The sequence below is a fragment of the Pseudohongiella sp. genome (assembly GCF_040877505.1).
Classification (GTDB): domain Bacteria; phylum Pseudomonadota; class Gammaproteobacteria; order Pseudomonadales; family Pseudohongiellaceae; genus Pseudohongiella.
On record NZ_JBBDNQ010000024.1, the window covers coordinates 57,672 to 173,014 of the forward strand.

Annotated in this window: 90 protein-coding genes and 2 tRNA genes (2 of these 92 cut by a window edge); 68 read left to right on the forward strand and 24 right to left on the reverse strand. The window is 56.1% G+C overall.

The window, feature by feature from the left end; all coding sequences use genetic code 11:
- Positions 1-201 carry the 5' end (the start) of a sigma-70 family RNA polymerase sigma factor gene (locus WD071_RS08635; protein ID WP_368047959.1) on the reverse strand. 372 nt of this gene lie to the left of the window's left edge, so 201 of the gene's 573 nt are visible here — the first part of the coding sequence; the start codon lies at positions 199-201; its stop codon lies off the left edge, out of view.
- A gap of 129 nt (positions 202-330) precedes the next feature.
- Here WD071_RS08635 and dapB point away from each other — a divergent pair, with 129 nt between their 5' ends.
- The 4 genes from dapB (at position 331) to greA (ending at position 6,380) form a co-directional block, all read left to right on the forward strand.
- Positions 331-1,134, forward strand: coding sequence for a 4-hydroxy-tetrahydrodipicolinate reductase (gene dapB / locus WD071_RS08640; RefSeq protein WP_368047960.1), 804 nt, complete (start codon positions 331-333; stop codon positions 1,132-1,134).
- Positions 1,135-1,354: 220 nt separating this feature from the next.
- Positions 1,355-2,503, forward strand: coding sequence for a glutamine-hydrolyzing carbamoyl-phosphate synthase small subunit (carA, locus tag WD071_RS08645; RefSeq protein ID WP_368047961.1), 1,149 nt, complete (start codon positions 1,355-1,357; stop codon positions 2,501-2,503).
- A 33-nt stretch (positions 2,504-2,536) separates the two neighbouring features.
- Positions 2,537-5,752, forward strand: coding sequence for a carbamoyl-phosphate synthase large subunit (gene carB, locus WD071_RS08650; protein ID WP_368047962.1), 3,216 nt, complete (start codon positions 2,537-2,539; stop codon positions 5,750-5,752).
- Between the two features lie 151 nt (positions 5,753-5,903).
- Positions 5,904-6,380: a transcription elongation factor GreA gene (greA, locus tag WD071_RS08655; RefSeq protein ID WP_368047963.1), complete on the forward strand. Its 477-nt coding sequence runs from the start codon at positions 5,904-5,906 to the stop codon at positions 6,378-6,380.
- Between the two features lie 52 nt (positions 6,381-6,432).
- On the opposite strand, the gene yhbY is transcribed toward greA, so the two are convergent.
- Entirely contained in the window at positions 6,433-6,747 is a 315-nt protein-coding gene (yhbY, locus tag WD071_RS08660) for a ribosome assembly RNA-binding protein YhbY (protein WP_368047964.1), read from the reverse strand.
- 386 nt (positions 6,748-7,133) lie between these two features.
- Here yhbY and ftsH point away from each other — a divergent pair, with 386 nt between their 5' ends.
- The 16 genes from ftsH to WD071_RS08740 all read left to right on the forward strand — a co-directional run bounded on the left by ftsH (position 7,134) and on the right by WD071_RS08740 (position 25,286).
- Positions 7,134-9,077, forward strand: coding sequence for an ATP-dependent zinc metalloprotease FtsH (gene ftsH, locus WD071_RS08665; RefSeq protein ID WP_368048146.1), 1,944 nt, complete (start codon positions 7,134-7,136; stop codon positions 9,075-9,077).
- Between the two features lie 39 nt (positions 9,078-9,116).
- A complete protein-coding gene (gene folP, locus WD071_RS08670; RefSeq protein ID WP_368047965.1) occupies positions 9,117-10,019 on the forward strand; it encodes a dihydropteroate synthase in 903 nt (300 codons plus the stop codon).
- Between the two features lie 33 nt (positions 10,020-10,052).
- On the forward strand, positions 10,053-11,417 hold the full coding sequence (glmM, locus tag WD071_RS08675) for a phosphoglucosamine mutase (protein WP_368047966.1): 1,365 nt from the start codon (positions 10,053-10,055) through the stop codon (positions 11,415-11,417).
- Positions 11,418-11,516: 99 nt separating this feature from the next.
- Positions 11,517-12,272, forward strand: a complete 756-nt coding sequence (tpiA, locus tag WD071_RS08680; protein WP_368047967.1) for a triose-phosphate isomerase — start codon at positions 11,517-11,519, stop codon at positions 12,270-12,272.
- A gap of 3 nt (positions 12,273-12,275) precedes the next feature.
- A complete protein-coding gene (gene secG, locus WD071_RS08685) occupies positions 12,276-12,656 on the forward strand; it encodes a preprotein translocase subunit SecG (RefSeq protein WP_368047968.1) in 381 nt (126 codons plus the stop codon).
- 14 nt (positions 12,657-12,670) lie between these two features.
- A tRNA-Leu gene (locus tag WD071_RS08690) sits at positions 12,671-12,757 on the forward strand.
- 179 nt (positions 12,758-12,936) lie between these two features.
- Positions 12,937-13,013, forward strand: a tRNA-Met gene (locus WD071_RS08695).
- A gap of 268 nt (positions 13,014-13,281) precedes the next feature.
- On the forward strand, positions 13,282-13,731 hold the full coding sequence (gene rimP, locus WD071_RS08700; protein WP_368047969.1) for a ribosome maturation factor RimP: 450 nt from the start codon (positions 13,282-13,284) through the stop codon (positions 13,729-13,731).
- Positions 13,732-13,795: 64 nt separating this feature from the next.
- A complete protein-coding gene (nusA, locus tag WD071_RS08705; protein ID WP_368048147.1) occupies positions 13,796-15,280 on the forward strand; it encodes a transcription termination factor NusA in 1,485 nt (494 codons plus the stop codon).
- Positions 15,281-15,338: 58 nt separating this feature from the next.
- Positions 15,339-17,939 carry a translation initiation factor IF-2 gene (gene infB / locus WD071_RS08710; RefSeq protein WP_368047970.1) on the forward strand — a complete coding sequence of 867 codons (2,601 nt, stop codon included), beginning with the start codon at positions 15,339-15,341 and terminating at the stop codon, positions 17,937-17,939.
- Positions 17,940-17,951: 12 nt separating this feature from the next.
- Entirely contained in the window at positions 17,952-18,446 is a 495-nt protein-coding gene (gene rbfA / locus WD071_RS08715; protein WP_368047971.1) for a 30S ribosome-binding factor RbfA, read from the forward strand.
- Between the two features lie 16 nt (positions 18,447-18,462).
- Positions 18,463-19,389, forward strand: coding sequence for a tRNA pseudouridine(55) synthase TruB (gene truB / locus WD071_RS08720; RefSeq protein WP_368047972.1), 927 nt, complete (start codon positions 18,463-18,465; stop codon positions 19,387-19,389).
- 74 nt (positions 19,390-19,463) lie between these two features.
- Positions 19,464-19,733: a 30S ribosomal protein S15 gene (gene rpsO, locus WD071_RS08725; RefSeq protein ID WP_368047973.1), complete on the forward strand. Its 270-nt coding sequence runs from the start codon at positions 19,464-19,466 to the stop codon at positions 19,731-19,733.
- A 105-nt stretch (positions 19,734-19,838) separates the two neighbouring features.
- The gene (gene pnp / locus WD071_RS08730; RefSeq protein ID WP_368047974.1) at positions 19,839-21,959 is read left to right on the forward strand and encodes a polyribonucleotide nucleotidyltransferase; all 2,121 of its coding nucleotides are present in this window, start codon (positions 19,839-19,841) and stop codon (positions 21,957-21,959) included.
- Positions 21,960-22,019: 60 nt separating this feature from the next.
- Complete coding sequence (locus WD071_RS08735) at positions 22,020-22,655, forward strand: tRNA-uridine aminocarboxypropyltransferase (RefSeq protein WP_368047975.1); 636 nt, start codon at positions 22,020-22,022, stop codon at positions 22,653-22,655.
- A gap of 3 nt (positions 22,656-22,658) precedes the next feature.
- A complete protein-coding gene (locus tag WD071_RS08740) occupies positions 22,659-25,286 on the forward strand; it encodes an EAL domain-containing protein (protein WP_368047976.1) in 2,628 nt (875 codons plus the stop codon).
- A gap of 26 nt (positions 25,287-25,312) precedes the next feature.
- Here the strand turns inward: WD071_RS08740 and WD071_RS08745 are convergent, their stop codons facing one another.
- A complete protein-coding gene (locus WD071_RS08745; protein ID WP_368047978.1) occupies positions 25,313-26,035 on the reverse strand; it encodes a YebC/PmpR family DNA-binding transcriptional regulator in 723 nt (240 codons plus the stop codon).
- A 131-nt stretch (positions 26,036-26,166) separates the two neighbouring features.
- Between WD071_RS08745 and WD071_RS08750 the strand changes: the two genes are divergently transcribed.
- The 5 genes from WD071_RS08750 (at position 26,167) to phnE (WD071_RS08770) (ending at position 30,276) form a co-directional block, all read left to right on the forward strand.
- Positions 26,167-26,688: an AAA family ATPase gene (locus tag WD071_RS08750; RefSeq protein ID WP_368047979.1), complete on the forward strand. Its 522-nt coding sequence runs from the start codon at positions 26,167-26,169 to the stop codon at positions 26,686-26,688.
- A gap of 99 nt (positions 26,689-26,787) precedes the next feature.
- The gene (gene phnD / locus WD071_RS08755; RefSeq protein ID WP_368047980.1) at positions 26,788-27,750 is read left to right on the forward strand and encodes a phosphate/phosphite/phosphonate ABC transporter substrate-binding protein; all 963 of its coding nucleotides are present in this window, start codon (positions 26,788-26,790) and stop codon (positions 27,748-27,750) included.
- Positions 27,751-27,791: 41 nt separating this feature from the next.
- Complete coding sequence (phnC, locus tag WD071_RS08760; RefSeq protein WP_368047981.1) at positions 27,792-28,613, forward strand: phosphonate ABC transporter ATP-binding protein; 822 nt, start codon at positions 27,792-27,794, stop codon at positions 28,611-28,613.
- On the forward strand, positions 28,610-29,464 hold the full coding sequence (gene phnE, locus WD071_RS08765) for a phosphonate ABC transporter, permease protein PhnE (protein ID WP_368047982.1): 855 nt from the start codon (positions 28,610-28,612) through the stop codon (positions 29,462-29,464). Before phnC ends, phnE (WD071_RS08765) begins: the two co-directional genes overlap by 4 nt.
- Positions 29,464-30,276, forward strand: a complete 813-nt coding sequence (gene phnE / locus WD071_RS08770) for a phosphonate ABC transporter, permease protein PhnE (protein ID WP_368047983.1) — start codon at positions 29,464-29,466, stop codon at positions 30,274-30,276. The genes phnE (WD071_RS08765) and phnE (WD071_RS08770) overlap by 1 nt, the downstream gene beginning before the upstream one ends.
- Here the strand turns inward: phnE (WD071_RS08770) and WD071_RS08775 are convergent, their stop codons facing one another.
- Genes WD071_RS08775 through WD071_RS08785 form a run of 3 tightly spaced genes read right to left on the reverse strand, consistent with a single transcriptional unit; the run spans position 30,277 to position 33,131 of the window.
- Positions 30,277-31,455 (reverse strand): sensor histidine kinase, encoded by a 1,179-nt coding sequence (locus tag WD071_RS08775; protein WP_368047984.1) that lies wholly within the window; start codon positions 31,453-31,455, stop codon positions 30,277-30,279.
- A gap of 40 nt (positions 31,456-31,495) precedes the next feature.
- Positions 31,496-31,870, reverse strand: a complete 375-nt coding sequence (locus WD071_RS08780) for a VOC family protein (protein ID WP_368047985.1) — start codon at positions 31,868-31,870, stop codon at positions 31,496-31,498.
- Between the two features lie 37 nt (positions 31,871-31,907).
- Entirely contained in the window at positions 31,908-33,131 is a 1,224-nt protein-coding gene (locus tag WD071_RS08785) for an amidohydrolase family protein (RefSeq protein ID WP_368047986.1), read from the reverse strand.
- Between the two features lie 313 nt (positions 33,132-33,444).
- Here WD071_RS08785 and WD071_RS08790 point away from each other — a divergent pair, with 313 nt between their 5' ends.
- Positions 33,445-33,834 (forward strand): PA2779 family protein, encoded by a 390-nt coding sequence (locus WD071_RS08790; RefSeq protein WP_368047987.1) that lies wholly within the window; start codon positions 33,445-33,447, stop codon positions 33,832-33,834.
- 39 nt (positions 33,835-33,873) lie between these two features.
- Here WD071_RS08790 and WD071_RS08795 read toward each other — a convergent pair whose 3' ends face one another.
- Both WD071_RS08795 and WD071_RS08800 read right to left on the reverse strand, forming a co-directional pair.
- Positions 33,874-35,148: an EAL domain-containing protein gene (locus WD071_RS08795; RefSeq protein ID WP_368047988.1), complete on the reverse strand. Its 1,275-nt coding sequence runs from the start codon at positions 35,146-35,148 to the stop codon at positions 33,874-33,876.
- A gap of 55 nt (positions 35,149-35,203) precedes the next feature.
- Complete coding sequence (locus WD071_RS08800; protein WP_368047989.1) at positions 35,204-36,274, reverse strand: phospholipase A; 1,071 nt, start codon at positions 36,272-36,274, stop codon at positions 35,204-35,206.
- A gap of 165 nt (positions 36,275-36,439) precedes the next feature.
- On the opposite strand from WD071_RS08800, the gene WD071_RS08805 reads away from it, so the two are divergent.
- Positions 36,440-38,035 carry a carboxylesterase/lipase family protein gene (locus WD071_RS08805; protein ID WP_368047990.1) on the forward strand — a complete coding sequence of 532 codons (1,596 nt, stop codon included), beginning with the start codon at positions 36,440-36,442 and terminating at the stop codon, positions 38,033-38,035.
- Positions 38,036-38,057: 22 nt separating this feature from the next.
- Here the strand turns inward: WD071_RS08805 and WD071_RS08810 are convergent, their stop codons facing one another.
- Complete coding sequence (locus tag WD071_RS08810; protein ID WP_368047991.1) at positions 38,058-38,960, reverse strand: LysR family transcriptional regulator; 903 nt, start codon at positions 38,958-38,960, stop codon at positions 38,058-38,060.
- Between the two features lie 139 nt (positions 38,961-39,099).
- On the opposite strand from WD071_RS08810, the gene WD071_RS08815 reads away from it, so the two are divergent.
- The 3 genes from WD071_RS08815 to WD071_RS08825 all read left to right on the forward strand — a co-directional run bounded on the left by WD071_RS08815 (position 39,100) and on the right by WD071_RS08825 (position 45,074).
- Positions 39,100-39,969, forward strand: a complete 870-nt coding sequence (locus tag WD071_RS08815; protein ID WP_368047992.1) for a pirin family protein — start codon at positions 39,100-39,102, stop codon at positions 39,967-39,969.
- 98 nt (positions 39,970-40,067) lie between these two features.
- Complete coding sequence (locus tag WD071_RS08820; RefSeq protein ID WP_368047993.1) at positions 40,068-41,840, forward strand: SLC13 family permease; 1,773 nt, start codon at positions 40,068-40,070, stop codon at positions 41,838-41,840.
- 294 nt (positions 41,841-42,134) lie between these two features.
- Entirely contained in the window at positions 42,135-45,074 is a 2,940-nt protein-coding gene (locus WD071_RS08825; RefSeq protein WP_368047994.1) for a TonB-dependent receptor plug domain-containing protein, read from the forward strand.
- A gap of 109 nt (positions 45,075-45,183) precedes the next feature.
- On the opposite strand, the gene WD071_RS08830 is transcribed toward WD071_RS08825, so the two are convergent.
- On the reverse strand, positions 45,184-47,325 hold the full coding sequence (locus tag WD071_RS08830; RefSeq protein ID WP_368047995.1) for a PQQ-binding-like beta-propeller repeat protein: 2,142 nt from the start codon (positions 47,323-47,325) through the stop codon (positions 45,184-45,186).
- Between the two features lie 163 nt (positions 47,326-47,488).
- Between WD071_RS08830 and WD071_RS08835 the strand changes: the two genes are divergently transcribed.
- Genes WD071_RS08835 through WD071_RS08850 form a run of 4 tightly spaced genes read left to right on the forward strand, consistent with a single transcriptional unit; the run spans position 47,489 to position 54,870 of the window.
- Positions 47,489-50,965, forward strand: a complete 3,477-nt coding sequence (locus WD071_RS08835) for a 7TM diverse intracellular signaling domain-containing protein (RefSeq protein WP_368047996.1) — start codon at positions 47,489-47,491, stop codon at positions 50,963-50,965.
- A 40-nt stretch (positions 50,966-51,005) separates the two neighbouring features.
- Positions 51,006-53,300, forward strand: coding sequence for a PQQ-binding-like beta-propeller repeat protein (locus tag WD071_RS08840; protein WP_368047997.1), 2,295 nt, complete (start codon positions 51,006-51,008; stop codon positions 53,298-53,300).
- 21 nt (positions 53,301-53,321) lie between these two features.
- Entirely contained in the window at positions 53,322-54,284 is a 963-nt protein-coding gene (locus tag WD071_RS08845; RefSeq protein ID WP_368047998.1) for an arsenic resistance protein, read from the forward strand.
- Between the two features lies 1 nt (position 54,285).
- Positions 54,286-54,870, forward strand: coding sequence for a DJ-1/PfpI family protein (locus WD071_RS08850; RefSeq protein WP_368047999.1), 585 nt, complete (start codon positions 54,286-54,288; stop codon positions 54,868-54,870).
- A 3-nt stretch (positions 54,871-54,873) separates the two neighbouring features.
- Here WD071_RS08850 and WD071_RS08855 read toward each other — a convergent pair whose 3' ends face one another.
- Entirely contained in the window at positions 54,874-55,812 is a 939-nt protein-coding gene (locus tag WD071_RS08855; RefSeq protein ID WP_368048000.1) for a helix-turn-helix domain-containing protein, read from the reverse strand.
- Between the two features lie 103 nt (positions 55,813-55,915).
- Here WD071_RS08855 and WD071_RS08860 point away from each other — a divergent pair, with 103 nt between their 5' ends.
- Positions 55,916-56,377 carry a rhodanese-like domain-containing protein gene (locus WD071_RS08860; protein ID WP_368048001.1) on the forward strand — a complete coding sequence of 154 codons (462 nt, stop codon included), beginning with the start codon at positions 55,916-55,918 and terminating at the stop codon, positions 56,375-56,377.
- A gap of 41 nt (positions 56,378-56,418) precedes the next feature.
- Positions 56,419-57,759, forward strand: coding sequence for an inositol monophosphatase family protein (locus WD071_RS08865; protein ID WP_368048002.1), 1,341 nt, complete (start codon positions 56,419-56,421; stop codon positions 57,757-57,759).
- Positions 57,760-57,768: 9 nt separating this feature from the next.
- On the opposite strand, the gene WD071_RS08870 is transcribed toward WD071_RS08865, so the two are convergent.
- Both WD071_RS08870 and WD071_RS08875 read right to left on the reverse strand, forming a co-directional pair.
- Complete coding sequence (locus WD071_RS08870) at positions 57,769-60,108, reverse strand: RND family transporter (RefSeq protein ID WP_368048148.1); 2,340 nt, start codon at positions 60,106-60,108, stop codon at positions 57,769-57,771.
- Complete coding sequence (locus tag WD071_RS08875) at positions 60,108-61,022, reverse strand: LysR substrate-binding domain-containing protein (protein WP_368048003.1); 915 nt, start codon at positions 61,020-61,022, stop codon at positions 60,108-60,110. Before WD071_RS08875 ends, WD071_RS08870 begins: the two co-directional genes overlap by 1 nt.
- 142 nt (positions 61,023-61,164) lie before the next feature.
- On the opposite strand from WD071_RS08875, the gene WD071_RS08880 reads away from it, so the two are divergent.
- Entirely contained in the window at positions 61,165-61,935 is a 771-nt protein-coding gene (locus WD071_RS08880; RefSeq protein ID WP_368048004.1) for a ferredoxin--NADP reductase, read from the forward strand.
- Positions 61,936-62,040: 105 nt separating this feature from the next.
- On the opposite strand, the gene WD071_RS08885 is transcribed toward WD071_RS08880, so the two are convergent.
- On the reverse strand, positions 62,041-62,637 hold the full coding sequence (locus WD071_RS08885) for a redoxin domain-containing protein (RefSeq protein WP_368048005.1): 597 nt from the start codon (positions 62,635-62,637) through the stop codon (positions 62,041-62,043).
- Positions 62,638-62,951: 314 nt separating this feature from the next.
- Here WD071_RS08885 and WD071_RS08890 point away from each other — a divergent pair, with 314 nt between their 5' ends.
- The 3 genes from WD071_RS08890 to WD071_RS08900 all read left to right on the forward strand — a co-directional run bounded on the left by WD071_RS08890 (position 62,952) and on the right by WD071_RS08900 (position 67,308).
- The gene (locus WD071_RS08890) at positions 62,952-63,977 is read left to right on the forward strand and encodes a hypothetical protein (protein WP_368048006.1); all 1,026 of its coding nucleotides are present in this window, start codon (positions 62,952-62,954) and stop codon (positions 63,975-63,977) included.
- Positions 63,978-64,142: 165 nt separating this feature from the next.
- Positions 64,143-66,647 carry an RND family transporter gene (locus WD071_RS08895; RefSeq protein WP_368048007.1) on the forward strand — a complete coding sequence of 835 codons (2,505 nt, stop codon included), beginning with the start codon at positions 64,143-64,145 and terminating at the stop codon, positions 66,645-66,647.
- 73 nt (positions 66,648-66,720) lie between these two features.
- Positions 66,721-67,308, forward strand: a complete 588-nt coding sequence (locus WD071_RS08900) for an ATP-dependent Clp protease proteolytic subunit (protein WP_368048008.1) — start codon at positions 66,721-66,723, stop codon at positions 67,306-67,308.
- Between the two features lie 17 nt (positions 67,309-67,325).
- On the opposite strand, the gene WD071_RS08905 is transcribed toward WD071_RS08900, so the two are convergent.
- Positions 67,326-67,778, reverse strand: coding sequence for a hypothetical protein (locus tag WD071_RS08905; RefSeq protein WP_368048009.1), 453 nt, complete (start codon positions 67,776-67,778; stop codon positions 67,326-67,328).
- Positions 67,779-68,096: 318 nt separating this feature from the next.
- Here WD071_RS08905 and WD071_RS08910 point away from each other — a divergent pair, with 318 nt between their 5' ends.
- Complete coding sequence (locus WD071_RS08910) at positions 68,097-68,999, forward strand: LysR substrate-binding domain-containing protein (RefSeq protein ID WP_368048010.1); 903 nt, start codon at positions 68,097-68,099, stop codon at positions 68,997-68,999.
- A 120-nt stretch (positions 69,000-69,119) separates the two neighbouring features.
- The gene (locus WD071_RS08915; RefSeq protein WP_368048011.1) at positions 69,120-71,108 is read left to right on the forward strand and encodes a hypothetical protein; all 1,989 of its coding nucleotides are present in this window, start codon (positions 69,120-69,122) and stop codon (positions 71,106-71,108) included.
- A 13-nt stretch (positions 71,109-71,121) separates the two neighbouring features.
- Here the strand turns inward: WD071_RS08915 and WD071_RS08920 are convergent, their stop codons facing one another.
- On the reverse strand, positions 71,122-73,356 hold the full coding sequence (locus tag WD071_RS08920; RefSeq protein ID WP_368048012.1) for a molybdopterin cofactor-binding domain-containing protein: 2,235 nt from the start codon (positions 73,354-73,356) through the stop codon (positions 71,122-71,124).
- Positions 73,353-73,856: a (2Fe-2S)-binding protein gene (locus WD071_RS08925; protein ID WP_368048013.1), complete on the reverse strand. Its 504-nt coding sequence runs from the start codon at positions 73,854-73,856 to the stop codon at positions 73,353-73,355. The genes WD071_RS08920 and WD071_RS08925 overlap by 4 nt, the downstream gene beginning before the upstream one ends.
- 145 nt (positions 73,857-74,001) lie before the next feature.
- On the opposite strand from WD071_RS08925, the gene WD071_RS08930 reads away from it, so the two are divergent.
- Both WD071_RS08930 and WD071_RS08935 read left to right on the forward strand, forming a co-directional pair.
- Positions 74,002-75,180 carry an iron-containing alcohol dehydrogenase gene (locus WD071_RS08930; protein WP_368048014.1) on the forward strand — a complete coding sequence of 393 codons (1,179 nt, stop codon included), beginning with the start codon at positions 74,002-74,004 and terminating at the stop codon, positions 75,178-75,180.
- 154 nt (positions 75,181-75,334) lie between these two features.
- Positions 75,335-75,706, forward strand: a complete 372-nt coding sequence (locus tag WD071_RS08935) for a hypothetical protein (protein WP_368048015.1) — start codon at positions 75,335-75,337, stop codon at positions 75,704-75,706.
- Positions 75,707-75,856: 150 nt separating this feature from the next.
- Here WD071_RS08935 and WD071_RS08940 read toward each other — a convergent pair whose 3' ends face one another.
- Positions 75,857-76,120, reverse strand: a complete 264-nt coding sequence (locus tag WD071_RS08940; protein ID WP_368048016.1) for a MoaD/ThiS family protein — start codon at positions 76,118-76,120, stop codon at positions 75,857-75,859.
- Positions 76,121-76,276: 156 nt separating this feature from the next.
- On the opposite strand from WD071_RS08940, the gene WD071_RS08945 reads away from it, so the two are divergent.
- Together WD071_RS08945 and WD071_RS08950 are read left to right on the forward strand one after the other, a co-directional pair.
- Positions 76,277-77,467 (forward strand): TAXI family TRAP transporter solute-binding subunit, encoded by a 1,191-nt coding sequence (locus WD071_RS08945; protein ID WP_368048017.1) that lies wholly within the window; start codon positions 76,277-76,279, stop codon positions 77,465-77,467.
- Positions 77,467-79,422: a TRAP transporter permease gene (locus tag WD071_RS08950; RefSeq protein ID WP_368048018.1), complete on the forward strand. Its 1,956-nt coding sequence runs from the start codon at positions 77,467-77,469 to the stop codon at positions 79,420-79,422. The genes WD071_RS08945 and WD071_RS08950 overlap by 1 nt, the downstream gene beginning before the upstream one ends.
- Here the strand turns inward: WD071_RS08950 and WD071_RS08955 are convergent.
- Entirely contained in the window at positions 79,397-81,682 is a 2,286-nt protein-coding gene (locus WD071_RS08955; RefSeq protein WP_368048019.1) for a DUF6351 family protein, read from the reverse strand. The two genes, WD071_RS08950 and WD071_RS08955, sit on opposite strands and share 26 nt — an antisense overlap.
- A 155-nt stretch (positions 81,683-81,837) precedes the next feature.
- Here WD071_RS08955 and WD071_RS08960 point away from each other — a divergent pair, with 155 nt between their 5' ends.
- Complete coding sequence (locus WD071_RS08960) at positions 81,838-82,608, forward strand: DUF4159 domain-containing protein (protein WP_368048020.1); 771 nt, start codon at positions 81,838-81,840, stop codon at positions 82,606-82,608.
- Positions 82,609-82,634: 26 nt separating this feature from the next.
- Here the strand turns inward: WD071_RS08960 and WD071_RS08965 are convergent, their stop codons facing one another.
- Together WD071_RS08965 and WD071_RS08970 are read right to left on the reverse strand one after the other, a co-directional pair.
- Complete coding sequence (locus WD071_RS08965; RefSeq protein WP_368048021.1) at positions 82,635-83,597, reverse strand: ChaN family lipoprotein; 963 nt, start codon at positions 83,595-83,597, stop codon at positions 82,635-82,637.
- Positions 83,572-84,069, reverse strand: coding sequence for a histidine phosphatase family protein (locus WD071_RS08970; protein ID WP_368048022.1), 498 nt, complete (start codon positions 84,067-84,069; stop codon positions 83,572-83,574). Before WD071_RS08970 ends, WD071_RS08965 begins: the two co-directional genes overlap by 26 nt.
- A 250-nt stretch (positions 84,070-84,319) precedes the next feature.
- On the opposite strand from WD071_RS08970, the gene WD071_RS08975 reads away from it, so the two are divergent.
- The 20 genes from WD071_RS08975 to WD071_RS09070 all read left to right on the forward strand — a co-directional run bounded on the left by WD071_RS08975 (position 84,320) and on the right by WD071_RS09070 (position 109,045).
- Positions 84,320-85,009 carry a YdiY family protein gene (locus WD071_RS08975; RefSeq protein ID WP_368048023.1) on the forward strand — a complete coding sequence of 230 codons (690 nt, stop codon included), beginning with the start codon at positions 84,320-84,322 and terminating at the stop codon, positions 85,007-85,009.
- A 79-nt stretch (positions 85,010-85,088) separates the two neighbouring features.
- Positions 85,089-85,961 (forward strand): xanthine dehydrogenase family protein subunit M, encoded by an 873-nt coding sequence (locus WD071_RS08980; RefSeq protein WP_368048024.1) that lies wholly within the window; start codon positions 85,089-85,091, stop codon positions 85,959-85,961.
- Positions 85,958-86,449: a (2Fe-2S)-binding protein gene (locus WD071_RS08985; protein ID WP_368048025.1), complete on the forward strand. Its 492-nt coding sequence runs from the start codon at positions 85,958-85,960 to the stop codon at positions 86,447-86,449. Before WD071_RS08980 ends, WD071_RS08985 begins: the two co-directional genes overlap by 4 nt.
- Complete coding sequence (locus WD071_RS08990; protein WP_368048026.1) at positions 86,446-88,722, forward strand: xanthine dehydrogenase family protein molybdopterin-binding subunit; 2,277 nt, start codon at positions 86,446-86,448, stop codon at positions 88,720-88,722. The genes WD071_RS08985 and WD071_RS08990 overlap by 4 nt, the downstream gene beginning before the upstream one ends.
- Before the next feature lie 70 nt (positions 88,723-88,792).
- Positions 88,793-89,230 carry a MarR family winged helix-turn-helix transcriptional regulator gene (locus WD071_RS08995; RefSeq protein ID WP_368048027.1) on the forward strand — a complete coding sequence of 146 codons (438 nt, stop codon included), beginning with the start codon at positions 88,793-88,795 and terminating at the stop codon, positions 89,228-89,230.
- 3 nt (positions 89,231-89,233) lie between these two features.
- Complete coding sequence (locus WD071_RS09000; RefSeq protein WP_368048028.1) at positions 89,234-90,817, forward strand: NAD(P)H-hydrate dehydratase; 1,584 nt, start codon at positions 89,234-89,236, stop codon at positions 90,815-90,817.
- Complete coding sequence (gene tsaE / locus WD071_RS09005) at positions 90,801-91,319, forward strand: tRNA (adenosine(37)-N6)-threonylcarbamoyltransferase complex ATPase subunit type 1 TsaE (RefSeq protein WP_368048029.1); 519 nt, start codon at positions 90,801-90,803, stop codon at positions 91,317-91,319. Before WD071_RS09000 ends, tsaE begins: the two co-directional genes overlap by 17 nt.
- Positions 91,285-92,871 (forward strand): N-acetylmuramoyl-L-alanine amidase, encoded by a 1,587-nt coding sequence (locus tag WD071_RS09010; RefSeq protein ID WP_368048030.1) that lies wholly within the window; start codon positions 91,285-91,287, stop codon positions 92,869-92,871. Before tsaE ends, WD071_RS09010 begins: the two co-directional genes overlap by 35 nt.
- Before the next feature lie 34 nt (positions 92,872-92,905).
- Positions 92,906-94,804 (forward strand): DNA mismatch repair endonuclease MutL, encoded by a 1,899-nt coding sequence (mutL, locus tag WD071_RS09015; RefSeq protein WP_368048031.1) that lies wholly within the window; start codon positions 92,906-92,908, stop codon positions 94,802-94,804.
- Positions 94,805-94,838: 34 nt separating this feature from the next.
- Positions 94,839-95,780, forward strand: coding sequence for a tRNA (adenosine(37)-N6)-dimethylallyltransferase MiaA (miaA, locus tag WD071_RS09020; RefSeq protein WP_368048149.1), 942 nt, complete (start codon positions 94,839-94,841; stop codon positions 95,778-95,780).
- Between the two features lie 100 nt (positions 95,781-95,880).
- Positions 95,881-96,156, forward strand: a complete 276-nt coding sequence (gene hfq, locus WD071_RS09025; protein ID WP_368048032.1) for an RNA chaperone Hfq — start codon at positions 95,881-95,883, stop codon at positions 96,154-96,156.
- Between the two features lie 13 nt (positions 96,157-96,169).
- Positions 96,170-97,444, forward strand: a complete 1,275-nt coding sequence (gene hflX / locus WD071_RS09030) for a ribosome rescue GTPase HflX (protein WP_368048033.1) — start codon at positions 96,170-96,172, stop codon at positions 97,442-97,444.
- 177 nt (positions 97,445-97,621) lie between these two features.
- Positions 97,622-98,833: an FtsH protease activity modulator HflK gene (hflK, locus tag WD071_RS09035; RefSeq protein WP_368048034.1), complete on the forward strand. Its 1,212-nt coding sequence runs from the start codon at positions 97,622-97,624 to the stop codon at positions 98,831-98,833.
- 1 nt (position 98,834) lies between these two features.
- On the forward strand, positions 98,835-99,701 hold the full coding sequence (gene hflC / locus WD071_RS09040; protein ID WP_368048035.1) for a protease modulator HflC: 867 nt from the start codon (positions 98,835-98,837) through the stop codon (positions 99,699-99,701).
- Between the two features lie 155 nt (positions 99,702-99,856).
- Positions 99,857-101,050 (forward strand): ATP phosphoribosyltransferase regulatory subunit, encoded by a 1,194-nt coding sequence (locus tag WD071_RS09045; protein WP_368048036.1) that lies wholly within the window; start codon positions 99,857-99,859, stop codon positions 101,048-101,050.
- A gap of 71 nt (positions 101,051-101,121) precedes the next feature.
- Positions 101,122-102,426, forward strand: a complete 1,305-nt coding sequence (locus WD071_RS09050) for an adenylosuccinate synthase (protein ID WP_368048037.1) — start codon at positions 101,122-101,124, stop codon at positions 102,424-102,426.
- Between the two features lie 52 nt (positions 102,427-102,478).
- Positions 102,479-104,203 carry a potassium/proton antiporter gene (locus WD071_RS09055; RefSeq protein WP_368048038.1) on the forward strand — a complete coding sequence of 575 codons (1,725 nt, stop codon included), beginning with the start codon at positions 102,479-102,481 and terminating at the stop codon, positions 104,201-104,203.
- 55 nt (positions 104,204-104,258) lie between these two features.
- Complete coding sequence (locus tag WD071_RS09060) at positions 104,259-105,293, forward strand: alpha/beta fold hydrolase (protein ID WP_368048039.1); 1,035 nt, start codon at positions 104,259-104,261, stop codon at positions 105,291-105,293.
- A gap of 216 nt (positions 105,294-105,509) precedes the next feature.
- On the forward strand, positions 105,510-107,795 hold the full coding sequence (locus tag WD071_RS09065) for an NADP-dependent malic enzyme (RefSeq protein ID WP_368048040.1): 2,286 nt from the start codon (positions 105,510-105,512) through the stop codon (positions 107,793-107,795).
- The gene (locus tag WD071_RS09070) at positions 107,795-109,045 is read left to right on the forward strand and encodes a hypothetical protein (RefSeq protein ID WP_368048041.1); all 1,251 of its coding nucleotides are present in this window, start codon (positions 107,795-107,797) and stop codon (positions 109,043-109,045) included. The genes WD071_RS09065 and WD071_RS09070 overlap by 1 nt, the downstream gene beginning before the upstream one ends.
- 23 nt (positions 109,046-109,068) lie before the next feature.
- Here WD071_RS09070 and WD071_RS09075 read toward each other — a convergent pair whose 3' ends face one another.
- The 3 genes from WD071_RS09075 to WD071_RS09085 all read right to left on the reverse strand — a co-directional run bounded on the left by WD071_RS09075 (position 109,069) and on the right by WD071_RS09085 (position 114,194).
- Complete coding sequence (locus WD071_RS09075; RefSeq protein WP_368048042.1) at positions 109,069-110,364, reverse strand: acetyl-CoA C-acetyltransferase; 1,296 nt, start codon at positions 110,362-110,364, stop codon at positions 109,069-109,071.
- Positions 110,357-112,495, reverse strand: a complete 2,139-nt coding sequence (locus WD071_RS09080; protein WP_368048043.1) for a 3-hydroxyacyl-CoA dehydrogenase NAD-binding domain-containing protein — start codon at positions 112,493-112,495, stop codon at positions 110,357-110,359. Before WD071_RS09080 ends, WD071_RS09075 begins: the two co-directional genes overlap by 8 nt.
- A gap of 85 nt (positions 112,496-112,580) precedes the next feature.
- Positions 112,581-114,194: an alkaline phosphatase gene (locus tag WD071_RS09085; protein WP_368048044.1), complete on the reverse strand. Its 1,614-nt coding sequence runs from the start codon at positions 114,192-114,194 to the stop codon at positions 112,581-112,583.
- A gap of 283 nt (positions 114,195-114,477) precedes the next feature.
- Here WD071_RS09085 and WD071_RS09090 point away from each other — a divergent pair, with 283 nt between their 5' ends.
- Positions 114,478-115,343, forward strand: the start of a protein-coding gene (locus WD071_RS09090) for an acyl-CoA dehydrogenase (RefSeq protein ID WP_368048045.1). 1,345 nt of this gene lie beyond the right edge of the window; the window shows 866 of its 2,211 coding nt (coding positions 1-866); its start codon is at positions 114,478-114,480; the stop codon falls past the right edge of the window.

Here is a 115,343-nt window from a genome sequence, read left to right on the forward strand (position 1 = left end):
CTTTTGGTTCTGCAGACTGTCGAATGCACGCCAGGCGCGCAGAAAGGTCTCCTGCACCAAATCTTCGGCAATACCTTTATTCCGCGTTAGCCAGAAGGCATATCGGAAAACGTCCTGGTACAGCTCGTCGACCAGCGCTTCGTAGCGTTTGCGTCTGTCGCTATCGCTGTTGTTACGTCCATGGACCGTTGATTTGCTCATTTTGTTTCGTGATGGCGTCCTGTTTCCGGTGTCCTGTATTCTGTTGGTTCATCCCATTAAGCGTTATACTCGCACATTTGCAGCACCTGATCAGCAATAAGTGGCAAATTCCTAAACTGGCAAACTCTTATGATTCGAATAGCAATCGCTGGCGTCGCTGGCCGTATGGGCAAGACGCTGGTGCAGGCGGTGGCAGACCGGGCAGATGATGCCCGGGTTGCCGCCGGAACTACATTGGCAGACGACCCGCAGGCGGGCCAGGATATCGGCCTGATCGCAGGTACCGGCATGTTGCAGGTCGCGGCGTCGACGTCTCTGGACAGCTGCGCCGACAGCTTTGACGTATTGATCGATTTCACATCTCCCGCCGCAACACTGACCCACCTGAATGCCTGCCGCCGACAGAAAAAAGCCATGGTGATAGGCACTACCGGTTTTACGGCGGAGCAAAAACAGCAGATCAGTGACGCGGCCAACGATATACCCATCGTATTTGCCCCCAATATGAGCGCAGGAGTCAATGTCAGCCTGCGTCTGCTCGCGCTGGCCGCCAAAGCACTGGGAGACGACGTTGATATTGAGATCGTGGAGACTCACCATCGTCACAAAAAAGATGCGCCATCAGGCACGGCTTTGCGTATGGGTGAAGTGATCGCTGACGCACTGGGTCGCAATCTTGATGACGTGGCTGTTTACGGCCGCGAAGGCATCAGCGAAGAGCGCGACCGGAAAACCATCGGGTTCGCGACCATCCGGGCAGGCGATGTCGTTGGCGATCACACGGTCATCTTTGCCGGCAACGGCGAGCGTCTGGAGATCACCCACAAGGCCAGCAGTCGCATGACCTTTGCCAGTGGTGCGGTGCGGGCGGCCATCTGGCTGGGCGACAGATCCCCGGGTCTGTACTCCATTGATGATGTGCTGGGGTTGTGACAGCCCCTGCTGACTCAGTCCTCGCGTTCTGCGCCGATTTAATCTGGCAGTTTAGCGCTGTGAACAAGCTTTCGGCATAGACCTCGGACTGCATTTCCCGTATAATTACGCCTCAGTATGATTACCACTGAGCACAACACCAGACAGCACATCCAAAAGCGGAATGAGAGAGAGCTTTCATTCCGCTTTTTTTCGCCTGTCGACTATCCGGGAGATCACATTGAATAATCCAGCAGTTCTGGCCCTTGAGGATGGCAGTGTCTTCAAAGGCAAGGCTATCGGTGCCCTGGGTCTGGCCAGCGGAGAGGTTGTTTTTAATACAGCCATGACCGGCTACCAGGAAATTTTGACCGACCCTTCCTATGCACGACAGATTGTCACGCTGACCTACCCTCATATCGGCAATACCGGTTGTAATGCCGAAGATAATGAATCTGATCGTGTCTGGTCTGCGGGTCTGGTGATTCGCAACCTGTCAGCGACGGTGAGCAACTGGCGCAGCGAGCAAACACTGGAAGAGTTCCTTAAAGCTCAGAATGTGGTGTCAATCGCCGAGATCGACACCCGTCGCCTGACGCGCTTGTTGCGTGAAAAAGGCCCCCTGAATGGCTGTATCCTGAGCGGTGAAGAGCTGACCACTAAAGGCGAGCAATATGCGATCGAACAGGCTCGGGCATTCCCGGGTCTGAAAGGCATGGATCTGGCGAAAGAAGTATCAACGAAATCCAGCTATGAGTGGTCGCAGGGTGAATGGCAGCCACTGGGTGTCGGCTACTCAGAGACGGCGCACGAAAAACCGTTTCACGTGGTGGCCTACGACTATGGTGTCAAGCGCAATATCCTGCGCATGCTGGCGCAGCGCAATTGCAAAGTGACGGTGGTGCCGGCGCAGACGCCTGCTGCCGACGTGCTGGCGATGAACCCTGACGGCGTTTTCCTGGCCAATGGCCCGGGTGATCCGGAGCCCTGCGACTACGCGATCACTGCTATCAAGGCAGTGCTGGAAACTGATATCCCCGTGTTTGGTATCTGTCTGGGTTGTCAGTTGCTGGCGTTGGCTTGCGGCGCGAAGACGGTGAAAATGCAGCTGGGCCATCACGGTGCCAACCACCCGGTGCAGAACCTGGACGATGGCACGGTGCTGATCACCAGTCAGAACCACGGTTTTGCTGTCGACGAAAAATCTCTGCCGGCCAATTTGCGTGCCACCCACCGCTCGCTGTTTGATGGTTCGCTGCAGGGTGTTGAGCGTACGGACAAGCCGGCGTTTGCTTTCCAGGGGCACCCTGAAGCGAGTCCCGGGCCGCATGATATTGCACCCCTGTTTGACAAATTTGTTGCTCTGATGGAAAAACGCGCCGCGCGCTGATCCGGCCAACCCACACACAGACACGGTTAAGTTATGCCAAAACGTACAGATTTAAAAAGCATTCTGATCATCGGTGCCGGGCCCATTGTTATTGGTCAGGCCTGTGAGTTTGACTACTCCGGCGCTCAGGCCTGTCAGGCGCTGCGCGAAGAGGGTTACCGGGTCATACTGGTGAACTCTAACCCGGCGACCATCATGACCGACCCGGCCATGGCCGATGCCACCTACATCGAACCGGTCACCTGGCAGATCGTTGAGAAGATCATAGAAAAAGAGCGTCCTGACGCTATTTTGCCAACCATGGGAGGTCAGACTGCGCTCAATTGCGCACTGGATCTTGAGCGCCACGGCGTGCTGGCGAAATACAATGTTGAAATGATCGGTGCCCGCGCCGAATCCATCGACAAGGCCGAGGATCGTGAGCTGTTTGACGATGCCATGAAGGCCATTGGTCTGGAGACGCCGCGTCACGGTATCGCCCGCAGTATGGAAGAGGCCTTTGCTGCGCTGGATCTGGTGGGGTTCCCGTGCATCATCCGGCCGTCGTTTACCATGGGCGGCAGTGGTGGTGGCATTGCCTACAACAAGGAAGAGTTTGTCGAAATCTGTACCCGCGGTATGGAGCTGTCACCGACCAATGAGCTGCTGATTGATGAGTCGCTGATCGGCTGGAAAGAGTATGAGACCGAAGTGGTCCGCGATAAGAATGACAACTGTATCATTGTCTGCACCATCGAGAACTTTGATGCCATGGGGGTGCATACCGGTGACTCCATTACCGTGGCGCCGTCACAGACGCTGACAGACAAGGAATACCAGATTCTGCGTAATGCCTCGATCGCCGTGCTGCGCGAAATCGGTGTCGAAACCGGTGGTTCCAATGTGCAGTTTGGCATGTGCCCCGACACCGGACGCCTGGTGGTTATTGAAATGAATCCGCGGGTCTCGCGCTCCTCCGCACTGGCCTCCAAAGCCACCGGGTTTCCGATTGCCCGTGTTGCCGCCAAACTGGCCTGCGGTTTTACTCTGGACGAACTGCGTAACGAAATTACCGGTGGTATAACGCCTGCGTCATTTGAGCCGACTATTGACTACGTGGTTACCAAGATTCCGCGCTTCACCTTTGAAAAATTCCCGGAAGCCAATGATCGTATCACCACCCAGATGAAATCGGTGGGTGAGGTCATGGCGATCGGGCGCACGTTCCAGGAGTCAATGCAGAAAGCTTTGCGCGGTCTGGAAGTCGGCATCAGTGGTTTTGATCCGATTCTGGACACCGAAGTCAGTGATGCCATGGATACCCTGCGTGGTGAGCTGATGGATGCCGGTAGCGATCGTATTCGTTACATTGGTGATGCCTTCCGGCAGAACTGGTCAGTGAAAACGGTTGCGGAAATGACAGGTGTTGATCCCTGGTTTCTGACCCAGATTGAAGATCTGATCCAGGATGAAATGCGGGTCAGCAAGATGACACTCAAGGATCTTGACCGCGACACCTTGTATGCGTTGAAGCGCAAGGGTTTCTCGGATTCACGCCTGTCTGCATTGTTGCATGAGCCGGAACATGCCGTGCGTGCACACCGTCACGCGCTGGATATCCGTCCGGTCTACAAGCGCGTCGACACCTGCGCTGCCGAATTTGAATCGGCAACGGCCTACATGTACTCGACCTACGAGGAAGAGTGCGAATCGAAACCCAGCGACCGCAAAAAAATCATGGTGCTTGGTGGCGGTCCCAACCGTATCGGGCAGGGTATCGAATTTGATTACTGCTGTGTGCACGCAGCACTGGCCATGCGCGAAGACGGCTACGAAACCATCATGGTCAACTGCAACCCGGAGACGGTTTCTACCGATTACAATATTTCCGATCGCCTGTATTTTGAACCGGTGACGCTGGAAGATGTGCTGGAAATCGTGGCGCTGGAAAAGCCGGTAGGGGTCATCGTACAGTTTGGCGGTCAAACGCCGCTGAATCTCGCTGAGGGCCTGGAGCAGGCCGGTGTGCCGGTCATTGGTACCAGTGCTGACGCCATTGACCTGGCGGAAGATCGCGAACGCTTCCAGAAAATGATTCAGAAGCTGGGCCTGAAACAGCCACCCAACTGCATCGTGCGCAGCGTTGAGCAGTGCATCACCGAAGCGGAAAAAATCTCTTACCCGCTGGTTGTCCGCCCGTCCTATGTGCTGGGTGGCCGCGCCATGGAGATTGTGTACAACAAGGAAGAGCTGAACCGTTATATGCGCACCACGGTCAAGGTCGGCAACGACAGCCCGGTGTTGCTCGACTACTTCCTTAACGCTGCCATCGAGATTGATGTGGACCTGGTCAGCGATGGCAAGCAGGTCGTGGTGGGCGCCATCATGCAGCATATTGAGCAAGCGGGTGTTCACTCAGGCGACTCAGCCTGTTCATTGCCACCCTATAATCTGCCCGCCGAGGTACAGGACAGAATTCGCGAGCAGGTGACCGCTTTGGCCAAAGAGCTGAATGTGGTGGGTTTGATGAATACGCAACTGGCGTATCAGGACGGCGATCTTTACATTATTGAGGTCAATCCCCGGGCGTCCCGTACCGTGCCCTTTGTGTCCAAGTGCATCGGCGTGTCGCTGGCCAAAGTCGCAGCACGCTGCATGGCGGGGACCTCGCTGGCTGAGCAGGGTTTCACCAAAGAAATCATTCCGAAAACCTTTGCGGTGAAAGAAGCGGTGTTTCCGTTCAACAAGTTCCCGGGCGTGGACCCCATCCTGGGGCCGGAAATGAAATCGACCGGGGAAGTGATGGGTGTCGGTGATACCTTCGCCGAAGCCTTCTCCAAGTCGCAGATTGGTGCTGGTGAAAAAATTGCCAAAAGTGGCAACGTGTTTATCAGTGTGCGCGATGCAGACAAGCCCAAGGTGGCCGAGGTGGCGCGGCATTTCCATGAACTTGGTTTCTCGGTGGTGGCCACGATGGGCACGGCGGCGGTCATTGAAGAGGCGGGCCTGCCGGTGACTCGGGTAAACAAGGTGATGGAAGGCCGGCCGCATATCGTGGACATGATCAAGAACGATGAGATCGCGCTGATTGTGAATACAACAGAAGGCAAGCAGGCGATTGCGGATTCCTCGACAATTCGCCGCACGGCGCTGCGTCATAACGTTTTCTGCACCACCACTCTGGCCAGTGCCAGCGCCGTTTGTGAGGCCCTGCAGTTTGGTGATAACCTGTCCGTCTACACCATACAGGAATTACATGCGCGTCTGTGAATGATGTGAATTCGGGGGGTCTGGACAAGCCCGCCGATTATCCGCATGATATGGTTTGTCTGAACAGTGCTGGCGGGGTCTCCTGGAGGGATCCCGCCGCTATTTTTTTTATTCCCTGATTTTGACGATCGCTAAGATCTGTGAGAGTGATATGAGAAAAGTGCCAATGACCATGGGTGGCGCGGAACGACTGCGCGCTGAGCTCAATGAGTTGAAGTCTGTGAAACGTCCGGCAATTATAAAAGCCATTGCGGAAGCGCGTGAACATGGTGATCTCAAGGAGAACGCCGAGTACCATGCTGCCCGTGAACAGCAGGGTTTTTGCGAGGGCCGGATTCAGGAGATTGAGGGCAAACTCGCAGATTCCGAAATCATCGATATCACCAGCATTCCGGCGTCAGGCAAGGTCATTTTTGGTGTGACGGCGACCCTGTTGAATCTTGATACCGAAAAAACCATTCGTTATCAGATTGTTGGCGAAGATGAAGCGGATGTCAAAGCGGGCAAGATTTCGGTGGGATCACCCATCGCACGTGCAATCATGGGCAAGGAAGTTGGCGATGAAGTGGTCGTCAAAGCCCCGTCCGGTGATATTGAGTACGAGGTCAGCAAGATAGAGCATCTTTGACAGGTTTGTGGTCAGGCTGCGATGCAGCCTGACCCGGTCTGAGCGCGTTGCGTCAGGCCGGTGTGTGGCGCAGGATATTGGATAGCCTGGGGTCAGGTTTATTGGCAGGGCGGTAAAGTACCGCGATGTTCCCAATGCTCTGAATACACGTTGCCCGGCTGGTCTGGCAGATTTCTTCGGCGACCTCTTTTCGGGCGTCGCGATCTGCGGCCAGAATCTTTACCTTGATCAATTCGTGTTGCTCCAGCGCGCGATCAATTTCCTTGCACACTGTTTCTGACAGGCCTTTTTGTGCAATTGTCACCACGGGCTTGAGTTTATGGGCAATGGCGCGTAGTTTTTTTAGTTCCTGGGAGCTTGAAGTCATATTGAGTCCGGCGAGTCGATCGAAACAGCTAAATTGGCCTGCATTGTAACGCAGCCCGATCCGCGCTCAAAGCATTGCCATTGAATTGGAGCGTGCAACCCTTGGACAATAACAAGCTTCATCTTGTAATATCAGGATAAGCCCCCATCTTTAGGGAGCATCCGATCAAAATGTCAGCCCGCATGTTCCGGCATCACCCGTCCGCGGAATCAGGCTTCCAGGCTGGAATAACAAGTATCCGGAGTCCGAGGGAATAGCAATCCTGCTTGCGGCGGTCTTACTCTGTGAAGACCATGGCCGCTGACGGGTTAAACAGGTTCATTTGAGCGTTAGCCGGTAAACCGTACCGGTTACACAAAGAGAAGGGGGATATTCCCTTGAACGATATGGCAAAGAATTTACTGCTTTGGATGGTTATCGCAGCTGTACTGCTGACGGTATTTAACAATATCAATCAGGAGCCTGCGACGGCGCAGGTAAACTATTCTGATTTTATTCGCGAAGTGCGCTCCGGACAGGTGGAGTCGGTTAATATCGCCGGCACCAATGTCACCGGGATGCGTAACGATAACTCCCGGTTTACCAGCACCATTCCCATGATCGGTGATGATCAGTTGATGGACGATCTGTTTAACAACGGTGTTGAAATCCGCGCGTCCGAGCCCGAGCGTCAGAGCCTGTGGACGCAGCTGTTGGTAGCCAGCTTCCCGATTCTGATCATCATTGCGCTGTTTTTCTTCTTCATGCGGCAAATGCAGGGCGGTGCCGGCGGTGGCAAAGGCGGACCAATGTCCTTTGGCAAGAGCAAGGCCAAGCTGCTGGGCGAAGACCAGATCAAAATCACCTTCTCTGATGTCGCTGGCGTAGACGAAGCCAAAGAGGACGTCAAAGAGCTGGTGGATTTCCTGCGCGAGCCGGACAAATTTCAACGCCTGGGTGGTCGCATTCCGCGCGGCATCCTGATGGTAGGACAGCCCGGTACCGGTAAAACATTGCTGGCCAAGGCGATAGCCGGTGAAGCCAAAGTACCCTTCTTTTCGATCTCCGGTTCAGATTTCGTGGAAATGTTTGTCGGTGTGGGTGCGTCACGCGTACGTGACATGTTTGACCAGGCCAAAAAACAGGCGCCATGCATCATCTTTATCGACGAAATCGATGCCGTCGGTCGACACCGTGGTGCCGGTCTGGGTGGTGGCCACGACGAGCGTGAGCAGACCCTTAACCAGTTGCTGGTGGAGATGGATGGCTTTGAGGTCAATGACGGCATCATCGTGATCGCGGCGACCAACCGTCCCGATGTACTGGACCCGGCCCTGCTGCGTCCGGGCCGCTTTGACCGCCAGGTAGTCGTAGGCCTGCCCGATATCCGCGGCCGTGAGCAGATATTGAAAGTGCATATGCGCAAAGTACCGATTGCCGACAATGTTGATGCGGCAGTTATCGCGCGTGGCACACCAGGCTTCTCTGGTGCCGACCTGGCCAACCTGGTGAACGAGTCGGCGCTGTTTGCTGCACGCGGTGGCCGACGCCTGGTCACCATGGAAGAGTTCGAAAAGGCCAAGGACAAAATCATGATGGGCGCCGAGCGCAAATCCATGGTCATGTCGGAAAAGGAAAAAACCAATACTGCCTATCACGAGGCTGGTCACGCTATCGTTGGCCGCCTGGTGCCGGAGCATGATCCGGTTTACAAAGTCAGTATTATTCCGCGTGGTCGCGCACTGGGCGTGACCATGTTTCTGCCGGAAGAGGATCGCTACAGTATCAGCAAGCGTGCAATCCTGAGTCAGATCTGTAGCCTTTACGGTGGCCGGATTGCTGAGGAAATGACATTGGGGGCAGAGGGTGTGACCACCGGAGCGTCCAATGACATCCAGCGCGCGACCGAAATGGCACGCAACATGGTTACCAAGTGGGGCCTGTCAGAAAAACTGGGTCCGCAGATGTACGCGGAGGATGACGGTGAGGTTTTCCTTGGCCGTTCCGCGGGTGCATCACAGAAACAGCATTCTGGCGAAACTGCCAAACTGATCGATGACGAAGTAAAGAGCATTATCGATTTTTGTTACAACAAGGCCAAGCAGTTGCTCGATGACAATCGTGACAAACTGGAGCTGATGAAGGACGCATTGATGGAGTACGAAACCATCGATGCGGAACAGATCAATGACATTATGGATGGCCGCAAACCGCGCCCACCGGCTGACTGGTCTGATACCGACAGTGGTTCCGGTTCTGCCCGGGCGGACTCAAATGATGACGCTCGCGACGGCAAATCCGATGATCAGCATACTGACAAACCCGTTGGCGGACCGGTCAGCGAGCACTGATTGCTGACATACCATGTCCGGCAAGCACGGGAATTATTGATGCTGCAACAGCAATCCGCTTCCGGCAGCCCGGGACCGCATATGATCTGTGGCCCCAGGCGTCTGGATCTTTCCAGTCCCCGTGTCATGGGGATCCTGAATGTAACCCCTGATTCCTTCTCTGATGGTGGTGCTCTGAGTGCCAGCGCAGAGAAGGGCGCAGGGGTTTTTTCTGTGTCCGTTGACAAAGCCCTGCGGCGTGCCGAGCGCATGTGTCAGGATGGCGCGTGCATCATTGATGTGGGGGGTGAATCTACCCGGCCCGGCGCCGCTGCCGTCACCGAGCAGCAAGAACTGGATCGTGTCATTCCGGTGATTGAAGCGATCAATCGCGAGCTTGATGTTATTGTTTCCGTGGATACCAGTGCGCCCGCCGTCATGCGAGAGGCGGCTCTGGCCGGTGCTGGCATGGTCAATGATATCAGGGCACTGCGCCGTGAAGGTGCGCCGGAGGCCGTTGCCGCAACGTCGATGGGTGTTTGCCTGATGCATATGCAGGGTGAACCCGGCAACATGCAGCAGGCGCCGGCGTACGATGATTTAATTGCTGAGATATCTGCTTTTCTGCTTCAAAGGGTGGCTGACTGTGAGCGCGCCGGCATCACCCGCGATCATATTTGCCTCGACCCCGGGTTTGGTTTTGGCAAAACGCTGGCGCATAATTACCGTCTGCTGCGCGAAATGCCGCAGTTTTTGTCTGCCGGGTTTCCGTTGCTGGCAGGTCTGTCCCGCAAATCCATGATTGGGGCAGTCGTTAATCGTCAGGTTGATGGTCGGCTGGCAGGCAGTATTGCTGCTGCAGTGTTGGCGGTAACGCAGGGCGCCAGCATTATCCGTGTTCACGATGTTGCAGAAACAGTCGATGCACTCGGGATTATTCAGGCGATGCAAAGCCAGAGCTAAGCCAGCGACAGGTGCAAGGGAGAGGAGAACACTATGGGATCGCCGAAAAAAACGGAAAAACAATATTTTGGCACTGACGGGATTCGGGGTCATGTCGGTGAATATCCGATTACGCCTGATTTTATGCTGAAGCTGGGCTGGGCAGCAGGCAAGGTTTTTGCGCGTTCCGGTGGGCTGCGCAGTAAGATTCTGATCGGCAAGGATACGCGCGTCTCAGGTTATATGTTTGAGGCCGCGCTTGAGGCCGGGCTGGCTTCGGCAGGTGTCGATATTAACATGCTGGGCCCTATGCCAACGCCAGCGGTAGCTTATTTGACGCGAACATTTCAGGCGCAGGCGGGTATTGTGATCAGTGCCTCGCACAATGCCTTTCAGGACAACGGTATCAAGTTTTTCGCCGGCGACGGCACCAAGTTGCCGGACGAAACCGAGTTAGCCATCGAAGCATTTCTGGGGCGCGATATTACGACCGTTGATTCCGCCGAAATAGGCAAAGTCACTCGTATTACTGACGCTGCCGGTCGTTATATTGAATACTGCAAGCGCACCGTGCCAGGCAATGCGGTGCTACAGGGTTTGAAAATCGTGGTGGATTGCGCGCATGGCTCAACGTATCACATAGCCGCCAACGTGTTTTCCGAATTGGGCGCATCCGTGAAGGCTATTGGCGTGTCGCCCAATGGTATGAATATCAATCAGGAATGCGGCTCTACATCACCCCGGCATCTGGTCCGGGAAGTGTTGGCCGAACAGGCCGATATTGGTATCGCCTTTGACGGCGATGGCGATCGGGTGGTGATGGTGGATCACCTGGGTAATGTGGTTGATGGCGATGAACTGCTGTATGTCATTGCCCGTGACAGACGTCGCCGACATGTTGGTTTTGGAGGTGTGGTTGGCACTCTGATGAGTAACCTGGGTCTTGAGCTGGGCCTGGAGGCGCTTGATGTGCCGTTCGTCCGAAGCGATGTGGGTGATCGTTATGTCATGGAGATGTTGAAGAAAAAAAGCTGGCAACTCGGCGGTGAATCCTCCGGACATATTGTCTGTCTTGATGTTACTACCACCGGCGACGGCATCGTTTCTGCTTTGCAGGTGCTGGCGGCAATGATGCAGTCGGGTTCAACGCTGCACGAGCTGCGCAGCAGAATGACTAAAATGCCTCAGCATATGGTAAATGTGCGCGTGGATAACAAAGCGGCTGTCATGTCGCACCCGGACGTGTTGGCGGCAGTGACCGGGCTCGAACACAAGCTGGCCGGGCGTGGGCGGGTATTGCTCAGGCCCTCCGGCACGGAGCCTTTGGTAAGAGTGATGGTTGAAGGCGAAGATGAGGCGGCGGTAACGGCGCATGCCAATGAACTGGCAGAGGTTGTCGCTACATCGCGCGGACCTTGATTTCAGTGTTCGCCTGATCTTGCAAGGTCTGGGTAAACTGGTTATAGTGGCGCCCCGTTTTATCAATGTCGGGCGCCGGCATCGCACTGGGTAGACAATATGCGTCGGGCTTTGGTTGTCGGAAACTGGAAAATGAACGGAACGCGTGCCAGCATCAGTGAGCTGTTGCGCGATCTGGTACCGACTGTTTCGCACGGGATCAATGGCGTTGATATTGTTGTTTGTCCGCCTTTCCCTTATCTCGCCGTTGTCGCTGAGGCAATCCGCGGTTGTGAAATTGTGCTCGGTGCCCAGAACGTCTGGTGTGAGCGTGAAGGTGCTTATACGGGAGAAGTGTCTCCCGGTATGCTGGCAGACTGCGGTGTGCGTTATGTCATTCTGGGGCATTCCGAGCGTCGCCAGCACGGTTCAGAGTCGGATGACCTGGTGGCGCGGAAATTTGTAGCGGCTCAGCAGGCTGGTCTGATACCGATTTTGTGTGTCGGCGAGACCCTTGCGCAGCGTGATGATGGTAGCGCCCGGGAGGCGGTGGCAGGGCAGGTCAGTGCGGTGCTTGCTGTTGCGGGTGTTGCTGCGTTTGAGCGTGCCGTTATTGCCTACGAGCCGGTATGGGCGATTGGTACGGGTTGTTCGGCTTCTGCGCAAGAGGCCCAGCAAATGCATGCCGGTATTCGTGAATTGATAGCGGGCCACGACGCAGAGGTGGCCGATGCGCTGCAGTTGCTCTACGGTGGCAGTGTAAGCCCTGCCAATGCAGCTGAGCTCTTTGGGCAGGTCGACATCGATGGTGGGCTTGTGGGTGGGGCCTCGCTTGATGCGTCGGCATTTATCGAAATTTGTAATAGTGTGAGCTGAATTATGGAAACTCTTGTGGTCGTTGTGCATGTGATTGCGGCTATCGCGATCATAGGCCTGGTGCTGTTGCAGCAGGGCAAGGGCGCAGATGCTGGCGCAGCTTTTGGCAGCGGGGCTTCGCAGACTGTTTTTGGCAGTTCGGGCACTGGTAACTTTCTGACTCGCTCGACCACGGTTGCTGCAGTCATATTTTTTGCTACCAGCCTGGTGTTGGCCATTTACGCCCAGCAGTACAGCATGGGGGGCGGCAGTGATGCCTCTCCTATCGTGAATCCTGACGTTTTGCGTGAGCTTGAAGAATCCGATGTGCCACAGCTTACGGCACCGGCAAGCTCTTCTGATGTGCCCGATGCGTCTGCTCAGGCGCCGCAGGACGATCAGTAGCAGTTCTTAGTTTAGCCGAAGTGGTGGAATTGGTAGACACGCTATCTTGAGGGGGTAGTGGCCTTATGGTCGTGCGAGTTCAAGTCTCGCCTTCGGCACCAATTGTGGGAAGACGCTTGTGAATGAGTGCCCGATTATGGGGCCTGGGCTTAAAAGTCACTTGACTTTGGAGCCCGCAAGCAACTAGAATACCTGCCCTCAGATAGCGGCTTTGCCAGAAGTCATCTGAGCTCAATAACGACTGTTGTCAGGAAAGTTGTTGAGAAGTTTGAAGTTTTGTTGCGGGGTGGAGCAGTCTGGCAGCTCGTCGGGCTCATAACCCGAAGGTCGTAGGTTCAAATCCTGCCCCCGCTACCATATTCGCAGTGGCTGTGCTGAATAGCGTAGCTCTGCATGAGAGCCCCTTGATGGGGCTTTTTATTAGCTGCAGGTTTTTCCGTCAGCCATAGAAAGTGACGTAAGAAAGCTGGGTGTGAAAAGTATGTCCGGTGCGAGCGCCGGGATATGCAGGTTCCGCCACCGGTGTCAGGCAGCAGTATGCCGACACGGTAAGACAATTATTTTGTTTTCGAGGTGGGCCGATGGCCCACTTTTTGTTTGTGTCGTAAAAAAGGTAATAGACAAGTTGGTAGCATCAGTTGACATGATCTCTGATTTGCTCCGGCCGACGGTCGAGGCTCTGGGCCTGGAGTTGTGGGGCATTGAGCATATAGCCCGAGGGCGTTCGAGCCTGTTGCGCATTTATATCGACAGTCCGGAAGGCATTACAATTGATGATTGCGAGCGCGTGAGCCGGCAGGTCAGTGGTGTGCTTGATGTGGAAGACCCTTTGACAGGTGAATATACCCTGGAGGTGTCTTCTCCCGGAATGGACCGGCCCTTGTTTCGGCTCGAGCAGTACGGTCAGTTTATTGGTGACGTGGTGAGTTTGCGCCTTCGGACACCGATCGAGGGGCGCCGCAAGTTCAAGGGCGTTCTGCACAAGGCTGAAGCAGATCAGATAGTCATGACTGTTGACGGCGAATTAATTGAAATTCCATTCCAGCAGGTAGACAAGGCCAACATCGCATTTTAACCGGCATGTTTGTCCAGGCGCGCAGTTGGAACGATGAATCCGTGTGTAAGGTGACACTACTATGATGAGTAAAGAAATTCTGATGGTTGCAGACGCGGTCTCGAATGAGAAGGGAGTGTCACGCGACGTTATATTTGAAGCCATCGAGATTGCGCTGGCAACTGCGACAAAAAAACGCTTCGACGAAGAAGAAGTTCAGTGTCGTGTGCACGTCGATCGCAAAACCGGTCTGTACGAGTCGTTTCGCGTCTGGGACGTGGTTGCCGATGACGACCTGGACGAGCCGGCCGGACAGATCGCGCTGAGTGCTGCCCAGGAGAAAAACCCCGAGCTGAAAGCCGGCGATGTCTATGAAGAGTTGATTGAGAACACTGATTTTGGCCGTATTGCTGCACAGACTGCGAAGCAGGTGATTGTGCAGAAAGTGCGTGAAGCCGAGCGCGATCTGGTGATCGCGGAATATCGTGACAAAGTAGGCGAACTGGTTTCCGGCACAGTCAAGAAAGTGACTCGCGAAAGCGTTCTGGTTGATCTGGGTGGCAATGCCGAGGCCTTGCTGACACGCGACCAGATGATTCCGCGTGAAACGTTTCGTACCGGCGATCGTATGCGCGCTCTGTTGCTTGATGTACGTCAGGAAGTGCGTGGCCCGCAGCTGTTCCTGAGCCGGACCGCTCCCGGCATGTTGATCGAGCTGTTTAAAATTGAAGTGCCCGAGATCGCCGAGGAAGTTATCGAAATCCGGGCGGCAGCGCGGGACCCGGGCTCGCGTGCAAAAATCGTGGTCAGCACCAACGATGGACGTATTGATCCGGTCGGTGCCTGTGTTGGCATGCGTGGTTCGCGCGTTCAGGTTGTGTCCAATGAACTGGCCAATGAACGAATTGACATCATTTTGTGGGATGATAATCCCGCGCAATTGGTAATCAATGCCATGGCGCCGGCTGAAGTTGCGTCTATTGTGATGGACGAAGACAGCCACACCATGGATGTCGCCGTCGAAGAAGACAACCTTGCCCAGGCTATAGGGCGCAGCGGACAGAATGTGCGCTTGTCTGCCGAACTGACAGGCTGGGCGATCAATGTCATGAGCATTGACGAAGCCAGTGAGAAGCAGCAGCAGGAAGCCAGCGCGTTCATCACTACGTTCATGGAAAAACTGGATGTTGATGAAGACGTCGCCGAATTGCTGGTAAGTGAAGGTTTTACCTCGCTTGAAGAAGTCGCTTACGTACCCATGGATGAGCTGTTGAGCATTGATGGATTTGACGAAGATATTGCCAAGGAGCTGCGTGATCGTGCACGTGATGCGCTGCTGACACAGGCGATCGCCTCGGAAGAAGGGCTGTCCAGTGCCAATCTGGAAGCCGATCTGTTGAATATGGAAGGCATGGATGATGTCCTGGCCATGGCACTTGCAGGCAAGGGTATTGTCAGCATGGAAGATCTTGCGGAACAGGCAATCGATGAATTGATGGATATTGAAGGCATGGACGAAGAACGTGCCGGAAAACTGATTATGACCGCTCGAGCGCCCTGGTTCGAATAACATGTTTGTACAAAACGTGTATCAAAACCGGGCAGTAAGAGTAGACAGGAGTAGCTAAATGGCAGATGTAACAGTCGGTGAACTTGCCAAAGTGGTTGGTGTTACCGCGGAACGGCTTCTGGCCCAGATTAAAGAGGCCGGGCTGCCGCACAAGCGCGTGGATGAACCGATTTCCAATGAAGACAAGAACGCATTGTTGTTGTTTCTGCGGCGCAGTCATGGCTCGGCGGAGGCGATGGACTCTGCTCCCAAAAAGATCACTCTGAAACGCAAGACCGTGGCGACCCTGAAAACCTCATCGGGGCAAGGGCGCGGTAAGACTGTTAATGTCGAAGTGCGCAAAAAACGCACTTACGTTAAACGCAGCGAGCTGGAACCGGAGAAGCCGGAAGAGATTGAAGCGGTTGCTGCAGAAGATATGCAGGAACAGGCTCCCCCGGCTCCCGTGGCGGAACAACAGCCTGAAGCGGTGGCCAAACCAGAAGATGCAGTGGCCAAAGAAGCAGAGGCTGCCGTTGAGCCTGCGGTCAAGGAAACTCAGAAGCCCGCACCTGAAGACAGCAGCAAAAAAGCTGATGCGGATGCAGCTGATGCCGCTACTGCCGAACAGGTGGAAGCTGCGCGTGCTGCGAAAACCGGACAGCCATCGTCAGGCAAAGCCAAAGCACCGGTCAAAACCGGACGTAAGGATGATGCGGACGAGAAAGATGATGACAAGAAATCCGGTTTCCGTAAAAAATCGGCTGCACCCAAGAAACAGGGTAAAGCACGTATTTCGAAGGATGATTTTGTCCTGGAAGATGGTGATTTTGATGATGCAGGTGGTCGTGGCCGACGCGGTGGGCCACGCAAGAAACCTCGCAGTAAACAACATGGTTTTGAAAAACCAACGGAGTTCATTTCGCGCGAAATTATAATTGGTGAAGCCAACACCGTGCCTGATCTGGCACAGAAGATGTCCCTCAAATCCGCTGCACTGATCAAAAGCCTGTTCAAGATGGGGGTTATGGCCACCATCAACCAGGTGCTTGACCAGGATACTGCAACGCTGTTGGTGGAAGAATTTGGTCACACGGCAAAATTTGTCTCCGCCGATGCCATCGAAGATGATCTGTATGAATCCATCGCTTACGATGGTGGTGCCGAAGCAGTCAGCCGCGCCCCGGTTGTCACTGTCATGGGCCATGTTGACCATGGCAAGACGTCGTTGCTGGATTACATCCGCAAGTCGTCAGTGGCGTCCGGTGAAGCGGGTGGTATCACTCAGCACATCGGTGCCTATCATGTAAAAACTGATCACGGCATGATCTGCTTCCTTGATACGCCGGGTCATGCGGCATTCAGCGCCATGCGTTCACGCGGCGCCAAAGCGACTGACGTTGTTGTCCTGGTGGTTGCTGCCGACGATGGCATGAAGCCTCAGACCGAAGAGGCGATTCAGCATGCCCGCGCCGCCGGTGTGCCCCTCGTTGTGGCCATTACCAAGATCGATAAAGAAGATATCGACATCGATAAGGTCACCAGTGAGCTGGCTGCCAAAGACGTGATCCCGGAAAGCTGGGGTGGTGACACCATGTTTGTTCAGGTGTCGGCACATACCGGCGCCGGTATCAACGAACTGCTGGAAGCGATTCTGTTGCAATCGGAGATGCTTGAACTGAAGGCCTTCATTGACGCATCCGGCAAAGGTGTGGTGATTGAATCGCGGCTCGATAAAGGCCGTGGCCCGGTTGCATCGGTGCTTGTCCAGAATGGTACGCTTAATGTGGGTGACGTGGTTCTGGCGGGTCATGAATACGGTCGTGTCCGCGCCTTGATTGATGAGGCCGGGCGATCTGTCAAGTCTGCGGGACCGTCGATACCGGTCGAAGTTCTGGGCTTTAACGGTGTGCCCGAAGCTGGCGACGAATTTGTTGTGGTGGTTGACGAGAAGAAAGCCAAGGAAGTAGCTGAGTTCCGTCTTGGTCGTCATAAGGACCACAAAGCCGCAATGCAGCAGGGCAACAAGATCGAGGCCATGTTTGCCGGCATCGGCAAGGCCGACAAAGGTATTCTTAACGTTGTCATCAAATCTGATGTGCGCGGCTCGATGGAAGCCATTATTGGTTCGCTGCAGAAGATCGGTACTGAAGAAGTAGAAGTAAATGTGGTGGCCTCAGGTGTTGGTGGAATTTCCGAGACTGATGCACATCTTGCGGTAACGTCGAAAGCGATGCTGATAGGCTTTAATGTGCGTGCAGATAAAACGGCGCGGGAAGTCATCGAAAATGAAGGCGTAAACCTGCGTTACTACAACGTTATTTATGATGTGATCGATGACGTCAAAGCGATCCTTGGTGGTATGCTGACACCCGAATTGCGTGAAGAAATTCTGGGTGTTGCCGAAGTGCGTGATGTGTTCAATTCACCGAAGTTTGGCCAGGTTGCCGGCTGCATGGTTGTGGAAGGCAGTGTCTTCCGTAACAAACCGATTCGGGTGCTGCGCGATAACGTGGTGATCTATGAAGGAGAGCTGGAGTCATTGCGTCGGTTCAAGGACGATGCTAACGAAGTGCGTAACGGCATGGAGTGCGGCATTGGTGTGAAGAACTACAATGACGTCAAAGTTGGCGACAAGATCGAGGTTTACCAGACCACTCAGGTCGCGCGTTCACTGTAAGGGCTACATTTTATGAACAAGCCCTCACCGAGAGCACAACGCGTCGCGGACCAGATACAGCGCATTCTTGCTGATCTGATCCGGCGCGAAATTCGTGACCCGCGTGTGGGCATGGTGTCAGTCACCGGCGTCAACGTCAGTCGTGATTTTGCCTATGCCAATGTGTTTGTCACGGTGCTCAGCAGCGGTCTGGTGCAGGACGGTTTTGGCAGTCAGTTGAAAGATATGGGCGAGCTGGACCGCAAAGAGATAGATGACAGTCTGGCAGCCCTGAACAAGGCGGCCGGGTATTTGCGCAGCTTGCTGGGCAAAGAGCTCAGCCTGCGGACAACGCCTGCTCTGAAATTTCACTATGACGACAGCATTGCTCGTGGCAGCTATCTGTCGACTTTGATTGACAAGGCCCTGGCTGAAGACAGCACGCACGATCACTCACAAGATGATGTGTCGGGCGATCCCGGTTCAGACAGCTCGGAGCCGGACATTTCAGAACCGGATCGGCACTAACCAAGAGAGTGTTACCTTGGCCACAGATAGGAAACGGAAAGGCCGTGACATAAGCGGCATTCTGTTGCTGGACAAGCCGCAGGGCATGAGCTCAAACGCCTGCCTGCAACAGGCCAAACGCCTGTTCCAGGCCAGCAAGGCCGGGCATACCGGCGCGCTGGACCCGCTGGCTACCGGTGTGTTGCCGTTGTGTTTTGGCGAAGCGACCAAGGTGTCGCAGTTTCTGCTGGAGGCGGACAAGCGTTATCTGACCACTATCAGGCTGGGCGAGCGCACCAACACCGCCGATGCGGAAGGCGAGGTTATCAGTACGCGCCCGGTAGGCGAACTGAGTGAGCAGGCGCTGGTCACATGCCTGTCACAGTTCAAGGGTGAAATTGAGCAGGTTCCGCCGATGTATTCGGCGCTCAAGCACAAGGGCCAGCCGCTGTACAAGTTAGCGCGGGCGGGTCAGGAAGTGGAACGCAAAAGCAGAAAAGTCAGCATACATGACCTGATTCTGCATGAATTTGACGGGTCCTCGCTGTCACTGGAAATCCATTGCAGCAAAGGGACCTATGTGCGTACTATAGCCGACGATCTGGGCGAAGCACTGGGCTGCGGCGCCCATGTCACGGCCCTGCGCCGTTTGCAGGCCGGTGTATTCCGGATTTCCGGCTGCATCACGCCGGAGGCCCTGCAGGCGATTTTTGAGGCAGAGGGTACGGACGGTCTGGATGCCCTGTTGCAGGCGCCGGACCTGGCCATTGAGCATCTGCCGAAAGCGGTAATGTCGGCGCAGATGGCTGCTTACGTGCGGCAGGGTCAGGCAGTCATGCTGCGGCAGTTGCCCAGCAGTGGTCTGGTAAGATTGTACGATGAAGAAGCATTCATCGGTATTGGCGAGATACTCGACGATGGTCGGGTCAAACCACACCGATTAATAAAGGAGACCGCCAGGTAACTGTTAGTATGCACGGTTATGCTGGTTGACAGGATGTCTTATCACTTAGCGCATATTATTCTGGAGATTTAGAAATGGCTTTAACAACTGAACAGAAAGCAAATATTGTCAAAGAATACGGCCAGGGCGAAGGAGACACAGGTTCTCCCGAAGTTCAGGTGGCATTGCTGACCGAAAACATCAATCTGCTGCAGGGTCACTTCCGTGAACACTCTCACGACCATCATTCGCGTCGTGGACTGATCCGCATGGTTAACAGCCGCCGCAAGCTGCTGGATTACCTCAAGCGTAAAAATGTTGACCGTTATGCCACTTTGATCAAGCGTCTGGGCCTGCGTCGCTAAGACGCACAGCGTTTTAAAAACGATGAAAAAGTGACAAGAGACTCTTGGTAAAAAGGATGTTGCTGCAATGCTGCCCGGGTCTCAAATAAAAAACAGGAATAGGTTATGTTTAATATTGTAAGCAAGACATTCCAGTACGGTGACCAGACGGTCACGCTGGAAACCGGCAAAATTGCACGACAGGCAACCGGCGCGGTTGTAATCACCATGGGTGGTACACAAGTGCTGGCAACGGTGGTGGGGAAGAAAACGGCCAACCCCGGTCAGGATTTTTTCCCGCTGACGGTCAACTACCAGGAAAAAACCTATGCCGCCGGTAAAATCCCCGGTGGTTTCTTCAAGCGCGAAGGTCGTCCGACTGAAAAGGAAACCTTGATCTGCCGCTTGATTGACCGGCCCATCCGACCCTTGTTCCCGGCGGGTTTCAAGAATGAAGTCCAGGTTGTCTGTACTGTCATTTCTGCGACCAAGGATGAAGATCCGGATATCGCTGCGCTGATAGGTGCCTCGGCGGCACTGGCCATTTCCGGCATGCCGTTCCAGGGGCCGATTGCCGCTGCCCGCGTTGGTTTTGATGTTGAACGTGGATATGTACTTAACCCGGATGCCAAGCGTCTGGAATCGTCCGCGCTGGACATGGTTGTGGCTGGTACTGAATCAGCCGTGCTGATGGTTGAGTCGGAAGCCAAAGAACTCACCGAAGACCAGATGCTGGGTGCCGTTCTGTTTGGTCATGAAGCCATGCAGTGCGTGATCACAGCCATCAACGAGCTGAAAGCGGAAGCTGGTAAGGAGGCCTGGAACTGGGAGGCGCCTGCGGTCAATGAAACCCTGACCAAAGCCATCAGCGACGCCTTTGCTGGCGGTATCGCAGAAGCGTATCAGATATCTGACAAAATGCAGCGTTATGATGCGCTGGGTAAACTGCAGGTTCAGGCAGCAGAGCAGTTCGCCGGTGAAGAAGAAGGTGTCAGCGCCGAGGAAGTCAAAGGTGTCTTCGGCAAGCTGGAAAAGAAAGTGGTGCGTAACCGCATTCTTGACGGCGCGCCGCGAATTGACGGCCGTGATACCCGCACCGTCCGCCCTATCGAAATCGAAACCGGTGTGTTGCCGAAAGCACATGGTTCTGCTTTGTTCACACGTGGTGAAACGCAGGCGCTGGTCGTTACCACGCTGGGCGCCATTCGTGATGCGCAGCTGATCGAGGGTCTGGAAGGGTCCAGAAAAGAATCCTTCATGTTCCACTATAACTTCCCTCCCTTCTGTGTTGGCGAAACTGGCTTCATGTCGGGCCCCAAGCGTCGCGAAATCGGTCATGGCAAATTGGCCAAACGCGGTGTGCAGGCTGTGATGCCGAAGGAAGAGGATTTCCCCTACGCAATTCGTGTGGTGTCGGAAATTACTGAATCCAATGGTTCCAGCTCCATGGCATCTGTCTGTGGCAGCTCACTGGCGATGATGGATGCCGGCGTTCCCCTGTCAGCACCGGTTGCCGGTATTGCCATGGGTCTGATCAAGGAAGGCGAGCGCTTTTCTGTGATCACCGACATCCTGGGTGACGAAGATCACCTGGGCGACATGGACTTTAAAGTAGCCGGCACCGAAAAAGGTGTGACTGCGTTGCAGATGGACATCAAGATCCAGGGTATCAACGAAGAAATCATGGAAATCGCCCTGAATCAGGCCCATGAAGCCCGTATTCACATTCTCGGCATCATGAACAAGGTATTGCCAAAGTCGCGTGAGACAGTGTCCGAGAATGCACCGTCCATGGCCATGATGAAAGTTGATTCGGACAAGATTCGTGATGTAATCGGCAAAGGCGGCGCAACGATCCGCGCTATAACTGAAGAAAGTGGCGCATCCGTTGATATCGACGATGACGGCAATATCCGTATCTACGGTGAAGATGCCGCATCGCGTGACAAAGCCATCGAGATGATTCAGACCATCACGGCTGAAGCCGAAGTGGGTCAGCTGTACATGGGCAAGGTTGCCCGTATTGTTGACTTTGGCGCCTTCATCACCATTCTGCCGGGCAAGGACGGTCTGGTACATATTTCCCAGATTTCCGCAGACCGTGTGGAGAATATTGGTGAATACCTCAGCGAAGGTCAGGACGTGCTGGTCAAGGTCATGGACCTTGATGCGCGTGGCCGTATCAAGTTGAGCATCAAGGAAGTGACTGATGAAGACAAGGCAGCATTTGCTGCTGATGCCGAGTAATCCGCGCGTAAACCCCGCAACCGCTGCCCTTTTCGGGCGGCGGTGACCGGGAGTTCTGCTATGCCCCGAGCACAATGTGCCATCTGCTACCGCCCCACATCTTACTGCTATTGTTCCCGTATTAAAAAAGTCACTAATTCCTGGCCGGTCTTTATTGTGCAGGATGTGCGTGAATCCCGTCACCCCATTGGTACCGCCAGAATAGCAGCTCTGTCCTTGAGTCAGGCTGAAATGATTACACTGGATCCGGACAGGCCAGACTCAATCGGTGATTTGCTGGAGGGCGCATTCTCCAGACCGTTACGAAACCCCGTGTTGATTTATCCTGGCGATGACGCTGGTGAGGTCAACGAACTGCACGTTGCTGACCCGTTCGCTGGCGAGCCCAGAGACCTGCTCTTCATTGATGCAAGCTGGGGGCGCAGTCTGCGTATGCTGAATGTCTTCCCCGCGCTGACATCATTGCCGAAATTTTCCCTTGGCGAACTGCCTGTTTCCCGCTATCGTATCCGAAAGCAGCCTGCAATCGACGCAGTGTCAACGCTGGAAGCTATCGTCCATACGCTGCACCTGCTTGAACCTGCGCGCGACTTCAGTGCCATGTTGACGACCATGGACTGGGTTGTCGATCAGCAGATCAGGCGCATGGGTAACAAAGTCTATCAGGCTAACTATTTGCTGCGGCAAAGGAAGTGATTGATGGATGTGGTCGCCAGTCCTGGCAGGATCCTCACAGACAACGTCGCAACCGTTTGTCTGCTGCTTTTCTGCCTGTTTTTTAGTGCCCCGGTCTTTGCCCAGACAACGTTGCGACTGGGCGTTTATGAAAATACACCGAAGATATTTCTTGACGATGCTGGCCAGGTGTCCGGGATTTTTGGCGAGTTAGTGACTGAAATAGCCGAGCGTGAGAATTGGCTGATTGAGTCGGTTGCGTGTCAATGGAATGACTGTCTGCGAATGCTTGAGTCTGGTGAAATTGACCTGATGCCGGATGTTGCCTACACCTCCTCACGGGCACAACTATTCGACTTTCATCAGAATGCAGTCTTGCTAAGCTGGTCCCAGCTGTACGAAAGGGACGGGCTGGGTTTGTCCAGTCTGCTGGATCTGAACGGTCGAAGTGTGGCGGTTCTGGAAGGGTCTGTGCAACAGATCTACCTGATGGAGATGGCAGAAAACTTTGACCTGGTTATTGAGTGGGTCTGGGTTGATTCCCTGGAAGCTGCGTTTGCGGCGGTTATATCCGGCCAGGCAGACGCGGCTGTCGCAAATCAGTTTTATGGCGATATGATGGCTTTTCAGCACGAGCTTGCGCGCACGCCCATCATGTTCCAACCCACCCGGCTGCACTTTGCCGTCCCGACCGGGCGTCATGCTGAACTGCTGGCGGTCATTGATCGTTATATTACGAGCTGGCAGGCGGATGAACAGTCTCCTTATTTCCGGATTCTGCGACGCTGGAGCATTAATCCGGACGCACAGGGTATTCCGGTTGTTGCCTGGTGGCTTATCGGTGCTTTGTCCTTTGCGTTGATACTGCTTGCTTTGTTCTCTGTACTATTGCGCATAAAAGTCGCGGAAAAAACCCGGAGTCTTGTCGCCAGCGAGTCTCGCCTGAACACGATTCTGAACAGCGTTGATGCCTATATCTATATCAAGGATTATCGTCTGCGTTATCAATATGCCAATCGTAAAGTATGCGATCTTTTTGGTGTGACTCCCGACGAGATCGTTGGCAAAACAGACGCGGATTTTTTTTCGCAGCAGACATGCGCTCTGCTGGAGCAGAACGACATGCGTGTCGTACGACACGGGGAGCGTGTCGCGAATGAAGAGGCCAGTACCCTGGTGCGTAACCAGAAGACCTATGATTTTCTCTCGGTCAAACTCCCCCTGCGTAACCCTGATGGCAGTATTTACGCCTTGTGCGGAATCTCTACTGATATCTCTGAGCATAAACAGATCCGGGATCAGTTGCATCAGCTGGCATTCTTCGATTCACTGACCGGTTTGCCCAACCGTCGACTGGTGCTTGATCGTCTTGATCATGCCCTGGCAAACAGAAATCAAACCGGCTATGAGGGTGCATTGCTGTTTCTGGATGTTGATGACTTCAAAGTCGTCAACGATACCCTGGGCCATGACACGGGTGATTACCTGTTGCAGTTGCTTGCCCGTCGTCTGGAGCGGGGTCTGTTGAGTACAGATACGGCCGGTCGGCTGGGTGCTGATGAGTTTGTGCTGATCATCGAAGATCTTGCACTTGATGCGGATGATTCTCTGGTACGCGTTCGTGACATGGCGGAGATTCTGCGCCAGCAACTGAGCCTGCCATTTGATTTGAACGGTACGGATTATGTCTGTGCTGTCAGTATTGGCATTGCCATGTTTTCCGACGCAGACAACGGCGACGTTGAGGCCCTGCTAAAAGCTGCTGACCTGGCACTGGATGCGGCCAAAACGGGCGGAAGTAGCTCTGTATGCTTTTTTAATCCGGAGATGCAGGTGGAAGTTACCCGGCGCACCCGGATAGAAGCCGCTTTGCGCAAGGCACTGCTTGGTGACAACCTTAGTTTGCATTTACAGCCTCAGGTTGATTCAGCCGGCAACGTTATCAGCATGGAAGCCCTGTTGCGATGGCACGATCCGGAAATGGGGCAGGTGGCGCCGAGCGATTTTATTCCGGTTGCCGAAACCTGCGGACTTATCGTTCCTGTGGGCAAGTGGGTTCTTGATCGTGCTTGCAGAATGTTGGCCGAATGGCAGTCTGACAGTGTCATGTCAGCGTTGACGCTTGCCGTGAACATCAGCCCGCGGCAGTTTCATCATGCCGATTTTGTTGACCATATTCTGAACAGCCTGAAAAACAATGGCGTTGACGGGCGCAGGCTGGAGCTGGAAGTCACCGAGGGGCTTTTGATAGAAGATGTGGAAGTAACGGTCGCAAAAATGGATCGGCTGCGAGAGCATGGTATCAGGTTTTCACTGGATGACTTTGGTACAGGTTACGCATCGCTGGGTTATCTCAAACGTCTGCCTCTGTCTCAGCTCAAAATAGACCAGTCATTTGTCCGTGATCTGCTGCTTGACCCCAATGACGAGGCTATTGTGCGAACGATTCTGGCGCTGGGGAAAAGCCTCGATCTGCGGGTTTTGGCCGAAGGGGTCGAAACCCGGGCGCTGGCTGATCGTCTGCGCGAGATGGGCTGTGAATACTTTCAGGGATATTTATTCAGTCGCCCGCAAGCGGAAGCTTATTGGCGTGAGCACCCTCCGGTGCAATTGACAGGTCACGAGCTGCCGCAGGATGCTTCGCCGAAGTGAAGGCCCGTCCGGCGGGCAAGGCGCCTTCAGTCCGGTAGCACCGCATTGTGGTAGACATTCTGTACGTCATCCAGATCGTTCAGCATGTCCATGAATTTCTCGAACATCACCACATCGTCACCGGTTATGTCGTTGCTGGTCTGAGCCAGAAACTGGATTTCGTCCACCTCAAACTCCACATCGCCGAAGGCGTCACGCAGCGCCTGCCGCGCCTTGGCGTATTCGGTGTGCGGCGCAAACACAGTGATCAGGCCGTTTTCGTTTTCAATGTCGGTGACATCCACGTCTGCCGTCAGCAGAGTTTCCAGAACGGCATCTTCGTCATCGGCCTGGATGGCAAGAATGGCGCAATGATCGAACATGTGGGAAACACTGCCCTGTGCGCCAATTTTGGTTTTGGTTTTGGTGAAACATTGCCTGACGTCACCAAACGTACGGTTTGGATTGTCGGTCAGGCATTCGACGATCACCATGCAGTTGCCCGGACCAAAGCCTTCGTAGCGCGCCGCTGAGAAATCCTCGCCGCCGGTGCCGCGCGCTTTCTCCAGAGCCTTGTCGATGACATGGCTGGGCACCTGATCCTTCTTTGCACGCTCGATCAGTCCGCGCAAGGTAAGGTTGCCATCCGGATCAGTGCCGCCAGACTTGGCGCAGACATAGATCTCTCGTGCATACTTGCTGTAGACCTTGGTTTTGGCGGCCGCCGTTTTGGCCATGGACTCTTTTCGGTTCTGGTATGCTCTGCCCATTGGACGTACCTGTATTACGATTGCGGAGAAACAGCATTTTCATGGAAAAATCGAATCATACACTCAGCAGGCGGGTCAAATCCATTGTAGACTGCGCTTTTGTTAGCGCCTGAGGCTGTTGCGTCCTGTCTATGCCTGTTACTGATGAATTAGTCCAAGTCTGGTTTCTGTTCGGTTTGTCCGGCAGTGGCAAGTCCTATGCCGGTGATGTGATTGCACAGGCCAAGGGCTGGCCTGTCTATCACGCCGACGATGACATCACCCCTGCAATGCGGCGCGCGCTGGCCGAATCGAGACCTTTTACTGACGCCATGCGCGATGACTATTTTGTGCTGCTGGCCGACCGCATCCGGGCGCGGCAGGCCCAGCAGGCAGCAGGCCAGCCACTGATAGTCACTCAGGGAGCATACAAACGCCGCAGCCGGCTATATCTGCAGCAACAGATACCCGGCCTGTCACTGATCTGGATAGATGCGCCAGACGCCATGATCAGTCAGCGCCTGAGCCTGCGGGAGGCAGGTATCAAGCCAGAGAGTGCCGCCGCACTGAGACAGGATTTTGAATGCCCGCCGCCGGGTTGTCTTAAAATTGTCAACGATAGCGGCGAAGATCACATCCTGGCCCAGTTTGAAACCTGCCGGGGTAGCGGTTGACCCTTTCGTAGCAGGTGATATGATTCGGATCAACCCGGCAGACAAGACCGGGTGCAGCATCGCGCGAGATGCGATGCCCTACAATAATCGGGAGTATCAGTGCTGAAACAGATCAGTAAACTACAGACTCAGGTGATGACAGCCCTGCTGCTGACAGCCGCGAGCGCCAGTGCCTTGGCGCAGCTGTCACCGCGCTATCAGGACAACAATCAGGACCTGGTCGCCGATCTGCCCGCAGACGAAGCAGACTGGCGCGATCCCCGTATTCTCATCTTTGCTTATACCCCCGTGGAAGACCCGGCTCTATATACCCAGGTCTGGGACGAATTTATTACCCATATGGAAAGTCTCACCGGCAAAGAGGTACGGTTCTTTCCGGTGCAATCCAATGCAGCGCAACTTGAAGCGATGCGCGCCGGACGCCTGCATGTTGCGGGTTTCAATACCGGCTCGACACCGGTTGCCGTCAATTGTGTCGGCTTTGAACCGTTTGCCATGATGGCTGCTGAGGATGGCAGCTACGGTTATGAAATGGAAATCATCACCTTTCCTGGCAGTGGAATTGAGTCAGCAGCAGATCTGGTCGGGCGGCAGCTGGCATTTACGTCGCCTACCTCTAATTCCGGTTTCAAGGCACCGTCCACGATTCTGCTCAGCGAGTTTGGTCTGACCGCGGACGAAGACTATCGCACTGCGTATTCGGGCAGCCACGACAACTCGATTCTGGGTGTGGTCAACAGCGACTACGAGGCCGCTGCCGTTGCCAATGAAGTATTGCGCCGCATGCAGGGCCGCGATGTGGTGCGCGCTGACCAGTATCGCTCAATCTACAAGTCGCTCACCTTCCCGACCACGGCATATGGCATTGCCCACAGCCTGCATCCGGCGCTGGCGGAGAAAATACGCGAAGCATTTTTCACCTTCGACTGGGAGGGCAGTGCTTTGCAGGAGGAGTTTGCCGATGCCGGCATGGCCCGTTTTATCCCCATCAATTACCAGCAACACTGGCAGGTCATCCGCAGTATTGATGAGGCCAATGACACCGTATACAACTGCGACTGACGACAAGCTGACGTCGGCGCCATGACCAACAAGAGGAATCCATGCTTAAACTCACCGGGCTGAGCAAGCGATACGACACCGGCGACCTTGCCCTGAATGATATCAATCTGAGTGTCCCTGCCGGGCAGGTCATGGCGCTGATCGGCCCGTCGGGCGCCGGCAAAAGTACGCTGATTCGATGCGTCAATCGCCTGGTTGAACCCAGCACCGGTTCGATTGAACTCGATGGCCAGGACATCACCCGGGTCAGGGGTAGCAAATTGCGTCAGGCACGTCGGCAGATCGGTATGATTTTTCAGAATTATGCCCTGGTCGAACGCTTGTCGGTCATGGAGAATGTGTTGTCCGGCCGTCTGGCCTATGTCGGTTTCTGGCGCAGCTTTCTGCGTAAATTCCCGGCCTCGGATATCCAGCAAGCGTTCAACCTGCTTGAGCGGGTGGGCCTGCAAACCATGTTCGACAAGCGCGGTGACGCACTGTCCGGCGGGCAGAAGCAGCGAGTCGGTATTGCTCGGGCATTGATGCAGAATCCCAAATTATTGCTGGTCGATGAACCGACGGCGAGCCTGGATCCGAAGACCTCACGACAGATAATGCGCCTGATTTGCGAGCTGTGCCGCGAGCAGCAACTGGCGGCCATCATCAACATCCACGATGTTGTGCTCGCGCAGCAGTTTGTTGATCGTGTTGTTGGATTGCGCGGCGGTGAGCTGGTATTTGACGGTGATCCCAAAGATCTCAGCCCGGACATTCTGACCAGTATCTACGGCGAAGAAGACTGGTCGGTGGTTGACGATGACAATGATGAGCCGGCAGACACATCTGCCCCCGCCGCTGTGGATATCGCGGGTGCGCACCCATGAGTTCGGCGGGTACTGACAGCGCAGCGCTGTCAACGCTGGAGCAGCAGCGAATTGAGCATGCCCGCGCGGGGCGGTGGCGGCCGTTGCCGCTGGTGCGCAGTCGCCGCTGGCGCTGGGCCATCAACCTGAGCGTATTGTTGTACGTGGTGCTGGCCTGGTTGAGCGTTGACGTTAACTGGAGCCGGGTGGCTCAGGGCATGGAACGCGGTCAGGATTTTGTGGCGTCATTTCTGCAACCGGACTTTACCAGCCGCAGTGGTGAGATACTGACCGGCCTTTGGGAAAGCCTGACCATGACGTTTACTGCCACCGTTATTGGCGTGGCCCTGGCGATTCCTGTGGGTCTTGGCGCGGCGCGCAATATTGCCCCTTTGCCAGTCTATTTTTTCTGTCGCGGCATCATCGCGATATCCCGGACTTTTCAGGAAATCATCATTGCGATTCTGTTTGTCACCATGTTTGGTTTTGGACCTTTGGCGGGTGTGATCACACTGGCATTTGCCACCATCGGATTTATGGCCAAGCTCCTGGCGGAAGATATTGAAGATACACATAAGGAACCGTTGGAGGCAATTCGTGCAACCGGCGGCGGCTGGCTGCAGTGGATCAACTACGCTGTGCAGCCTCAGGTAATGCCCCGATTGATAGGCCTGTCCCTGTATCGCCTGGATATCAATTTCCGCGAATCGGCGGTTATCGGAATCGTCGGTGCAGGTGGTATCGGTGCGACGCTGAATACCTCAATTAACCGTTACGACTACGATACCTCGGCAGCTATCCTGCTGCTTATTATTGTTATTGTACTGATGAGCGAATACCTGTCCGGGTATGTGCGCAAGTGGACCCAATAATGCCAGTCAAACATGTTAACAATGTGCCGGTCTGGCAGCGTCGCGAACCCTTGAAACAATATGCCATCTGGGCGGGCTGGATGCTGGGCGGCATGTTGTTCCTGCTGTGCTGGAAAGTGATTTCTGACAACACCATCTGGGAGTTCATGTACGATGCCGGGACTCAGGCGGGCAGCCTGATCGGCAGAATGATTCCGCCTGACTGGAGCATTACCGGATCGCTGATGATCCCGCTGTGGGATACCATCAATATCGCCACGGTCGGCACTGCGCTGGGTATCGTGATAGCGTTTCCGCTGGCATTCCTGGCTGCCCGCAACACCACCCCGCATCCTGCACTGCGTGCCGTTGCACTGGGTATCATTGTCAGTTCACGGTCAATCAACGCGCTGATCTGGGCCATGCTGCTGGTGACCATTGTCGGGCCCGGTATTTTTGCGGGTATGCTGGCGATTGCGCTGCGATCAATAGGGTTTGTCGGCAAACTGTTGTATGAGGCCATTGAAGAAATACATCCGACGCCTGTCGAAGCTTTGTCATCCACTGGCGCGGCGCGTACTCAGGTGCTGGCATACTCAGTGTGGCCACAGATCATGCCCGCTTTTGCCGGCATCAGTGTATACCGTTGGGATATCAATATTCGCGAAGCGACAACGCTGGGGCTGGTGGGTGCCGGTGGCATCGGGTTGCAGATGAACGCGTCCATCAACAATCTGGCCTGGGCGCAGGTGGCAACCGTTTTTGTACTGATTTTTGCCACCGTGATTGTATCTGAATGGGTGTCGGCGAAAGTGCGGCATGCTGTGATCTGATCACGGCTCAGGGCGCTCTATTGGCTCAGGGCTGTCCTCCTTTCGCTCAAGGCTGGCGGGCATTTGAATTTTGAGCAGAAAACCATGGTGGTCAGACTGCCAGTGGGCATTGCCACCGGCTTCTTCTATGCGTTCCTTGATGCCTTTGAGTCCGTTGCCAGCCACTATTTTCTGGCGTTTTCCACCGTTGTCCTGCACCTGCAGGGTGTAAACCTGATCGCTCCGTGTGAACGAAATAACACAGCGACTGGCGCCACTGTGTCGCAGCACATTGGTCAGCGCCTCTCGCGTGCAGCGCAGCATGGTTTGCGCCAGCTCAATGTCATTCAGGCTGGCATTGAAGCTGAGTTCGACCTTGATGCCAGGAATATCGCTGACCAGTTTTTGCACAGCGTCACGGAAGTTGATCGGTTCGTCTTCACGCAGCTCGCTGACCGCTGTGCGCAGATCGCTCAGCAAGAGTTTGCCCAGCGCCAGCGCCTGCTCAACTTTCTGCCTGCCCGCGCCTTCAGTAACGTGAGTGGCTACTTCCAGTTGCAGAATCTGCGCCGTAAGGTGGTGGCCCAACAGATCATGTAAATCTCGGGCAATGCGCAGCCGCTCACTTTGCCGCGAATGCTCGGACAGCAGTTCGCGGGTGGCCAGCAGTTCCCTGTTCAGCGCCGCGGTTTCTTCGCGCAGTTCCTGCTCACTGCGTGCCCGGTGTGTGGCCAGTACTGCGAATACGTGAAACAGGCTCAGGGTAACCGATCCGGTCACTGCCAGCATCAGGCTGTCATCGCCCCAATGAAAAATCTGACTCAGGGAGAAAGCGATGACGCTGCCCAGTAACAACCAGGTGGTGGTGCGAATGGGAAAGATCTCGGTAGCCTGAACAATCCAGACAATGCCCAGGATGGCCACGAAACTGATGTCGACCAGAAAGTACAAGGCAACAATTGCGCTTGCCTGCAGCCACAGCAAGGTCAGTAGACGTCGCGGTGAATTTTCGGCCTGCGCTGAGGTGAACATGAAAAAGCAGGTGACGTTCAGAGCAAACAGCGCAGCGATCAATGCCAGTGCTGTGCTCCATTGTCCGGCATCAACAAACAGCAGGTAAGTGGAGAGCGCACTGACGATGATGAGGACTGCACCACCGGTCAGGCTTTGAGCGTGGCTGCTGCTCCAGAAACTGTCCATTCAAGCCCGCCTTGGGTAGAGAGTGGGTATGGATCAGACTTCAGTCGTCGCCCGAGCCGATCAGCAACGTATTGCCTTCACTGTCGCGCAACAGGGCAAAACTCTGCTCCGGGTTCCATGGCGCCGGCCGGGGAGGCTGCAGGCCGGGAACACCACGCGCGCATAAATCCTCGTAGGTGGCCTCCACATCGTCCACCGCGAGCACCAGGCTGGGTACCTCATTGATCTGGTCATTCTCGCGCTGGGTCAGCAGGATGGCTGTTTCAGCGCCCGGAATTCCCAGCTCTATCCAGCGCCAGCCGGTTTTGTACGGTGTATTCTGAAGAATTCTGAAACCCAGTTTTTCGGTATAGAAACGCATGGCGCGACGCTGGTTGCTGACCGGCAACTGAGTGAACTTTATAAACTGCAACATCCTGGGGCCTCGTTAAATCATTTTGTTGGCGGGCAGGTCAGCGTGCCAGATGTACTGGTTTACCGGCAATCCATACTTGCTCCAGCGAGCGCGTATTTTTGATGTCCTGCACCGGGTTCTCTCCCATCACAAGCAAGTCGGCCCACTTTCCTGTTTCCAGCGTGCCGGTGTCGCTCAATCCCATGCATTCTGCAGCGCCGCCAGTGGCCGACTGCAGGATCTGCATCGCGCTCATGCCCGCATCCTGCATCATCCACATCTCAAGGTGTTCAAAATAACCTTGAAAACGGGCAGGGGGGCCGCTGTCGGTGCCCATGGCAATCTGTACACCGGCGTCTGCCAGTATCTTAACATTCGCCATCGCGATTGGCAGTGATGCTTTGTATTGCTGCGCCGCAGCATTGTTCTGCAACCGTTGCTGGCGCTCTGGTTCGCGCAGCGTTGCAAGTACCTGAGGGTCAGCGTCTGTCAGAAAAAACGGGTCGGCAAAGAAAGCAGGCTCGCTTTCGTAGACATAGGTTGATAGTTCGCGCGTCAACGTCGGGCTGTAGCAAAGATTGTGTGTCAGCATCAGGTTAACGAATTCACTGTCGACATGGGTATCCCGCACGCTGTGGGCAATAAAATCGGCGCCGGCGCGGATAAGGTCTTTGGTGTCCTGCAAGTAATAAGTATGCACCGCGAGAGGGATGCCGTGATGATCAGCCCTGTCGCTGAAGGCCTGGTAAACCTCTGCTGGCATTTTGGCGGTGCGGCCCAGGTTGTCGTCAACCCGGATCTTGATGAAGTCGGGAGACAATACTGCCGTATCGTCGACCAGTGCGCTGGCGTCTGCCGGCGTTTGCGCTGATAACACCGGTCCTGCGACGTAAAGTCGCGCCCGATCCAGTTCCATGGTGTTCTGCTGATCGCGTAAAGTGAAGCCTTCAGATTCATCATCGCCCAGGCTGATGACGGTGGTCACGCCGTAACGCGCGTAAAGTGCCAGCTGACGCAGCAGGTTGTCCCGGTTGTAGTGGCCCGACTCCAGGCCGCGTACTGCACCAACATGACCATGCGTGTTGATAAAGCCAGGAATGAGGGTTTTGCCGGCAAGCGATTGTTGTATTGCGTCTTCAGGGATGTCGACGCGATCAGCAGAGCCGACCGCCGTGATACGCCCATCGGTTATGACAAGGACGCCGTTCTCGATCGGAGCGTTACCCGTGCCGTCGACTATGCGGGCCCCGGTCAGCGCGATCGGTGCCCCGATGGCTGGCATGGCACACATTGCTGAGCCAGCGAGGAGCGCGCAGACGCGGACGATTTTACTCGCGGTTCTGCAATAGCTTGCGGCTCTGCTATAGCTCGCGGCGCTGCAAAAGCTCGCGGCAACCCATGGGAGTGTATGATTGTTTGCCCGGATACTCATCTCTGGCTCCTGTGAGCATAAATTCAGTATTCATTATGCGACTGTCACTGTTGCTTCGCAACTTGATTGCCGGACCGGCATCGCTGACCGGTCAATTTGACAGCGGCGCGGCAAGTGTAGGTTAATAGTGGCTTCAGTATCAGTCAGGAAAAGGAGAGTAGAAATGAAATCCATGACTCGCAAGACGTATTCCGTATGGATGATGGCTGTCATGTTTGTACTGGGGCTTGGCGCACAGGCGCATGCTGCTCCAGCGGGTATGGTGAGCACGCAGCAACTGGCACAGCAGTCACAGCTGGACAGCCAGCGGGCATCGATCTCTCAATTTCTTGCGCGGGATGATGTGCGGCATCAACTCATGGCCCGTGGTGTTGACAGTTCTGCTGCCGAGGCCCGTGTGCACAACATGACAGCAGCAGAGCTGTCCATGCTTTCTGCGCAAATTGACGAATTGCCGGCAGGTGAAGGTGCACTGGAAACCGTGTTGTTTCTTCTGGTGATCTTCATGTTGCTGGATATTGCGGGCGTCACGGATATTTTTCCAGGGCTTTGATTCAAAGCCCCGGAGATTTAAGCCCTGAAGCGAGTTTGCTCAGCGTTCATGAAGTATGTCGCAGCAAATGATGTAATCAGCGTCTTCAATACGTGTCAGGACTGACAGCGTGATGCACAACGTACCGTCGGAAATTGAGAAATAGGGTGGCGTGATTTGCATGTTGCCTGGGTTCTGTACAGCATTCACGAAGTAGTCCCGCCGCTTCCAGCTGGCGCCCTGAGTGTCGGAAAGTACACGCAGACGATTTCTGCCCGGAAGCTCGAAGTCAGGCGAATCCAGATTGGAATGACACTGACTGCCATCGAGTGCCAGTTGATAAAGCCGGATGGTGCGATCCAGTCGGAACATACCTTCGGCAACATCGGCCACCAGGTTCTTTTTTTGCGCCCCCACGGTCAGCGCGGCAAAGCGGTGGCTGTAGGGTGACAACAACTGACGTTCGTTTTCACTGCTGCGCAGCGTCAATTCATCAAAACTGTTGTACAGGGACTTCCAGAGTCCGCTCCGTGTTGCTACCGATTCTGACAGTAAAAACGGATGCGCAAAGTAGAAACCCTGCACCAGATCAACCTGAGCATCCATCGCTGCGACGGCTTCGTTTTCGGTTTCAATACCCTCCGCCAGCACAATACACTGACAATTATGCAGCATGCTGGTTACACCCTTGAGCAGATCCTTGACGCTGGGGTCGATGCCGGCCTTCTGCAGCATACCCCGATCCAGTTTTACGATGTCCGGCTGAATTCGCCAGATGCGTTCGAAGTTGGAGTGTCCTGCACCGAAATCATCTATGGCGATAAGAAATCCCATCTCTTTATATTCTTTGATCTGCTCTTCCAGCCGAATCTCGTCATCGATAGTGGACTCCAGGATTTCGATGACAATCCGGTTGGCGGTGTAATTTTTGTCTTGTAATAGTTTGGCCAGGAAATCACTGAAATCTTTTTTCTGCGACAGTGTTCTCGGATCCACATTAAGAAAAAGCCAGGCGTTGGGTGGATCTATCGCGTAAAAATTTTCCAGGTGTATTATCTGGCACAGCTTGTCCAGTTCGATGACGGTGTTTTGCTCGCGCGCTCCAAAAAGAATAGCGGGCGGTATGATCTGGTCGTCATGAGTGATGGCCCGGGCGAGGCCTTCGAGCCCGACAATACGGCGATGAGCAAGGCTGTAGATCGGCTGAAATGCAGAAATGATGCGTAAATCGCCATAGTGGGCACAGCGGTTGCCGCGGAAAAAGCCCAGTTGTGGCGTATCGCCTGTGGTTGACGTTATCCCCGGTGGGGAACGCCTTGAGGGTGGTTGGGCCATACGTAGGTACGATTGAATTAATGGGTTTGATGATTAACTTAACAGAGAAGAGGGCTCAACGCGACAGGACTTCCAGCGGGAAGTACAGGCCTGCTCTCAGGCTGCGACTTTTCCTATTATACGAAATGAGGGCTTCGCCGTACCCCTCATAATAACTTATAAAGAATGCGCTGTTCACCCAGGGTCTGCGGTAGCTGATATCAAGTTGATAGCTGTATTTCTCGACATTGTTGCCCTTCATCGCCCGGAGTCTGATGCGCGTGCGCTCATTGGGCATGAACTTTATCGTCGCTTCGCCCTGGCCCAGGTAGTCGGTGATGTCGTTGTTGTTGGCCTCGTCGCCTAGCACATGCCACAATTTGATGTTGATGCTGAGTCTGGGCAGCAAGTCGAACTCTTTCTGGATATAGGTCCGGTCCCAGCTGCGGGACCCTGAACCTTGCAGGCCGTTGGATTGGTGCTCGACGCCAATGATGTCGACGAATGGGAATTTGCCGGCAAGTGGTCGGTGGGGCTGATCAAAGCGCCAGAACATTTCCGGGTTGTAGTTGTGCTCTGCAAAAGGCGCAGAGTCCTCTGCTATGTTCCACCATGAACGCTGTGAATAACCGAAACCCAAAGGGGCAAGAAAAGTCAGATTGGTGATTTCGTCGAACAGATTGAACGTCAGTCCCAGCTCAAATTTGGTGTCCAGTTGTTCCCCGCTGAACGGGACTGAGCCGTCTGCTGTCCTGGCTTGTCCGAAAACGATGTAATTGTCCTTGTAGGGGCGAAAAAAACGGTTCAGCTCGGTTATTGTATCCGCGACCGCAGTCTTGCTGCCCGCCCCGTCGGCTGACTCGACGGTGGTGGCCGGCTGTCCGGTCGACGCCAGCTGTTGTTCACACAAGGTATACAAATCGGCCACACCGAGGTTGCGGTGTTCCGGCCGGAGTACCTGTTGTTGTAAACAAGACCGAAGGCCTGCTGAGGCTTCAGGGTCGCTTTGCGCAAAGACCAGTGCGGGCATACACAACACGAGCAGGCAGATTCGCGCCCGCCAGAGAACAGATTGGCGTGCGGATAACAGCAGGTAAAGCAGCAGCCAGAACCGCGGCCGGCCAGCGGCAAGGAACAGAGATGTCATGTTGCGCAGTTTACGTTATGCGTGTGTCAAACACACTACAGTGAGCAACACAATGTCTGACGCTTGACAAAAAACATGTTATAAAACGATGCACCAGACAGCTGTCAGGCGCAGTAAACAGACTTGCCAGTTCGCAAAAAAAATCAAAGCGAGGCCATGCCGACAATGACAACAACCCGCTCAATCCATACTGCCAGATCCTTCAGGCTGGCATGCCGATATTTCCTGTGCCTGATCGCTTTGCTGGCAGGCGTGGTGAATGCGCAGGAGGCTCCTCCGCTGCTCGAAACCGCTCAGGGCAAGCTGCTGGGAACTTTCTCCGAACGAGCCCCTGCGGTCAGGGTGTTCAAGGGTATCCCCTATGCGGCACCGCCCGTGGGTCAACGTCGATGGCAGCCACCACAAGCCGCTGCAGGCTGGGCCGGCGAGCGGATGGCGGACAGCTTTGGTCCGGACTGTATGCAGCAACCCTATCCCGAAGGATCGTTTTTCTACCGGCCGGCGCGTCAGACCAGTGAGGATTGTCTGTACCTGAACGTCTGGACCAAGGCGGAGCCGAATGCGGCGCGCCCGGTCATGGTCTGGCTGCATGGTGGCGCGTTGACCCGTGGGTCGGGCGCCATTGATACCTACGATGGCACCGGCCTGGCCCAAAAAGACGTGGTTCTGGTCACGGTGAATTACCGGCTTGGTGTGTTCGGTTATTTTGCCCATCCCGAGCTGGTTGCCGAATCACCGGACTTTTCTGCCGGAAATTACGGCATCCTGGATCAGGTTCAGGCCTTGCGATGGGTACAGGAAAATATCACAGCATTTGGTGGTGATCCGGACAATGTTACCGTGTTCGGTGAGTCGGCAGGGGCCTGGAGTGTCCACTTCCTCACCGCCAGCCCGCTGGCTGCAGGTTTGTTTCACAAAGCCATCGCGCAAAGCGGCGCCCGCCTGGATAACCGTGTGGAGCTTGACCGGCAAAGCAGTGCGGGGGCTTCGGCAACGGCATCCGGTGTGCAACTGGCAGAACGTCTGGGTGCCGGGTCGCTCGATGAACTGCGTGCCATGCCCGCGCGGGAGTTGCTGGATGATGCCGCCAGCTTAGGCTTTCGGACCGACGGCATTGTTGATGGCTGGGTGATACCCGAGCAGCCTTACCAGATATTCTCACAGGGTCGACAGAACAAAGTGCCCGTGCTGGTGGGTTTTAACAGCGACGAGGGCACAACGCTCGGTGCTGGCAGCACCCTGCCAGACTCGGCACAGGCCTATGAAGCGCAAATGCGCTCTGTGTATGGAGATCTGGCCGAGATGATGCTGGAGGTGTATCCGGCAGATGATATCCGCAAATCCACACTGGATAATTTCCGGGACGGATCCTTTGGCTGGAATATGGTGACCTGGGCCAATCTGACGCGCAACGTTGATGAGCCCGCATTTCTGTACTTCTTCACGCATCGACCACCAGGGCCGATGTCACAGCAGTTGGGAGCCTATCACGCTGCCGAGATAGCGTATGTGTTCGACAATGTCCATACCTTGCGCGATCAGGCCTCGGCCATGGATTTCCGTCTGGCTGATATCATGTCGGACTACTGGGTTAATTTTGCCCATCACGGTGTGCCCAGTGCACCGGGACAGCCTCAGTGGTTGCCGTACAGCAACGCCGAGCGCAATTACCTGTTGCTCGGTACTCAGGTCAGTGCGGAACAGAATCTGCTGCCGGACAACTGGGCAGTCTATGACCGGGTAATGGACCGGCGTCGCTGAATCTGCTTGCGGCGGGCACCGGTCAGTCCGTCTGGCCGGCAAAATGCTCTGTGAGCAGTGTTGCCAGCGCCGATGTGGCCGGGCCGCAGCTGTCGCTGGTTGCCATCAGCATATAAATGGGCAGTTGTCGCTCGGCACCAAAACTGAGCGGCACAATTTTTAACGAGCCCTGCAGTATATCCTGCGCAACCCAGTCATACGGGACAAACGCGAAGCCCAGCCCCGCTCGCAGAACTTTCAGGGTGGTGGAGAAGTGGCTGACCGTCCAGCGTTGTTCGGAGCCAAGCCAGCCGGCATCCTGTTCGCGGCGGGTGCCGCTGTCGCGCAGGACGACCTGTCGCCACGTGCGCAACTCCCAGTCGTTGATACCGGCATCCGTGCCTGTCTGACACAGCGGGTGATCGGGATGCGCGACGGCAACCATGCGAATACTTTTTAATGGCGTGCCCAAATGTCCGACCGGCACCTGGCTGCCCAGTACAATGTCCGCTTTCTTTTCCAGCAGTGCTTCTGTGGTGCCGGACAACTGTGTTTCCAGCAGGCGCAGGCGGGTCATGGGGTACATCAGCGAAAACCGGTCCAGCACCGGTATCAGCTGGCCCGGTTCCAGCAGCCCGTCAACTGCGATAACAACTTCGGATTCGATGCCGCGAGCCAGCAAGTGTGCGGTCTGCTCGGCCGCCTCGGCCTGCGCCAGCAACTGCGTCGCGCGACGGTACATGACTGTGCCTTCGTGGGTCAGCACAGCTTTGCGGCCTGACAACTCAAGCACGGGTGTGGGCAATAGTTCGTTCAGTCGCGCAATGGCGTAGCTGATGCTGGACTGGCTTTTGTTGAGCGCCTCGGCGGCGTTGGCAAAACTGCCTTCGTCAACAACGGCCTTGAAGGCGGCCCATTGTTCCAGGCTGATACGTGGTAATTTCATGTTTCTGCTCCTGGTAGGATCAGGCAGGGCGATTTATCAGGTTATTAAATATATAAGACGGTAAAATTGCATCATACTATCAATTCTTTATGGGTAATATAGGCGCCATGAGTCATCATGCTGATGACGGGAGGTGAGTATGAACAACGTTAAAGCGGTACAGGAGATCATTGTTGCCCGTGCGTCTTCGGACGGCGATGGCGTTAAGCTGTTGCGTGTTTTTGGCGGTGCCGGTGACCCTGCACGATTTGATCCGTTTCTGATGATGGATGAGTTCGGCTCTTACGATGCCAGCGATTACATTGGTGGTTTTCCACCACACCCACATCGTGGCTTCGAAACCATCACCTACATGCTTGAAGGGCACATGGAGCACCAGGATCATATGGGCAATGTGGGTGATTTGCGCAATGGTGATGTTCAGTGGATGACAGCGGGCGCCGGCATCATTCATTCAGAAATGCCAAAACAGACAGAGGGTCGCATGCGAGGCTTCCAGGTATGGCTGAATCTGCCATCACACAGCAAAATGCAGCCACCGGCATACCGTGATATTGCCTCAGCGTCCATTCCTGTGGCCGACGTGTCAGGCATCAGTGCCAAGCTGATCGCCGGCAAAGCCGAACTGGGGGGGCAGGAGCTGGAAGGTCTGGTGTCGCGTCCGGACACGGAGCCGGTTTACCTCGATCTTGTGTTCGGCGACAAGCTTGATCCGCAGTCTCTCAAGGTGGCACAGGGCCATACTGTCATGGTGTATGTATACGAAGGCGCGGCAGCACTGGGAGAGGCCGGAACCCAGGTCAAGCGTGGCCAGGTGGCGCGCCTTGATCGCGAAGGCGATACCGTGATGATTACCCCGCAGAGCGCCGACACGCGTGTGATCGTATTGGCGGGCAAACCTTTGCAGGAGCCGATCGTACAGTACGGCCCATTCGTGATGAACACGCGCCAAGAGATAGAGCAGGCGCTGTCGGATTATCAGCGTGGCGAACTGGCCAGAACATTTTAAGTCCATTTAAGAATATGATAATTATTAAATATTCTTATACGGAATAAATGGTCTGCACTATACTGTCGCCTCATTTGCTCGAACAGTTGAGGCAAAACATGGAATGGCAGGGCTGGCTATCGCTGGGATTAACCATGGGGGTGCTGGGGGTGTTGCTTGCAACGCGTCTGGCACCGCACGTGGTTTTGCTGGGCGCGCTCGGTATCCTGAGCATGACCGGCGTATTGACAGCCGGAGAAGCGCTGGCGGGTTTCGGCAATCCGGGCCTGATCACGGTGGCGGCCATGTTTGCAGTGGCCGGTGGTCTGCACGCATCGGGTGGCATTGATCTGTTGGTCAACAAATTTCTGGGGCGCCCGAAAACGCTGCGCTCAGCCATGATCAGGATGTTCCTCCCCGTGTTGCCACTGAGCGCCTTTCTCAACAACACGCCCGTGGTTGCGACCATGATTCCCGCCATCAATGCCTGGTCACGTAAAATTGGCATCGCGCCATCCCGTCTGCTGATTCCCTTGAGTTACGGCGCCATTGTTGGCGGCACCTTGACCATGATCGGCACCAGCACCAATCTTGTGGTGTCCGGTCAGTACGAAGCGCTGACCGGCAACGATGGCTTCGGCATTTTTTCAATTACCCTGGTGGGCCTGCCGGTGGTGCTGGTCTCGGTAGTGTTCATGGTGCTAGTGCTGCCACGGCTGTTGCCTGATCGCAGTACCCGGCGGCCGTTCGCCAATATGCGGGAATTCACCGTCGAGGTGGCTGTTGATCCGCACGGCCCGTTGGTGGGCTTGACCGTCGAGAAGGCCGGGTTGCGGGCGCTGGAGCGCCTTTACCTGGTAGAAATTCTGCGTGGCGATACCGTGGTAACGGCGGCGCCGTCGGAAGAAATACTGGTAGCAGGAGATCGCCTGGTGTTTGCCGGCGAAACCGAGGCGGTGACCGATTTGCTCAGGATTCATGGCATTACTGCCTCGGTTGGCAGCGGCAATGATGCGCTGATGCAGGACCGCGCGGAACGTCGTCTGGTTGAGGTAGTGGTGTCACAGTCCTGCGCGGCAGTCGGCGAGACCATCCGCAGTTCACGTTTTCATGATCGCTACGGTGCCATCGTACTGGCGCTGGCGCGCAATGGTGAGCGTATTGCCGGTAACCTGGGCAACATCATTATCATGCCCGGCGATACCATGTTGCTTGAAGCGCGCCCGGCCTTTGTCACACGTCAGCAGTATAACAAGGATTTTCTGGTCGTTAACGACCTGGACAAGGAAACGCCCCGGCATGAAAAAGCCGTGCTGGCCTGGGCCATTCTGTTGCTGGCAGTGGGCGGTGCAGGCCTGGGTCTGATATCCATGCTGAACGCAGCATTGCTTGCCGCCGGACTGATGCTGGCGACTGGTTGTCTGACGATAAGCCAGGCTGAGAAAAGCCTGGACCTGCCGGTGCTTATCACCATTGCTGCATCGTTTGCTCTGGGTGCGGCGTTGCAGAAAACCGGCGTGGCGGCGCAGCTGGCCGAAGGTCTGGTGGCGTTGAGCGGTGGCCGGCCTTGGCTGTTGCTCATTCTGATGTACGTGGCGGTGTCGCTGTTGACAGAAATGATCACCAATAATGCCGCTGCCGTTATCATGGTGCCGTTGGCGTTGGCGATTACCCAGCAGGCAGGTCTTGACCCTGAGCCCTTTATGTTTGCCATCATGATCGCTGCGTCTGCAAGCTTTGCCACGCCCCTTGGCTATCAGACCAATCTGATGGTGTACGGTCCTGGTGCCTATCGCTTCAGCGACTTTTTGCGCGCGGGCATTCCAATGAACATCATTGTTGGTATTTCAACCATCAGTATTCTGCTGTTGGGCTGGCCGCTCACTCTCTGAAAGTTTTGACCGGGCCGGAGTGATTGCTCAGATTTTTTATCTGCTGTCAAGCAATTTAATGCGACATGGCGTTTTTTGAAAAAAACAGCGCCATGTCACATACATATGCCACATTCAGTGACAATTAATCTCTTGTACTAAATCTCCCGCTTCATTACCCTGCCCCCGGGTTTGGAGTATGCGAACAACTGTTCGGTGTTTATGAACGTGTTCAGTTACTCCCAGTAGTCGGCGCCCCGAGTCAAGGCGGCGCTGTGTAGTTAGCGGCATTTGCCGAACCATGGGGAAGAAAAAATGAAGAGTCACACCTGTTTGTCCACGTCCATCCGCCGCATCCTCGCCATTGGCGTGACGGCAGCAGCCGGATCTGCAGTCCACGCGCAGGCGCCAGCGCCCACCATCGAAGAAGTTGTTGTTACCGGGTCTCTTATTCGCGGCATGGCTGAAGACGGCGCCATACCCGTTGATCGAATTTCCATTGAAGATCTTGAGCAGCGTGGATCGCCACCCCCACTGGAAATGCTCAAAAGTCTGAGCTACATGGCGGGTATCGTGGGTGAAAGCAATCCGTTTACTTCCGGCCGTGGTCAGGCATCCGAAGGCACGGCTTCTATCAACCTGCGTGGTTTTGGTCCGGAGCGAACACTGGTGCTGCTAAATGGCAAGCGCTTGCCCGTTGACGACGCCAACCGCTTGCCGACCAATGCGATTGCGCGTGTTGAAGTACTGAAAGACGGAGGCTCGGTTACCTACGGCTCTGACGCCATTGGCGGGGTCGTCAACTACATCACCAAGACCAGCACCGACGGGCTGGAGCTTACCGGGGACTATCGTGGCATTAGTGATTCCGATGGCGACTATAATCTGGGCCTGGCCTGGGGCGGCGAGGTGGGCGGTGGCGATTTGCTGTTGACCGCGAACTACTACCACCGCTCTCCGTTGCTGACACGTGATCGTGACTGGGCGATACAGCCCTATGCCGTCAATCCGGAAGGCGGCTGGACTACCGGCTCAAACCCGGGTTCGTTCCGCACCACGTTTGTGGCGCCTCTGTTTGCTGACCCTGCCTGCGAAGAATTTGGTGGTGTGCTGACCAATCAATCCGGTGTGCCATCTGTGGGTGGTGATCAATGCCGCATGCAATTCACCGGCTGGGATCAGTTGGTCGATAAGCAGGATACAGTGCAACTGTATTCACAGTACAACTATAGTTTTGACAACGGCGCGGATCTGCATGTCGAAGCCTTGTATGCAGAAACAGATACCCCCTACACCAATATTACGCCGTCGTTTACCACTGCACGTAATATCTCCAGCACAGTAAATCCGAACGGAGTCGCACAGTCGTCAGCGTTCCGCGACCCGGCCGCCGGTCCTATCTTTACCATTCCGGCGACGAACCCGGGTTATCAGCTGTTCAAACAGCAGAACCCTGCGCTGGCAGTAGCCAGCCCAGGAAACGCATACATCACCATAAATCAGTGGCGTCCGTTTCTGGCGGGTGGCAACCCAATGTTTGGATACAAGGAATCGCATCAGTCACGCAAACGCGACAGCATGCGCCTGTCAGCCGAACTCACGGGAGACCTGACACCAACCCTGGGTTATACGACCTCGTTGACCTACGGCAACAGTTCAACAGTGCGCCAGGAGTACGATATATCCACAGGCAAACTGCAACTGGCGATGCGCGGTCTGGGTGGCGAAGGTTGCAACACCGGGCTTGGCACTGCTGCGTTTGAAGAAGGGACGCCTGGTGCCGGCGCCTGTCAGTGGTTCAACCCGTTCTCAAACGCGGTGCCGGGCAACCCTCTGACCGGGTTTGTAAACCCGAACTTCGATGCGAGTGTGGAAAACTCTGCTGAACTGGTGGCGTGGATGACGGATCGTCACTGGGCGGAGACCAAGGGTGAGGTCAGTGAATTCAATTTTGTGCTTGATGGCGAATTGCCTCTGCAGCTCGGTGCTGGTGCGGCCAGTTTTGCTACTGGTGTGCAGTATCGCTACACCACCAGCGAGCAAAATTATAACGAGTTTGCCAATGCCCTGCTTTCGCCGTGTCTGGATACGCCAATCAACGGCGATGTCAGCTGTGAACCGCAAGGCGAAAGCCCTTACAACTTCCTGGCGACTTACGAGCCAACCAAACTGGCCCGTGGCGTCTACGCTGTTTTTGGTGAAATCTATTTGCCGGTTACCGATAGCCTGACGGCACAGGTCGCTGCACGTTTCGAGGACTATGGCGACAAGGGCGGCAACAGCTTTGATCCGAATCTGCGGCTGCGCTGGCAAGCTACCGACATGGTCGCTCTGCGAGCATCGCTCGGCACCACGTTCCGTGCCCCGCCACAAGCATCGTTGCTGACGCGCGAAACGACGGGCTTCAGCTCTGTGCTGGGCAGCAACCGGCCGGTGAGTAGCATCGGCAACCCGGATCTGGACCCGGAAACGTCAACCAACTACAACGTCGGGCTGCTGCTGCAGGGTGATGCCTGGAATGCTTCTGTGGATTACTGGCGCTTTGAAATTGAAGACATGCTGACGAATGAGCCGTTGCAGGGCATTCTTGGCGCGGTGTTCCCGAATGCGTCAGACAACGAAGGCAACTGTGCCAGTGTCGACCAGGCATACCTGGACCGTTACTTTGATTTCACCGATGGAGAATGTGGTATCAGCAACATTCTGCGGGTCAAGACCTACGCCATTAATGGTGCTGGTTTCACCAACGATGGTATTGACGTTACCGGTGATTACACATGGTACAACGTTGGTGAGGGCAGTCTGACAGCAGGCGCCGCTGCGACGTGGATCAATGAGTATAAAACCGATGATTTGGTCATCAACGGCGCAGTGATGGAGAGCGGTTTTGATGGTGCCGGCTCATTTAATCTGCAAACCACCTTGTCACCGCTGCCTGAACTGCGTGGATCGGTGTATCTGAACTATGCACTGTTGAGCACGAATGTGCGCTGGACGGCGCAGTACATTGACAGTTACAAAGATCAGCGCACAGGTATTTTTGCCATCAGTGATGCTGGCCGGGAGATCAGTTCCTGGGTCGTGCACAACCTGACCTTGCGTCATGACATAACAGACAACATGACGCTGACGGCGTCAGTTGATAACGTGACGGACAATGACCCGCCCTTTGCGCGTACTGAAATCAACTACGATGCGGTCACGCACACGCCCATGGGAAGGACTTTCAAAGTGGGTGCTAAAGTCAACTTCTGATCAGATTTGCACCGGAAGATCACTCAAAACAGCTGTGAAAAAAAGGGGGCCAGATCATTGATCTGGCCCCCTTTTGCTATTTCAGGACAAGACACAGCATGGAACGCCCTCAGGGCAATGCAAATACATACACAGCGTTGCCGTTGGGCGGCGGTGACACGTCAGGTGCCACTGCCCGTGGCACCATGCGGGGGCTGGTGCCGCCGTTGGCCGTTGTCACTGCGATGTATTGTTTGCCGTCAATACTGAAGGTCAAAGGATGACCCTGCACAGCAGTACCAAGTCTGGTTTCCCAGACGATATCACCAGTCCTTGCATCAAACGCACGGAAGCGTCGGTCCAGGTCGCCCACAAAAGCCAGGTCACCGGCAGTCGACAGCACGCCGGTAATAAATGATGCGCGTTGCTCATAGCTCCACAATTCGTCCAGTGAACGGACATCGTAAGCGGCCAGTTTGCCCAGGTTGCCGTCTGTACCGGGCATTTCATGGAAGCGTCGATTGGATGCGAGTCCGCCTGAGCCTTCAACCAGTTCCACCGCGCGTGCCCGGTTGTCCAGACAGGTCTGGCTGAGCGGGGCTATCAATGCACCGCTGGGGGCATGGTAACTCATGGCGTGCCAGTTCTTGCCGCCGGCGCTGCTGGGGCAGGCGTTGACCCATTCGTCCAGCTGGGCATTGACAATCTCGTCACGGTAGGTGACAGCACCCGTTTGCGGGTCGATATGGGTGAATACGTTCTGGTACATGGTTTCGGTGTAGCCCAGAAACTCTCCTGTTTCGCGATCGTTCTTCCACAATATGCCATGCTTGCCTATGGACAGCACCAGCTTGCGGTCATCCTGATCGACCAGCACACGTTCAAATACTTCATCCAGATCCAGCGCTTCGCCGGGTACGTGCTGGAAATGCCAGACCAGTTCACCCGTGTCAACGTCGATGGCGAGCGTCGAGTTTGTATACAGGCCGGCATCGTGAATGGACATATGCCGGCTCGGTGGTGCCCAGGGTTTGGCCTGGGCAACGCCCCAGTACGTCAGTCTGGATTCCGGATCGTAGCTGCCGGTGATCCAGGTTTCGCCACCGGCGCGGAAGATATCATCCAGTCCGCCCCAGGTGTCACCGCCGGGTTCGCCGGTTTTGGCAATGGTGTCGAAACGCCACGCCAGGTCGCCGGTATCAGCGTCGTAAGCGCTGATATAGCAGTCCTCTTTAATATAACTGGCACAACCTGCGAGGCCGACAATGACCTTGTCGTCGGCGATCAGGGGGCCGCTGGAGTTGGCAAAACCTTTGTCACTGTCAGCGATGGTGACCTCCCAGACCTGTTCGCCGGTACGGGCGTCCAGCGCGATCAGGCGCGCGTCAGTGGTTGCCTGAATGATCTTGTCACCGTAGATGGCAATATTGCGCATGTCCTCGCCGGTGGCCGGACCGGCCGCATGTTCCCAGATCAATTCGCCGTCACGTGCATCCAGTGCCTGCACAACATTGCCCGGATTGATCAGAAACATGATGCCATCGTAGACGATGGGCGCGGGCTCCGAGTCGCCGCTGTGCATGTTCCAGACCCATTCAAGGCGCAGGTCATCAACGTTGTCCAGATTAATCTGTGCCAGTTCACTGTAACTCCATGCCTGCGGATTGCCCCGCCACATTAGCCAGTCGTCGGGTGACGGGTCGGCAAGCGCGGCAGCGCTGAGCGGCTCAAAGTGTTCTATGGTGCCGGCCACGGTCACGCCGGTCGGCGTTTCAGTGTCATTTGCTGGCGCCGTGCTGGTGGCAGCGGCAGTCGACCGGGGCATCTCATTAAACGGATGTGGGGTGTCGGCCAGCAGCGGCGCTGATCCGGCTGCCACGCCATTGGTGTCGAGTATATGTGCGGTTATATCCAGGTAATCAGAGGGTTGCAGGGCCTGCGCACCACCCGGTGGCATGCTGGTGCTGATCAAGCTGATCAGGGCGCTGCCGGGCTGGCCGCCCCAGCGCGTGGCATAAGCCTCCCCGTTCAGCGCGGGACCCGACGCGCCACCCTGGAGGTTGCGGCCATGACATGACGCACAATAGGCCTCATACCCGTTTGCACCCCGGCGAGCCTGTTCGGCAGTATAGGTGGCGATGGGTGATGGATTGCCGCTCTCAGCATCGGCGCTGGTCACGTTGTTGCAGGCACTCAGCGAGATGATGATTGATGCAGCGGTCAGGATCTGAAGACAAGGGCGCATAGCAGGTTTGCTGATCAGGTGTGACATGATGGGATCCGTATGTTTTATTGTTGACTTAAACTCTATATGATTCGAGGTGTTGAGTACACAACAAGGCAGATGTCGAGCGCCCCCTTTACAACAAGATGTACGTGCGGACAAGGTACGGATGCAACAAAAATACCCATGGAAAATCTGTCTGATCTGGCTTGTGAGCCTGATATCTCCCGCCACAATGGCGCTGGAGCTGGACAGTTTTCCCGGCGGGCTGGTGCCGGGCTCTGAGTTGATTCTGTTCGAAGATGTGGGGGCGGAACTTGATTTTGAAGAGGCCAGGGCGCAGCTGAGCGTGGCAGGCCTGCCCTGGATGGCGCCCGGGCAGCCCAATCTGGGTTATCGACGCAGCGCCCTGTGGGTCCGGGTGGATCTGGAAAACCGGTTTGATGAACCTCGTGACTGGGTAGCCTACATCGGATTCCCCAACCTGGATCGTGTGGATTTCTTCTATCAGGATGCAGAGGGAGAGTGGCGCAACTACGCCGCCGGCAGTGCATTGCCGTTTCGCGCCCGCCACCTGATGCACCGTAGTATCAATTTTGAATTTCAGGTGCCACCTTCAGAGTCAATGTCCATCTACTTCCGCGTCGAAAGTACCGGCTCTTTGCAGTTTCCGCTGGCGCTGGCCAGCACCACTTTCTTTGCATCCGAGGCGCAACGCACATTGTTCACGTCAGGGCTGTATTTCGGCCTGATGCTGATGATTGCCATTTACAGTTTCGCGGTCTGGTACACCAGTCGTGAACCCGGATTTCTGTACTTTGCGCTACTGGTCGTATTCGGCAGTTTTTACACGCTGACGGCGCAGGGTCTGGCCTATCAGTATCTATGGCCGGAGGCTCCGGACTGGGCCAACCGCGCGACAGGGGTTTTCAGTCTGCTGGCCAATCTGGTCAGCATCATGTTTGTACGTGCCTTCCTGGGCGTCAAACAACTTGACCAGCGCCTGGACAAGGCGGCCCGCATATTTGCCCTGCTGGCGGCAGCAGGTGTTGTGCTCGGCCTCATTGTCGATTCGGCACTGGTCAATCGCATGGCCCTGGCCTACACCGCGGTGCTGACCATACTCATTACCATGTCCGGGTTTTTGGCCAGGCGCCGCATGGTTCGAGCTTCCCGATTTTTTGTCTCGGCATGGATTATCCTCCTTATCGGTATTCTGCTGGAGTTGTTGCAGAGAATGGGGGTCATTATCCCGCCATTGCTTGCCTACAACGGTATCCAGATCGCAACGCTGGCCGCGGTGACAGTGCTGGCCCTGGGGCTGAGTGACCGGCTGCAGAACATGATGGAAGGTTACAAGGCCGCGCAGCAGGATTTGTTGCGCGCCAATCAACTGAAAATTGACGCCCTGCAACAAGCGGACAATGTAAAAGAGGAATTCATCGCCAATGTGTCGCACGAGCTGCGGACACCGTTGACCGGCATCATCGGTCTGGCGGAAATAATGTTGGCCGACCGTTCCAGCAGCCTTGATGCCTCGCAGCGTGAAACCCTGCTTTTGATGAAAGTCAGTGCACAAAGATTGTCCAGCCTGGTCAATGACGTCATCGATTTTTCAGCTATCAAAAACGGGCACCTGGCGCTGAACAAGAGAGATATCGACCTCAAACAGGTTTGCGAAATTGTTGCGCGCATGACCCGGCCGCTGGTGGGTGACAAACCGATCAAGATCGTGGAGAACTTTCCCAACGCCCGGATTATCGTTGAAGGGGACGAGGACAGGCTCCAGCAGGTGCTGTTCAATCTTGTTGCCAATGCAGTCAAGTTCACGCCACACGGCAGTGTCACCATTGCGGTAGAAGTGCTTGACCTGGATGTCAGGGTTTCGGTGCGGGATACCGGCATTGGTATTTCGGCAGCAGAGCAAAGGAATATATTCAAGCGCTTTTATCAGATCGATTCTGATGAAGCCCGCCAGGCGGGTGGCACCGGTCTCGGCCTGTCGATATCGCAGCGTTTGCTGGAGCTGCATGATTCGGAGATCGTACTGCGCAGCACGCCGGGCGAGGGTTCGCTGTTCTACTTTGATCTGCCCTTGAAGCAATCCTTGCCGGACGGCAAAAAGGCAGGCAAATCCGCAGAAAATGAAGCCGGTGATGAGAACCGGAGTGCGATTGCTTCCAAGCCGGTCGGGCTGGCAGCGGCCCTGCAGGCGACCGGTCTTAGTGTAGAGCGTCGAAGCAATCAGGGACCGCTGAACGGCGACGCTGGCAGTGATGCCAATGGCGGCACTGATGATGATCCTGCTCATGCGCAATGGCAGGGTAATATTCTTGTGGTCGACGATGAATACCTTAATCTGAGAATCGTTGAGTCTCATCTCTCCGACCGATATCAATTAAGCACGGCTCTGAGTGGTGCGGAAGCGCTGGAGAAGCTGAGCAAAGAAAAACCGGATCTGATAATTCTGGATCTGATGATGCCAGTGATGACCGGTTATCAATTTTGCCAGATCGTGCGCAAGCGCTATGATTCGGACGAATTACCGATAGTCATTCTGACGGCCAAGAATCGCGTCGAAGATCTGGTCAAAGGTCTGAGTCTCGGCGCCAATGACTATATTACCAAACCCTTCAGTAAGGAGGAGTTGCGCATCAGGATCGACAAGCAGTTTGAATTGCTGAACCTGAAGCATGTCAAACGCGACAACCAGCGATTGAGCTGGCAATTGCAGCGTTACGAGGAGAGCGAAAAGCGACTGCGTGAACGCGAGCAAAGACTGGCAGCGCTGCTGGATGTTACCGGCGATCCGCTGCTGGCGATTGATGAGGCAGGTGTTGTCATATTCATCAACAATGCGGCTGAACAATTGTTGCAGGTTTCCGCTGAATCATGCATTCAACAGTCGGTTAACAGGGTCTCTGATCAACTGCTGCCGCGCTCACCGGCGCTGGCGGATGCTGTACATTTTCCATTCAACGAGGACAGGATATCCCGCCCCGGAAGTACCGAGTATTTTGATTTTGAACTGGAATCGGTGCAAGGGAGGTTCTGTCTGCTCACGCTGAGCCAGGTTGATCAGGAGTTCTATCTGCTGGTGTTTGAAACCAACGCCAGGCCGGAACCCAGCCAGGAAACCAGCCAGGAGCCCAGGCCGGATGCACCGGATACATTGAGTCTGCCCCAGATTATTGATGAAATAAATCGCAATGTAGAGCGCACGCAGTTGCTGGGTGAGTATCTGTCCCAGATAAAACCCGAGGATCTGCACAAGCACAAGGATCTGGTCGGCGAACTTGGCAACATTGATAAACTGATCAATCATCTGTCAGGCACCCTGATACCGGATGACGACGATGACAGTGAGCTGAAATACCGCGAGGCGTTGGTCAAAGTCATGCAGGATTGTCATTACTACTGGCAAAAGGTGACCGGGGAATCAATTATTGATCTCGCCGAAAAGAGCAGGATATGGAGTGTCAGTATCGACAATGGACGTTTGCGTACCCGGTCAATGAATCGTTATCTGTCGTTGGACAAACTACCTTCCAACCCTAGATGGCGCCAGGTAGCCCGCACTGCATATTTTGTTCTTTCCAAGGTCTCATCTGATGAGGAGGCCAGAAAGGCGCTGGAGATGTCAGTGGCCAGGTTGCAGGAGATTGTGGAGCAGAAAGCGCTCAACTGAGCATGGACGCTGGCCATCAAACAACAACAATGAGGCAGACATGCGTTGGCTCGCCTGCAGGTTGAACAATATCGTCACAGGCGCTGTCCTGTTGTTTTTTGTGCCGGGTCTGGCGCTTTCTCAATACGGCGCGCCCGATGGGGAGTGGCATACCTGGGGTGGCGACCATGGCTTTACCCGTTACTCGGCTCTGGATCAGATTGATGCAAGCAATGTGGCCAATCTGCAGCTGGCCTGGCGTTGGCGCGCGCTGCCACTTGGGGATCGTCCTGACAGTAACCTCAAGGCAACGCCCCTGATGGTTGACGGTGTGTTGTATGCACCCTCCGGGCAACATCAGGTGGTGGCGCTTGATGCGGCCACCGGGCGGGAGATCTGGCGTTATACGCCTGACCCCGCGCGTGTTGCTGAACGTGGGCTGGGGCTGGGCAGCCGGTCTCTGGCGTACTGGCGTGATGGTGACGATGCGCGCATTTTTCACAACACTCTGGACGGACGTTTGCTGGCGATTGATGCCCGCACCGGGCTTGCTGATCCGGCATTCGGTGACAATGGCAGCGTCATGTTGCGCGAAGGGTTGTTTCCTGATGGCTCGGATGCAGACTCCGTAGGTTCATCATCACCGCCTGCAATAGTGGGTGATGTTGTTGTTGCGCAGGTCGTGGGCACTATTACGGCACCAAACATGGAAGCCACGCCCGGCCACATTCGTGGTTATGACGTGCGCACCGGCGACCTGGTGTGGCGCTTCAATACCATACCGCAGCCCGGGGAGCCCGGTCATGACAGCTGGCAGGGGGACTCCTGGCGTTATACCGGCAACACCGGTGTCTGGTCCATGATGAGCGTGGATACTGAAACAGGGTATATCTATTTGCCGGTCGAAGCCGGCTCAAACGATTTTTATGGCGGTCATCGCCACGGTGACAATCTGTTCTCCCAGAGCCTGGTGTGTCTTGATGGCCGCACCGGTGAACTGGTCTGGCATTATCAGTTGACGCATCACGGCCTGTGGGATTACGACCCACCGGCGGCGCCGATCCTGGGTGACATCGTGGTCGACGGTCGTCGGATCAAAACCGTGACCCAACTTACCAAACAGGGCATGTCATTCGTGTTTGACCGGATCACGGGAGAACCGGTCTGGCCTATCGAAGAACGGCCCGTGCCACCCAGTGAAGTGCCGGGCGAGCGTGCCTCGCCGACCCAGCCGTTTCCGACGTTGCCGGAACCCTATCTAAGCCAGGGTTTCCATGAAGAGGAGTTGATAGATTTTACCCCGGCGCTACGCTCGGAGGCCGTGGAGATCGCATCCCGCTATGTACGCGGCCCGATGTACACGCCGCCAACACCACTGCGCGAAGGCGGCACACAGGGCACCTGGGTCAACCCGGGCTACCAGGGCGGCTCCAACTGGAACGGCGCCGCCTTTGATCCGGACAGCGGCAATATGTTTGTGCCTCTGCGCAACGCGCCGATGGTTGCGGCTCTGCTGACACCTGACCCGTCCCGGACCAACTGGCAGTATCTGAGAGCGCCATCGGTGTTTATTCAGGGGCCACGGGGGTTGCCCATCACGCGGCCGCCCTGGAGCCTGATCACGGCCACCGACATGAACCGGGGACAGCATATCTGGTCGCGCAGTATCGGCCCGGCGTCAGACCATATCCGCAACCATCCGGATCTGCAGGGGCTGGATCTGGACTTTGACAGCATGGGCCACCCGATGATCCGGCCCTCCCCGCTGGTAACCTCTACGTTGCTATTCCTGGCGGAAGCGGGGCACCTCAGTGGTGATCCGGGCGGGCCCATGTTCCGGGCTTACGACAAATCTACCGGGGAGGTGGTCGCCGAAATTGAGTTGCCGGCCAAAGCCACTGGTGCGCCGATGACATACTTTCATAAAGGTTATCAGTACATTGTTATCGCCGTGGCGACCGCTGAGCACCCGGCTGAACTGGTGGCGCTGGCGCTGCCGGGTGCAGCCACCGATGCCGCAAGCGGCCCTGCTGCCCCGACCCCTGTCGAGGCAGCAGGGCCGGACAATAGCACTGGGGATGTTGGTGTAGCGCTGACCGAAGAAGAGCATGCACGGGCGGCACAACTCTTTGGCCGGTTGTGTGCTGGTTGCCATGGAGAACAGGGACAGGGGGTCACTGGAGGCTCAGCGCCGACGCTGGCGCATTCGCGTAATCCAATACACAATCGCAACATTATCGAGCGAGGCGGGGTAGAGATGCCGGCATTTGCTTTGCAGCTGAATGTTGCTGATATGGACATTCTCAGTCGATACGTATCCGTTTTGTCAGCTGCCGGAAATCCCGCCCGGCGCTGACCCAGGTCCAGGGCTCATGACATGCTTGATATGATGGAAAAGTGGCAGGTCGCGTTCTATCTGGCGGCCATCGCCGCCGGTCTTGCGCTGGCAGAATATGTGCCCTCATTGCCGGATGCTTTGACCAATTTATTGTGGCCCATACTGGGCTTGCTGCTGTACGTGACGTTTACTCAGATTCCACTGCTTGGCATACACAATGCCATGCGTGACGCTCGCTTCATCACTGCTGCCCTACTGGCCAACTTTCTGCTGTTGCCCTTGCTCGTCTGGGGCTTGTTGTTTTTGTTTCCGGACGACCCTGCCATTCGTCTAGGCGTTGCTCTGGTGCTGTTGCTGCCCTGCACCGACTGGTTTGTCGCATTTGTACAGCAGGGTCGTGGCGACCTGCACCAGGCGATCGCGTTTCTGCCGGTGAGTCTGGTGCTGCAGGCATTGTTATTGCCGGTATATCTGTGGTTGTTCTTTGGTGAGCGTATAGTGGTGGCGGCAGCGCGGCAGGAAATGTTGCTGGCATTTGTGTGCCTCATTGTGCTGCCGTTCTGTCTGGCGGCCTTTACGGAGTGTTGGGCAAAGGGGAAGCCAGAGCGAGCCGGCGTAACCAGATTTTTGGCCACGTTGCCGGTGCCTCTGCTGGCAGGGGTGGTGTTTGTGATTGCAGCGACTCAGTATGAACTGGTGTCAAGCTCAGTGCATTTGTTCGGGCCTTTGCTGCTGGTGTTCTCCACGTTTCTGTTGCTGACGGCGCTGCTGGCCTGGTTGCTGACACGGCTGTTCCGTTTGCCGGTGTCGCACGGGCGTACGCTGGCGTTTAGCCTGGGTACACGTAATTCCTTTGTTGTGCTGCCACTGGCGCTGGCCTTGCCATCTGGCTACGAGCTGACAGCAGTCACCATCGTTTTTCAATCGCTGGTGGAACTTGTCGGCATGGCGATTTTTGTCTGGTGGATTCCCGGTAAGGTTTTTCCGGAACAAGGAGTCTGATTTGAATATTGGTATTTATGTCTACGGACAGGTCGAAGTGCTGGATTTCTCGGGACCGTTCGAGGTGTTTACCACCGCTTGTCGGCTGTGCGCTGACGGCGAACCGTTCAATGTATTTCTGGTCGGTGAAAACTCGGGTGTGGTTACTGCAAGGGCCGGCTTCCGGGTATTGGCCGACTACGGCATCAACGATGATCATCCACCGCTTGATGTGCTGATTGTGGCCGGTGGTATGCATCAGCCGGAAATGGAAAAGCCGCAGGTCATGCACTGGATCGCATCGGTCTCCAGCCGGGCAAGGCTGGTTGCGTCGGTGTGCACGGGCGCTTTTCTGCTGGCACAGGCGGGCGTGTTAAAAACCCACACCGTCACCACGCACTGGCAGGATGTCGCCGATCTGCGTGCATTATTTCCACTGCTGACGGTGGTCGACGATGTGCGTTGGGTCGATACGGGTGACATTGTCAGCTCGGCAGGCATCTCTGCCGGAATTGACATGAGCCTGCATCTGGTGCGCCGTCTGCACAGTCACGAACTGGCCAGCATGACGGCCAGACAAATGGATTTTGACTGGCGCCAGCACTGATGCTCAGTGAGTTTTGCCAAACTGCAAGCGGAAGCGGCTGGGTGACGACTGCAAATGTTTGCGGAAGTTGTGTCGAAGCGTTATTGCATTGTCAAAACCCGAGCGGGTGGCGACGCGCTCGACAGACAACTGCGTGCTTTCCAGCAGTTGTTTGGCCAGTTCCAGTTTCTGCATAACCAGCCAGTCATTGGCGCTCATGTTCATCGATGCGCGGAACTTTCTATCGAAATTCCGCCTGGACATATGGGCGCGCCGGGCGAGCGCGTCGATGCTAATGCCCGAGGTCAGATTCTTCACGGCCCAATCCAGCGTGTCGGCAAAACTATCACTGGTTCGGGCCAGCGGTGTTTCCACAAATTGCGATTGGCCGCCGCTGCGGTGCGCGGCCATGACCAGGCGGCGCGCCACCTGATTGGCAATCTGATAACCATGTTGCTGGCGAATAACTGCCAGGCCCAGGTCAAGGGCTGCAGAACTGCCTGCCGCACAGCCGATACGATTTGCGTAAGTATACAGCACGTCTTCAACGTACCGGACAGCGGGGAAGCGCTGACGAAAGGCAGCGGCATACCGCCAGTGTGTGGTGGCAAGGCAGCCGTCAAGCAATCCGCTGGCAGCGAGCAGGAAGGCGCCGGAACAGAAACTGATGACGGTGCCGCCGCGCTGGCGCAATGCAAGTATCTCGCCGAGCAGAACCGGATCAGGATTGAGATCTGCCGGCCAGCCGGGAATGACCAGCATGTCGTAGCCCGCCAGGGAAGCAACAGGTTTGGCCTGCAGCAGAATATTGCCGGACGCTCGCAGGGCGTGATCTTCGAAGCTGACCACGTCAGTTTGATACCAGTCACTGAATTCCGGTCGTGGCAGTGCAAACAGCTCGACGGCGCAACCAAGCTCGAACAGCGCGGTATCAGGATAAGTCAGAATGGCAACATGCGTCATGGCTGGATATTATCGATGAGTGGCTATTGAGACAATGGTAGCAGATTGTGGGCAGGATAATAATGGCAGTGAGTTCATATATGCAGCCACAGGAGGTACTATCATGTCCGATCAGAAAGCAAACGCCGTCAGCAAGCAAGGCGGTGATAACGTGCGACCGGTAAGCTCTGCCGTGTCCCGGCCCGCCGCGGCGAACAGCACAGATGCACAGGTGCATTTTGAGCGCTTGCTGCAGTTCGAGACTGACTGCTGGGATGTGCATCATGCCATCAGCAATCAGCGCCAGGACTTTGTCTTGCTGGACGTGCGCGCAGAGGAGCTGTTCCGTAAGGGCCATGTCCCCGGCGCTGTGAATCTGCCACATAGCCGGATCAATGAGGCCAGCCTGGGCGCTTTTGCCGACGCGACTCTGTTTGTAGTGTATTGCGCCGGCCCTCACTGCAATGGTGCCGACAAGGCTGCGATCAGACTGGCCAGATTGCAGCGGCCGGTGAAAAAAATGATAGGTGGCGTCACTGGCTGGCTGGACGAAGGTTTTACCCTGGAAACAGGTGAGCAGCGATAGACATTTTTCCAAGATAGGCATTCCCCCAACAGGATTACAGCATGACACAGCAACAAGCGTTTGATTTTCAGCCCACGTTGAAGGGCAGAACGATTACTTTGCGGCCATTGTGCGAAGACGATCTGGAGCCCCTGTATGCGGCCGCCAGCGACCCCATGATCTGGGAGTTGCACCCGGACCCCGAGCGTTATCAACGTGAAGCCTTTGAAGCACGGTATTTCAGTGGTGCCCTGGCATCAGGCAGCGCGCTGGTTGCCATCGACAATGCTACAGGCGATATCGTCGGGTGTTCACGTTATTACGAGTGGGACCCGGTGGCAGAAGAGGTCGCTATCGGTTTCACATTCCTCGCGCGCAGCCGCTGGGGTGGCGCCATCAACCGCGAAATGAAAACCCTGATGCTGGATCACGCTTTCCAGTGGGCCAGGCGGGTCTGGTTCCATATTGGTAAAGACAATAAACGCTCGCGTCGAGGTACTGAAAAAGTAGGGGCGCAATTTTCCCACGAAACGCAGAAAGAGATAAATGGCCAGGTATTGGACTACGCCTACTACTTTATCGATCGGCCGCCGGTGCCGGTTGATGAGGTACTTGCATTTAGCAAGCAGATTGCGCGTGAGGCAGGAGCGCTGATGCTGGCTGAACTGCGGCGGGGCAATGGCCCGACAGCACATTTCAAGCACGCGGGACAGGAACTGGTCACCGAGGCTGACATCAAGGCGGATACACTCATCTGTGATGCCATCCGGGCCCGATATCCAGGTCATCAGATTCTGGCTGAAGAGTCAGCGCCGGATCTGGCGCAACTCAGTCAACTGGAGGGCCCGCTTTGGGTGATTGATCCGATTGACGGCACCGTAAACTATGCTCACGGTCATCAGCACTCGGCGGTATCCATTGCCTGGCTGGTGGATGGCGTGCTGCAGACCGGTGTTGTTTATAACCCGTATAGTGACGAAATGTTTTCCGCCGCCAAAGGCCAGGGCGCAACACTGAACGATCAGCCGATTCAGGTGGCGCAGAAAACGGAACTGCGACGCGCCCTGTTTGCGACCGGGTTTCCCTATATTAAAAATGACATGGAATTACTGATCCGGCGGGTCGGCCTGATGTTGACGCACTGCGCCGATTTGCGGCGCATGGGCTCGGCTGCACTGGATATCTGCTGGGTGGCCGCCGGGCGGCTGGATGTGTACTACGAGAATCTCAGCGTGTGGGATTTTGCTGCGGCACAGTTGATCGCTATTGAAGCCGGCGCCCGCTACGGGCATTTTCTGCCTGTCCCTGATGGTACCAGCCCGGTGTTTCACAACAAGAACATTCTGGTCAGCAATGCCACCTTGTATGCCCGGGCCGAAGAGGTGCTTGTGCAGGCTGAGTAGTTTGTCCCGTCAGGCTGTCGGCGCCTGCTGCCGGTTTGCCTGGAATTTGTTCCGGGCTTTCTCCAGACGTGAAAGCAACACCGGCAGGAAGGTCAGATCCAGAATCAGTGCGAGCACCACGATAGGTACCAGCAATCTGGCGGCCTGCTGAAAATACAGTGTGCTGGCCAGCAGCAGGATCAGGGCGCCCAATGTCAGCACTGCCGTTGTGATGACCAATGCAGGGCCGGCTTTGGCGATGGCAGCCTGGATCGCCGGCTCAACGGCGAGACCTTGCTGACGCTGGCGTTGATAGGTGCTCAGGATGTGAACCGTGTCGTCAACCACCAGGCCGATACTGATACTGAACAGCATCATCACAAAGGGGTCCACGGTGCCCACCAGCAGACCCCATGCACCGAATACCAGTGTTGCCGGCAACAGGTTTGGGATGACACTGATGAGCCCGAAGTACAGGCTGCGCAGGCCAATGGTCAGCGCGATGGTAATCATTAAAAGGCTGATCAGATAACTCTGAATCAGCTCAACGGTGACAGTTTTATCCATGCGGGCAAACAAGAGGGTATTGCTGCCATGCAGCAGGCGCATGTTGTCGTCAGCAAAGGTCTGTCGGAAATAGTCACCAATGGCCTGGTCCAGGTCAATGAGGCCCTGGTTGCTCAGTGGCGTGGTAGTAATAAACAAGCGTATGGTTGAGAAATCGGGATTGATGAAATTTGCCAGGGCGTAGCTGTCGCGCTGCACGGAGGCGTAGTTCATCAAGTGCTGCTCGACAAGTGCAATGCTCTCTGGCAGCCGGTAGTTGTCCACGCCTTCGCCACCTTGTGAGCCCTCCAGTGTATCGTTGATGGTTTTTACCACCTCGACCAGACTGGCTACCTCCAACACATCGTCACGCTGACGCAGCCAGGCGGAAAACGCGTCAACGCGTTGCAGGAAGGCGGGTTCGATGGCGCCGTCCTGGCTTCCACCAGCTGTCGACGGATCTACCGCAATAATACCGTAGTTCATGCCCGTGCCGCGTTGCATGCGCTCGCTGAGCAGGGCGTAATAGGTGTGCAACGGTGAATCCTGGTCAATAAAGTCCAGTCGGTTAAAGTCAGGCTTGTTCAGTGGCAGCAGAGCGGCCGCGCTGAGCCCGGCAACAATGACAGCGCTGAAAATCAGGCGATCATGGCGAGCTACGAGGCGGTGACACAGCCGCAGAAAGGCGCCAGCCATTCTGACTTCGCCGGTCGGTCCGCCCGCCGCCATGACCAGCGCCGGAAAGCTGAGAAAACTGAGCAGCCACGCGAATACCACGCCCAAAGCGACAATTGTGCCGAACTGACTGATGGCCGGGGCCGAGGCATAGTTGAGGCTGGCAAAACCAATGGCAGTGGTCAGGGCGGCCAGCGTCACGGGGCGCAGATTAAACGCCAGGCTGAGTTGCATGGCTTGCGAAGACGTGTGCTTCGCAGCCAGTTGCTGGCGGTAGACCGACAGGATATGGGCGGTGTTGGCGACTGCGATAATAACCACGACCAGGGGCGCCATGACCGACACACTATTGAAGGCTACGCCCGCCCAGGCGAGGGTGCCGACTGTGCAGGTCACCGTCAGCAGGGTGATCAGAAGAATGCAGGCGCCATGGCGCACGGACTGAAAGCAGTAGCAGATGAAGAGTACACAAACCAGAATCACCAGTGGCAGCAACCGTGTCAGATCCTGAATCATGGCGTCGCGGGTTGATGTTTCGAACAGTGCTTCAGCGCCGGGAGCAAACACCACATCAGGGTGCGCCAGGCGAAGGTCATCCAGCACGGCTTCAATGCCATCGGCGATTTCGCGATTCTGTGTTGAACTGCTGGTGCTCAGACTGAGACGGGCGGAAAACAGGGCCAGATCGGCGGCGGGCGATACCAGAATGCCGTTGATGAACTGATCGGCCATGGCTTTGTTGCGTGCGGCCAGCATGGCGTCGGCACTGACTTCATGAAAGTTCCGGAAACGGCCCGGGAACAAACCGATTTCGCCAAACGGGGAGTCGTAAGCCACCACCGAACTGGCGCCGTCAGTATAGGGTATGCGCCGGTACTCACGATGCAGCGCACCCAGAGCATCGAGAATGGGGGGCGAGAATACCTCGGTCGGTCCCGATGCTGCGGTGACTGCAATACTGATATCCTGGCGGTTCGGGAATTGGGCGGACAATTGATCGCGTTCACTGACATAAGGGTCGTTATCACCGAGCAGAACCGAGACCCGGGTGTCAAAGCCGGTCCTGGGCAGGCCCAGTGCCAGCACCGCCGTGACCACCAGGCAGGCAGCAAGCCAGAGCAGACGGAATCTGATCAGGGCCTGCGGCATCACTGATCAGGTCCGTAGGTGCCAAATGTGCCCGAATTGTCTTCCTGGCACAGGGCGATCCAGTTGCGTATGCCGGTACTGCGAAACTTCTGTTTGTGCAGAATAAAATAGAACCGGCGCATCCAGTCGCGTTGCGGCGCATACAGGGGCAGCAGACTGCCGCGGCGGAAAGCCTCCTGCAGGGTGATGCGCGACAGGCAGCCGATGCCCAGGCCGGCTTCGACGGTGCGCTTGATGGCTTCGGTATGTTGCAGCTCCAGGCGCAGCTTCAGTTTTGGCATCAGGCCGTACATGGCGTGCTCAAATGCCTGTCGAGTGCCTGAACCGCCTTCCCGGATGATCCAGTCGGCGCTCAGCAGGTCCTCATCACTGAGCGCAGGCCTTCCGGCCAGGGGGTGATCCGGCGCGCAGAACAGGGCGAGTTCATCGTCGCGCCAGGGGATGACTTCCAGTGTCGAGTCCTGTAACTCGCCTTCAACCAGACCGATGTCGAGTTCGAAGTTGCGTACCCGCTGAGTGATCAGGGAGGTATTTTCCACGGTCAGGTCCACGCGAGACCCGGGGTAGCGGTTCATGAATTCGGCCATGATCGGCACTGCCAGGTAGTTACCGATGGTCAGCGTGGCGCCTACCTTGATATGGCCGACCTCGCCCTGCCTGGCCAGGAGCTGTTCAAATTCCGTGGCCTGATTCAACAGTGCAACCGCATGTGGGCGCAGACTTTTGCCAAAATCATTGAGCTGCAGGCGTTTGCCGACACGGTCGAACAGCTGCATGTCAAAACGCTGCTCCAGCTCCTTGAGCGCGGCACTGGCAGCAGACTGGGACATGGACAGGCTGTCAGCAGCGTGAGACACGTTCTCATGCCAGGCGGTTGCCAGGAAAACCTCAATCTGTCGCAGAGTGTAGTGCATGACAGTGCCTCTTGATGTGTTATCGTTATTTTCGATTAACCTTATAGTATTAAATCATTTTACTGGTATAGCGCGGCGGTTTACCATGCAGACATCAAAATTTTAACCCCTTTTTTAATGCGACTTTCTACAGGATTCTGAAATGGCTGCAATATCCAGACAAAGTGTTACCAGCGTTCATCACTGGAATGAAACCCTGTTCAGTTTTACCACAACCAGAGATAAAGGTCTTCGCTTCGAGAATGGTCACTTTGTGATGGTTGGCATGGAGGTGGAAGGTCGTCCATTGATGCGTGCGTACAGCATCGCCAGCGCCAATTATGATGAAGAACTGGAATTTTTCAGCATCAAGGTGCCCGACGGTCCGCTGACTTCGCGCCTGCAGAACATCAAGGTCGGGGACGAGCTGCTGGTCAGCAGCAAGCCTACCGGCACCTTGGTTGCCGACCATCTGATACCGGGGCGTAACCTTTACCTGATTGGCACGGGTACAGGCCTGGCACCTTTCATGAGCATCATCCGCGACCCCGAGATCTACGATCGCTATGAAAAGATTATTCTGGTTCACGGGGTCCGCCGTGTGGTTGATCTGGCGTACCGTGAGTACATCACTGATGAACTGCCGCAAAACGAGTTTTTTGGTGAGTTGGTGCGTGAGCAATTGATTTACTACCCAACGGTGACCCGTGATCCTTTCGAGAATCAGGGGCGAGTCACCGACGTATTGGAAAATGGCACCATGGCGCAGAAAATTGGTTTGCCGCAGCCAACTCCCGAGCATGACCGGTTTATGCTGTGTGGCAGCCCGACCATGCTGAAAGATATGTGCCGGATACTTGATGAGGCTGGTTTCAAAGAATCTCGCCACGGCATTCAGGCAGAATATGTAATCGAGCGTGCGTTTGTAGAGTAAACAGCCGCGGCGCTGGCAAAAAAAAGGCCGGGAGCGTTACAGCTACCGGCCTTTTTTGCATTTTATTGTGCGCGTTATCCGCGTGCGGGGATGGACCGCAAGTGCTTAACTCAGAAAGAAACCCACCAGACAACCTTTGGCGTCAGGGATGTCATTCATGTTGACTGAACCACCGGCCATAATCGTATCCAGTGCGTCCGTCAGGTAGTGGTTGGACGCGTTGTTACGCTGAGTTTCGTAACCCAGCTGATCGTTGATGGGGCCGCGGAAATGAATCTCGCGGGTCCGCGGGTCAATGATAAAAACTTCGGCGGTACGCTCAACACCCATGGAGCGCGCGACTGACTGATCGGCATCTTTCAGAATGGGGAATTGAATGTTGAACTCTTCCGCTTCCTTGGCAATACGCGGAATGTCATCCTGAATAAAGGCGTTGATCATCAGAAATTCAAGATTTTTATCAGCATATTCCTCTTCGATCGCCAGGTAGGTCGGCACTGACAGGCGCGCAATAGGGCAGCCGGAACCGTGCACGTACATCACGATGTAATCATTGTCCTTGTAATCGTCCAGGGTATGCGTGACGCCTTTATGGTCCTGCAGCTCGAACGCCTTGATCTGCTTCAGGTAATCATCAGCGTGACTCACAAATGGCATCAGGGCAAATACCGTAAACAGTAATAATGTCATTGGCTTACGCATAGTTAAACTCCCGTTGGTGTGGCTTCTGACAACAACTGAGACTATCAGTCTGTCAGTGTTATATACAGTGTATCAGTTTCCGGTAAATCCGGATTACGTGCATCAATACTTTTCCGATCTATCAATAGACCAATTTTGCCCGCTGATATCAATACCAAGATTGTGACTATTTGTGAGATATCAAGCGCACGCTGGCAAAAGCCGGCATTTAAAGTCGATGGACCGCACTGCGCTGGCGTCGAGTTGTGGTGGCATTGCGCAAACCAGGCATTATACTGAGCATGAACGCCAGACAATGAGTCAGGGGGATGTGTATGACAGTTTCCAGACAATTGAAAGCGATGCTTGGCGCTTTGTCGCTGAGCGGATTGCTCGCCGCCATGCCAGTGAATGCCCAGCCCGTGACAGACAGCAGCGATTTTGTGCCGCCGAGAACCGAATTCGGCCACCCCGATTTGCAGGGAATCTGGACCAATGCCAGCCAGACACCGCTACAGCGGCCGCGCGACCTCGGTGAACAGCGCGCGTTCACGCCGGACCAGGCGCAACAGATTGAGCAGGGCTGGCTGGATTACATGGCTGCGCGCCAGGCGCCGAGTGATCCGGACCGTCCGCCGCCCACTGACGGCAATACCGATCTGGGTTACGACAACTTCTGGGTTGATCAGGGCACGAATGTTATCCGCATCGGAGACGAATACCGGACTTCGATACTGATTCAGCCGACCGACGGCCGGGTCAAGTATGTTGATGGGGTGACGCCGGCTTTTTTTGCCAGCCGTCCGGAGGGCATGGGGGCGTATGACGGACCGGAAGCGCGCCCGCTTGGCGAGCGCTGCCTGATGTCGTTTGGATCCGCCAGCGGGCCGCCGATGCTGCCGGTGATGTACAACAACAATTATCAGATTGTGCAGACTCAGGATCATGTCATGATCCTGGTCGAGATGGTGCATGATGCCCGCATTATCAAGCTTGATCAGAGCTTTAGTCCGCATAATATGGACAAGTGGATGGGTGACTCGATTGGCTACTATGAGGGTGATACCCTGGTCGTGAAAACACGGAATATCAATCCGAAACAGCGTTTTCGTGGCTCATCTCCGGACGCTGTCACGACAGAGTATTTTACCCGGGTCGCTGACAACAGAATCGAGTATCGTTTCGAGATTGAGGATCCGGCGGTTTTTGCCGAAAACCTGATTGGTGAAGTCGCCATGCATCGCCGACCGCAAGGCGAGCCGATGTACGAATACGCCTGCCATGAAGGCAACCACGCACTGGCCGGTATTCTGGCAGGCGCACGTATTCAGGAGCGGGACGAAGCGGCGGCAAGGGACTGACATCCGGGGCACAAAAGGCCAGTCACAAAGGCAATCACAAAAAAGGAGCCAGACCGGCTCCTTTTTTTATGGCAGCACTGGCGCGAGATAACAATTTTGTCGCCAACAGGGTATAGTTCAGGGCGTTATTTTCTGCCTTTAATTCTTACAGATGACGGATCCGTTATGCGTTTGACTCTCTCGCGCTGGTACAGCGCCCTGGTTTTCGACCGACCCTGGCTGGTCATTGCATTCCTGCTATTCGCAGTGGCAGGTTTCGGCTGGTATGCCCAGGATTTCAAGCTGGATGTATCTGCAGATTCTTTGCTGATGGAGGGAGACAAGGAGCTGGAATACTCGCGTGAGGTCAATCAGCGATACGGCGCGACTGATTCAGTGACGATTGCCTATACACCGCGTGACATGGATTTGCTGAGCGAGGAATCGCTGACCATCATGGCCAGTCTGCGCGATGAATTGCTGGCGCTGGAGCGCATCGAAACCGTCAACAGCCTGCTTAACGTGCCTATTTTTGGCGACACACCGCTCACCGGCATCTCTGAAGATTACCTGACCATCACAGATGATGAGGTTGACCTTGAAGCTGCCCGCGAAGAGCTTCGGACCAATCCGGTCTTCAGCAATGCAGTGATCAGCCCGGACGGCACCACCGGCGCGATGCTGGCCAGCTTTGCGCAGGATACCCGGTATATCGAACTGATTAACCGTCGCACAGAGCTTCGCAACAAGCAGGAAGCGGAAGGGCTCAGCAATGCGGAGGCTGAGGAGTTGCAGTCAGTCTCTGATGCATTTGATGTTTACAGCGCTCAGGCAGCCGAACTTCGGCACCAGGATATCGCAGCCATTCGCGACATTCTGGCGAACTATGATGATGAGGTGCAGCTTTATCTGGGTGGCGCACCCATGATCGCTGACGATCTGGTCACGTTTGTGCAGAATGATCTGGCAACCTTCAGCCTGGGCGTTTTCGCGTTTATTGTGGTTGCGCTGGGTCTGATATTTCGCCGCCTGCGCTGGGTGCTGCTGCCACTGGCCTGTTGCGCCGTTGCTGGCGTCATAGTGGTCGGAATTCTGGGGTTTATGGACTGGAAAGTGACGGTGGTCTCATCCAATTTCATGTCTCTTCTTCTCATTATCACTATTTCACTGACCGTGCATCTGATGGTGCGATACCGCGAATTACGGGCCAGTCGCCACTTCAGCGACCAGCAAAAAATTGTCCGACATACTGTGCGGGCCATGTTTCTGCCCTGCCTGTATACGGCCTTGACCACCATTGTTGCGTTCGGCTCGCTGGTAGTCAGTGGCATCACGCCCATCATCTCCTTCGGCTGGATCATGGTCATGGGTGTATTGACCGCTCTCATTGTGGTGTTCCTGCTGTTCCCGGCGCTGATGAGTCTGCTGCCTGCGGAAAAGCCAGAGCAGGCCAGGGCCATGCGTGCCAGCTTCACCGCCATGCTGGCAAAGGTAACGGACACGCTCGGAAACAAGTTGTTGTGGGTTTACGCTCTGGTGTTTGTTGTCAGTGCAATTGGCATTGCGCGGCTGCAGGTGGAGAACAGTTTTATTTCATACTTCAGTGAGGACACTGAGATTTATCAAGGCATGAAACTGTTTGACGAAAAGCTTGGCGGTACGCTGTCTTTTGATGTCGTCGTCAGACTGCCTGAGGAAGAGGGTGCTGACGACGGGTTTGATGATGGTTTTGATGACGGATTCGACGACGGCGGCACGGAAGATAACAGTCCCTACTGGTTTACCGCAGACAAGATGAGTCAGATTGAGCGCATGCATGATTTCCTTGATGACCATCCGCAAACCGGCAAAGTGCTGTCTTTCGGCGCGGTGGTGCAGCTTGCAGAGGAGCTCAACGGCGGGGAAGTCGACAGCTTCCTGTGGGCCTTGTTATACACCATGTTGCCGGAGACTCTGCGTTCGACTGTGCTGACCCCGTTTATCGCCATCGAGGAAAACGAGGTTCGTTTTAATGTCCGGGTTATTGAGTCCGACCCTGATCTCAATCGCAATCAGTTGATTCAGGATGTGCAAACAGGCATGCAGGAGAACTTTGATCTGGCGCCGGACCAGGTGCGGGTAACCGGGACGCTGGTGCTGTATAACAATGTTCTGCAGAGTCTGTATCAGTCCCAGATTCTGACCCTGGGCGTGGTGCTCGCGGCCATCATGCTGATGTTCCTGGCCCTGTTCCGCTCTCTGAAGATTGCCGTAATCTGTATTATTCCCAATATCATTGCCGCTGCGCTGGTACTGGGTATCATGGGATGGCTGGCGATTCCGCTGGATATCATGACCATCACCATCGCCGCCATCTCCATTGGCATCGGTGTTGATAACACCATTCATTATATGCATCGCTTCCGTCGCGAGTTCCACCGTATCGGCAATTACCGGCTGACGATGTTCTACTGTCACAGCAGTATCGCAAGGGCCATGTACTTCACGTCACTGACCATTGTCGCCGGGTTCTCGATTCTGGTGCTGTCCAACTTTATCCCGACCATGGTATTTGGTCTGCTGACCAGTATTGCCATGCTGGTGGCGTTGCTGGGGGCGCTGACCTTGTTGCCGCAGTTGTTGATTGCAATCAAGCCACTGGGGGCAGAGTCCCATCCTGACGCCCGGCAGGTACAGGGCGTGGTATCATAGTTGTTTTGACATCTCACGGTCGGGCCTGTGGCCCCGGTCGTTGGAAACAAGCCTTTTTCTGGAGAGAATTTGTATGCACATAGTGTCATCCGCCAATGAGGCGCCCGCCCAGGCTCCAAGCCGCCTGCTTGATGAAAAACTGTTCAAGGCGCGCGCGCTGACCATTTTTGGTGAAATCAATGACCGCCTGGCGCGCAGCATCACCGAGCGTTTGCTGGCACTGGCAGCGGACAGCAGCGACCCGATAACACTGTACATCAGCTCACCGGGCGGACATGTGGAGTCCGGTGATGTCGTGTATGACATCATCAAGTTCATCGAACCCGATGTTCACGTGGTAGGCACTGGCTGGGTCGCCAGCGCGGCAACTACCATTTACCTGGGCGCCAAAAAAGAGCATCGCTTTGCTTTGCCCAATACCCGTTTTCTGGTGCACCAGCCCATGGGTGGATCGCGCGGCAGTGCGTCGGATATCAAGATCCAGGCCGAGCAGATTGTGAAAATGCGGGCTCGCATCAACAAATTGATTGCCGATGAAACCGGGCAGCCCCTGGAGCGAGTGGCAAAAGATACGGACAGGGATTACTGGATGACAGTCGAGGAAGCGATTGACTACGGTATCGTCGGAAAGCAGATCCGCTCGATGTCGGAAATGAAATAAGCGCGGACGCAGAGCGCCTATTGTAGTTTTATAAATCTGGCCTGCTGGTTGCGTACCAGCGTACAGACCACATGGTAATCCGGCTGACAGGCCATTGAGCGCACGATCGCGGTCTCCGGGCTTGTCAGTTGCACCAGTACCTGCGCCACCACGCCTTGATAGCGTACCTCCACGGTGCCGCTGCTACCATTGATAATGCCCTCTCCGGCCTGCCATTCAATGCCCGCCGGAAGCATGGGCTCGAGCCGGAAATTTGTGCCTGACGGCAACACCAGCAGGGTAAAATCAGTATCCTCGGCTTGCCATTCACCATGCCAGAGATCGGGGTCAGCCAATTCGTCTGCGTCAACATCAGAGCTGAACACGATGGCCACGGCGAAAAAACAGGCCATCAAGTACGGAAAATGCGTGCTGACACAGCAAGCGGATAGCAGATGGGTACTGATGTTGGAGCGTCCGGGATCGGGCATTTCTACTGTTACCTGTCGCAGTCAGCCGATAGAAGGGCGAGTATAGCAGCTATTGCGTCAGGACGTGGAAGCGCATAAAAAAAGCCGGGAGGATCTTTGGGGATCATCCCGGCCAAGAGGGAGCGTACAATCTGGATTCGTACACAAGTCTGAACTACCTTCCCGCGAGCAGTGACAGTCACACTGTTTCGCAATAGTCGCCATATTAGGCCATGTTCTTGAATAGATAAAATCAATTAAATATATTAAAGTGATATGCATAATGTATCGCAAGGCATCCTCGGATGCTCAATCCATCAGGCGTTACGGGGAGTTGTCATGCACCACCTGCCCACAACCAAGCAGTTACGGTATTTTGTTGCGCTGGAACAGTATGAGCATTTTGGCAAGGCCGCGGAGTCCTGCTTTGTGTCTCAGCCGGCCTTCAGTGTTGCTATCAAAGAGCTGGAGAATATGCTCAATATTCAGCTTGTCGACCGGACCAACAAAAATGTGACGGTGACCAGTCTTGGTCGTGATATCGCCCGACAGGCGCGGGTGGTACTCAGGGACCTGGAGGATATGGTTGATATTGCCAGGGGTAATCAGGCGCCGTTGACCGGACAGCTGAAATTGGGTGTGATTCCGACCATCGCGCCTTTTCTGCTGCCCAAGTTGCTGCCAGCGCTGAGAAAATCCTATCCCGAATTGAAACTCTACCTGAAAGAAGACCTGACCGATCGTGTTTATGAACGCCTGATGGATGGGGAACTGGACCTGATCCTGATTGCCCTGCCCTATGAGCTGCGTAATGTCAGCGACATGCCTTTGTTTGATGACCACTTCTTCCTGGCCCACCATCAGCACAGCGCATTTGTTGACCCGGCCCGGTACAACATGAACGCGCTGCCTACGGACAGCATCCTGTTGCTCGAAGACGGCCATTGTTTGCGGGACCATGCTCTGTCCGCCTGTAATATCAAGAACGCTGACAAGGTCAGTAGTATTACCGCGACCAGTTTGCTGACCCTGGTACAGATGGTGGATGCGGATCTGGGTATCACCTACCTGCCGGAGATGGCTGTCAAGTCGCCCCTGTTGAAAAATACCGGCATAAAAACCATTGCCATGGAAAACAGCAGTTATCGACAGATTGGTCTGGTATGGCGAAAAGCCAGCACCCGGCGTGATGAATTCGAAATGCTCGGCAACTTCATAAAGAGTCATTATCAGGCAGACTGAGCCCCGTCCGCGACGCGGGTAGTTGACGTGATGTTGAACCGGGTGTTCAATGGCAGCGTATCTTGTTGACATAATGTCATTTAACAGCAGGCACAGTCATCGTATCTGGAGTGATTTTTCATGAGTATGCATTTTGGTTTTATCAACTCATTGCAGTCGGTTGCCGACAGGCTTGCCAGAGGCTCTTGTCTGGTTGCCGGGTTGCTGTCTGTCAGCCTGATCAGCGCTTTTGCTTTCGCTGATGAGCCAGGTACCCCGGTGACGCGGGCATCGGACTTTACGCTGATTGATCAGCACGGCAAAGCCTTTAACCTGCATTACCATGAACAGGCCCCGGCAATTGTATTGCTGGGGCATCAGACCGGTTCCGGAGCGGTGGCGGCAGCTGTTGCCCAATTGAGTGAGCAGTGGGCAGCCCAGGGCGTGGTATCGGCTCTGCTGAACCCTGCGCCGGGCCAGTCGCGCGCAGACATCATGGCTGACGCGGAACGCAGCGGGCTGGACTTGCCGATACTGAAAGATGAAGCCGGGCTGGTCACACAAACACTGGCGCTGAATCATGTGGCCGAGGCGCTGGTAATAGAGCCGGGACGCTGGCAGATTGTTTACCGCGGGCCTGCAGATGCGGCCGCATTCGCAACCACCGTGCAGGCGCTGCTTGATGGCGACCGCATAGATCTTAACGAGCAGGCGATGCCCGCTGATGCGGCGCTGTTGGCCCGGCATGATTCTGTGGCAGCGATGTCGGACACCTTCTACAGCGACACCATCGCGCCCATGCTGGTGGAAAAATGTGCAGACTGTCATCGCCCCGGCGGAATCGGTCCGTGGGCGATGACCAGCCACGCGATGATCCAGGGGTTCTCCCCGATGATCCGCGAAACCGTGCTGACCAAGCGTATGCCGCCCTGGCATGCTGATCCCGAGATCGGTGAGTTTCTGCATGATCTGAGCCTGAGCGTTGACGAGCAACGACAACTGGTGACGTGGATTGATGCCGGTGCGCCGCGCGGTGCCGGTGAAGATCTGCTGGCTTCAGTGGAAGCGCAGAATACCAAATGGGAATTGGGAGAACCTGACCTGGTGGTGACGTTGCCCAAGTTTGATATTCCGGCTACCGGTACTCTGGATTATCAGTTCTTCGAAGTGGAAAATCCGCTGGATCGTGATGTCTGGGTGCGCGCAGTGCAGGTATCGCCGGGTGACCGGCAGGTGGTCCATCACGCTATCGCAACATTCGGCGCCAGCTCCAATTCAGCTGGTCAGTCCGACAGCGGCGAATCATTGTTTCAGCCCCAGTTGATGACCTTTGTGCCGGGCAATGAAACCTATGAGTACCCCGAGGGCACCGGCGTTTACGTGCCTGCCGGAACCTCTTTTTACACCCAGATGCACTACACCACTTATGGTCGTGCAACCAGTGACGAGACCCAGATAGGTTTGTATTTCAGCGAGGAAGCGCCGGAGCACGTGCTGCAGCATTATTCGATTCTTAACCTTGACCTGGAAATCCCGCAGGGAAAGGCGGAGCACGAAGAAGCAGCCTACTACCAGTTCCAGCGCGATGCTGTGATCTACAGCCTGTTCCCGCACGCGCATTACCGCGGGCGTGCCTCTGAGTTCAGCATTCGTTACCCGGATGGTCGCGAGGAAGTAGTCTTGTCAGTGCCGAATTATGACTTTAACTGGCAGCGTTATTTCCAGTTTGAGGAGCCCATCGACGCACCGGCAGGTACCTTTGTCATTCATCGCACTGTGTATGACAACTCTACGGCGAATGTGAGCAACCCGGATCCGGCGGTCGATGTCAGGTTTGGTGAGCAGACCTGGGAAGAGATGTTGTACGGTGGCATCTCCTTCCGCTATGCCGAGCCAGGCGAAAATGACTTTGAAATCAATGCGGACGACTACATGGCCGGCATTGCCATGGGTTTCATGGATCTCAATATGGACGGCAAGGTTGCGCTGAACGAGATGCCGGAGCAATCACGCCAGCAGTTGGCGCTGCCGTTCACGATCATGGATCGCGACAAAACCATGGGGCTGGAATATCCGGAGTTCCGCGAATTCCTGATACAGAGCAACATGATGAGTCGCGACGGGTTCTGAGGAAGAACCCGGCTCAGACGTTTCCTGCCGCCTCAGTCGGCGGCGGCAGGAAACGATAGTTCTTCAGCGGCAGTTCGCGAACCCGCTGTCCGGTCAGGGCATAAATGGCATTGGTGACTGCCGCTGAAATCGGCGGTGTTGCCGGCTCGCCCAGACCACCGACCGGTGCATCATCAGATTCCAGCAGTATCACGTCAATGTCCGGTGACTCGGCCAGTCGCAGCATCTCGTAGTCGTGGAAATTACTCTCCTTGACGCGGCCATTCTCGATACTGATCTGGCCATACATGGCGGCGGTCAGGCCGTAGATGATGCCACTTTCGACTTGCGATGCCGCCGTGTCCGGATTAACCACGCGGCCGCAATCGATGGCGCAAACCACTTTGTTGACGCGCACCTCGCCTTCTTCGGTGAGTGAAACTTCTGCAACTTCTGCAACGATACTGCCAAAACTTTCCTGCAGAGCAATACCACGGGCGCGACCTTCAGGTGCGGCTGTTGTCCACCCGGCGCGCGCGGCTGCCTCCTGCAATACCCGCCGGTGTCGGGGTTTGTCCTGCAGCAGGGATAAACGATACTGCAACGGATCCTGGTTCGCGTGCCAGGCCAGTTCGTCGGTAAACGATTCCAGGAAAAACGAGTGCTGTGAGTGGGCCACACTGCGCCAAGCGCCAAAAGGTATATGAGTCGGGCTTTCCACGTAATCGATTTTCTGGTTGGGAACCTGATAGGCGATATGCGCGGCTTCAACCGGTTCATTTTTGCCGATATACACATTTTCCCACGCGATGAGTTGACCATTGGCGTCCAGGCCGGCGCGGAACCGACTACTCACCGCAGGGCGATAATAGTCCTGGCGAGTGTCCTCTTCCCGGCTCCACAGGGTCTGCACGGGCACATCAAAGTGGCTGGCAATGCGGGTAGCCTGGTCAATAGTGTTGGTGGACTGTGGCAGGCGACGGCCAAACCCGCCGCCCAGATAAAAAGGGTGCACCGTGACATTGTTGGCATCGATGTCGGCAACACTGGCGACACGGCCGCGAATGCCCAGGTTATCCTGGGTGCCGGTCCAGACATCGCAGCGGCCATCGTGGAAGTGCACAGTACAGTTCATCGGTTCCATGGCGGCGTGGGCCAGATAGGGCACCCGGTAACTGGCAGAGATGGTTTCCGCCGCGCTGTTGAGCGCTTCTGCTGCGTCACCGGCATAAACGTCTTCGTTACGCTCGTTGTTGTCCAGTGCGGCATCGAATTCGGCAAAGATATCGCTGCTGTTGCTGCTGTCAAATTCGGTGTCAGTGAAGACCGGCTGTAGTTGCTTCAGGGCCTCGCTGGCGCGCCAGTAGTTGTCGGCCACCACGGCGACAGCATCTTCCAGCTCAATGACACGTTGCACACCGCGACGTTGCATGACCGCCTCGACATTATCGACACGTGCCAGCTTGCCGCCAAATACCGGCGCAGTCGTTACCGCCGCATAGAGCATGCCCGCGGGCATCGCATCAATGCCGAACATGGCGCTGCCATCAACTTTGGCTGGGATGTCGACACGTGGCACAGCGGTGCCCATCAGTGTGAAGCGATCGGGTGTTTTCAGGGTCGGGTTTCTGGGTGGTGCAAATTCGGCGGCGGCACTGGCGAGTTCGCCAAAACTGGCAGAGCGACCGCTGGTGTCATGATGGACAAAACTGTTGCGGGCGTCACACTCGTCGGCAGCGACGTTCCACTGCGCGGCGGCGGCGTTAACAAGCATTTCCCGGGCAGCAGCGCCAGCGGCGCGCATGCCCATTTCACCGGTGAAACGCACCGAGCTGCTGCCGCCGGTGATTTGCATATTCATGATTTCAGCTGCTTTTAACGTTGCAAAATCGACTGTGCGATCCAGAAAAGCAGGCACGCTGAGGCCCATGGACATGGCAAAACCCTTGATCAGCACACCGTTGGCAAACAGATCGGTCGCCGGCGCCTGCTCGACACGAACCAGATTCCAGTCCGCGTCCATCTCATCTGCAGCCATCATGGGCAGCGATGTCAGTACGCCCTGACCCATTTCCGAGTGCGGCACCACAACCGTTACCCGATTGTCCGGGTCGATGCGCAACCAGGTGGTCAAAAAGGTCTGGCCGGCCTCTGCGTGGTCGCGATTGGCCAGAAACTGCCGGGTGGGGCGGGTCACTGCATAGCCGAGCAGGAGGCCGCCGCCAATGACGGTGGTGCCCAGCAGAAAACGACGACGGTTCATCTTCATACTGTTTCTCCTTCGGCAGTGCCTGCATTGCCGGAGGCATTGTCGGCTACCAGCGTTTGTATTGCTTTGCTGACACGCGGGTAGGTGCCGCAACGGCAGACGTTGCTGACGCTGCGCTCAATGGTCTCTGCATCCGGATTCGGGTTTTCCGCCAGCATGGCGCTGACCGCCATGATCATGCCGGATTGGCAGTAGCCGCACTGAGGCACCTGATGATTGATCCAGGCCTGCTGTACGGCGGTCAGTGTGTTATTGACGCCAGCGTTGGCTGCCAGCCCTTCAATGGTGGTGATCTGGCTGTTACGGACCGCGCTGACGGGGGTCATGCAGCTGCGAACCGGCTGACCATCGACGTGAACGGTGCAGGCGCCGCAGGCGGCAATGCCGCAGCCGAATTTGGTACCGGTCAGGCCGAGCTCGTTACGTAAAGCCCAGAGCAAAGGCATCTCGGATTCGATATCCAGCTGCCGGGTATTTCCGTTAACATTGAGTTCAATCATGTGAGCCTCGTATACGATACGGTTGGCAAAGACGGGCAATCGCAATTGCGCGCAAATGGCGTTTAGCCAAGAGCATATAGCAGAACATGAATTGCTTCAATTTTTAGCGTGCAATTTCAATGTTGAAAGAAACAGGACAGTACCCATGGAACCACTGCTTTTTGATTACACCGGGCTTGAGCGCGTACGTCTGGGAATGCCGGTATGCGAGGCCCTGGTGGCTGAGCTGGCGACCTTGCCCGCAGGCAGGGTGTTTGTTGTCATGTCGGGCACGCTGAGTCGGCAAACCACGTTGCCCGACGAGCTCAAACAGGTACTCGGCGACCGGCTAGCCGGGATCTTCGACACCATGGGTGCGCACTCACCACGCACTGATGTGCTGGCTGCTCTGAGTGAGGCGCGCACCGGGGCCGCTGACATATTGCTCGCCATCGGCGGCGGCTCGATGATAGATGCCTGCAAGGTCATTCAATTCTGCCTGAATGCAGGCATAGAAACGGAAGCTGATTTACTGCGCTACGCCCAGTTCAGTGACGGTGCCCGTGGCGATTTGTGTGGCACCGGGCCGGTTTCAGTGCGGCAACAGCCGGTCTACCAGATCGCAGTGCCGACGACGCTGTCAGCTGCAGAGTACAGCAACAATGCCGGGGTCACCGACAAGGCAAAAGGTGCAAAAGAGGGCTACAAGGCACCTGGACTTGCCCCTGCACGGATTGTTTACGACCCGTCGCTGGTCTTGCACACACCCGACTGGCTGTGGCTATCAACCGCGATCAGAGCGCTGGATCATGCCGTTGAAGGATATTGCTCGGCTGATGCGCACGCCTTTGTGCAGGGGCACTTCCTGCACGCCATGCGTCTGTTCTCCGCATCGCTGCCCGCAACAAAAGCTGATCCGACAGATGAGGACGCCCGCGCCCTCAGTCAGCAGGCGGCCTGGCTCGCTGGGTGTGGTCTTGGCCGTATACGGCATGGTGCCAGCCATGGTATCGGCTATATTCTGGGGGCCATGTGCGGCGTGCCCCATGGTTATACGTCCTGTGTCATGTTGCCGACCGTGCTGCGCTGGAACGAGCGGGTAAACGGGGAGCAGCAGCGTGAAGTAGGTCAGGCGCTGGGAGCCGGGCAAGGCAATACGGCTGGTTTTCTTCGGGCCTGGTTGCGTGATCTGGAATTGCCGGTAAGTCTGCGGGAAGTTGGTGTCAAGGAGCACCAATTGCCGATGATCGCCGCTGCCGCAGCGCGGCACAATGTGGTGAAAGCGAACCCCCGTGCTGTCAACTCGGCAGACGACGTCATGGAGATTCTGCAGCTGGCCTGGTGAAACCTGACGAATTTATGAGTGTTAAAGGAATTCGTCAGGGTTTTTTGTAGGTTCAACGAAAAAGCCGTTGACCTGAGATCAATTCGATATCAAAGTAAGCCAGCTTTATGGCCGCAATGTAAAAACATTTAACTAATTAGAAAGGGGATTCATCATGCGAACTAAAATCGGCTCGCTCGTCACTGGTATTATGGTGGCACTGTTTATCAGCGCTTGCGCAAGCGTATCCGAGCCGCACCCGCTGGTGGGCGGTTGGGCTATCACTATTGATACTCCAATCGGAGCCATGGATGCCAACCTGACTGTCAATGAAGATCTGACAGGGGAAATGTCATCTCAGGATCTGGGTGGCGCAGCGCTTGAGGCTGTTTCCGTTGACGGCGAAAATGTTAGCTTCAGCACAACAGTTGATGCTCAAGGTCAATCAATGACCCTGGTATTCAATGGCACTGTTGTTGAAGACCGGCTGAGTGGCAGCTTCAACACCGATTTCGGCGCAATCCCGGTCACTGGTACTCGTCTGTAACACTCGATTGCAACAACAGCCCCGGCGCCAGCCGCCGGGTGCAGAATCCGGCATCTGCTGATCCATTGATCAGGCGATGCCGGTTTCACTGTTCTGCCCTCTGCCCTCTGCCCTCTGCCTTCTGCCACCCCGTCATCTCCCTCAACAGTTTCATCCCCCTTCAATTGGATGAATAAACACCAGTTCACTGTCCGCTCGCAATGGCTCGGTCAGCGCATCGTGGTAAATGTCCCCGTCTATCGCCATGGCAGCGCCGGCCAGCGCTTTTCTGCTGCCGGGGTAAGTGTGATCCAGCATTGCCAGCAGGTTTCTGACTGAATTGGCTTGCAGTTCCAGGCAGTCACCCTCGGATAGCGCAGCACCTTGAGCCCCCAGCGCGTTGCGGAACACGGTGTTTACGATAAGTCTTGCCATAGATATACCACCCTCTGCGCACTTCTCAGGTCATCGTTACACCGATACGCGATAACGCAAAGTATGGCATATTCCTTCCACTCCCCGGACCGCCTTGGTACTCTCTAGGCAGAAAATCAGTCATCCGCAGCCGGAACGCTGCTCAGGAGAATAATAATGCTTTTGACCGAATGGGTGTCGCTGCCAAAGACCGGCAGAAGAATGGTTATGGCGGCTTCGTTTATTGTGACAACGGGCCTGAGTCTTCCTGCTTTCGGGCAGTCCCCCCAGCCTGAGCTGCCGCGTCAGATGGCCTGGACTGCCTACAATCTGGGTACCACCGGCTACAACCAGGCCGTCGCCATTGGTGCCATGCTGCGTGACAAATACAATATTACCCTGCGCGTCATTCCGGGCCAGAATGATGTGTCCCGGCTGCTTCCACTCGATACCGGACGTGTGCAGTTCTCTGCCAATGGTGTGGCCACTTATTTTGCTCAGGAGGGCATGTTCCAATTTGCCGATCCTCAGTGGGGCCCGAAACCACTGCGCATGCTGATGAGTTCCAATGGTTTGAGTAACCAGGCCGTCGCCGTCGCTGCCGATACCGGCGTTACCACCTTCGCCGGACTCCGGGGCCGACGCGTACCCTTTGTGCGCGCGGCGCCGGCACTGAATGTTTCCATGGAGGCTTATCTGGCCTGCGGTGGCCTGACCTGGGACGATGTGGAGCGTGTGGACTTTCCGGGTTACGAAGCGATGTGGGAAGGGGTCATCAACGGCGATGTTGACGCCGCTTTCGGCACCACTGTCTCCGGCCCCACCCGTCGGCTGGAGGCTTCTCCACGGGGCATTCGCTGGCTGCCGGCGCCGCATGATGATGCGGGCTGCTGGCAGCGCATGCTTGCCGTTGGACCCTACTTCAATAAATACAATGCCACCCGTGGGGCCGGCATCAGCGACGACAATCCGCAGGAGGCTGGCACCTATCCCTATCCGGTCCTGATCGCGTTGGAAAGCCAGGATGAGAATACCGTGTACTGGATGACGCGCGTCATCAATGAAAACTTTGATGAATTCAAGAATGCGGATCCCGGCGCTATCGGCTGGGCGCTGGAATCCCAGGTTTTCAACTGGGTAGTGCCCTATCATGAGGGTGCTGTGCGTTACTGGCGTGAGGTCGGCGCGTGGACGGATGAGTACGAAGCTCACAATCAGTCGTTGATCCGTCGACAGGACGTGCTTGCCGCTGCCTGGTCCGAGGTTGAGGGGCAGGATATCGGTGATCGTGAGGCCTTCATGGCGCGCTGGCAGCAGGTGCGGGCCGAACGTCTTGAGGAGGCCGGCTTCGATCCGGTATGGCGCTGATGTCCCGTACGCCCGCCATGATGCCAGTGCCGGTGCGCTGGCTGGTCGCGATTGCAGCAGTCCTGAGCGCTTTCCTGGCAATGGACTCGCTACGTCTGTTTTCTGAAAGCCCGCTGCTGGATTTTGTGATCACGGTACAGAATCATTACTACTATGCCTTGCTGGGGCTGCTGCTGCCATTGTCGTATTTGATATACCCGGCGCATGCCAGGGCAACGCATTACTGGTATGACGTTGTGCTCAGCGCCTGCGCGTTTGTGGCGTGTGGTTTTTTCTTCATCAACGCCGAAACCATGCTGGATTATGGCTGGGAGTTTTCCGCGCCGACCTACGCCGTATGGATGAGTTACCTGCTGTGGCTGCTGGCGCTGGAAGCGGTACGGCGGTGTGGTGGTATGACGCTGTTTGTGTTGGTGCTCGTATTCTCCCTGTACCCGATCGTGGCGGACCGGCTGCCGGGGGCGATATCCGGCATGGCATCATCGGCGGCCCAGACCGCGTCCTATCATGTCATGAGCATCGAAAGCATTCTGGGTTTGCCTTTCCGCGCCTTTGCCCAATTGGTGATCGGGTTTCTGATCTTTGGCATTGCTCTGCAGAAAACGGGCGGCGGCAAGTTCTTCATTGATCTTGCTTTTGCCATGTTCGGGCATGTACGAGGAGGTTCCGCCAAAGTTGCGATTGTCTCCAGCGGTCTGATGGGTTCCATGAGTGGCAGCGTGATTACCAATGTTCTGACAACGGGGCAAATGACAATTCCGGCGATGAAGCGGGACGGCATGTCCAGCGAGTATGCCGGCGGCGTTGAGGCCTGTGCCTCTACCGGTGGGGTCTTGTTGCCACCCATCATGGGATCAACCGCATTTGTCATGGCCACCTTCCTGAATGTGCCGTACACCACGGTGGCATTGGCGGCCGCAATTCCGGCACTGCTGTATTTTTTTGGACTGTTCGTACAGGTGGACGCCTACGCTGCACGGACTGGGCTGAAAGGCACACCGCGCGAGCAGTTGCCCAGGCTCGTAACTACCCTGCGTGACGGCTGGTTCTACATTGCCTCCTTCATGGTGCTGATTTTTTTGCTGGTTTTTTTACAGCGCGAGGCGGTGGCGCCATTCTACGCGACGGCGATGTTGCTGGTTCTCAATCAGCTGTCACCCAAGAACCGGTGGGATATCAAAGCGACCGGGTCGTTTCTGGTGGCGACCGGCAAGTTGCTGGTGGAGTTGCTGGCGATCATGGCGGGCGTGGGACTGATCGTGGGTGCCTTGTCCGTGACCGGGCTGTCCGGCACGCTGGTCAATGACCTGCTGTATCTGGCCGGAGATTCGGTGTTGTTGCTATTACTGATGGGGGCGTTGACCAGTTTTGTGCTCGGTATTGGCATGACGGTGACTGCTGCCTACATCTTCCTTGCCATCATTCTGGCGCCAGCCCTGATCCAGGGCGGGCTGGATCCGATGAGTGTGCATCTGTTTATCCTGTACTGGGGTATGTTGTCTTTTATTACGCCGCCGGTGGCACTGGGGGCATTTGCGGCGGCCAGTATTGCCGGTGCCTCATCATTGGCGACGGGGTTCAAGGCCATGCGCCTGGGCAGTGTGATCTATTTTATACCCTTTTTCTTTGTGCTTGATCCTGCGCTGACCATGGCCGGCAGTTTCTGGGATACCTTGTCGGCCACAATCACGGTGGCTGTGGGTATAATGCTGATCGCCGGATCCCTGCAGGACTATCTGCCGGGGCTGGGCTTTCTGGATCGTGGTGGTGTGGCAGGTACGGCAGGACGGGTGCTCACGGGCTTTGGTGGCGGTCTGGTTGCTTTGCCCGGTCTCGAGATGATTGGCTTTAACGTGGGTGATATGGCGCTTCTAAGCGTCGGTGGTGGCATGGCGGCGCTGGGCGTCCTGCTTGCCCGCCGCCCGCTCGCTAATTATCTGCCTGATAACGATTGACCGGTGAAGGCCCGAATGACAACCAGGTCTGATTGCTGCTCTGGCCCACGCCGGGGCGGCTCCAGTCGCATACACCGTCAGGGAATGCGGCCTCCAGTCGCGCCTTTTCTTCCACGCTGAATTCTACCCGATAGTCTTCGTAGTCAATGGGCTTCAACTGGCACTTCATGACGTCGTTGGTCAGCGGGCCGCCAGCCACCAGGCGCAGACCTGCGTGCGGCGGATACAGCTGATTGCAGCGACCTTCAGTGTTGTCGAATAGTCGGCTGGTATCGAATACCGCGGGTTCCACGATGCGTTCGCCATCCGCGGTAAAACAGTCATCGCTCAGTTCAGCCGGGCGCGACGTCGCGATGCGTTCCAGTAGTGGCATCTCATCGTTGGCGGCGTTGATGGCATCCAGCCAGCGGTCCATCAGCGCCAGGTTTTCGTCAGCCAGTGACAGACTGGCGGGATGGCGCCGGATAACATAGTTGTTGGCATGGTCGTTATCACGCTCCAGCCGTGCGCGGGTGGTGAACGAGTAAACGCTGGCATGAAAATTACCTTCGTGATCAAGATAGGGGCGGTCATCGATGATGGGTACGCGCGACAGACCTGCGGCACCGTTGGTAATGCGACCGGTTTCGTAGGCAATGCGAATCGCCTGCGGGTCGCCCTGGGTGCGTTCAGTGGTGCGCTGATAGTCGATATCCCAGCCGCCGAAGTTTTCATTGATATCCAGGAACAGTGCTTTGTCGATCAAACCCTGGTTCAGAGCTTCCAGTCCATACTGCACGCCCACATTGTCGTGCGGACTGCTTGCCACACTGCGGTTGATGCTGCTGTCGGGGTGCGGATATTGACCAAAAATATTACGCATGCCGTCGTAGATCGAACACCGGATGCCTGCCGGATTGTTCTGTGGGTGGTAGTGCAATTCGGCAGGAATTTCGGCGGTACAGTCAAAGGGTGATATGCGGTCAGGGCGCTCACCCAGAGATACATCACACAGATACCAGTTGGGCCAGCCACCTACGGCCGCTTTGGTGTCATCGCTCAGCGTATTGGCGGTATTGTTGACATAGTTGCGCCATGGCCCCGCGCATTCCTGTGAGTCGGCAAAGTAGGTCACCGCATCGGAAAAGGTCAGACCGACCAGCAGGCCATCCAGAATGCCAGGGTAGGCGCCGGCAATGAGCAGCTGCTGCATGGCGCCGCCGGAGGCGCCACTGCCAATGGTATGAACCGGTTCGCCGTAGTATTTGGTGAAATGCTCCTTGACCATCATGGCCGTTTCCGCTGACAGCACATCGTTACAGCCCCCCTGAGCATTGACGTTCAGGGTTGACGAGGCTACCGCGTAACCGCGGGCCAGCACGGATTCGCGCAATACACCGCCGGTACTGGTGCCCTGGAAATAACCCGATTCGCAGCCCCCGCCGAAGGTGTAAAGCAGCCGCTGATTCCACGCTGCGTTTGCTGTCAGTGCCGAGGGTGCTGCTGAGGCAGGGTCGTGCAGCATGGCTATCTGATAAATCGCGCGATTGATAGTGCCGGTTTCCACGCGCACGATAAATGGAACTTCCTCACCGGTACTGGTTTCGGTGAGCATGATGTCATCCGCCTGGCCATCGGCGGGCAAAGGCTGAAAACCTTCCTGGCCCTGGCTGCGGTAAACATAGTCTACGCGGGTGGGCAGGGCGCAGTTGTCATCGCGGGCGGCACTGTCCAGGAATTCGCCATTGCCGATAGCAAAACGGCGCGCCTGTCCGTCCGCCCGGGGTGTCAGTTCGTCAATGCACAGATAGGGTTGCTGATGGGGGCCGGAAATCACCGGGCCAGTGATGGGATAATTGGTCAGGGTCAGGCTGGCGCTGGACTCACCGGCGTCTGCTGTCAGTGAATTGTTTCCGTCAGCAAGACCTTCAAGTAGAAACCGGATGGTGGTGCCATGCTCATCGTTGCGGATTTCGGCCTGAGCGGGCAATGCTACGCTGTTGCTGTTCAGCGTCAGGGACGGTAGTCGGTCACTGCTGCCGTCGTGCCGCACCGCAATCAGGGCACTGCCACCGGTGACCAGATGAGGCTGGCTGGAGACAACTTCGAGACTGAGGTGGGTAATGTCGGGTACGCTTGCTGTGGTGCGGGTTTCGTCAGGCCCGGAACAGGCACTGAGCACCGTCGCCAGTGCGATACCGGCAGTGTAACGCACGGCGCGCTGACGCAAAGACCGGTCGAGTGGATAAGGGCAACGCTTTCTTGTTATTGGCGCGTTCATGTCTCTGGGCTCCGCTATTCTGCGTTTTGCTGTTGAAATCTGCTCCAGCTTACACCAAACTTGATCTGCGGGCATCCCGCCCGCGTAAGCCAAAGAGGCGCCCCGTCTTTAGTGAAATTGTCTCTGTACAGGTGTTGTTTAAACAGGTGTTGTTCATGGCCACTGCCAGTTTTCAGCGTTGTGTGCGTCGGCTCAGGCTTGTAGCTGTGGTTTTGCTTGCGTGTACCGGTGCGCCAGCGCTCGCCAATGGCGAAGAGGACCTTGCCGGCGAGTTTGCGTTTGTGCGTCTGCAGTACGATTCCTATTTTCGGGGCGGCTTTGGTTACGGTCCCTGGTCTGTGGATTTCCCCGATGCCGACCGCAATTTTCTGCGCGGTGTAGCCCGGTTGAGCCATGTCCGGGTCATGCCAGACCCCATCGTTTTGCGCCTGGACGATGAGCAGATCTTTGAGTACCCCTTTATCTACGCGCTGGAGATGGGGCGCAATGGCGGGCCTTATTTTTCGCCACCGGAAATAAACAATCTGCGTGAGTATCTGTTGCGGGGCGGTTTTCTGCTGATTGATGATTTTTGGGGTACGCGGGAGTGGGACGCGTTTGTCAGTTCATTCAGCAATATCTTTCCCGAGCGGGAGATCGTGCGCCTGCCCCCGGATCATGAGATTTTCCGACTGTACTATGATACCGATGGCCCGCAGATGGTTCCGGCGCTGGGCAATCCGGATAACAGGCCCGAGCGGGACATCGATCATGCATCAGTTCACGCCATTCTGGACGACAACGGCCGTATCATGGTGCTGATTAACTGGAACACGGACATGGGAGATGGCTGGGAGCACACCTACCACCCGCGTTATCCGACACAGTACGCCAATACTGCGTATCAACTGGGTATCAATTATCTGATTTACTCGATGACCCACTGATTAACTCGTCGATCGGTGTTTTAGTCTTACTGAGACTGTGATGCCCTCATGTCGGCGCAGTAATCATTCTGCCTCAGCGCCGGGGTAAACCAGATGACATCGTAAGCGTTTTGTTGCGAGAAGCGTTGCAGATAAGCCTCAGGATGGGTCTGATCCGGGTCTACTTCGAGGAATGCGATGCTCAGGGGCGGTTCAGAAATCTGATGGTCAAGCTGGTGGTCAAGATAGTTCGGCACTCCCAGGTCGTGACGAATATGATAGTTGCCGGCCAGCAAGATGGCCTGATCAAACCTATCAATGCCTGACATCAAAGCGTCCGCCATCCGCTTATCTCTGGCTTGCTGCACACGAACCATGGCCGGGAACTGGCCTGGCGGCAACATGCCACAATGGCTGCTGTCGATGTCGCGTTCCAGTTGCGCGAGTTGTTCTGTGTTCAGTCCCCGGATTGCCTCTCCGTCCTCGCTATTACTGTAAATCTGCATGACCTCACTGCGATTGATATTGCCTGCGCGTATGCCTGCGTCACGTTGCAGTGCCAGTTTGACCACCGGCCCGTATAACGCCCAGGGCCAACCCTCAGTGTCCCAGTCCAGGCGGTCGGCCAGCGTGGTATCATCGGATGGCAGCTTGCCAGCGACCAGCGTGTCGATGGCGACCTGCTGGGAGCGCTCCATCATCTCCAGCACGACCTGTGAACGGCCGTCCGGCAGCAACACTGCGCGCAGTAATTCCAGGCGCAAACGGTGGTGATCAGGGTTGTCGTGTTTTTCACCCAGCAGTAACAAAGACCTCTGTTGTACCAGGGATATCAGCTCACTGCGGGATATGAATCTGTTTTGTTCGCTCAGCCATATCCTGCCGACGAGTTCGTGGTCCCGGAGCAGCGGGCTTTGCCAGGACGTCTGTGCGGAGCAGCCCAGGCAAACAAGAACCAGTGCGGTCACTGCCAGCCAGCGAGTGTCAGATAATTTTTTTCGGATAATCAATGTACTTCAGCTCCGCCTGTCCGAACTCGAGGCTGGACCATTGACTGATGGGCAGACTCAATTCCGCGACACAACAAGTGGGCATATTGTCGAGGTTTGCGTTCCCGCACAGATCGTTGAAGAAGTCGGTCAGCGCAGGATTGTGGCCGACCAGCATCACGGAATCGATGTTGTCGTCCTGATGACGGATCAGCTGCAGCAGATGGGCACTGCCAGCCAGATATATCTGGCGCTCCAGCTGTATCAGCTCTTTGGGGATAGACAGGTGGTTGGCGAAAATTTCCGCCGTCGAGGCAGTGCGTAACGCGGGGCTGCAGAGAATCCGTTGCGGGTGCGTGCCGCGTTTGTCGAGGTTGTCGGCCATCAGTGGCGCGTCCTGGCGACCACGCTCATTCAGCGGACGATCAATATCGCGCTGAGTCTGATCATTCCAGCTGGATTTGGCGTGTCTAACCAGAATCAATGTCTTCATGATCTCTCCGGGCGCCGGGCATACCTGGTGCCCGTTTGTTCAGCATTGTACCTGCAATATTGTGGGAAAAATACCATAAAGCGGGCCTTGCGTGTCCCGGATCGGTGCTGGACTTTGCTGGCGTAATTGCTCAGAATTCAATGTTCTGGGGACTACGTCGGAAGCTCTCCGGGAATCACCATTAAAACTCACACACAAGGGGTGTTGAATGTTGTTAACGCTTAAACGACTGCTATGCACGATTACCTTAATGACAGCGGTATCTGCCAGCATGCAGTTATCTGCACAGGATTGGGATCTGGCCACTGAACTGGAGCTGGGTGCAATATTTACCTCCGGCAACACAAATGACGAGAACATTCGCTTTCGAGGCCGCTTTGACGCGATTCGTGATGACTGGTCGTATCGTTTTTCCATGGACGGTTTCCGGTCCTCAACAGATGATGAGCTGGCTGCTCAGCGCCTGTATACGGTAGGCAGTGCGACCTACAATTTTGATCCGGACAATTTTGTCCAGGGTCGGGTGGCGCACGACGATGACCGTTTCAGCGGTTACGACAGCCAGACCGATGCGTCATTGAGTTATGGTCAGGTCATATTGCGTGATATCGATAACATGTCACTCAGCTATACCGTCGGTGCCGGTGTCAGATCAACGCGTAGTTCAGAGATCGGAGCCGATGATTTTGTGGAGGGGATTATCCGTGTGTCGACAGATTACAGCTGGGACATTTCCGACAGCGCGCGATTCATTCAGATCCTGAGTGTGGAAGCAGGTGAAGAATCCAGCATCGGTCGATCAGAGTCAGGGATAGAAACCGATATCATGGAAAACCTGTCAATGAAGTTTACGGTTAACGTCAAGCATCAGACTGAGGTTCCCTTGGGCAGGGAGAAAACGGATACAGAGGCATCCATCACCCTGCTCCTGCGTTTCTAGTCTGCCGGATAGTACCAAATAGTTGATGTGTTCAAGTGCTCCATAAATAATAAACAGGTATTCAATAACGGGATGTAATATGCATTACCATGCACCCACAGAACTCGCTGAAGTAGCGGCCTTGCTGGCGTCAGCTAAGGGGCAGGGCAGGGTGATGGCAGGTGGCACAGACCTGCTCGCGCGTTTTGCATCCGGTATGCCACGCCCTGACATGCTGGTGGATATCAAGCAGGTGACCGAACTCATGGTCATTGAGCAGCATGACAACGGCAGCTTTACTGTCGGTGCTGGCGTGAGTGGCGCCGTTATCGGCGAACATGCTGCATTGTGCCGGGTGTGGCCTGGTGTTACCGAAGCAATGGAGCTGATTGGTTCGGTGCAGATTCAGGGAAGGGCGTCTCTGGGTGGTAATCTTTGTAATGCTTCTCCGGCTGCCGATTCCGTTCCCGCACTGATCACTGCTGGCGCACATTGCCGGATTCTGGGTGGCCAGGGTGAAAGACAGGTCCCGGTAGCGGATGTTATTCAGTCACCGGGTAAAACCTGTCTTGCCAGCGATGAGTTTATTGTCAGTTTTTATCTGCCACCACGTCCCGCGCGCAGCGCGGACGCCTATCTCAGGTTGATTCCGCGCAGCGAGATGGATATAGCTGTCGCGGGCGCGGCGGTTAATGTGACGCTGGATAACGAAGGCGTTGTGGTGGCAGCGTCGGTTGCCCTGGGCGCGGTATCGGCGGTGCCGTTCGCGGTACCCGGGGCTGCGGAGCTCCTCATGGGTTCGCGCATGGAGGACGACCTCATGGCTCAATTCAAAACGGTGGTCTCGTCATCGTGTCGGCCCATCAATGACAAACGCGGCACTATCGATTATCGCAACCATGTTGCCGGGGTGCTCGCTGTGCGCGCCGCCCGGATTGCCGGCGAACGGGCGGCATGGAAGGAGAAAGCATGAAGCAGCACATCTGCACCAGTATCAATGGCGAGATCACTGAGTTTCTATGTGATTCCAGTGCAACACTGCTGCAAGTGCTACGCGACAATCTTCAATTGACCGGCACCAAGGAAGGTTGCGGGTCCGGAGATTGTGGTGCTTGCAGTGTCATGTTTAATGATCGCCTGGTGTGTTCCTGTCTGGTGCTTGCCGTTGAAGCGCAGAACAGTCGCATCGATACCATCGAAGGCATGGCGACAGGTGATAAATTGCATCCGCTGCAACAGTCCTTTCTGGAGCATGCCGCGCTGCAGTGTGGTATCTGCACGCCCGGGTTTCTGGTCGCCGCCAAAGCCTTGCTGGATACCAACCCGTCACCGACAGAAACCGAGGTACGATTCTGGATTGCTGGTAACCTTTGTCGCTGCACCGGCTATGACAGCATCGTTCGGGCCATACTGGATGCGGCAGAAAAAATGCGTCATGCGGAAACTGGGGTGGCGCCATGAGTCACTCTAATGGAAAAGCCCTGCGTTCGGTGGGCACACGCCCGGTGCGACCAGACGGCATTGACAAGGTGACCGGACGCGCTGTGTTCAGCGCTGATTTCAATCTGCCCGATGCACTGTCGGGAGCGGTTTTGCGCAGCCCGTTTGCACATGCCCGCATATTGCGTATGGATACCAGCAAGGCGCTGGCACTGCCGGGTGTGAAGGCGGTGGTGACAGCAGGTGATTTGCCGACGATAAGTGATGAGCAGGCACAGATTAACGATCAGCCGCCAGACTTTCGCGATCTGTCGGCCAATATTCTCGCGCGTGGCAAAGTGTTGTATGAAGGTCACGCTATTGCTGCAGTTGCGGCTGTGGATACAGAGAGCGCACAGCGTGCTTTGCAGCTGATTGATGTTGAGTACGAGGTGCTGCCGCATGTGATTGATGTGCAACAGGCAATGGAGCCTGATGCGCCGGTGCTGCACGAAAACATGATTACCCGCGGTATCACGCCAGCGCCGACGCGGCCTTCAAATATCGCCAGCCGCCATGAGCAAATCCACGGTGATGTTGAACTGGGATTCTCGCAGGCCGACATAACAGTAACTGAAGAGTTTACCACGCAGCCGGTGCATCAGGCTTACATAGAGCCGCATGCCTGTATGGCGCGTGTTGCCAGCGACGGACAGACCGAGATCTGGTGCAGCAGTCAGGGGCAATTCATGGTGCGGGCCTATTGTGCTCGCCTGCTTGCCATGCCGTTGTCGCAAATTCGTGTCATACCGCTGGAAATAGGTGGTGGCTTTGGAGGCAAGACCACGGTTTATCTGGAACCCCTGGCCGTCATGCTGGCGCGAAAAAGCGGGCGCCCGGTAAAAATGGAAATGTCCCGGGCAGATGTGTTCAGGGCTACGGGGCCAGCATCAGGTAGCTATATCAGCATGAAAATTGGTGCGCGCAAGGATGGCACCCTGGTCGCGGCTCAGGGCATACTTTGTTATCAGGCAGGTGCCTTTGCCGGATCCCCGGTGCGGCTGGGATGCATGACGGCGTTTGCGCCCTATGATATTGCCAATGTCAAAATGATTGGTTACGACGTGGTGGTGAATCGTGCCAAAAGTGCGGCGTATCGCGCACCGGGCGCCCCCATGGCTTCCTTCGCTGCCGAAAGCCTGATAGACATGCTGGCGCTCAGGCTGGATATGGATCCAATTGAATTACGCATCAAAAATGCTGCCCGCGAAGGCACACGCACTGCGTATGGCCCGGGTTTCAGGGAAATTGGTTACCTGGAGACGCTGGAGGCAGCCAGGGCTCATCCGCATTATTCGGCACCACTGGGCAAAAATCAGGGTCGGGGTGTGGCGTCAGGGTTCTGGTTCAATATCGGCGGGCAATCGAGCGCCGCAATCACGCTGAACGAAGATGGTACGGTGATGGTTGCTACCGGCAACCCGGATATTGGCGGCTCACGTGCGTCCATGGCACTGATGGCGGCAGAGGTGCTGGAGATTGATGTCAATCTGGTGCGTCCGCAAATAGTCGATACCAGCTCCATTGCCTACTCCGACCTGACCGGTGGCAGCCGCGTAACGTTTGCAGTGGGTATGGCTGTAACGCAGGCCGCTACGCAGTTGGTCGCCGAGCTCAAACAGCGCGCTGCCAAACTGTGGGATGTGCCTGACGGGCAAGTGAGCTGGCGCGATGGCTGCGCAATTGCCATTGTGGATGGCAGCGACGAGTGTTTGTCACTGGCCGCCCTGGCGGCGCAGGCCGGTAAAACCGGCGGACCCGTTGCCGCGCATGTCAGCCTTAATGCGCAGGGCGCCGGCCCGGGTTTTGGCACGCATATCTGTGATGTGGAAGTGGACTCCGATACCGGGCGGGTGACTGTGCTGCGCTACACCGCCGTGCAGGACGTTGGCAGGGCCGTGCACCCTTCATACGTCGAGGGCCAACTGCAGGGTGGTGCTGCGCAGGGCATTGGCTGGGCCCTGAATGAGGCCTATCTTTATGATGACAACGGCGCGTTGCTGAACCCCGGTTTCCTGGATTACCGCATACCTGTTGCCTCGGATCTGCCCATGATCGATACCGTGCTGGTCGAAGTGCCCAATCCCCGGCATCCGTTTGGCGTGCGAGGCGTTGGTGAAGTACCTATTATTCCGCCGTTGGGCGCCGTCGCCAATGCAGTATCCCGTGCCACTGCTGCCCGTCATGTTGACCTGCCGATGTCACCGCCCGCTGTCCTGAAAACGATGCAAAGGGCGGCACGCAGGCGCCGCTGACGGGCAGATTGACAACATGCGGTCAGAGTGACAACATCCTCACATCTTAATTATTGAACGGGTGTCTGTCGTGCATTCTCCAAAACGTAAACTTTTTCTGGATCTGGTGCGCTCCATTTTCCGCGTGAATGGTCTGCTGTTGGCGGACGGGGATCGAATGGCTGAAGGTGTTGGTCTGACCAGTGCGCGCTGGAAAGTGATCGGTGTGGTGGCATTAACCAGCGCCGGCGTGACCGTCCCCGGTATTGCGCGGGCCCTGGGGCAATCACGGCAGGCGGTACAGCGGATCACCGATGTCATGCAGACCGATGGTCTGGTTCGCTATGAAATCAATCCCCGCCATAAACGTTCGTCTCTGGTGCAACTGACGGATCTCGGGCAGCAGGTCTACAATGAGTTGCGTTCGGTACAGGACCCCTGGGCCATCAGTCACACTGAGGAGACCTCAGTCGAAGAGCTGGAGACGGCATTGCGCCTGATGCAGCGGCTCATCAACAAAATGGAGTAAGACGTGAGTTTTCCCCTCTACACAGCCGGACAGGTCCGCGCCATGGATCAGCGTGTGATCGCTTCCGGCATCCCGGGAATCAGGCTCATGCAGCGTGCAGCCGAGGCGGCGCTGACAGTTCTGCGTCAGCGCTGGCGGCAGGCTGCCGCAGTCGTCATCATATGTGGCAAGGGAAACAATGGCGGCGATGGCCATGTTCTGGCTGGCCTGATCCGTCAAACCGGCGGGACCGTGCACCTGTTGCAGATCGGTCATGCGACCGACCTTTCAGGAGACGCCCTGCAGGCGTCGACAAACGCTGAGGCTCTGGGTGTCGAGGCTGCGCCCTACAGTGCACAGTATTTGTCGGATCTGCTGGCACAGTACCGCGACCGGCAACTTGTTATTGTTGACGCCATGCTCGGTACGGGATTTCATGGCGTGTTGCGCGGCGACTTTGCGGATGCCGTAAGACAGGTTAATGCCAGTGGCCAGCCCGTGCTGGCCATGGATATTCCCAGCGGCCTGCACGCTGATACCGGCCATGTCGCCGGCGAGGCAGTCAGGGCTACGACCACGGTGACCTTTATTGCCCGCAAGCGCGGCCTGTATACCGGCAGTGGGCCGGATTGCACGGGCGAAATTGTATTTGATGACTGCGGTGCCGGGTCTGAACACGCAGACCCTGAGAGAGCCACCACGCGAGCGATTGATGTCAGCGTGCTCGGAACCACTCTTCGGCCGCGTGCCCGCAGCGCGCATAAAGGCCATGCCGGTAGCGTGCTCGTGATCGGGGGTGATACTGGTTTTGGCGGTGCTGCCATCATGGCCGCTCAAGCGGCCGCGCGCTGTGGCGCCGGCACGGTCAGCCTGCTTACCCGCCCGGCCCATGTGCCGGCGATGCTGGCGCGGCAGCCCGAAGTCATGGTCTGCGGACTGGATGCGTGGCAGGGCGAGACGGGCCTGCTGGCGCAGCGGTTGGTAGAAAAAGCCTCTGTACTGGTGATTGGTCCCGGTCTTGGTCAGTCCGCGTGGTCGCGACAGCTTTTGCAGCAAAGCGTTATGTGGGCAGTCTCCTTGCAAAAGCCGCTGATACTGGACGCGGATGCGCTCAATCTGGCGGCGCAGGATGACAGGTTCTGGCAAGAATCAGCGCCAGTGTTGCAGCGACGGAACTGGATTATTACCCCGCATCCCGGTGAGGCGGCCAGGTTGCTGGCAACCACTACCGCCGGGGTGCAGGCAGACCGGTTTGCCGCGGTTGCACAGTTGCAGGCCCGGACCGGCGCAGTCTGTTTGCTCAAAGGAGCCGGTTCACTGTTGGCATTTGCCCCGGACACGGATTTTCCAACAGATACCGCGCCGCCCGTTGATGTGTGTACTGAAGGCAACCCCGGGATGGCAACTGGGGGCATGGGTGACATTCTGACCGGTGTTATTGCGGCCCTGGTAGCACAGGGTCTGTCGCCGGCGGATGCTCTGCGTTGTGGCGTCTGTGCCCACGGCGAGGCTGCGGATATTGCCGTCGCTGCCCGCGGTGAGCGCGGTCTGTTGGCAACTGATCTGTTGTCTGAATTGCCCAGGGTGTTGAATGTCAACGAAAAATAGACCAACAACAGTCGCGCTGGCAAGCGATGATGAGACCACCCGGTTTGGTGCCTGTCTGGGGCAGGCGCTGGGCTCGCGGGGTGCCATCATTTACCTCAGCGGCGACCTGGGGGCTGGCAAAACCACGTTGAGCCGTGGTCTGATTCGTGGACTTGGTTATCAGGGGCCGGTCAAAAGTCCGACCTATACCCTGGTGGAACCTTATGAATATTTTGACTTTCCCCTCTATCACTTTGATCTGTATAGACTATCAGATCCAGAGGAGGTAGAATTTCTCGGCGTTGATGAATATTTCGCGCCGCCAGCTGTCTGTCTTATCGAATGGCCCAGCCGGGGGCAGGGATTTCTGCCCGCGCCAGACCTGACTATCAGGCTGCAAATTGACGGTCGCGGACGCCGTCTGGTATGTGAAGCCGGCTCTCTCGCCGGCCATGAAATCGCTGATCGCTTACAGGCTTTGTTGCACGATGCTGGGATACAGGAATTGCCATCACAAGATTGATATAGCGCGCCTGCTGCGGATGATTGGCGCCTGCGTCCTGTTATGCACTGGCCTGCTGTCTCCTGCCACGACATTTGCCGGTGATATTCGCGACCTGCGGGTGTGGCGCTCGCCCGACTACACCCGGGTGGTGATCGATGTCGACAGCCGGGTGGAGTACAGCGTATTTGTGCTGAACAACCCGCACCGGGTGGTCATTGATGTCAGTGAGTCGCGTATGCATGCAGATGTATCGCAGGTGGATCTGGGGGACAGTCCGATCCGGTCGGTACGCAGTGCTGCTCGCAACCAGAACGATACCCGTATCGTGCTCGATGTTGACGGTCCGGTTAACCCTTCCAGCTTCACCTTGCCCCCCAATGATGAATTCGGCAACCGCCTGGTAGTCGATCTGTACGACATCGGCACAGAGTCTCCTGCCCGGGCAGCGGAGACAGCTCCTGCCAGTCCGGCTGAGCAGCAGACGGTGTCATCGACCGGTCAGCGCAATATCGTGATTGCCATCGATGCCGGGCACGGGGGCGATGATCCGGGCGCCATCGGCTATGACGGGCGTATCCGCGAAAAGGATGTGGCACTGGCCATATCGCGTGCCGTTTATGAGCGTCTGCGTGGCATTCCCGGTTACGAACCGGTGATGATCCGGCAGGGTGATTACTATGTTCGTCTGCAGCAAAGACCCCAGCTCGCGCGACAGAACCGGGCAGACATTTTCCTGTCCATTCATGCCGATTCATTCAGCACGTCGCGGGCGGAAGGGGTCACGGTTTATGCCTTGTCACAGACCATTGCCGAAGATGAAAACATCCGCCGCGTGGCCGAGAAAGAAAACTCGGCAGATTTGCTTGGGGGAGTGTCCGGTGATACCAGCCTGAGGAATTTTGAAGATGACCTGGCGTTGACCCTGCTCGACCTGTCCATGGCCTGGAGCATCGAACAAAGCGTGGCGGCCGGGTCCTATATCCTCAACTCGATGGGCAGTGTCGCCAAGCTGCGCCGTGATGTTCCCCAGCAAGGCAATCTTTGGGTATTGCGTTCACCGGATATCCCCTCCCTGCTGATCGAAACCGGCTACCTGTCTAACCCGAGTGAGGCGCGGCGCCTGAACTCCGCCGACTACCAACGACGGCTGGCCGATGCCATCGTTCAGGGGGTGATGAATTATTTTTACGAACGCCCGCCAGAAGGCACGCTGGTTGCCTGGCAGAAAGCCAATAATCAGGGGCCGGATCGACAGTATGTGGTGCAGCGAGGCGACAGTCTGTCGCTGATTGCGCAGCGCCACAATGTGAACATGGCGCAACTGCGCGCAGCCAACAATCTGCGCGGCGATGTCGTCCAGTTGGGCCAGACTCTGACCATTCCCGGCGGCGGACCGTTGCCGGTTGTGTCCGCACCACCGGAGGTGTCAGAGCATACCATCAGCCGTGGCGAGACATTGTCCGGCATCGCGCAACGCTATCGCGTGAGTTTGTCGCGTCTGCGCGAGGCAAATGACCTGCGCAATGATACAATCCGTGTCGGGCAGGTTTTGTTGATCCCTGCCTTCTGACAGGCTCGCATGCCCACACCGAACAGGTCTGCTGATGAATAGAATTGCATTGCTCAGCCAACGGCTGGCGAACCAGATTGCCGCCGGAGAGGTGGTAGAGCGGCCGGCTTCCGTGGTCAAGGAATTGCTGGAGAACAGTGTTGATGCCGGCTCGGCCCGTATTGATGTTGAAGTCGAGCAGGGTGGCAGCAAACTGATCCGGATTCGTGATGACGGCCAGGGCATTAACAAGGACGACCTGGCGCTTGCCTTGAGCCGTCATGCCACCAGCAAGATAACAGACCTTGACGACCTGGAGAATATCGCCAGTCTCGGGTTCCGCGGTGAAGCCCTGGCCAGTATCAGTTCGGTGTCGCGTTTGCTGCTGGCATCACGGTCTGCCGATGCCACCGATACCGGTGGCTGGCAGGTAGAGGCCGCCGGGCAGGAGATGACACCAACATTGGCACCGGCCGCGCATCCTCAGGGCACCACGGTCGAAGTGCGTGATCTGTTTTTTAATACCCCGGCCCGGAAAAAATTCCTGCGTACTGAAAACACTGAATTCAGCCGCATCGACGAAGTCGTCAAGCGCGTTGCGCTCAGTCGTTTTGAGCTGGCGTTTTCACTGCGGCACAATCAGCGCACTGTGCATCAGCTGCATGCCGCCCAAACCATGCAGGAGAAGCAGCGGCGCATCGGTCTGGTGTGTGGTCCGGCTTTTCTGGAACATGCTGTTTATATTGATATTGAGGCGTCCGGCCTGCGACTCTGGGGCTGGGTCTGTCTGCCCACTTTCTCGCGCAGCCAGCCTGATCTGCAATACTTTTACGTGAACGGCCGGGTGATTCGCGACAAACTGGTCTCGCATGCGGTCAAGCAGGCGTACCGGGATGTCCTGTTTCATGGTCGCCATCCGGCGTTTGTGCTCTATCTTGAGTTGCAGCCGGCCCTGGTCGACGTCAATGTGCATCCGACCAAGCACGAAGTCCGCTTCCGCGACCAGCGTCTGGTCCACGATTTTCTGTTCCGCTCACTGCACAAAGCGCTGGCAGATGTCAGGCCCGCTGATCATATGTCGGGCCCCGCTGCCGCCGGGCAGTCCCCGGTCGGGCCGGATTCATCAGGACAGCAGGCTCAGCAGGTGCCCTTGGGTCTGCGTCTTGATGAAAGCACGGGGGAACTTTACTCACCCCCGGATGCGCAGCCGGCATCCTATTCTGGTGCGTTTTCGGGAACATCGTCGGGTATGGGAGGTGCCGGGTCAGCCGGCGGCGATCGTGGTGGAAGCTGGCGCCCAGGCACCGCGCCAACGACCAGCCTGGCTGATCAGTCAGCGCTGTATCAGCGTTTGAGCGAGGATGCTGAAATACCACCGCTGGGATTTGCCCTGGCCCAGTTGCATGGTGTCTATATTCTGGCCCAGAACCAGCAAGGGCTCATTGTTGTTGACATGCACGCCGCACATGAGCGCATTACCTACGAGCATATGAAAGACGCCAGCGACAATCAAAGCATCAAGGCGCAGCCTTTACTGGTGCCGATTTCAATTGCGGTCAGCCAGGCGGAGGCGGAATGTGCCGAGGCCCAGGCTGATGAGTTGGCCGCACTGGGATTTGATATCGCCCGCGTAGCCGAAGAGTCGGTTATTGTGCGGCAGGTGCCCAGTATCCTGGCGCGGGCAGACATTGAGCAACTGGTACGTGATGTGCTGGCAGATGTCAGAGAGCATGGCCGTAGCGAACGCATCAGCGCGTATCGTGATGAATTGTTGTCGACCATGGCCTGTCACGGATCGGTGCGCGCCAACCGGCAGTTAAGTATTGCGGAAATGAATGCGCTGCTGCGTGACATGGAGCGCACCGAACGTAGCGGGCAATGTAACCACGGGCGCCCCACCTGGGTTTACCAGAGCATGTCCGACCTGGACAAACTTTTTCTCCGTGGGCAGTGATGCCGCGTCGGCAGAAGGCGGGCAAAATTTGCTGCTGAGCGCGCACAACTGCCCTGCAATCTGTCTGCTGGGTCCGACCGCATCAGGCAAGACGGCGCTGGCCGTTGAGCTGGTGCAACGCTTGCCATTTACGATCATAAATGTTGATTCGGCCCAGATATACCGCGGCATGGATATTGGCACTGGCAAACCGGATGCGGCCACGCTGCGTCTGGCGCCACATCGCCTGATCGACTTTATGGATCCGGCGCAGAGTTATTCCGCTGCGCGTTTCCGCACAGACGCCATCCGCGAAATGCGCGATATTCGCAGCCAGGGCCGCATCCCTTTGCTGGTCGGCGGCACCATGCTGTACTTCAAGGCGCTGCGCGATGGTCTGGCGGTGCTGCCAGAGGCAGATCCCGATGTCCGCGAGCAGATTAGCAGACTGGCGCAACAGCACGGTTGGCCCGCAGTGCATGCGCGGCTGGCGGCCGTTGACAAGGTCGCAGCTGAGCGGATTCACCCCAATGATCCGCAGCGACTGCAGCGGGCGCTTGAGGTTTATATGGTGACAGGCCGGTCCATGACCGACCTGCAGTCCCGGAACCTTGTGACTGACAGCTTGTCAGAAGAACTGTTGTTTGTGTCGATCCAGCCGACTGAGCGTAGCGTATTACATGCAAAGATCGAGAGCAGATTCCGGCAAATGCTTGATGATGGCCTGGTAGACGAGGTGCAGCGACTGCGCCGGCGCGATGATCTGCACGTTGGTCTGCCGTCGATCAGGAGCGTTGGGTACAGGCAGGTCTGGCAGTATCTGGACGGTGAAATCAGCTTTGATGCCATGGTGGAAAGAGGTATCATTGCCACACGACAGCTGGCTAAACGGCAGGTGACCTGGTTGCGAAGCTGGGACAAATTGCACAATTTCGACAGCGAAAGTCCGGAAACCATGACTAAGGTCTTGAAATTGATCCACTCGGTCTCCATATAAGCGCTATACAGAGAATGACGAGTCCTTGAATTAACGAATTGCCGGACGGATCCATACTGCTTTTTAACGTTTTTTAGCTGAATTTTTAAGGAGAATATCAATGTCAAAAGGGCACTCCCTACAAGACCCTTTCCTGAATGTGCTGCGGAAAGAGCGCATTCCGGTTTCCATCTACCTGATCAGCGGTATCAAGCTGCAGGGACAGATCGAGTCTTTCGACCAGTTTGTCATTCTGTTGAAGAACGCAGTTAACCAGATGGTATACAAGCACGCAATTTCCACTGTTGTTCCGGCGCGCACGGTGAAAATACCGGCCACCAACGGCGGTGAATTCACCCATGAAGACGATGAGTCTGCACCAGGTAATATGGCCTGAATCGAGGGCATGATTGTTTTTTGAGCGTCCCGAGGGTGGAGAATCCTCAATTCTTGTTCACATTGATCTCGATTCTGAGCGTGAACAGGAAGATCCCGTAGAATTTGAAGAGTTGGTGCGCTCATCCGGCGCTGATCCGGTCGCCTTTATCAAGGGCAGCCGCAAATCGCCGGATGCACGTGTATTCGTGGGTTCAGGCAAGCTGGCGGAAATTGCCGCTGCCGTTGAAGAGCACGAAGCCGCACTGGTGCTTTTTAACCATTCCCTGTCCCCCAGCCAGGAACGAAACCTCGAACAGGAGCTTAAGTGTCGGGTACTGGACCGTACCGGCCTGATCCTGGATATTTTTGCGCAGCGCGCCCGCACCCATGAAGGTAAGCTTCAGGTTGAGCTGGCCATGCTGCAGCACACGGCGACCCGTCTGAAGCGCGGCTGGACCCACCTGGACCGACAAAAAGGTGGGGTCAATCTGCGGGGTGCTGGTGAGACCCAGCTCGAGATGGACCAGCGCATGATTCGTCAGCGCATCAAGAACATCAACAAGAGCCTGGCAAAGGTGCGCGCCCAGCGCGAACAAGGCCGTCGCTCCCGCAAGCGTGCGGAAACCCCGGTGGTGTCCCTGGTCGGGTACACCAATGCCGGCAAGTCTTCCGTTTTTAATGCGATTACCGATGCCGGCATCTACGCGGCCGATCAATTATTTGCCACCCTGGATGCAACCATGCGTCGTATCCAGCTGCCGTCGTTCGGGGAAGCCGTGCTCGTCGATACTGTCGGGTTTATCAGCCACTTGCCGCACAAGCTGGTGCAGGCATTCCGGGCAACACTTGAGGAAACCGTGCAGGCGGACCTGTTGCTGCATGTGGTCGATGTTGCCAATGATGCGCACGACTACTACATTGAGCAGGTCAATGAAGTGCTGACAGAAATTGGCGCAGACGATATTCCCTGTATTCAGGTGCTCAATAAAATTGATCTGGCTCAGGGGTTTCAGCCCCGGGTGGATCGGGGTGAAGATGGAAAACCAACCCGGGTCTGGGTGTCCGCGAAGACGGGCGCCGGCATGGATCTGTTGCTGGCAGCCGTCAGCGAGATGCTGGGCGAGGACGTGGTCGAGCAGGCGCTGACCATCAGTTCGGACGAGGGTCGGCTGCGTGCACGACTTTACGCCAGGGGCGCGGTTACCACCGAGGCCACTGATGACAAAGGACAGGTTGTCCTGCAGGTCAAATTGCCGAGGCTGGATTTTGAGCGCCTGCTGCAGGAAGAGCGCCTGTCGCAGGAATAACGCCTGTCGCAGGAATATCGCCCGCTGCACGATTCATGACTATATGACCGGCTTCCGGTAAGTCGTACAATGTGAGCCCGGTCTGCGGGCCAAACGTTGCATGCTTGTGTGAAAAGCTGGGTTAATGCGTAATAATTCGTTAAAATCATCCGGCATTCGCTGGGTACGGAGTAAACGATGGCTTGGAATGAACCTGGAAACAACGGTAAAGACAAAGACCCCTGGGGCAGTGGCGGCGGGGGCGGCCGACGTGGTGATGACCAGGGTCCACCCGACATTGATGAACTGATCAAGAATCTGAGCAAAAAGTTCAATGGTCTGTTTGGCGGCAAGGGGGGCAGCGGCTCCTCTGGTGGCAGCGGCGGCAGCGCTGGTGCGTCGGCAGGCCTGCTGGGCGGACTGGTTGTCCTTGCCGCAGTGGTCTGGGCAGCCATGGGTTTTTACACCATCGACGAAGCCGAGCGGGGCGTGGTTTTGCGCTTCGGCGAGTTGCGCGATGAGGTGGTCATGCCAGGTCTGCGCTGGAACCCGCCGTTGGTAGACGACGTTCAGAAAGTGAACATTTCCCGCGTCAACACACGCTCCTACTCCAATGACATGCTGACTACGGACGAGAATATTGTCACCGTGTCGCTGTCGGTGCAGTACATTGTGACCGATCCCATAGAGTATGTGGTTCAGGTGCGAGACCCGCAGAGCGGCCTGGATCAGGCTGTTGAGTCGGCAATTCGCCATGTAGTTGGCGGCACCACGATGGATCGCGTGCTGACGCAGGGGCGCGCCGATGTTGCCGCCGAAGTGCGTGAACGTGCCCAGTCGTATATGGAAAATTACCAGACCGGCATCCTGGTGACTCAGGTCAACGTTGAGAACGCTCAGCCACCAGTGGCTGTGCAAGGCGCTTTTGACGATGTCATCCGTGCCCGTGAGGACGAGCAGCGCGTGCAGAACCAGGCACTGGCTTACGCCAACCGGGTGATCCCTGAAGCGCGTGGTGAAGCTCAGCGTATCATCGAGCAGGCCAACGCCTATCGTGACGAAGTGGTGGCCAGGGCGGAAGGTGAAGCCTATCGTTTCGAGCAACTGCTGACCGAGTATCAAATCTCTCCCGAGGTGACCCGGGAGCGTATCTATATTGATTCCATTCAGGAAGTGCTGCGCAACTCCAGCAAAGTGCTGATTGATGTTGAAGGTGGCAACAACATGATGTTTCTGCCGCTGGATCGCATGATGCAACAGGCGGGTACGGGCACCGTGGGTGGTGTGACCAGTCTTCAGCTGAACAGTCAGCAGCTTCGTGAGCTCGCCGATCAGGTCAGCCGCGAAATCTCATCCCAGTCAACGGCAGACCGGTCTCGCACGCAGATGCCGGCCAGGGGGCCTCGTTAATATGAAAAATTTTGTTGCAGGTGCAGTTTTATTTCTGATTGTTGTTATTGGGGCCAACTCGGTTTTTGTGGTCAAGGAAACCGAGCGGGCCGTGATGCTGCAATTTGGTAACATTGTTCGCACGGATATTGCTCCGGGTTTGCATTTCAAGATTCCCTATGTGAACTCAATACGCAAATTCGATGCCCGTATCCTGACCGTGGATGCCACGCCGCAGCGCTACCTGACGCTTGAACAGAAAGCCTTGCTGGTTGATTCCTACGCCATGTGGCGAATCATTGATGTCGAGCGTTTTTATACCGCCACATCCGGTGATGAGACACGGGCCAATGCTCTGCTGGCACAACGCGTCAACGACGGCTTGCGTAACAAGTTTGGTGAACGTGATCTGCAGGAAGTGGTGTCCGGCCAGCGTGACGCCCTGATGAACGAATTGACGACCGAACTCAATACTTACGTAGCTGATGAATACGGCATTGAAGTCATTGATGTTCGTGTCAAGCGTATTGACCTGCCAGACGATGTGCGGTCATCGGTCTATGAGCGGATGACGTCTGAGCGTCAGCGCGAAGCCCAGCAGTTGCGCTCGCGTGGTAACGAGCTCGCTATCGGTATCGAAGCCGACGCCGATCGTCAGGAAGCGGTGTTGCTGGTAGAGGCATACCGTGACTCCGAACGTATCCGTGGTGAAGGCGACGCTGAAGCCGCCGCCATCTATTCTGCGGCCTATACGCAGGATCCTGAGTTCTACTCGTTTACCCGCAGTCTTAATTCGTATCGCGATACCTTTGCTTCCAAGAGCGACGTCATGCTGCTGGACCCGGAGAGTGACTACTTCAAATATCTGCGCAGCGACGAGATGCGTTGATCAACACAATGCCGGCTAAATGCCGGCTTTGTTTGACGGCGCCGGGACCGTGGCAGCGCTCGGTTTGACGGTAGTGATTTGTGGACTCATGTCCTGTCCACAGTTTCATCACACAAAAACAGTTTCAGCACAAAAAGACTAGCAGGAAGGGATACATGACACGCGCTGACCGCTGGCTGCTGCCGGAAGGGGTTGAGGAGGTTTTGCCTCCGCAGGCCCACAGACTGGAAACTCTGCGCCGCGAGATACTCGATTTGTATCGGGGCTGGGGCTACCAACTGGTGATCACGCCCATGATCGAGTATATCGATTCATTGTTGGTCGGATCGTCGCACGATCTTGATTTGCAAACCTTCAAGATTACCGATCAGCTCAGCGGCCGGATGATGGGTGTGCGTGCAGACATTACGCCCCAGGTTGCCCGTATTGATGCCCGCAACCTGCATCGCGAAGGCCCGGCGCGCCTGTGTTACGCAGACAGCGTCTTGCACACGCGCCCACAAGGGCTGCTGAACTCCAGGGTTCCCATTAAAATCGGCGCGGAATTATTCGGCCATGCCGGCGTTGCCTGTGACATCGAACTGATATTGCTGATGGCGGATACCTTGAGATTGGCAGGTATTCGGCCAGTCCACCTGGTATTGGGTCATGTCGGCATTTTCCGTGAACTGGTCGCCGCGGCAGGTCTCAATACGGATGCTGAAACCGAGCTGTTTGATCTGATGCAGCGAAAAGCGCACGCAGAAACCGATGCCTGGCTGGATATTAATGTTCAGGACCCGAGCATCTGTCAGATGCTGCGTGGCCTGTCGCAGCTCAGCGGTGGCGCTGATGTGATGGACGCTGCGGAAAAATTATTGCTGCAAGCGCCGGACTCCGTGCGTAATGCCCTTGATGAGCTGCGCCAGATCAGCGCCGCGGTTTGTCAGCGCAGCAGTGATATAAGCCTGGGTTTTGATTTGTCCGAATTGCGCGGTTATCAGTACCATACCGGGACAGTGTTCGCCGCCTACACGCCGACGCATGGCCGGGCGGTGGCCAAAGGTGGTCGTTACGACGAGATAGGCAAGGTATTTGGTCGCGCACGCCCGGCGTCCGGTTTTGATGCCGACCTGAAAATTCTGGCTCAATTGAGCGAGCGTGATTATCCGTCATCTCGGGTCGTGCTGGCGCCGGATCTATCTGATAAAGCGTTACAGGCATTGATCGCGCAACTACGCAGTGGTGGCGACATTGTGATTCAGCATCTGGGGGCCGACGAGCCTGATGAGAGCCTGATGCGAGAATTGCAATGCGGAGCGCGCATCGTCGCCGATGACAAACACAACTGGCGTGTTGTCGAGCGTTAGGGCGTGTTTGGCTACCGGTCATATTTAATTGAATTTTAAGAACATTTACTTCAGCACAGAGTACGGGGAACATGGGTAAGAGCGTTGTTGTTTTAGGCACCCAGTGGGGTGACGAGGGGAAGGGTAAAATTGTAGATCTGCTGACGGAGCAGGCCGCTGTTGTTACCCGATTTCAGGGCGGCCACAATGCCGGTCACACGCTGGTCATCGGCGGCAAAAAGACAGTATTGCACCTTATCCCTTCCGGTATTCTGCGCGAAGGCGTTACCTGTGTGATTGGCAATGGCGTTGTTGTCAGCCTGCCAGCGCTGATGAAAGAAATCGGCGAACTGGAGGCGCAGGGAATTCCTGTTCGTGAACGCCTGAAAATCAGCGGTGCCAGTCCGATTATCCTGCCGTCGCACGTGGCGCTGGATCAGGCACGGGAAATCCGGCTGGGTGATGGTAAGAAGATCGGCACCACGGGGCGTGGTATCGGCCCTGCATACGAAGACAAGGTGGCGCGCCGCGGCATCCGCATGGGTGAATTATTCAACCCCGCGCACCTGGCAGTGCGTTTGCAGGAAGTGATGGAATACCACAACTTCATGTTGACCAACTATTACAAGGTCGCCGCTGTTGATTTTGAGCAGACCCTGGCTGAATGCCTGGCCTATGCCGAGCAGGTGCGTCCAATGCTGGCCGATACGGTTGAGCTGGTGCACACACATCGCAAAGCTGGTGACAACCTGATGTTTGAAGGCGCTCAGGGCTCGTTGCTGGACATCGATCATGGTACCTACCCCTTTGTAACCTCCTCCAATACCACGGCCGGCGGCACAGCCACAGGCAGTGGTTATGGGCCGCTGTATCTGGACTATGTGCTGGGTATCACCAAGGCCTACACGACCCGCGTGGGATCAGGCCCCTTCCCCACAGAGCTGTTCGACGAAGTGGGCGCACACCTGGCCAATGTTGGCATGGAAAAAGGCGCAACAACCGGCCGTGCGCGGCGTTGTGGCTGGTTTGATGCTGCAGCCGTGCGCCTGGCGATTCGTATCAACAGCGTGTCGGGAATCTGCCTGACCAAGCTGGATGTACTGGACGGCCTGGAAACCATCAAGGTCTGCACAGGGTATGAGAGTCTCGCTGATGACAGCAATGCGGTATCGGCCTGCATGACCGTAGACCGCTATGAGAAGCTCAAACCTGTGTATGTTGAACTGCCGGGCTGGAGCGAATCGACGGTCGGGGTGCGCTCGCTGAATGAATTGCCGGAGAACGCCAGGGCCTATATTCGTTATATTGAAAAAATCATCGAAGCGCCGGTTGATATTATTTCGACCGGTCCGGATCGCGACGAAACCATTATTCTGCGGCATCCGTTCGGCAGTTAAACCTGGTTATGCCTGGAATCTGTGATTTTGCATAATCAGTCTGGGACATAACATGGATTTATTGGCCATCAACAGTTTTTTTCTGGTCGGTGCCTTGCTGGTGGGGTTCAGCGTGCTGTTCAGCGCTGTCTCCTCCCGGCTTGGGGTACCGATCCTGTTGATTTTCCTTGGGGTCGGTATCCTGGCCGGTGAAGAGGGTATCGGCGGCATACTCTTCAACGACTATTCTCTCGCTTTTTTTGCCAGCAACCTGGCGTTGGCCATCATTCTGTTTGACGGCGGCATGCGCACACGCGTGGCCAGTTTCAAGGTGGCGCTGTGGCCGGCGTTGTCGCTGGCAACCTTTGGTGTGGTTATTACCGCTGGTCTGACCGGTGTTGTCGCCGCCTGGCTGTTTGACCTGGACCTGCTGCAAGGGCTGCTGATTGGCGCCATCGTTGGCTCCACGGACGCCGCTGCGGTATTTTCCCTGTTGGGCGGTCGCCATATCAACGAACGTGTGCGCGCGACGCTGGAGATTGAGTCGGGCAGCAACGATCCGATGGCGATATTTCTGACGGTCACCCTCATTGATATGCTGGCCACAGCGCAGGACGGCAATACAACGTCGGCGCTCGGTTTCATCATCAGCCTTGTGCAGCAGTTTGGTCTGGGCGTGCTGCTTGGCGGTGCCGGTGGCTGGCTGCTGTGGCAACTGATCAATCGCAGTACGCTGGCCAATGGTCTGTATCCACTGCTTGCGGTCAGCGGGGGACTGTTCCTGTTTGCCCTGACCGCAGTGGCCGGAGGCAGTGGTTTCCTGGCCATTTATTTGTGTGGCGTTTTTCTGGGCAACAAACCCTTGCGCAGCCGTACCTCCATTCTCAGTGTACTGGACGGACTGGCCTGGTTGAGCCAGATCGGTATGTTTCTGGTGCTCGGTTTGCTGCTGACGCCCAGTCAGTTGTTACCGATTGCAGTGCCGGGGTTGTTGCTGGCACTGTGGATGATCCTGTTTGCCCGTCCTCTGGCCGTTTTTCTCAGCCTGGCGCCGTTCAGTCGTTTCAAGATGCGGGAGCGCTGGTATCTGTCATGGCTGGGCTTGCGCGGAGCGGTGCCGATCATTCTGGCAGTGTTCCCGGTGATGGCGGGTTTGCCGGATTCAGAGCTGTATTTTAATCTGGCATTTTTTGTGGTGCTGGTGTCCTTGCTGGTGCAGGGTACATCAATTCCCTTTGTTACACGCCTGGCCAAAGTACAGGTACCGTCACAACCGATGCCGATTTCGCGGGCTGGTCTGGAGATTCATCACACCAGCGAGTGGGAACTGTTTGTTTATCGCCTGGGCGCTGAGAAATGGTGTATCGGGCGTGAGCTGAGACGACTGAAAATGCCCGATGGCACACGCATTGCGGCTCTGTTTCGGGGCCGGGAACTGCTGCATCCGACCGGCAGCACACGCCTGCTGGCGGATGATATTCTGTGCATCATCGCGCACGAGCACGACCTGTCGGCGCTGGGCAAGCTGTTCAGTGTGGCGCCGTCCAGCGGCATGGATGACTGGTTTTTTGGCGACTTCATCCTTGATGCGTCGGCCAGCATCGCTGATCTGGCGCCGGTCTATGGCTTGCACCCCGATCCGTCAGTGATCGGTTTGAGCATCGGAGATTTCCTCAACGAGCGCATGGGAGGTAAACCCGTTTTGGGTGACCAATTGGAATGGCAGGGGTTTATCTGGACCATCGCGGCCATGGAAGAGGGCAAGGTCAAGCGTATAGGTATGAAACTGGCGCAATAACACGCCGGTCGCTTTCGTGTAGACTGGTCTTAATTAATAACAACAGGAGAAAACAATGCCGATATCAATATCACATCACAGCTTCCGATGGTTGGCGCTGGCTGGAGCGCTGCTTGGGAGCGCCAGTATGGCACTGGCTCAGGGAGAACCACCGAGTGAGCCACCGGCGGACTGGGGTCCTGTCTCCGCATCCATGGCAGAAATTCCCTACCCGCATCCGGTAGATTACATGCAGGTAACCCATTTCGGTCAGGATGGCCTGAAGGCGTATATGGATGTCGCACCCACGGGCGAGGCCAATGGCCAGACGGTGATGCTGTTTCATGGCATGAACTTCGCGGGCATCGGGTTTGCACCCACAATCGAAGCTCTGACGCAGGCCGGTTTCCGTGTCGTGGTGCCTGACCGTATTGGCTACGGTCGTTCATCCAAAATGGATATCCCCTATAACCTGCATATCTTTGCCTCGGATTCCAAAAAACTGCTCGATCACCTGGGCATAGAGAAAACCGCGATTGTTGGTCACTCCATGGGGGGCATGCTGGCGGCCCGTTTTGCCATGACCTATCCGGACACCACAACGCATGTGGTCTTCGTGAACCAGATTGGCATGACTGACCAGCGTCCGTATCGCCCCTGGCGTGATGTTGAGGAAGCGGCACAGTCCGTGCGTGAAAACACCAGTTATCAATCGATTCTGGCCAACCACATGCGTTACTACAATACTGAAATCAAACCAGAGTACCTGGAGTTTGTGCGTTATCAGTACGGTCAGACTCTGACTGCGGACTGGCCATTGCTGGCGCGTATCCGCGCCTGGCAACAGGCCATTCTGTATTTCGATCCGGTGGTTTACGATTGGCAGCATATTGATACCAAGGCCCTGGTACTTGGCGGTGCCGATGACAGGCTGACCAATGATTTTGCCGGGCAGGCACGCAATCTGGCGGAAAGTCTGCAGAACGCTGAGCTGAACCTGTACCCGGGCATAGGGCATAATCCGCACTTTGAAAACCCGGAACAGTACCATGCCGATCTGGTTGAATTCCTGCGTTCGGATCCGGATGCGCCAGCCAGCAAGGACTGGTAAAAATCGGGCGAAGGCCTGATCAGTGGGTGATCTTATGAGATCACTGATGCTGACATGTTGCGCATATGCCATGTCTGGTTTATGAATTGGCATTCCGGTGGGCATCAGGGCTAAAATATGGAGATCGGCCCGTCGGTCATGCTATCGCCCTTTCGAGGGCGATAGCTTTTTTGGCTGCGACCATGCCTGCCATGCTCAGAAAAAGGAATGACCTAAATGTCAGACGATTCATTCAAGGACAGTGCCCTCCGTTATCACTCCGAACCTACGCCCGGCAAACTGGCTATCCGGCCTACCAAACCGCTGGCAAACAATCGGGATTTGTCCCGCGCTTACTCACCGGGCGTAGCATTTGCCTGCGAGGCGATCGCGGACGATCCGAAGGAAGCGGCCAATCTGACCGCCCGGGGCAATCTGGTTGCCGTCATCACCAATGGCACCGCGGTGCTGGGTCTGGGTAACATCGGGCCGCTGGCAGCCAAGCCGGTGATGGAAGGCAAGGCCGTGTTGTTCAAGAAGTTCGCTGACATTGATGTGTTCGACATTGAAATCAACGAAACCGATGTCGACAAGCTGGTAGACATCATTGCATCGCTGGAGCCGACGTTCGGGGGCATTAATCTGGAAGACATCAAGGCCCCCGAGTGCTTCCTGGTTGAGCGGCGTCTGCGTGACATCATGAAGATACCGGTATTTCACGATGATCAGCACGGCACCGCTATTGTGGCTGCCGCTGCAGTCTACAATGGTCTGCGCATCGTCAATAAAAAGTTCGAAGACATCAAACTGGTAGCCTCGGGCGCCGGTGCTGCGAGTATCGCGTGTGTCGAGCTGCTGATCAGCATGGGCGTGAAAAAAGAAAACGTGCGCATGCTGGACAGGAACGGCGTCATCTATCAGGGCCGCACTCAGGGCATGAATCCCTGGAAAGAACAATTTGCAGTAGACACACCTGATCGCACCATTGAGGACGCAATCGTTGATGCCGATCTTTTTCTCGGATTGTCCGGTCCTGGTGTACTGAATGGTGCCATGGTCAAAACCATGGCCAGGGATCCCCTGATCCTGGCAATGTCCAACCCGATTCCGGAGATCATGCCGGAAGAGGCACGGGCCGCCAGACCGGATGCCATTCTGGCGACCGGTCGTTCCGATTATCCCAATCAGGTCAACAATGTGCTTTGCTTCCCGTTTATCTTTCGGGGCGCGCTGGATTGTGGTGCGACGCATATCAATGATGAGATGAAGCGTGCCTGTGTGCGCGCCATCGCTGATCTGGCCACACGCGAAATCTCTGAGACAGTGGCCAAAGCCTACATCGGTGAAGAGTTGAAATTCGGACGTGAGTATCTTATTCCGAAGCCATTTGATCCGCGGCTGATTGAAGAAGTGCCATTGGCGGTGGTAAAGGCAGCCATGGCCAGTGGCGCGGCAACACGTCAGATTGAAGATCTGGATGCCTACCGTAACAAGCTTAGCGCTTATGTAAACAGCAGTCGTCTGTTCATGCAGCCGTCAATTGATCTGGCCAGTAAACACCCGGCGCGCATTGTGTATGCCGAGGGTGAAAACGAGGATGTACTGCTGGCCATGCAGGCTGTTGTTGACGAAGGTGTTGCCAAACCCATTCTGATTGGTCGCCCGCAGATCATCGATGCAAAAATCGAAAAAATGGGTCTGCGCCTGGTCCCGGGTACTCACTTCGAGGTTTTTAACTCGGAAGAGGCGGATGTTCACAAGAAGTACTGGCAGTTCTACCATCATCATGTCGGACGGTCAGGGGTATCAGTAGACGCTGCCAAAACCGCCGTGCACAGCAATACCACGGTGCTGGCAGCGCTGATGGTGGCCATGGGTGAAGCTGATGGCATGGTTTGCGGCAAGGTCGGACGCTTTGATGCGCATCTGAAAGACATCCGTCCCATCATTCGTTCCACCAAAGCAGGCGGACGGCTGTCCTCGGTCTGTGTGTTATTGATGGACGATGGCCCGCTGTTTTTGACCGATCCCTTTGTTAACGTAAATCCGAATGAAGATGAAATTGTCGATATCGCCAAAGATGCGATTCATTTTGTCCAGCAGTCCTTTGATATTGAGCCGGTGGTGGCGTTTCTGTCACATTCCAATTTTGGCACGTATGAGGATGAGTCGGCGCTGAAAATGAAAAGTGCAGCGCACCGTTTGCGTATCGAAATGCCGGATGTCCAGATTGATGGGGAAATGCATGCGCTGACCGCGCTGAACCCGGATTTGCGCGCGACGGTGTTTGAAGGGTCAACCATCAAGGGCCGGGCCAATGTGCTGGTCATGCCGAATATGGATACCGCCAGCATCGCACTGGGTCTGCTGCGCTCCTTTACCAACGGGCGATTGATCGGGCCTTTCCTGTGCGGACTGGAGAAACCGGCCCATATCCTGATTCCATCGGTGTCGGGCCGGGGCATTCTGAACCTGACTGCGCTTGCATCAGCCGATATTTATCAACACAAACAAAACCTTTGATGCCTGGCCGATCATTCAGTTCCCGCTGCCGTCAGATCGTCAGCATCATGGCGGCCTCGTTGTTGTTGCCGTCAGCTGTCCAGGCCGAGAGTCCCTGGCGGGATCCGCACCCCCAGCGACTCGACGGCTTTGTAGAGGGGCGGGAGTTCCTTTATAACAGTTCCAGTTTCATTAACCGTTTCAGTTACCGGCAACTATCGGACTCGCCGCCCCCTGGCGAAGATGGTCTTTCCGGCACCGGTGGCAGCGTTACCGGCGATGAACTCTATCTGGAAACCAATCTGCAAAAAACGCTCTATTTTGACGGTGATCGTTATGGAATCATCGCTCGCATGCAGCGCCGCGAAGATTTTGATGGCCGCTTCGACCGTCAACTGATCGGTATCGTACGGCGTTTAGGGGACGACTGGCGCGCGGCACTGGTAGCTGATGTTGCCGGGGATAAAGGCGAGGTAGACTTCCAGTATGAGGCGACCTGGCAGCCGGATGAATCGCAAAAACTGCGCCTGGCGCTGATTCAGGTTGATCGTCTGTATAACAACAAGAGCAACAGCAACAATAGATATGAACGCACGCCTGTCACTCTGTTTGCCCACTATCACCGGCAGCTGGGTTCGCAACTCAGCGCTGATCTTGCCGTCAATTACTCGCCGCATGCGCAGTATGAAGATCGCAATCACGGCTTGTACATTCGCGGTGATCAACTGCGTATAGCCGGCTCGGTGACGTTTCCGTTGACGCGCCAATGGCGCTCTGAATTGTCATTCAAGTATGAAGACACGGATCGTGAATACCGCGGACTGGGCACGGAAATCAGTGTCGGACAGGACGGTTTCAGTCGTCGCATGCGCAGCGCCACCTGGCAAATGACATCTGAGTCCGATGCCCGCTACCAGGGTGGTCTGCACTATTTCACGCTGGACGAAGAGGGCTGGTTTGGCCAGAATCTGGCAAGTTCCGGGTTTCACCGGCGTGATGAGATCCTCTTGTTTGCGGGCATGACACTGGGGCGTCGAGCGTCAAGCTGGTGGCAACCAACATTGTCAATCGGCAGCATTGATGTGGACAGAGTCATGCTGCAAAGGCCGCAGGATAATCGGCAGGACGACGAATGGCAGGCGCGACTGACTCTGCCATGGCGTTACGTGGTGCACCAGCAAAGTGGAGCTGTGCTCACGCTTAATCCGACCCTGAACCTTGATTCGCTGAAATTCGGCGGCGGCAATATCCAGCTGCACTGGCCATTCTGAGACGCCCTGTTGTCACGGGAACGTCATGGACGTTCGACGATGGCCGCTACGCCCATGCCGCCAGCAGTGCAAATCGAGATCAGGCCACGACCGCTGCCTTTTTCTTCCAGGATGGCGGCCAGGGAGCCCAGAATGCGTGCTCCGGTAGCGGCGAAGGGGTGGCCGAAGGCCAGCGAACCACCTTTGATGTTCATCCTGTTGCGGTCAATGGACCCCAGCGCCTGGGACAGTCCCAGTTTGTCACGGCAGAAAGCATCATCTTCCCAGGCTTTGAGGGTGCACAAGGCCTGGGCTGCAAATGCTTCATGTATTTCGTAGCAGTCGAAATCCTGCAGCGACAGATTGTTTTGCTGTAGCATTTCACTGACTGCAACAGTCGGCGCCATCAGCAGGCCCTCGCCGTGCACAAAATCGATTGCGCTGCTGCGCCCGGCGCTGAGGTAAGCCTGAATGGGCAGGTTGTTGGCGTGGGCATACTCCTCGCTGCATAACAGCACGGCCGCTGCACCGTCGGTCAACGGCGTGCTGTTGCCGGCGCTCAGAGTCCCGGTTTCGCGATCAAAAGCCGGCTTCAGCGCAGACAATTTTTCCAGGCTGCTGTCCGCACGGATGTTATTGTCCCGGCTGACGCCCTGATAGGCGCTCACCAGTTCGTCAAAGAATCCCGCTTCATAGGCCGCTGCTGCTTTCAGGTGGCTTTCCAGTGCCAACTGATCCTGTTCCTGGCGTGTGATGCCCCATTCCTGAGCCATCAGTTCGCAATGCTCTCCCATGGACAAGCGGGTGCGCGGTTCGCCGTTGGCGGGTGCCTGTGGCGCCAGTTCGCCCAGACTGAAGCCCTTGAATGCGCGCAGGCGAGCCTTGAATGTCCGTGCCTGACCGAGTTTGATCAGGCGGCGCGCGAATTTGCGCTTGAACACAATAGGCGCATCGCTGGTGGTATCAGTACCTGCAGCTATGGCACATTCAATCTGTCCCGTTGCGATTCTGGCGGCTGACATAAGCGCGGCCTGCAATGATGTGCCACAGGCCATCTGCAGGGTGATGCCGGGTGTCGCCGGTGACAGATCCGTGCTCAACACCGCCTCGCGTGCCAGGTTCCAGTCCTTGCTGTGGGAGGTGACTGCACCTGCCAGTACTTCGTCAATTTTTTTGCCAGCGAGACCAAATTTGCTGCTCAGTTGCTGCAGCGTGTCAGCCAGCATGTCGAGATTGGTCAACTCTGCATAGGCAGTATTGGAACGACAGAATGGTACGCGGGTGCCGCCGGCGATAACAACGCGGCGCAGGGTCTGCGAGGTTTGTATTGGATTATTCACGTGTCGATTTCTCCTGCCCGGTTTCAGTCGCCGGATTTGCCTTTGGTTCAAGTTCTGGTTCTGGTTCAGGTTCTGCAGGCTTGAACGTGCTGGTCACTACCGGCTGGCGTTCGCGATGTTCCAGATAGTGCAGCGGGCCGCCACGAAACGGGGCAAAGCCGGTGCCAAAGATCATGCCTGCATCCAGCAGGTCGGCGTCGGCAACCACACCTTCGGCCAGCGCTGCTTCGCACTCTTTGATATAGGCACCGATCAGTTTGTCTGACAACGCTGCCAGATCATGTTCAGCGGCGATGCCATCGCGTTTTTTGGCTTTGTCCTTTTCCCAGATATAGATCCCTTCGCCCGACTTCTTGCCCAGTTTGCCGTCATCTACCAGAGATTTGATAAATGTTTTTTCCTTGCTGTCACCTTGCTTATCTGCACTTTGTTCACTGGCGTCATCCTGCAGGACGCCTGTCACCATCAGGCAGACATCAAGACCGACAGTGTCCGCCAGTTCAACCGGCCCCATGGGCATGCCAAAGGCTTCGGCGGCGGCGTCCAGAGCCTCAGCAGGCACGCCTTCCTGATGCAATTGCAGTGCTGTCATCATGTAGGGCGCCAGCACACGATTGACCAGAAAGCCGGGGCTACTTTTGACCGGCAACGGGAAGCGGCTGATCTGCTGACAGAAGGCTGCGCCTTTCTGGCGATAGCCGGGATCAGTGTCCGGACCGTAGACAACCTCCACCAAAGGCATTTTGGGTACCGGGTTGAAAAAGTGCAGGCCAATAAGGCGCGAGGGATTTTTCAGCACACTGGCTAGTTTCTCCAGCGGAATGGCGGACGTGTTGGTGGCCAGGACAGCCCCTTTTTTAAGTTTTGGTTCAATACTCTTGAACAGTTCCTGCTTGGCCTCGGCATTTTCAAAAATCGCTTCAATCACCACATCTGCGCGTGGCACCAGACTGGCGTCGACGTCGGGTCGCAGTCGCGCCAGCGCAGCCTTGACTCGGGCCGGGTCCCGCAGTTTTTTGCGGAACAATGTTTCGGCACGTTGCAATGCCGGCGTGATGTATTTCATCTCGCGATCCTGCAGGCTGACGTCCATGCCGCGCAGTACACACCAGGCGGCAATGTCTCCACCCATGGTGCCGGCACCGATGACATGCACGTGTCGCACGGTGAAGTCGACACCTTTGCCCTCGGACTTCAGGCGCTCCATCAGCTGAAATACCCGGCGCAGACCTTCAGCCGTCGGGGACACCATCAACTCGCCGACAACCCGGGCTTCCTCGCGCATCATCTTCCTGCGACTGCCACCGTAGCGCTCCCAGGTTTCTATCAGGCGATAGGGTGCCGGGTAGTGCTCGGGTTTGGCCTTGCTGCGGGTTTGTTTACGCATCTGCGCGGCGAGCAATTTGCGCGCTGGCAGTAAATTGCTTAAACGGGCGACCAGACCCGGCCCACGGCTCTTCTTGCCGGCCATGATGGCGCGGCGAGCAGCCCAGAGAAGTTCTTCGTGACGCCCGATGACCTCATCTACCAGATTTACGGCTTTTGCCGCCCTGGCATTTATCTGGCGTGCAGTCAGCATCAGCTCCATGGCCTTGAGGCCGCCCATGGTGTGTACTGAACGGGCTGAGCCCCCGAAGCCGGGGAAAATGCCCAGTTGGACTTCAGGGAAACCCAGTCGGGTAGAGGGTACATCTTTGGCTATGCGGTAATCACAGGCCAGAGACATCTCCAGCCCGCCGCCCAGGCAATAGCCTTCGATGGCGGCAACGGTTGTGCAGGGCAGGTTCTCCAGGCGGGTAAACATCTCGTGTACCCGCGAGATCTCCTGAGTGACGGTGTCGGCAGAGCTGAAGCCCTCGAACTCTTTGACATCGGCGCCGAACACGAAGCCCGTGGTTTTGCCGGACAACAGAACAAGGCCTTTAAGTTTTTCCTGCTCGGCCAATATGATCAGCTGCTCAAACTCTTCCAGCACTGCGCGTGACAGGGAATTGACGCGCTCACCTTCGCGGTCCAGGTAGGCATAGATGATGTTGTCGCGGTCGCGGGTCAGACGCCAGTGACGGAATTTGTCCGCCATGACGTCGTGGACTGCTTCTTTGAGATCAGTGTGTGCGGATGTCTCGCTCATGAATACCTCGAACAGTGGGATTGCTGCTGAATGTATTCATTTTGCCTGAGGCCGGTCAGCGTTACAAATGCCGTCGGCTTTTACCTTACCACCCCAGAGCATGGCGCATGACATGGTAGATGTAGTGCTGCTCATGGGTGCTGTGAAACAGGTGCGACCAGGGGCCGCGGGCGTAAATGGCAACATCTTCGCCAGCGTGGCCCTCAGACTCCAGTGGCACCAGTGCCTCCTGGTGAAAGTCCGGGTGTGTAGTGTCTACTTCGCGCAGGTCATGCCTGCCGCCCGCGATAGGCATCAGGTAGCGGTTGTCACCACCCGCATCTTCGGCAAAGCCCAGTCCGTCGCGGTAGCCCAGTGTTGTGTAAGGCATATCGTCTGTAGCAGTACTGACACCGGTTTGCGGATGGCCGTGAGCATCGTTGCCAACCACCGCGCCCAGAATCGGGTTGCCACGGGTGGCATAACCGCCAATCGTCAGCGAATGGCTGTGATCGGCGGTGACGATGATCAGTGTGTCCTGGTCGCTGGTCAGTTCCATGGCCTTCTGCACGGCAGCGGAAAACTCCCGGGTGTCCTCCAGCGCGCGGTAGGCGTTGCCCGCATGGTGTGCATGGTCGATGCGGCCACTCTCAACCATCAGGAAAAAACCATCGTCCTGAGCCTGATTTTGCAGCAGTCTGATGGCGGTTTCCGTCATCGTGGGCAAATCAGGTTCGCTGGCCTCATCATCGGCACGGTCATGGGAATAACTCATCTGCGAGCGATTGAACAGACCCAGCACGTGTCTGGTGTTGGCGACATCGACAGCTGCCAGCTGTTGTTTGTTCCAGATAAACGCGCTGTTGTCATATTTATCCAGCCACTCTTGCGTCAGATTGCGGCCATCCTGGCGTTGTCCGGCGTTCCCGGTCAGCGGTTCGGTTTCCGTGGTCGGGACAAAAGCCGCCAGCCCGCCGCCCATGGCAACATTGATGCCATCACCAAAATCGAAGGACAGTAATTGTGCCGCAATATCCTCGCAGCCATTGGCAATGGCTTCTTCGGGCAGGTTGGCGTCACTTTCCCAGTTGCGCTCAGAGCTATGGGCATAGGTCGCTGCGGGTGTGGCGTGAGTGACACGGGTCGTGGTGACAAAGCCGGTGGCCATGCCGCGGGTCGCGGCGTCCTGCATCAGGCTGGGTATCTCAGTGCCTTTTGAGGACTGACAGTCTGCGCGGTCTGCGTACTGGTTCACGCCAATGACGCCGGCCCGCGTTTTGATACCCGCCATCATGGCGGTCATGGTACCGGCCGAATCGGCAGTCTGTTGATTGGTATTGTAGGTTTTGGACAGGCCTACATAAGGAAAGCTTTCGAATGACAGCAGGTTCTCCTCGCCGGCACTACCGCGCAACTGGGCATCGAATATGCGCGCGGCGGTCACCGTGGAAATACCCATGCCGTCTCCGACGAACAGAATGATGTTTTTTGCCTGGCTGGTGTTGGGGGTGCGCGCCAGTGCCCGCTGCAGCTCGGCTTGCCCGAGCGCCTGCCAGTGCTCCGGTGATTCTTCGGTCGGCGCCGGGTAGAAAGTCTGTGCCCAGGCCAGCGATGTGGTGGCAGTCAGGGTCAGCGCCAGGGCCAGTTTCAGGCGAACCGAGCCGGTTCCGGACCGGGTAAGAGTGGCCGAAAGTGATTGCAGGTGGCGTGCAGCTGACATGGATTACCTCTGATTCATCGTTATAGTTGCATTTATTGGTTGTAACGCAGCTTACCCAGAGAACTTATCAGTTAGGTGACAGGAAGTCCTCGGTTGTCAGAACAGACAAACAATCTAGCGTGTTGATTATTGCATCAGGCATGATCCGTGACAAAAAAATGAACGCATTCCAATTTCCGGCAAACCCAGTTATTCTGTGGGCTTTGGCAATGATACTGCGAACTTTGCTGATTCGGGTCTGCTGATGCAGGCTCGGAGGCAATGCGTGCGAGGAACACGATTTATGTTTTCAATGATTATGAAGTTCATGCGGGATAACAATGTGCTGCCACGCATCTCCGACACTGAGAAGCAGGCGCTGGAAGCCGGCACGGTCTGGATCGACGGGCAGATCTTCTCCGGTAACCCGGATTTTCGCAATATACTCGAAGAGCCCTATAACCAGTTGTCCGCAGAAGAGCAGGCGTTCATGGACGGGCCTACGGAAGAATTGTGCCGGATGATCGACAGTTACCAGATCACCACCACGCGCAAAGTACCCGATGACGTGCTTGATTACATTAAACAGCAAGGCTTCATGGGCCTGCTGATCCCGAAACAGTACGGTGGCAAAGAATTTTCCACCCTGGCCATTTCCTCAATCATGGCGAAAGTGAATGCTTACTGCCCCACGGCGGGCACTTTTGTTGTTATCCCCAACTCGCTGGGGGCAGCTGAACTTCTGAAGCACTACGGCACCGAGGCGCAGAAGGATGATTACCTGCCAAAACTGGCCAGTGGCGAGTATGTACCCTGTTTCGGTCTGACCGAGCTCACCGCAGGTTCAGATGCCGCGTCAATCAAGGCTGAAGGGGTGGTTTTCAAGGACAGCGATGGTGCCACCAAAATACGCATGAACTTCCGTAAGCGCTATATCACGCTGGCACCCGCTGCCAACCTGATTTCGCTGGCGTTTCAGATGCACGACCCCGACAACCTGCTGGGCAAGGGCGAGTATCCCGGCATCACGGTTATCATGTTGCATAAAGGCACTCCGGGGCTGACAAACGGCGATCATCACCTGCCCATCGGCATGAGTTTTTACAATGGACCCATCATTGGTGAAGATGTGATTGCCTCACCTGAACAGATTATCGGTGGTCCGGAGTA

Coding starts and splice junctions, on each gene's coding strand:
- dapB (WP_368047960.1), top strand. CDS start 331: ATGATTCGAATAGCAATCGCTGGCGTCGCTGGCCGTATGGGCAAGACG.
- carB (WP_368047962.1), top strand. CDS start 2,537: ATGCCAAAACGTACAGATTTAAAAAGCATTCTGATCATCGGTGCCGGG.
- greA (WP_368047963.1), top strand. CDS start 5,904: ATGAGAAAAGTGCCAATGACCATGGGTGGCGCGGAACGACTGCGCGCT.
- yhbY (WP_368047964.1), bottom strand. CDS start 6,747: ATGACTTCAAGCTCCCAGGAACTAAAAAAACTACGCGCCATTGCCCAT.
- ftsH (WP_368048146.1), top strand. CDS start 7,134: ATGGCAAAGAATTTACTGCTTTGGATGGTTATCGCAGCTGTACTGCTG.
- folP (WP_368047965.1), top strand. CDS start 9,117: ATGCTGCAACAGCAATCCGCTTCCGGCAGCCCGGGACCGCATATGATC.
- glmM (WP_368047966.1), top strand. CDS start 10,053: ATGGGATCGCCGAAAAAAACGGAAAAACAATATTTTGGCACTGACGGG.
- tpiA (WP_368047967.1), top strand. CDS start 11,517: ATGCGTCGGGCTTTGGTTGTCGGAAACTGGAAAATGAACGGAACGCGT.
- secG (WP_368047968.1), top strand. CDS start 12,276: ATGGAAACTCTTGTGGTCGTTGTGCATGTGATTGCGGCTATCGCGATC.
- nusA (WP_368048147.1), top strand. CDS start 13,796: ATGAGTAAAGAAATTCTGATGGTTGCAGACGCGGTCTCGAATGAGAAG.
- infB (WP_368047970.1), top strand. CDS start 15,339: ATGGCAGATGTAACAGTCGGTGAACTTGCCAAAGTGGTTGGTGTTACC.
- rbfA (WP_368047971.1), top strand. CDS start 17,952: ATGAACAAGCCCTCACCGAGAGCACAACGCGTCGCGGACCAGATACAG.
- rpsO (WP_368047973.1), top strand. CDS start 19,464: ATGGCTTTAACAACTGAACAGAAAGCAAATATTGTCAAAGAATACGGC.
- pnp (WP_368047974.1), top strand. CDS start 19,839: ATGTTTAATATTGTAAGCAAGACATTCCAGTACGGTGACCAGACGGTC.
- WD071_RS08735 (WP_368047975.1), top strand. CDS start 22,020: ATGCCCCGAGCACAATGTGCCATCTGCTACCGCCCCACATCTTACTGC.
- WD071_RS08740 (WP_368047976.1), top strand. CDS start 22,659: ATGGATGTGGTCGCCAGTCCTGGCAGGATCCTCACAGACAACGTCGCA.
- WD071_RS08745 (WP_368047978.1), bottom strand. CDS start 26,035: ATGGGCAGAGCATACCAGAACCGAAAAGAGTCCATGGCCAAAACGGCG.
- WD071_RS08750 (WP_368047979.1), top strand. CDS start 26,167: ATGCCTGTTACTGATGAATTAGTCCAAGTCTGGTTTCTGTTCGGTTTG.
- phnC (WP_368047981.1), top strand. CDS start 27,792: ATGCTTAAACTCACCGGGCTGAGCAAGCGATACGACACCGGCGACCTT.
- phnE (WP_368047982.1), top strand. CDS start 28,610: ATGAGTTCGGCGGGTACTGACAGCGCAGCGCTGTCAACGCTGGAGCAG.
- phnE (WP_368047983.1), top strand. CDS start 29,464: ATGCCAGTCAAACATGTTAACAATGTGCCGGTCTGGCAGCGTCGCGAA.
- WD071_RS08775 (WP_368047984.1), bottom strand. CDS start 31,455: ATGGACAGTTTCTGGAGCAGCAGCCACGCTCAAAGCCTGACCGGTGGT.
- WD071_RS08780 (WP_368047985.1), bottom strand. CDS start 31,870: ATGTTGCAGTTTATAAAGTTCACTCAGTTGCCGGTCAGCAACCAGCGT.
- WD071_RS08785 (WP_368047986.1), bottom strand. CDS start 33,131: ATGCCAGCCATCGGGGCACCGATCGCGCTGACCGGGGCCCGCATAGTC.
- WD071_RS08790 (WP_368047987.1), top strand. CDS start 33,445: ATGAAATCCATGACTCGCAAGACGTATTCCGTATGGATGATGGCTGTC.
- WD071_RS08795 (WP_368047988.1), bottom strand. CDS start 35,148: ATGGCCCAACCACCCTCAAGGCGTTCCCCACCGGGGATAACGTCAACC.
- WD071_RS08800 (WP_368047989.1), bottom strand. CDS start 36,274: ATGACATCTCTGTTCCTTGCCGCTGGCCGGCCGCGGTTCTGGCTGCTG.
- WD071_RS08805 (WP_368047990.1), top strand. CDS start 36,440: ATGACAACAACCCGCTCAATCCATACTGCCAGATCCTTCAGGCTGGCA.
- WD071_RS08810 (WP_368047991.1), bottom strand. CDS start 38,960: ATGAAATTACCACGTATCAGCCTGGAACAATGGGCCGCCTTCAAGGCC.
- WD071_RS08815 (WP_368047992.1), top strand. CDS start 39,100: ATGAACAACGTTAAAGCGGTACAGGAGATCATTGTTGCCCGTGCGTCT.
- WD071_RS08820 (WP_368047993.1), top strand. CDS start 40,068: ATGGAATGGCAGGGCTGGCTATCGCTGGGATTAACCATGGGGGTGCTG.
- WD071_RS08825 (WP_368047994.1), top strand. CDS start 42,135: ATGAAGAGTCACACCTGTTTGTCCACGTCCATCCGCCGCATCCTCGCC.
- WD071_RS08830 (WP_368047995.1), bottom strand. CDS start 47,325: ATGTCACACCTGATCAGCAAACCTGCTATGCGCCCTTGTCTTCAGATC.
- WD071_RS08840 (WP_368047997.1), top strand. CDS start 51,006: ATGCGTTGGCTCGCCTGCAGGTTGAACAATATCGTCACAGGCGCTGTC.
- WD071_RS08845 (WP_368047998.1), top strand. CDS start 53,322: ATGCTTGATATGATGGAAAAGTGGCAGGTCGCGTTCTATCTGGCGGCC.
- WD071_RS08855 (WP_368048000.1), bottom strand. CDS start 55,812: ATGACGCATGTTGCCATTCTGACTTATCCTGATACCGCGCTGTTCGAG.
- WD071_RS08860 (WP_368048001.1), top strand. CDS start 55,916: ATGTCCGATCAGAAAGCAAACGCCGTCAGCAAGCAAGGCGGTGATAAC.
- WD071_RS08865 (WP_368048002.1), top strand. CDS start 56,419: ATGACACAGCAACAAGCGTTTGATTTTCAGCCCACGTTGAAGGGCAGA.
- WD071_RS08870 (WP_368048148.1), bottom strand. CDS start 60,108: ATGCCGCAGGCCCTGATCAGATTCCGTCTGCTCTGGCTTGCTGCCTGC.
- WD071_RS08875 (WP_368048003.1), bottom strand. CDS start 61,022: ATGCACTACACTCTGCGACAGATTGAGGTTTTCCTGGCAACCGCCTGG.
- WD071_RS08880 (WP_368048004.1), top strand. CDS start 61,165: ATGGCTGCAATATCCAGACAAAGTGTTACCAGCGTTCATCACTGGAAT.
- WD071_RS08885 (WP_368048005.1), bottom strand. CDS start 62,637: ATGCGTAAGCCAATGACATTATTACTGTTTACGGTATTTGCCCTGATG.
- WD071_RS08890 (WP_368048006.1), top strand. CDS start 62,952: ATGACAGTTTCCAGACAATTGAAAGCGATGCTTGGCGCTTTGTCGCTG.
- WD071_RS08895 (WP_368048007.1), top strand. CDS start 64,143: ATGCGTTTGACTCTCTCGCGCTGGTACAGCGCCCTGGTTTTCGACCGA.
- WD071_RS08900 (WP_368048008.1), top strand. CDS start 66,721: ATGCACATAGTGTCATCCGCCAATGAGGCGCCCGCCCAGGCTCCAAGC.
- WD071_RS08905 (WP_368048009.1), bottom strand. CDS start 67,778: ATGCCCGATCCCGGACGCTCCAACATCAGTACCCATCTGCTATCCGCT.
- WD071_RS08910 (WP_368048010.1), top strand. CDS start 68,097: ATGCACCACCTGCCCACAACCAAGCAGTTACGGTATTTTGTTGCGCTG.
- WD071_RS08915 (WP_368048011.1), top strand. CDS start 69,120: ATGAGTATGCATTTTGGTTTTATCAACTCATTGCAGTCGGTTGCCGAC.
- WD071_RS08920 (WP_368048012.1), bottom strand. CDS start 73,356: ATGAAGATGAACCGTCGTCGTTTTCTGCTGGGCACCACCGTCATTGGC.
- WD071_RS08925 (WP_368048013.1), bottom strand. CDS start 73,856: ATGATTGAACTCAATGTTAACGGAAATACCCGGCAGCTGGATATCGAA.
- WD071_RS08930 (WP_368048014.1), top strand. CDS start 74,002: ATGGAACCACTGCTTTTTGATTACACCGGGCTTGAGCGCGTACGTCTG.
- WD071_RS08935 (WP_368048015.1), top strand. CDS start 75,335: ATGCGAACTAAAATCGGCTCGCTCGTCACTGGTATTATGGTGGCACTG.
- WD071_RS08940 (WP_368048016.1), bottom strand. CDS start 76,120: ATGGCAAGACTTATCGTAAACACCGTGTTCCGCAACGCGCTGGGGGCT.
- WD071_RS08945 (WP_368048017.1), top strand. CDS start 76,277: ATGCTTTTGACCGAATGGGTGTCGCTGCCAAAGACCGGCAGAAGAATG.
- WD071_RS08950 (WP_368048018.1), top strand. CDS start 77,467: ATGTCCCGTACGCCCGCCATGATGCCAGTGCCGGTGCGCTGGCTGGTC.
- WD071_RS08955 (WP_368048019.1), bottom strand. CDS start 81,682: ATGAACGCGCCAATAACAAGAAAGCGTTGCCCTTATCCACTCGACCGG.
- WD071_RS08960 (WP_368048020.1), top strand. CDS start 81,838: ATGGCCACTGCCAGTTTTCAGCGTTGTGTGCGTCGGCTCAGGCTTGTA.
- WD071_RS08970 (WP_368048022.1), bottom strand. CDS start 84,069: ATGAAGACATTGATTCTGGTTAGACACGCCAAATCCAGCTGGAATGAT.
- WD071_RS08975 (WP_368048023.1), top strand. CDS start 84,320: ATGACAGCGGTATCTGCCAGCATGCAGTTATCTGCACAGGATTGGGAT.
- WD071_RS08980 (WP_368048024.1), top strand. CDS start 85,089: ATGCATTACCATGCACCCACAGAACTCGCTGAAGTAGCGGCCTTGCTG.
- WD071_RS08985 (WP_368048025.1), top strand. CDS start 85,958: ATGAAGCAGCACATCTGCACCAGTATCAATGGCGAGATCACTGAGTTT.
- WD071_RS08990 (WP_368048026.1), top strand. CDS start 86,446: ATGAGTCACTCTAATGGAAAAGCCCTGCGTTCGGTGGGCACACGCCCG.
- tsaE (WP_368048029.1), top strand. CDS start 90,801: ATGTCAACGAAAAATAGACCAACAACAGTCGCGCTGGCAAGCGATGAT.
- WD071_RS09010 (WP_368048030.1), top strand. CDS start 91,285: ATGCTGGGATACAGGAATTGCCATCACAAGATTGATATAGCGCGCCTG.
- mutL (WP_368048031.1), top strand. CDS start 92,906: ATGAATAGAATTGCATTGCTCAGCCAACGGCTGGCGAACCAGATTGCC.
- hfq (WP_368048032.1), top strand. CDS start 95,881: ATGTCAAAAGGGCACTCCCTACAAGACCCTTTCCTGAATGTGCTGCGG.
- hflK (WP_368048034.1), top strand. CDS start 97,622: ATGGCTTGGAATGAACCTGGAAACAACGGTAAAGACAAAGACCCCTGG.
- hflC (WP_368048035.1), top strand. CDS start 98,835: ATGAAAAATTTTGTTGCAGGTGCAGTTTTATTTCTGATTGTTGTTATT.
- WD071_RS09045 (WP_368048036.1), top strand. CDS start 99,857: ATGACACGCGCTGACCGCTGGCTGCTGCCGGAAGGGGTTGAGGAGGTT.
- WD071_RS09050 (WP_368048037.1), top strand. CDS start 101,122: ATGGGTAAGAGCGTTGTTGTTTTAGGCACCCAGTGGGGTGACGAGGGG.
- WD071_RS09055 (WP_368048038.1), top strand. CDS start 102,479: ATGGATTTATTGGCCATCAACAGTTTTTTTCTGGTCGGTGCCTTGCTG.
- WD071_RS09060 (WP_368048039.1), top strand. CDS start 104,259: ATGCCGATATCAATATCACATCACAGCTTCCGATGGTTGGCGCTGGCT.
- WD071_RS09065 (WP_368048040.1), top strand. CDS start 105,510: ATGTCAGACGATTCATTCAAGGACAGTGCCCTCCGTTATCACTCCGAA.
- WD071_RS09070 (WP_368048041.1), top strand. CDS start 107,795: ATGCCTGGCCGATCATTCAGTTCCCGCTGCCGTCAGATCGTCAGCATC.
- WD071_RS09080 (WP_368048043.1), bottom strand. CDS start 112,495: ATGAGCGAGACATCCGCACACACTGATCTCAAAGAAGCAGTCCACGAC.
- WD071_RS09085 (WP_368048044.1), bottom strand. CDS start 114,194: ATGTCAGCTGCACGCCACCTGCAATCACTTTCGGCCACTCTTACCCGG.